The sequence below is a fragment of the Aeromonas sp. S9(2024) genome, from assembly GCF_041403185.1.
GTDB classification, from domain to species: domain Bacteria; phylum Pseudomonadota; class Gammaproteobacteria; order Enterobacterales; family Aeromonadaceae; genus Aeromonas; species Aeromonas enteropelogenes.
Genome location: NZ_JBGLRE010000004.1, coordinates 230518 through 312102, shown reverse-complemented (window position 1 = coordinate 312102; position 81585 = coordinate 230518). Strand labels below are relative to the sequence as shown.

Genomic DNA, 81585 nt, shown 5'->3' with positions numbered 1-81585 from the left:
AGCCTGCGGGAAGCGAAGCGGGATATCAGTTACTACCTGATGGATTACTACAACTGGCGGCGCCCACATCAACACAATGACGGGATAGCGCCAGCAGAAGCCGAAAAGCGGTTTAACTATGTGTCCGGATTTAGTTGACCACTACAGTGGTGTCAATGTGCGGGCCGTGGGGAAGGGTGAACGCCTTCCTATATAAGGAGGGGCGATGAGCATCAAGTCTACGCCCGAGGGGTACTTGGTCGATATCCGTCCGCAGGGGAGGGAGGGCAAGCGGATCCGCAAGCGCTTCAAGACCAAGTCCGAAGCCCAGCAGTTCGAGCGCTGGGTGATCGCCACCGAGCACAACAAAGAGTGGGTGGATCGCCTGGCTGACTACCGGCCGCTATCCGAGTTGATCGAACTCTGGTGGCGCTACCACGGCCAAACCGCTGAAAGCGGGGGAGGCGGTGCGCAAGAAACTCCACAATATAGATGCAGCTCTGCGCCACCCGTTGGCGAGGCTAGTGACCCGTGCACTGTTCTCCGAGTATCGGGCACAGGCAGCACGCTGGTCGTCAGCCCAAGACGGTGAACCGCGAGCAATAAATGCTGGGCGGGGTATTCTCGGTGCTCATTGATCTTGGCCACTACCACCATGAGCATCCGCTCAAAGAGATGAAGAAGGTCAAGCTGGTCGAGCGGTCGATGGGCTACCTGACCCAGGACGAGATCGGCGACGTGCTGGCTGCGCTATCGGGGTATAACCTGAAGGTGGTCAAACTCTGCCTGGCCACGGGGGCGCGTTGGAGTGAGGCGGCCCATCTGCGCCGTGAGGATGTGCTGGCCAGCCGGGTGACCTACATCAACACCAAGAACGGCAAGAATCGCACAGTGCCGATCTCGGCCGAACTGTGCCAAGAGATAACGAACGGGGGTGAACCGGGACCCGCTGTTCCGTGACCTCGACTATCTGCTGGTGCGCGACGTGATCAAGGCGGTGGCGCCGGATCTGCCAGCAGGGCAGACGGTGCATGTGTTTCGGCACACCTTTGCATCACACTTCATGATGTCCGGGGGCAATATCCTGGCACTGCAGAAGATACTCGGGCATCACAACATCCAGCAGACGATGACCTATGCCCACTTCGCACCGGACTACCTGAGCGATGCTGTGCGCTTCAACCCGCTGGAAAATCCGCTGCCTGCCCCATGACAAAGTGTCCACAAAATGCCCCAAACAGGGTCGTCCGGGGTGACCAAACGTCACCCCCAGTAGTAGCTAATTCATTGATTTTAATCTAAGTGATTGTTTTTGTTAGAGAAGTGGAAGCGACTCAGGCCTCCTTTTTTGTTGCCCCATTTCTGCTAGCCAGAGGAATGGGAAGTCCAGAAGAGGCGATGTTAAGCCTGCATTCTCTACTATTTATATGCCAACAAACTGATGTTCAAACAAACTATTTAAAGAGGGTAGGGGATAAAGTGAGACTCGCTTGATATAACAAAATGATTTATAGGGAGAAAAGGGGACCTTAAGTATGGTCAGCGAAGGGGCTTTTTTTGTATTATTCCCCTCTTGACCTTATTTAGCCTAAAGGCTCCTGTACCGGGAGTGGTGACGAGGAAGACATGCAACAGCTTGAAGAAGTAGTCGGCCAAGCCAGGGCCGAAATTGAGGGCGTAAGCGACATCGCCGCCCTTGACGAAATCCGGGTCAAATATCTGGGTAAAAAGGGCTTTTTTACCGAGCAGATGAAGGGCCTGGGCGCCTTGTCCGCCGAAGAGCGTCCCGCCGCGGGCGCCGTGATCAACCAGGCCAAACAGCAAGTGCAGGATGCCCTGAACGGGCGTCGTGAAGCCCTCGAAGTTGCCGTGCTGAACCAGAAGCTGGCCGCCGAGACCATCGACATCAGCCTGCCGGGCCGCCGCATCGAGAATGGTGGTCTGCACCCGGTGACCCGCACCATCGAGCGCATTGAGCGCCTGTTTGGCGAGATGGGCTTCAAGGTTGCCCGTGGTCCCGAGATTGAAGATGGCTTCCACAACTTCGATGCGCTGAACATCCCGGCGCACCATCCGGCGCGTACCGATCACGATACCTTCTACTTCAATCCTGATCTGATGCTGCGCACCCACACCTCGGGCGTGCAGATCCGCACCATGGAACATCAGCAGCCGCCGATCCGCATCATAGCGCCGGGCCGCGTCTATCGTAACGACTACGACATGACCCACACCCCGATGTTTCATCAGGTCGAAGGCCTGCTGGTTGACGAGCATGCCAGCTTCACCGAGCTCAAGGGCATTCTGCACGACTTCCTGCGCAACTACTTCGAGGAAGACTTGACCATTCGCTTCCGTCCTTCCTATTTCCCGTTCACCGAGCCGAGCGCCGAAGTGGACGTGATGGGCAAAAACGGCAAGTGGTTGGAAGTGCTGGGTTGCGGCATGGTGCACCCGAACGTGCTGCGTTCGGTCGGCATCGATCCGGAAAAATACTCCGGCTTTGCCTTCGGCATGGGCGTTGAGCGCCTGACCATGCTGCGCTACGGGGTCAACGACCTGCGTGCCTTCTTCGAAAACGACCTGCGCTTCCTCAAGCAGTTCAAGTAAGGGCGAGAGAACATGAAATTCAGTAAATCCTGGGTGATGGAGTGGGTCCGCACCGAGTTGAGTGACAACGCACTGGCCGAACAGATCACCATGGCCGGTCTGGAAGTGGACGCCGTGGAAGCGGTGGCCGGCCAGTTTAATAACGTCGTGGTTGGTGAAGTGGTCGAGTGTGCCCAGCATCCGGACGCCGACAAGCTGCGAGTGACCAAGGTCAATGTAGGTGAAGAAGAGCTGCTGGACATCGTCTGCGGCGCGCCGAACTGCCGCCTGGGTCTGAAAGTGTGCGTGGCCAAGGTAGGGGCAACCCTGCCGGGTGATTTCACCATCAAGAAAGCCAAGCTGCGTGGCCAGCCGTCCCACGGCATGCTCTGCTCCTTCAGCGAGCTGGGTATCGACGTTGAGGCCGACGGTATCATCGAGCTGCCGAGCGATGCCCCCATCGGTACCGATATCCGTGAGTACCTGAACCTCAACGACGTCGCCATCGACGTGGATCTCACCCCGAACCGTGCCGACTGCCTCGGTATCGCGGGTCTGGCCCGTGAAATCGGCGTACTCAACAGTGTGGATGTGGTCGAGCCGAGCTGGACGCCGGCTGCCGCCACCATTGACGCCACTTTCCCGATCCGGGTTGAGGCGCCTGCCGACTGCCCGCGTTATCTGGGCCGCGTCATCAAGGGGCTGAACCTGCACGCCCAGAGCCCGCTCTGGATGCAGGAGAAGCTGCGCCGTGGCGGCATCCGCTCCATCGACGCCATCGTCGACATCACCAACTACTTGCTGCTGGAATATGGCCAGCCGATGCACGCCTTCGATCTGGCCAAGTTGGAAGGGGAATTGGTGGTGCGCCGCGCCAAGGCTGACGAGCCCATGACCCTGCTCGATGGCAACGAGGTGAAGCTCAAAGAGACCACGCTCGTTATCGCAGACGCCCAGGGCCCTGCCTGCATGGCCGGCATCTTCGGCGGTGATCGCACCGGTGTGTCCGAGACCACCACCGACATCCTGCTGGAGTGCGCCTTCTTCGCGCCGCTCTCCATCACCGGCCGTGCCCGTGCCTACGGTTTGCATACCGACTCTTCCCACCGCTTCGAGCGCGGGGTGGATCCCGAGCTGCAAGCCAAGGTGATGGACCGTGCCACCCGCCTGCTGCTGGATATCTGCGGCGGCGAAGCGGGCCCAGTCATCGAGGTCAAATCCGATGCCCATCTGCCCAAGGCTGCCCCCATCAAGCTGCGTCGTGCCAAGCTCGACAAGGTGATCGGCATCAGCGTGGCGGATGCGCAGGTGGTCGAGATCCTGACTCGCCTCGGCATGCAGGTGACCGTGGAGGTGGACGGCTGGACCGCACTGGCTCCCTCCTGGCGTTTCGATATCGCCATCGAGGAAGATCTCATCGAGGAAGTGGCCCGCATCTACGGCTACAACAACATCCCCAACCTCAAACCGGCGGCCTCTCTGGCGATGGTGGAGCAGGCGGAAGGGCAGGTGACCCTCAAGCGGGTGCGCGACTTGCTGGTCGCCCGTGGCTTCCAGGAAGCGATCACCTACAGCTTCGTGGATCCCAAGACCCAGCAGACCCTGTTCCCGCAAAGCGATGCCATCGTGCTGCCGAATCCCATCTCGGTCGAGATGTCCGCCATGCGCGTCTCCCTGTTCCCGGGTCTGGTGGAAGCAGTCGTTTACAACCAGAACCGCCAGCAGCCGCGTGTGCGCCTGTTCGAGCAGGGCCTGCGTTTCATCAAGGATGAACGCGCCGAGAACGGCATCCGTCAGGAGCCCATGCTGGCCGGTATCATCACCGGCAACCAGAGCGACGAACACTGGGACATCAAGAGCCGTGGGGCAGACTTCTTTGATCTGAAAGGGGATCTGGAAGCGGTACTGGATCTGACTGCCGAAGGTGCCACCTTCACCTTCGAGCGTACCGAACACAGTGCGCTGCACCCGGGCCAGAGCGCGGCCATCCTGCGCAGCGGTGAGGTCATCGGCCATATCGGCGTGATCCACCCGAGCCTCGAGAAGAAGCTGGGTCTCAAGAGCCGCGTTGTCATGTTCGAGCTGGAGCTGGACAAGCTGACCCCGGCCAAGGTGCCGGTTGCAGCCGAAGTTTCCAAGTTCCCGGCCAACCGCCGTGACATTGCCGTGGTGGTTGACCGTCAGGTTCTGGCAGGCGATGTACTGGCAGTAATTAAAAAAGTTGGCGGAAATCAGGTAGTTGGAATAAACTTGTTTGACGTATACCAGGGCGCTGGTATGGCTGAGGACAAGAAGAGCCTGGCCATCAGCCTAGTGCTGCAAGATACCCAGCGCACCCTGGAGGAGAAAGAGATTGCCGAGACCGTGGACAATGTCGTGCGGGCCCTTGGTGAAGAGTTGAATGCATCCTTGAGGGATTGATCTATGGCGCTTACCAAAGCCGACATCGCAGAGCACCTGTTCACCCAGCTCGGGATGAGCAAGCGTGAAGCCAAAGACATGGTGGAAGCCTTCTTTGAGGAAATCCGACAAGCGCTTGAGCGTGGTGAACAAGTCAAGATTTCAGGCTTCGGTAATTTTGACCTTCGTGAGAAGAATCAGCGTCCCGGACGTAATCCCAAGACTGGCGAAGATATTCCCATCAGCGCCCGTCGTGTGGTGACCTTCCGGCCTGGCCAGAAACTCAAGGCCAGGGTAGAAAATGTTGAACCCAACGAGTAACAAAGAGCCAGGCTGACGCCTGGCTTTTTTCTTTCCCTATGATCCGAACCTCCATGTTGTTGCTGACGGCGCTGGTTGCAACGCCGCTGTCAGCCACCATACTGCCGCTGGCGCCATCCACCCAGGCTTATGCCAACTCTCTCAAACAACTGACATTCTGTTACCCGGCCACGCTGCCGCCACCCTATCTGCTGGCACAAGGTGGGTTGCTCAAGGATCAGATCACCCGTCTGGCCAAACAGCTACCGGTGCCGCTTCTGTTTCAGGAGCTGCCCGACTGGCAAACGGTGCGCGGCGCCTTGCTGGAGGGGCAGTGCGACATGGTTCCCCATATCGGGGCGGCGACGAGCAATCTGCCCAATACCTGGCTCAGTCGTCCCATGATGGAGACGGACTCTGCCGTGCTCTACCGGGGGGCGCTCCAGCAGGCTACTTTTCTGGCTTACGCAGGTTCCGATGCCGTATCGGTATTGCATGACATCTTTCCGGCGGCGGCGATCAGAACCCTGGCACCGGGGGAGTCCTTGTATGAGGCGATGAAGAGTGGCCAGGGCAATGCCTACTTTGGCGATTACCTGCAGCTGCGTTATCTGATGAAGGAGTTTCCGGTGGAGGGGTTGCGACTGCGCCGTCTGCTCGGGGATGACAGGGTAATAAGCTACCGTCTGATGATGCGAGAGGAGCCCGAGCTTGTTCGCCTCATCGACACCGCCATTCGCTACATGCCTGCCGGCAGTCTCTATACGGATCTTGATCACTACCTCGATCAGAGCGCGCTCTCCTTCAACCAACCCCGTTTCAGCGATATCGAACAGGCCTGGCTGGCCGGCAGCCGCCGTACCGTGCGGTTGGTGGTCAACCCGGAGCTGATGCCCTACAGCGGCTTGGATGAACAGGGCAACCCGAAAGGGTGGAGCGCCGACGTGCTGCGCTGGATCACCCAGGAGACGGGCCTGAAGTACCAGGTGGTGCCTGCGCTTAGCAAGGCTGATGCCATCGAGAAATTGCGCAGCGGCGAGGCAGACATAATGACGGGTTTGCCGGAGTCTCCGATCCTGGCGGATGAGTTCACCTTCAGTCGGATGATCTCCATCAACCGCTTTGCGCTGATCAGCAAGGGGACCCTGGCAGCTACTCATATTTCGGCTCTCAAGCGGCAGCGGATCCTGGTGCCCGAATCGCTCTATGATCCCTCTTTGCTAACACTGCTGGGGGAGCAGGAGTGGATCCGCATCGGCACCCTGGAACAGGGGCTTGATGCGCTGCGACGGGGAGAGGCGGATGCCATGCTGAGCGAACTCTATCAGTTGCAATATCCGCAACGAACCCAGTTGCTGGAAGGGTTCGAGATCAAGGAGATGGAGGACAGGTTTGGCATCGGGTTTGCCATTCGCCAAGACGAGGTCGAGCTGGCCAGCGTGCTGGATCGCAGCCTGATGACCCTGACCCGCAACCGGATAAATGAGCTTAATCAACGCTGGCGCCGCTTGGTTGTCGTGCAGCAACCCGGGGTGAGCTATCTCGCCTGGTTCGGCTCCGTCGGTTTGGCACTGTTGATCAGCGCCATCGTCATCGGCGTGATCTGGCGATCCCGCCAGCAACTGGCGCGGGAAGTGGCCCAGCGCCAGGTAGCCGAGCGGGCCCTGGCCATCGAAAGCGAATTGCGTGACACCCTGTTCCAGACGCTGCCGCTGCCGGTGTTTATGCGTGACAGCCAGGGCAGGGTCATCAAGTCGAACAAGCTTGGGCGGCGCCTGGCCACTCGATATGGCGATCAGCTGGCGTTGCCTCCGGTACAAGCCCACAAGGAGGAGGGGGAGTTGATACTGGGAGATCAGGTGTTCGCCTTCGTGCAGCATCCACTGCCGCGGGACAAGCAGACTCCGGTGACCGATCTTATCGCCCTCTCTGATATCAGCGCGCTGCAGGAGCGGGCGCGTATCCTGCGCCAGGCGGAGCGGCGGCTGCGGGCGTTGACCAATACGGTGCCCGGCGTGGTGCTGCAGTTTTTGTTCGAAGATGGAAGGGTCCAGGGAATAGAGTTCATCAGCCGGGGCTGTTACGGGTTGCTTGGGTTAGCCAGCCAGCAGATCCGGCGCGATCCCGGCCAGGTCTTTGCCCTGCTGGCCCGTCACGAGCTGCGCCAGTTGCGCGATACCATGCAGGAGCGGCTGCATGCGGGCAAACCCTTCGTTTATACCCTGCGCTATCGTCATCCGCAGCATCAGGAGCGCTGGTTGCAGCTCGATGGCCGTGGCCGTCGCCAGGGACAGGGGTGGCGCGTCTATGCGGTGATGCAGGATGTGACCGCGCGCATCGAGCAGGAGCGGGCATTGCAACGTTCCCACGAGCAGGCGCAGCAGGCCGTGCTGGCCAAGGGGCGCTTCCTGGCCGCAGTCAGCCATGAGATCCGCACCCCCATGAACGCCATCCTCGGCCTGCTGGAGTGGCTTGCCAGCACGCCGCTCACTCAGGAACAGAGTTCGGCGCTGGGGCGAGTGCGACAGGCGGGGGACGAGCTGTTGGGGCTGCTCAACGACGTGCTCGATTTCAGCCGCAACGAGAGCAGCAAACTCTCTCTCTCACCCCAGCCGACCGACTTCATCGAGTTGTGTGAACAGGTGGCTGCGGTGCACTGGAACAAGGCGCGCGACAAGCGCCTGCAACTGCGCCTGGTGCTGGATCCGGCTCTGCCCGCCTTGCAAACCCTGGACCCTCACCGGATCCGCCAAATCCTGCATAACCTGCTCTCGAATGCCATCAAATTTAGCCAGCGGGGGGAGGTGGTGCTCTGGGCCACCCGGGCGGGTAACATGCTCCGCTTCGGGGTGGATGACGAGGGCCCCGGCATTACCGCCGAGATGCGTCCTACCCTCTTCATGCCTTTCGAGCAATTTGTCGTGGCAGGGCAGCTGCGGGCGCCCGGCACCGGGCTCGGGCTTGCCATCTGCAAGCAGCTGGTCGAGCAGATGGGGGGCCTGATCGATGTGGTGGCCAGAGAGGGAGGCGGCAGCCGCTTCTTCTGCGAGTTGCCCCTCGATGTGATCCGGCAGACTCCCCACTGGCAACCCGAGGTACGGCAGCTGGCGCTGGTGATGCCGTCGGATGAAGCTGAGTCTCTCATCCCCTGGCTGGCGCGACTTGGCGTCAACGTGATCCCGGATGCCGCCGATGTGCTGGAGGCCAGAGAGGACGAGCGCGGTTTGTGGCATTGGCAGTGGGCTGGGGAGTCCTGGGTGCCAGGCACCCTGATCAGCCTGTTGCAGCCGCAATGGGTGCCCGATGAACCGGTGGCCGACCTCCAGCCTGGGTTGAATATCAGGGTGCTGCTGGTTGAAGATCATGACGTCAACCGGGAGCTGATCACCCTTCAGCTAAGACAACTGGGTGCCAGGGTGGTGGGAGCGGCCAACGGTCAGCTGGCGCTGCAGATCCTCGCAGAGCAGGAGGTCGATCTGGTACTGACCGATCTGCAGATGCCGGTGATGAACGGGGCCGAACTGTGCCGGGCGTTGCGTCATTCCCCCCAATGGCGCCATCTGCCTGCCTATATCATCACCGCCGATCTGAGCGAGCAGGCAGCCCTTGAGTTGCAGTCCTGCGGTTGTGATGGGCATCTCGACAAACCCGTGGCTCTGCGGGAGCTGGCAACCCTGTTGCAGCAGCTGGGAGGCGGGCAGAAGTCAGAGAAGACAAACGCGCAGTGGGAGATGGCCCCCTCTCCCATGCTGACCGATGAGCTGATAGCGCTTTATCTGGAAACAACCCGGGGGGATCTCGCCGAATTGGCGCTGCACCTGGCCAACAAGGACACGTCCGGGGTGGAAGCCACTTTACACAAGGTCAAGGGGGCCGCCAGAATGGTGGGAGCTACCCCCATAGTCGCGGTGATTGAAGAGTGGCAGCGTGCTCGCCACTCTTTCCTCCAGGCCAGGTTGTCCCGGGCACTGGACGAGGTCAGTCGCCATTTCACCAAGAGAGCTCAAGATGATCATCACAGATGAAGAATTACTGGCGTTGCTCAACTCGGAAGAGCCCGGCTTGGCCAGCTTTAGACCCATCACCTTATATACCCTGGATCGTGCCTCCTATGAGCACGTAAAAGGATGCGCACTGCCCGACTATGTCGCACTGCACCGTACCCAGCCCGATGCCTGCTGGCAGTGGGAGGGGCTCTTCACGGCCGGTGCCATCGCCATCTATGATCCCGCCTCTCATCGGCAAACCGGCGATCTTGCCCAGCTGCAAGGCCATGTGGGGATCTATGCCATTGACGAAGAGTGGCAGGCCGGGCTTGCCGACAGTTATCGCCGTTGGGGCGACTGGCTGGCGGCGCAGCGGATCCTGCTGCTCGAAGATCACCCGTTTCAGGGCAAGCAGCTGCAACAGACCATTGCCGAACTGGGGATCCCCTGCCAATGGGTACAGGATGAGCAGGCCTGTCTGACGGCCCTTGCCGACGGGGAGATCCGCATGTTGATCTGCGATCTCAGCCTGGTGGAGCAGGATGCCATCAGCGTCCTGATGGGGCAGCCCCAGCTGCGTGAGGCTGGGTTGCCGATCGTGCTGCTGTCCGCCCATGAGCAGACCCTGCTCAACGGGGCGCGCCGCTTGTTGCACGATGCCGGCTTCAACGTCATGGCCGCTCTTGCCAAGCCCCTCGATACCGATGAACTGCTCAGATTGTTGCGCGCGCTCTATCTTGGTCCGTTGCGCCAGCGCCGCTTGAGCGGTCATCGTCGCACCATTCGTACCTGGCGGGGGGAGGTGCTGGGGCAACTCAGCCCGCGTTCCCATCCTTCCACCACCTCGCCGGTCTGGTTGACGGTGAGCGGCCTGCCGACCCGATGGGAGAGCCTGAGGGAGTGGCTGGGCGAACAGGCTCGCCAGCCTGCGGAGTTGACGCTGCTGATCCATCGCCGGGATCACCTGCTCACCAACGCCGAGCGCTTCGCACTGGTGCTGCAGGCCAGTCTGGCTGGCTGCAAGCTGGCCCTGGTGCTCGACAACAGCCAGCACCTTCCCTTTGATCTGCTGGAACGCCTGCCCCTTGAGGCCTTGCTGGTCGGGCAGGGGATGCTGCCCGAGCTGGAGTCCTTGAGTCCGGACTCCCTGCAGGGGCGTTTCATGGCGCGGGTGCGCGAGCTTGGTATCGCCATCTATCTTGACGACCCCTACAACCTGCTCGATATCGAGCCGTGGCGTGATCGCGGCATGGCCGGACGCTGGTAGCCATGGCTCGTTATCTTTGCTGGCCGATGCACAGGGAACGTCTGGAGAAGGGGTTGGCGGGATGGCACACTCCGCACTCCCGTGCCGATCTGCCCGTCGCGATGACGATTGCAGAGGAGCCTTGCCAGCTGCGTGAGCTGCGGGGCGTCGAGCCTGCCAGCATGCTGGCGGCCTACGATGCCCTTAGCGAAGAGAGCGTCTATCTGCGTTTCATGCGTCCCAAGCTGGCACCGCCACCCGATCAGGTCGCGGCGTTTCTTCATTACGATCCGGCCCGCCAGATCTCGCTGCTGCTCACAGCGCAGGATGGTCGTCCGCTGGCCCAGGCCCAATCCATCCGTCGTCACCGCCATCCGGAGCGAGCCGAGTTTTCCTGCATTGTGGCGGATCATTTCCAGCACAGGGGGGCGGGCAGGCGCATCCTGCTGGCATTGGCCCTGCTTGCCAGGTCGGAAGGGATCCGGGAGTGGGTGGCCGAGGTGCTGGCCCAGAACCGCCCCATGCTGACCCTGCTCAAGCGATTGGGGTTGCCCCTGACCCTGGTTACGGGGCGCGAGCTGGTGTTCGTCAGGCTGGATCTCAGCGTGCTGGATGAGTGGCTCCCCGTTCACGCCCTTAATACCAAGGGCGAATAGAGCCCCATTTTCCCCTGTGCTAAGGTCACAGCTATGAGCAGGGATGAAAAGGAAGATGTCATGGGACAGACGTTCAAACATATAGTGATCCTGACCGGTGCCGGGATCTCTGCCGAATCCGGGATCAAGACCTTCCGTGCCTGCGACGGTCTGTGGGAGGAGCACAGGGTGGAAGACGTGGCGACGCCGGAAGGCTATGCCCGGGATCCGGAACTGGTGCAACACTTCTACAACTCCCGCCGCAAGCAACTGCAGCAACCCCAGGTTCATCCCAATCCTGCCCATTATGCCCTGGCTAGGCTCGAGCGCCTCTTCCCGGGGTCGGTGACCCTGGTGACCCAGAATATCGACAACCTGCACGAGAGCGCGGGCAGCAAGAACCTTATCCATATGCATGGCGAGCTGCTTAAGGCGCGTTGCCCCGAATCGGGGCAGGTGATCGAGTGGCGCGGCGATCTGTCTCAGCACGAACTCTGCTCCTGCTGCCAGTTTCCCCAGCCGCTGCGCCCGCACGTAGTCTGGTTTGGCGAGATGCCGCTGGGGCTGGATCGCATCTACAGCGCCCTGGCCCAGTGTGATCTCTTCATCTCCATCGGCACGTCCGGCGCCGTCTATCCTGCTGCTGGTTTCGTGCATGAGGCGGGTTTGAACGGCGCCCATACCATAGAGCTCAACCTGGAGCCGAGCGAGGTGGGCAGTCAGTTTGACGAGAAGCGTTATGGTCCGGCATCCCTGCTGGTACCCGCCTATGTGGACGAGTTGCTCGAGGCGTGTGGCATCCATCAGCCCAGGATAGTGGATGGACACAACTGGATGGAGATGCGTGGCTCCTGACGTTTCGGAACTACTTGTAGGGGAAGGGAAAAATCCATCTTGATTACAATATCTACAGTTGCAATGGCTCATTGAAGTCGCCACACTGACAGCCAAATGATGGGATCTAGTTGGCGCAATAATCATGAATAGAATGAAGCAATGGAGTGCTTTTATCCTCCTGGCACTGGCCAGTGCCTGTGTATCGGCCGCTTCCCCCCTGATAACGCTGGTGTTGCCGGATGGCCAGCAGCGTCAGCTCAATGAAACCGACCTGGCGACGCTGCCGCAGACCGAATTTCAGACCGTGACCCCCTGGACCCGAGGCACTCATCGCTATCGCGGTCCGACCCTGACGACCGTGCTGGCTGCACAAGGAGTGCCACAAGCCCGCAAGATCGCCGTATCGGCTCTCAACGGTTATCAGCAGGAGGTGGATCTCGCCCTGTTTGACGGGGTGCCCCTGACCCTGGTCCGCCATGAGGATGACAAACCGCTGACCCGGCGCAACAAGGGGCCGCTCTGGCTGCTGATCCCCTTTTCCGACTATCCCAAGCTGGACGTGCCGGCCATCCACAACAACATGGTGTGGCAGGTGAACCGCATCGAGGTGATCCGCTGATGGGGCGTCGACGCCACAATGGATTGCTGATCGCCATTATCCTGCTGTTTCTGATCTCCTCCGGTTGCGGCCTCTATCTGCAGCACAAACAGGATCAGCTGCTCGATACCTACTACCGCAATGTCCACTGGAACATCAGCCAGGTGATGCTGGAGTCCCAGCGCTTTCTCTTCGATCTGCGCCTCTATCGGGCAGGCCGGCTGGAGATGGAGACCCTGAGCCTTCATTACGATCTGCTGTGGAACCGGCTCGATATCTTCCTTATCGGCAGCGAGACCGCCGAGGTTCGGGAGCGCTATGGATTGGGCAGGCATGTCGCCCGGCTGTTCGAGCAGCTCAAACAGCTCGAGCCCCTGATGGATGGTGGGACAGTGCCTTGGCGGGAGTTTGACATCTTGCTGGCTCAGATGGGCGAGCAGACCCGCCAGATTGAACAGATAGGCGAACACATTCTCTCCGGCCAGGAGCGGGAGGCGTCGGTCAACCAGATCCGCGATACCCTGTTCTGGCTGCAGATCTGGCAGCTCGTCCTGCTGGCGACCGGTGGCGTGCTGGTCTATGCCCTGATCCGGGCCAATTTGCAGAACCGGCGTCTCTCCTTGAGCGATCCCCTGACCCGGCTCGGCAATCGTCGGGCACTGCAGGAGGAGCTGGCGCGCGCCCTGCAAACCCCCGGCGTACTGGCGCTGGTGGTACTCGATCTCAAGCGCTTCAAGCAGGTCAACGATCTGCTCGGTTATCAGGTGGGCGATCGGCTGTTGCAAACGGTGGCCAGCAAGCTGCAGCAGGCCCATCAGGGGAATGCCTACCGGCTGGGCGGTGACGAGTTTGCGGTGATCTTGACCGCCGGCAAGCAGCCGCTGGCGGTGCAGATCCGCGATCTGATGGCGCTGCTTCACTTCGAATTCGTGACCCGGGAGAGCCGTTTCGATCTCGCCTGCAGGCTGGGTGGGTCTGAGGTGTTGCCACCGCAGGATCCCGTGCGCCTGCTCGATCAGGCCATCCTCGCCCTCAATCAGGCCAAGCGAGATGGCAGCAGCGAGCCAGTCTGGTACCAGCCCGGCATGCAGCAACAGCTGATGCTGAACCAGCAGCAGGCCCAGCGATTGCGCGACTGGCTGGCCGACGAGGCGCCTTGCCCCTTGCTGATCGACAGGCTGGCGCTGTGCAGTGAGCAGGGGGAGCGTTTGTGGCAGTGGTCCCTTCGCTGGCAGGAGAGTCTGGCTCCCTGTGAGGTGAGCTGGTTGCAGGAGGGGGGACTGCTTGGGCCCGTCATGGCCCGGTTGCTGCAAGAGGATGACACGGCGGCGAGTGAGGGCGAGTCACGGCTGGTGGCGCTGGATAATCAGGTGCAGTTGGCTCATCTGCTGGCTTATCTGCCGGATGTGCTCCCAAACCCCCTCGTGCTGCGAGTGCCCACCCTGCAAAAGGAGGCGGCGCTGCTGGCGCGGGTGCAAGCTTGCGGCTGCGTGCTGGCCCTCGCAGAACTGGGCTCCAGCACGCCCGCCACGCTGGCGGCTGGCTGGCCGGTACGCTACTGGTTGCCTGAGCCTGCAACCCACGGCGATTTGTTGCAGCCGCTGGCCAATCGACTGGGATTGCAGTGGCTGCGTCCGGTCGATACGCCCGAGGCAAACAACCCGGCAAATCCATGACAAAGGGCGACCCCGGGGTCGCCCTTGTTGTCTCTGCGAACGTGTCGGTTCAGGCCTTGGGGGGAGGGGCGCAGGAGGTTCTGATCACCAGATCCGGCTCGACCGTGATCATCCTGTTTTCCACCTGTTCTCCATTGATCCGCGCCAGCAGGCGAGTGACGGCGAGGCGTCCCAGCTCCTCCTTGGGTTGGTTGATGGTGGTGAGGGGCGGTGACATAAATTCTGCCAGCGCCACGTTGTCATAACCGACGATGGAGAGATCGCGGGGTATGTGCAGCCCAGCCTGATGGGCGGCACTGATGGCTCCCATCGCCATCATGTCGTTGCAGACAAACAGGGCAGTGGGGCGCGAAGGTTGCGCCAGCAGACGTCTCATGGCCTGATGGCCGCTGGCACAGTCAAAGTCACCCTCCTGGATCCAGGCCGGGTTGACGGTGAGCCCCGCTTCTTGCATCGCCTGCTCGAACCCCGCCTGACGCTGGTTGGCGGGGGCGCGGTTGTGGGGGCCTGTGATGCAGCCGATGGCAGTGTGGCCAAGTTCGATCAGGTGGCGGGTTGCCAGGTAACCGCCGCGATGGGAGTTGTCGGCGATAAGATCCACCTCCCGGCTATCCATGCCCCAGTCCATCACCACCACCGGCAGGCTCTTGAGCCAGTCGAGCTGGTTGAACACCTCCTGCTGCCCCTCGCTGCACATGATAAGCAGGCCATCCACCCGCTTGCGCAGCATCATCTTGAGGTAGGAGAGGGCAGTTTCGGCCTGTCCTTCTGTGTTGCCCAGCATCAGGTTGTAGCCCTGTTCGAAGCAGTAGCGTTCCACCCCGCGCACCACTTCGGCGAAGAAGGGGTTGCTGGAGGTGGTCACCAGCATGCCGATACTGTTGGTCTCTTTCACCTTGAGGCTGCGGGCCACCAGGCTCGGGGCGTAGTTGAGATCGCGCATGGCGGCAAAGACCCGCTCCCGGGTCGTATCACTCACGAAACGGGTCTCGTTGATGACGTGGGAGACGGTGGTGGTTGACACCCCCGCCAGCGCCGCCACCTCCTTGATATTGGCCATCAGTGCCCCTGCGCTGCTTGGGCCTGCAGGAAGGTGTCGACCTCCTGCTTGCCGGGAATGGAGCTCTGGGCGCCGAATTTGGTGACGGAAAGCGCCGCCGCGCCATGAGCAAAGCGTACCGCGCCGTTGAAATCGGCCCCGGCGAGCTGGGCGGCCAGCAGGGCACCGTTGAAGGTATCCCCGGCTGCCGTGGTGTCCACCGCCTCGACCCGAAAGCCCGGAATGAGTTGTTGCTGCTGGGCGTTGCTGCAATAGACCCCTTGCGAGCCTAAGGTGATCATCACCTCCGAAATACCCATCTGGTGGAAGCGATTGGCCGCCTCGCGGGCGCTCGCCTCATCGCTCACCTTGACCCCGGTCAGCAGCTCGGCTTCGGTCTGGTTGGGGGTGATGAGATCCACCAGTGCCAGCAGCTCGGCCGCGAGGGGCCGGGCGGGCGCCGGGTTGAGCACCACCCGGGTGCCATGGGCGCGGGCCAGGCGGGCGGCTTCAAATACGCTCTCGAGCGGCACTTCCAGTTGCAACAGCAGGGTGTGGGCATCGGCGATCATGGTTTCATGGCGTTTTACCACAGCCGGGGAGAGGGCTCCGTTGGCCTCGGCGGAGATGCCGATGCTGTTCTCCCCCTCATCACTCACATAGATGATGGCGATGCCGGTGGGGAGCTTGTCGTCGAGCTCCACCGCGCTGACGTCAATTCCGTCCTGCGCAAAGCCCTGACGCATCTGCCGACCGATGGCATCGTCGCCGATACGGGCGATAAAGGAGACGCTGGCGCCGAGGCGGGCGGCGGCGACCGCCTGGTTGGCTCCCTTGCCACCCGGCACCACCTGGTAGCTGTGGCCGGTCAGGGTTTCTCCGGGGCGGGGAAAGTGGGGAACGCGCAGTACATGATCTGCATTGACACTGCCCAGAACGACGAGACGATTCATGTTGACTACTCCTGATGCATCTTGGCCTGGGGATCAGGTGGGCGTGAGCCCAGGCCGAGAGACACCGAGGGAAGGGGGAGGCGATCCTCCCCCCATCCGTTTACTTGACGCGCTTACTTGGTGACCACCTGCAGTGGTACCGGGATGGATTTCTCCACCGGCTGGCCCTTGAGCACCTTGTCGGCGGTTTCCACGCCGATGGCACCGATGAGCGCCGGTTGCTGGGCTACGGTAGCGGCCAGTTTACCCTTGGCCACGGCAGCCTTGCCATCGTCGGTGCCGTCGAAGCCGACGATCATCACCTCTTTGCCGGCGGCCTGCACGGCGCGGATGGCACCCAGCGCCATCTCGTCATTCTGGGCAAACACCGCCTGTACGCCCGGGTGGGCGGCCAGCAGGTTTTCCATGACGTTCAGACCCTTGGTGCGATCAAAATCGGCGGGTTGGGAGGCGAGCACCTCCAGCTTGTTGGCGGCCACGGCCAGGGCGAAGCCTTCGCCGCGGTCACGGGCGGCGGAGGTACCGGCGATCCCTTCCAGTTGAATAACCTTGGCACCCGGGCCCAGTTTCTCGGTGATGAAATCACCGGCCAGCTTGCCACCGGCCACGTTGTCGGAGGCGATGTGGGCCTTGACCTCACCCTGCGCGGCGCCGCGGTCGAGGGTCAACACCGGGATGTTGGCCCGGTTGGCCAGACGGATGGCGTTGCCCACGGCCTCGGAATCGGTCGGGTTGATCAGGATGGCATTGACCTTGCGCACGGTGAGATCTTCCATGTTGGAGAGCTCTTTGGCCGGGTCATTCTGGGAATCCAGCACCACCAGCTCGTAGCCAAGCTCCTTGGCTTTGGCCTCGGCGCCCTCCTTCATGGTGACGAAGAAGGGGTTGTTGAGGGTGGAGACCACCATGGCCAGGGTGTTGTCGGCGGCGTGGGCGGTGCCCAGCACGGACATGATGGCGGCAGCGAGCAGGGTATTGAGCTTTTTCATCATTTCATTCCTTGTGTGTGGCGTGGCTAGTGTTATCAACGGTTGCTTTTGTTATCGATCATCACGGCAAGCAAGATCACGCTGGCCTTGGCGATCATCTGGTAATAGGAGCTGACATCGAGCAAGTTGAGAGCGTTGTTGAGGAAACCGATGATGAGGGCACCGATCAGCGTTCCCATGATGCGCCCCTTGCCCCCCATCAGGCTGGTACCACCCAGCACCACGGCGGCGATGGCATCCAGCTCGTAACCCATGCCGGCGGTCGGTTGGGCCGAAGAGAGACGGGAGGTGACGATAAGGCCGGCCAGGGCTGCCAGGGCGCCGCACAGACCATATACCGCGAGCTTCACCCGATCCACATTGATGCCGGAGAGGCGGGTGGCGGACTCGTTGCCGCCCAGGGCATAGATGTAGCGACCCAGGCGTGTGTGGTTGAGCATGAACCAGGCCAGCAGAAAGACGATGGCCATCAACCAGATGGGCACCGGCAGGCCGAACAGGTAGCCGGTACCGAGCCAGGCGAAGTGATCGGCGCCGTCGCTAAAGCCGGTGGAGATGGGGCGACCCTCGGTGTAGACCATGGTCACGCCGCGCAGGGCGGTCATGGTGACCAGGGTGGCGATGAAGGCCTGCACCTTGCCCTTGGCGATGATGAGACCGCTGATCCCGCCGAGCAGGGTGCCGGCGATCAGGGTGAAGGGGATCACCATCCAGATTGGCAGATCCATGGCCACCATGCTGGCCGCCAGGGCGCCGCACAGGGCCAGCACCGAGCCGACCGACAGATCAATACCCCCGGTCAGGATAACCAGCGTCATGCCGACCGCGATGATGGCGTTGACCGAGGTCTGGCGCAGGATGTTGAGCAAGTTGTCGGCGGTGAAGAAGTTGGGGCTCAGGAAGGAGACCACGCCGATCAGCACCAGCAGGGCGACCAGGGATTTGTTCTCGATCCACCATGCCTTGCTCATGACGCCGCGGCGGGGAAGGGTTTGAGTTGTCATTATTGTGCTGCCTCTTGCTCTGCTTGCCACTGTTTACCGACTGCCGCCGCCATCAATTTCTCCTGATTGGCGCCCTCGGTGTTGAACTCTGCGCTGATGCGCCCTTCGTGCATCACCATGATGCGATCGCTCATGCCGAGCACTTCCGGCATCTCGGAAGAGACCAGAATGATGCTCATCCCCTCCTTCTTGAACTGGTTGATAAGCTGATAAATCTCTTTCTTGGCCCCCACATCGACGCCGCGGGTCGGCTCGTCCAGGATCAGCACCTTGGGCCGGGTCAGCAGCCCCTTGGCGATGGCCACCTTCTGCTGGTTGCCGCCGGAGAGCAGCTTGATGAGCTGTTCACTGCTGGGGGTCTTGATGTTGAACAGGCGCACATAGTCGCTCACCGCCTGACGCTCGGCCTGGCCGTCGATGCGCCCGCGCTTGTTGAACTCGTCGAGGGCGCACAGGCTCATGTTCTCGCGCACCGACAGTTCCAGCACCAGGCCGTCACCCTTGCGATCCTCGGAGATGTAGGCGATGCCGGCCTTGAGGCCATCGGCAGGGCTCTTGGGGCGCAGCGGGTTGCCATCGATGCGGATCTCGCCATTGTGGATGGGGCTGGCGCCATAGATGAGCTTCATCAGCTCGGTGCGGCCGGAACCCATTAGGCCGCTAAAGCCCAGGATCTCCCCCTGGCGCAGGGAGAAACTCACCCCGCGCACGCCGGGGCCGGCAAGATCCTTCACTTGCAGGCTGACCGGGCCGAGCTCGCGCACCAGACGCGGGTACTGCTCCTCCAGTCGGCGGCCCACCATCATCTCGATGATCTTGTCTTCATCGAGCTCGCTTACTGCCTTCTCGCCGATCCATTTGCCATCGCGCAGCACTGTGACCCGATCGCAAATTTCGAAGATCTCTTTGAGGCGGTGGGAGATGTAGACGATGCCGCAGCCCTGCTCACGCAGCTCGCGGATCACCTTGAACAACTGCTCGGTTTCGGTGTCGGTCAGGGCATCGGTGGGCTCGTCCATGATGATGACGCTGGCATCAAACGACAGCGCCTTGGCGATCTCAACCATCTGCTGTTCACCGATGGAGAGACTCCCGAGTCGGGTATCCGGGCCGTGCTTGACCCCGAGACGAGCAAGCAGGCTGGCGGCACGTTCGCGCAGCTGCTTGTGGTCGATATTGCCAAAGCGGGTGCGCGGTTCGCGGCCAAGGAAGATGTTGGCGGCAATGGAGAGCTCCGGCAGCAGGTTCAGCTCCTGGTGGATGATGCTGATCCCCTGATCCTGGGAGTCGCGGGGCCCTTTGAAGTGAACCGGCTGGCCGCGATAACTGATGCTGCCACTGTCGGCCTGATAGATGCCGGTCAGCACCTTCATCAGGGTGGACTTGCCGGCGCCGTTTTCGCCGAGCAGGGCCATTACCTGACCCGGGTAGACCTTGAGGCCTGCCTCATCGAGCGCCCGCACGCCGGGGAAGGTCTTGACGATCCCGCTGAGCGACAGAATGGGCGAGGGGGTTGTACTCATGGCTGATTCCTTGAAAGGGCTTAAAACGCCACACCGGCGCAGAGGATCAGGTTGGCGTAGGGGGTCACCTCGCCACTGCGCACGATGGCCTTGCTCTGGCGAGTGCGAGCCTTGAACGCTTCGTGCAGGCAGTATTCGATGGTGATGGGCTTGCCCTGGCTGATGGCGTGGGCCTCGATCTGCTCAAGCAGGGCCTGGTGAGCATCGGGGCTAACCTGCTTGATCTCGCTCGCCATGATCACCTTCTCCACCACCAGATCGGTGAGCAGGGCGCCCAGCACTGTCTCGAGGCTGGGGGTGCCCGCCATCAGCGCCAGATCGATGCGCTCGGGGCCTGCCGGGATGGGCAGGCCCGCATCGCACACGGTGATCTCGTCGGTGTGCCCCATCTGTGCCACCAGGGCACTCAGGGGGGCATTGAGCAGTACGCCTCGTTTCATACAGCACCTCGTCAGGTCTTGGCCTGTCCATCTGTTTTTGTCTGAAGCAACCGGTTACGCAACCGGTTGCGTGGTGGCGCAAAGATAGGCCTTTCGAGTGCCAAGAGCCATCCCGATGGGGCAAAAATGTGAAAACGATCTCAAAGGTGCCAACAGAAAAGGCGGCAAGGGTGCCAGCAGAGGCCAAGCTTCCTGATGGATGCAACTCCGTTGGCGAGGGGCTGGATAACTGGCGTGCAGGTTAACCAGCCTTGATGGTTATGGAACTGACAGTGCCAAACCGCCTTGCAAGCCAGGCGAGTCAGACCTCGTGTTGTGTCGCCAAGGTTTCCCGCTCACTTTCTTGCAAATGGATGAGGCGATGGAAAGGGCGGCAGTGCAGATGCAGGGAGGATCAGGGCGCCTGCGTCGTTCGGCAAGGACTGAAAATATCGAGACGCTTGTCATAGACGGTCGTCTTGACGTCCCAGATCCCCAGCATGGACGAGAACAGATTGTCATGGGAGTAGGGGGTGGCGTTGGCATTTTTCTGCAGGCAGCGGATGTTCAGCTTCTTCTCCTTGATGAAGCCCGGCGACATCCAGATCTGCATCGGTATGCGAGTCTGTTCATCGGGAGCGATCCGGTACGGGGCCGAGTGCAGATAGAGCCCCATTTCACCGAGGGATTGGCCGTGATCCGAGAGGTAGATCAGCGCCGTGTTGTACTTCTCTTCATACTGCTTGAGTCTGGCAATCAGCCGGGCAACCACCAGGTCGGCATAGCGGATGGTGTTGTCATAGGTATTGACCAGCTGTTCGGTCGTGCAGTTCTCGATGTCGCTGCGCGGACAGTCCGGCACAAACTTGCGCTGCTCACTGGGGTAGCGCTTGTAGTAGGTGGGGCCATGACTGCCAAGCAGGTGAAAGGCGAGCATCTTGTCCCCCTTCATCTTGGCCACCTCATCATCCAGCCCCTGCAACAGTACCTCGTCGTAACAGGTGCCGCCCTTGCACAGAGTGGGATTGGTCGTGGGCTGGATCTGGATATTCGGGACCCGATCACAGACCCCTTTGCAGTTGCTGTTGTTGTCCTTCCAGTAGATGGAGATGCCTGCCTTTTGCAATACGTCCAGTAGTCCCTCGCTGTTTCGGGCCAGATTGCCGTCAAACTCCTCGCGCCCCATGTTGGAGAACATGCAGGGGACCGACACGGCAGTGGCTGTGCCACAAGAGCGCATCTGCCTGAAAGAGATGACGCCACCTGCCTTGCTGGTAAAGGGATTGGTCTCCCTTGCATAGCCATTCATCGAGTAGTTTTTGCTGCGGGCGGCTTCCCCCAATACCAGAAACATCAGGGTAGGTTTGGCCGAGCTGGCCGTCCGTTTGGCATCATCTCCCAGGGTCGTGAAGGGGATGGGCTCGACCAGAAAGCGCTTGTAGATAAATTTGGTGGTGCTGTTGACGACGTTGGCCGGCACGATTTCACGCTTGAGGCTCGAATTGTTGCGACCCACCGAGACGTAATCCTGATAATAGAGTGCGGCAATAGCTGTCACTATGGCCAAGGAGACCAGCATGGAGAGGGCACGAGCGAGGAGGCCTTTGTACCAGCGGTTGGCATAGTTGATCTTGATGAAAAACAGGCCGATCGCGGGGAGGATGCCGGTCACCGTCACCCAGGCGACGATGGGCGTACTGACATAGGCCAGGGCTTCGCTCTGGTTGGTCTCGAAGACGTTCTGGATCATGGTCTGATCAAACTGGACGCCATATTTGAGCATGGTGTAACTGGCAATGGCGCTGATGACGAAGAGGAGCGCGAAGAAAGGCTTGAGCAGATAGCGGATGGAGAATGGCACAAACACGAAGTTGAGCGCTGTGACCAGCAGGATGGGGAGCGAGATGACAAAGCCCGTCTTGACGCGCTCCAGCTGGGAAAGAATGTCATACAAGTGCAGCCAGATGGGCCAGTTGAACAGGCATGCAAACACGACCGCCAGCAGGGCAATGAAGGGGACAACTCTTGTTTCCATCACAAAGGGCATACAGGCATCCTGATCGCAGATGGTGAAAATGGAATTCACGACAACGGCAGCGGATCACTTGGCATGGTCGCCAATTTTCAGTGAATGACGCTGTGGATTACCGATATACGAAGTGGTTTATGAATGTGGCGTTAACGCTGGCATTGCTTGCCTGTGGCGCACGGCATGGCAGATTTGGTGGGAAAACAGCATAAAAACCCCCGGCGTGGCCGGGGGCAATGGACTTAATTGGCGTTGGCCACCATGGCCTTGAGCTGCAGGAAATACTGCTCGTAGAGCTGGGAGGCGTCCCCCACATCGGACTGGAACACCCCTTTTTGCTTGGTCTCGTCGCTTGGGAAGACCATGGCATTGTTACGAAACTCGGGAGAGAGCAGGGGGATGGCATCCTTGACCGGGGTCGGGTAGCCGATGGTTTCGGCCACCTTGGCCGCCACGTCCGGGCGCATCAGGAAGTTGATGAGGGCATGGGCCTCTTTCACGTGTTTGGCCTTGGCGGGAATGGCCAGGTTGTCCATCCACAGCACGGCGCCCTCTTCCGGATAGGTCATCTTGATGGCCGGGTATTCGCGCTGGGCGCCGTAGGCGGAGCCGTTCCACAGCATGCCGATGTTCACTTCACCGGCGATGAAGGGGTCGGCCGGGTTGTCGGAGTTGAACGCCTTGACGTTGGGCATCAGCTTTTTCAGGTACTCGAACGCCTCAGTGATCTGGGCCTTGTCCTGGGTGTTGGGGCTGTAACCCAGCTGAACCAGGGCGATATGGAACACCTCGCGGGCGTCATCCATCAGCAGCAGGCTCTCTTTCCACTCCGGTGCCCACAGCTGCTTCCAGCTGGTGATGACGGGTTCGCTAATCATCTCGCTGTTGACGCCGATGCCGGTGGCGCCCCAGATATAGGGGACAGAGTAGCGGTTATCCGGGTCGTACTCGTGGTTGAGCAGGGTGGGGTCCAGGTGCTTGAAGTTGGGCAACTGGGCACGGTCGAGGGGTTGCAGCATCCCCTCCTTGGCCATCTTGGAGATGAAATAGGTGCTTGGCACCACCACATCGTAGCCGTCGCCATGGGTCTTCAGCTTGGCGTAGAGGGTTTCGTTGGATTCATAGGTGGAGTAGATCACCTTGATGCCGGTCTCTTGCTGGAACTGCTCCAGCAGACCGTCCGGTACGTATTCCGACCAGTTGTAGAAGTAGACCACCTTGTCTTCGCTGGCCTGTACCGGCGTGCTCAGCAGCGGGGCGGAGAGGGTGAGGGCGGCGGCCATCATGGCGCCCGCCTTGTACTTGATTGTCATCAGAAACTCCTTGAGGTAATGGGGCCTTGCGGCCCACCGTGACAGAGTTCGCCTGCGCCAGCGGTGTTGCTGCGTGACGCCGTCATGTGGCGAAAAGGGGCTGCGCCGGGGCGCAGCAAACAAGCCGAGCAAACGGGCAGGCTATGCCTGCCGCTTGCGCAGTAACAACTGGGCGACCAGCACCATCCCCAGTGAGGCGATGAGCATCAGGGTGGCCAGGGCGTTGACCTCGGGGGAGACCCCCACCTTGACCATGGAGTAGATCTTGAGGGGCAGGATCTCGTAGGCCGGACCGGTGACAAAGGAGCTCACCACCACATCGTCCAGGGACAGGGTGAAGGAGAGTAGCCAGCCCGCCATCACCGCCGGCAGGGCCAGCGGCAATATGATCCGGCGAAAGATGATCCCCTCGCCAGCCCCCAGATCCCGGGCCGCCTCCAGCATCCGCACATCGAAGCCGCACAGCCGCGAGTAGACGGTGATGACCACGAAGGGCAGGCAGAAGGTGATGTGAGCGATGAGCAGGGACCAGAAACCCAGGGCAACGCCGGTAGCCACGAACAGGGTGAGCAGCGAGATGGCCATCACGATGTCCGGGGACATCATCACCACGAACAGCATGCCGCTGACATACTGCTTGCCGCGGAAGCGATAGCGAAACAGCGCCACTGCGGTGAGGGTGCCGATCAGGGTGGCCGACGTGGCGCTAAGGGCGGCGATGGTCAGGGAGTGCTGGGCCGCCTGCATCAGGCTGGCGCTGGCGAAGAGCTTCTCGTACCAGCTCCAGGTAAAGCCGCGCCAGTCGATGCCGTACTTGGAGAGGTTGAAGGAGTTGGCGATCAGCACCCCTATGGGGACATAGAGGTAGGTGAACACCAGCAGCAGAAATCCCGCTTTCAGTGCGCGCATCATGCCAGTTCCCCCTTCTTGCTCAGCAGTTTGCCCGCTCGCCAGTAGCAGTAGACCAACAGGGCCATCAGCACCGTCAGCATCACGCTGATGGCAGCGCCGAAGGGCCAGTCACGGCTGTTGAGGAACTGGGTCTTGATGAGGTTGCCGATCAGCAGGTGCTTGGCGCCGCCCAAGAGATCGGAGACATAGAACATCCCCATGGCGGGCAGAAATACCAGCAGGCAGCCTGCGATGATACCGGGCAGGGTGAGCGGCAGCACGATACGGTGCAGCCGCTGCCAGCCGTTTGCTCCCAGATCCCGCGCGGCTTCAAGCAGCCGGCCATCGAGCTTCTCGATGCTCGAATAGAGGGGCAGCACCATGAAGGGGAGCAGCACGTAAACCAGGCCGATGATGACGGCCACCTCGGTGTACATCATCTGCAGTGGCCGCTCGATGAGCCCCAGATCCAGCAACCAGCCGTTGATGAGGCCACGGGTGCTGAGCAGCACCTTGAGGGCATAGGTGCGGATGAGGGAGTTGGTCCAGAAGGGGACCACCACCAGAAACAGCAGCAGGGGGCGAATGCGGCTCGGCAGATGGGCCAGCAGCCAGGCAAAGGGGTAACCCACCAGCAGACAGATGGCGGTGGCCACCAGCGCCAGCCACAGGGAGTGGAGCAGCACCTCAAAATAAAGGGGCTCCAGCAGTCGGCCATAGTTGCCCCAGGTGAAGATCGGGCTGATGAGGGCCGACTCGTCCCGGGTCAGGAAGCTGACCCCGAGGATCATCAGGTTCGGAAAGAAGACGAACAGAGTCAGCCAGCCGAGGATCAGCGCGATGGCCCCGTTGCGAAAACCGTTGTGGGCAAAGCTCAGGGGAGCTCGGCCGCGGCGTGAATTAGTGAGGTTCATAGGGCAGCACTACCTCCCAGCTGTCGACCCAGTGGATGGCCACCTCCTGGCCCAGCCGGTAGTCGAAATCCGGGTCATCCTCGTCGAAGAACTCCGAGATCAGCAGTTGCTTGCCGCTCTCGAGCTCGATCACCGAGTCCAGGGTTGCGCCCTTGTAGTTGCGCTCGCAGATCTTGCCCGCCAGTGCGCCAGCCTGATCGTCCCCGTTGTCGAGAATGCGCAGATCTTCGGGGCGCAGCAGCACCAATACCTTGTCGGCGGGCTTGAAGGGCAGGGCGGTGTGGAGCAGGCACTCGCGTCCTTCCACCTCGGCGCGCCAGACGCCGGGTTCGCTCTGACTGATCAGGGTGCCATCCATCACGTTGATCTCGCCGATGAAGCGGGCAACGAACAGGTTGGCCGGAGATTCGTAGATGTCGCGCGGGGTGCCGCGCTGGATGATGTTGCCCCCCTCCATCACCAGGATGCGGTCGGACATGGTAAGCGCCTCTTCCTGATCATGGGTGACGAAGACGAAGGTGATGCCGAGGCGGCGCTGCAGTGCCTTCAGTTCGGTCTGCATCTGCTTGCGCAACTTGTAGTCCAGCGCCGAGAGAGATTCATCGAGCAGCAGCAGGCGTGGCTTGTTGACCACGGCGCGGGCGATGGCAACCCGTTGTTGCTGACCGCCGGAGAGCTGATCTGGGCGGCGGTTGGCCAGATCGGAGAGCTGCACCATGGCCAGGGTCTCCTCGACCCGCTGGCGGATTTCGCTTGCCGGCACCTTCTGCATCTCGAGGCCAAAGGCGACGTTTTCGAACACCGTCATATGGGGAAAGAGCGCATAGCTCTGAAACACGGTATTGATGTGTCTGTGTTCGGCGGGAATGTGGGTGATCTCGTCCCCGGCCAAGTGGATGGTGCCACCGTCTACCGATTCGAGCCCGGCCAGCAGGCGCAGCAAGGTAGTCTTGCCACAGCCGGAGGGACCCAGCAGCGTGAGGAATTCCCCGTCATAAATATCAAGGTCAAGGTCATTGAGAATCGCCTTGCCATCGTAGTGTTTGCTGATCTTGTTCAGCGCGACAATTACCTGTTGGTTTTTCATCATCCGCCAGTCTCACCCCAGCCAGTGGCCATCGTGTTGAAAGAAGGGTCGCATTCTATTGCAGCCGACACATGAAATTAAAGGCTTTTTAGCCCGAACAGGACAGGAAAAACGGCTACGAATACCAGATCAAACCGCTATAATGTGCCACCTGATTCGTTCGTTTTCGATGTTGGATAGTCAATTGAGTAACAAAATGCGTATTGGTGGCTCCTTGGAGCAGTCCCTGAGCCAGGGTTATCGCCTCGATCTGAAAGGGGTGATCCAGGAGGGGTGGCAACAGACCCGCCGCACCGGATTTGGTCTGCTGCTGGCCATCGTCGGGGTGACGGCAATCTGGATCCTGCTCAGCAACATGTTGCTGGTGCCCTATATCGGTGACGATGCGCAGATGAACGTGGCCATGGTGCTGAGCCTGCTCATTACCGTCATCATGGCACCCATGACCAGCGCGCTGGACATGCTGGGGCTGCAGCAGTCGGTGGGGGTCCGTGCCAGGGCCAACCAGGTGTTCGACTTTTTTCGTCACTTCGTGCGCCTCGGCATGCTGAGCCTGCTCGGCAGCGTGCTCACCAGCCTGTTTGGCCCGCTGTTCGAGTTGGTCGGCTTGCCTGTGGTGTTCTCTTTTGTACCTTCTGCTCTCATCGGCATGGGCCTTATCTTCACCGTGCCCCTGGTGCTGGAGCGCGGATTGACGCCAGTGCAGGCCATTGTGGTTTCCCTGCGGCTATTTGTGCGAGGCTGGCCCAGCCTGGTGCTGTTTCATGGCGTCATGGCGGCGCTGCTGTTTCTCGCCCTGCTCCCCATGGGGCTGGGACTTATCTGGGTGGCCCCTCTCTACTTCAACTGCAAGGGGATCCTCTATCGGGATCTGTGTGGCGTGGCAGTAGAGGTCAATGAAGTGACCGAACGGGAAGGGCCCGATCATTTCAACGCATGATGCATAAGGATATTAAATGACCTGTCGCAATGGAGTGACCTCGGCGTTGCGCCGCGCCCTGCTGGCAAGCCTCTTGCTGCCGGGACTGGCGGTGGCCGCCCCTACGCTGGATCTGCAATACAGCACCTTCTACAGCCAGATGAAGAGTGTGGCCAAGGGGGATTTCGGTCATGCCAGGCTGGGATTTTATCTGACCGATCCGCAAAATGGCCGGCGCTGTACTCTGATCTCCGCCCGGGTGTCGACGCCGGACAGGGACGTAGCCGCCGAGGTGACGGTGGACAGCGAACTGCGCCTGCCTTTTGACGGGGATCTCAATCTCGACAAGGCCACCGTGGTGGTGGAACTGCAAGAGCCCCATGCCAGCTGTGACATGGCGGTGCAGGTGATGGCCGATGCGCCGGCAGGCAGCCAGTTTCCGGTAGCAGAGATTGCCACTCGCCAGCAGCAGATGCAGCAGTTGCTCGACAAGATGGCGGGCATGGTGGGCAAGTATTTCCTGCCGTCCATGGAGGGGGTACACATCGCGTTGGTCGAACCGAGCGGAACCGCCTATCTCGTTGAGGGTGCCCGGCAGGAGGCGTTGCCCTGGCAAGATGGCCAGCTGCAGTTGAACAAGGCTCAGCTCACCGATTTTGCGGGCGGTACCTTGCGCCTGCAGGGGGAGGTACTGCGACTGACCCCCTGGCTGCGCAAGGAGTAACGGGGTAGAGCCAGCCACACGGATAGAAAAAAGGAGCGACGGGCCGCTCCTTTTTCATTGCTGTTTTGGCTGCAGAGGGCTTAGCGCACCTCAATCACATCCAGCATGTCCATCTCGTCGATGTCGAGGTGGGGCACCTTCGGCATCTCGGGGGGATCAAACGCCTTGTCGCCGCCATCTATGATGCCGGAGTCGCGGTTGATGCTCTTGAAGTCAAACAGCTTGTGATCGAGCAGGTGGCTCGGGATCACGTCCTGAATGGCGGTGAACATGGTCTCGATGCGACCCGGGAAGCGGCGATCCCAATCCTGCATCATCTGCTTGATGGCCTGGCGCTGCAGGTTCTCCTGGGAGCCGCACAGGTTACAGGGGATGATGGGGAAGGCCTTGACGTCCGCATAGCGGATCAGGTCTTTTTCCTTGCAGTAGGCCAGCGGGCGGATCACCACGTTCTTGCCATCATCGCTTACCAGCTTGGGCGGCATGGACTTGAGCTTGCCGCCGTAGAACATGTTGAGGAACAGGGTCTCGAGGATGTCGTCACGGTGATGGCCCAGGGCAATCTTGGTGCAGCCCAGCTCCTGGGCGGTGCGGTAGAGAATGCCGCGGCGCAGGCGCGAGCAGAGCGAGCAGGTGGTCTTGCCCTCGGGTACCTTCTCCTTGACGATGGAGTAGGTGTCCTCTTCGACGATCTTGTACTCGATGCCGAGGGTGTCGAGGTATTCCGGCAGGACGTGCTCGGGGAAACCAGGCTGCTTCTGATCCAGGTTGACGGCGACCAGATCGAAATGGATGGGGGCGCTGGCTTTCAGGTTCATCAGTATGTCGAGCATACCAAAGCTGTCCTTGCCGCCGGACAGACACACCATCACCTTGTCACCCTCTTCAATCATGTTGAAGTCGGCAATGGCCTGACCCACGTTGCGCCGCAGGCGCTTTTGCAGTTTGTTGAAACTGTATTTTTCTTTGGCGTTCAGCTCTTCTAGCATGCTCGTAAAACCCGGGACACAAATAAGCGCGTTATTATAGCCATGTCCCGGGGGAGGGCAAGGTGCCTTATGCCTGATTGCGGCGGCTGTCCACCGGGCAGCTGTAATCGGCCGGTTTAAGGATCAGGATGTCGCACGGCAGCCTGTCCACCACATGCTCGGCGGTGTTGCCAAGCAGGGCGGCCGAGAGGCCGGTACGGCCGACGCACCCCATGATCATAAGGTTGGCATTGAGCTCTTCTGCCATGTCCGGCAGCACCTCTTCGGGCAGGCCTTCCGCGACCCGGGTCCAGAGGTGGCCGATCCCGAACTTGTCGGCGTGGCTCAGCAGCAGGTTTTCGTGATGCTTGCGGATCGCCTCGTTGTAGGCTTTGGGATCAAACTCCGGCAGTTCGATGGCCACGTTGACCGGCGTGCCTGGGTAAGTGTTGACCAGATAGAGGTTGGCCCCCAGCAGTTCGGCGATGTCTGTGCCCTCCTGGGTGATCCGCTCGTTGAGTACCTTCTGATCGGGATCGTCGCTCGAGCAGTTGATGGCGGCGATGATGTTGCCGCCACGCTGCCAGTGCCCTTCTTTCACCAGCAGAACCGGGCAGGGGCATTTGCGCAGCAGGTGCCAGTCGGTGGGAGTAAAGATGAAGGTTTGCAGGAAACTGTGATGGTGAGTGGCCTTGACCACCAGATCGTGGCGCTGCTCCAGCACCTCCTGAATGACGCACTCGAAGGGGCGGTTGTGCCAGACGACTTTCACCTCGCAGGTGATCCCTTTTTCCCGATAGGGAGTCAGGATCTCGTCCAGCCACTCCTGGCGCTGGGAAATGACACCGTGGCGCATCTCTTCCCGCTCCTCCGCCGACAACATGGCGGTCATCTCGTATGAGAAGTCATAGATGGTGAGCAGCAGGGTCAGATGGGCATTATTGTCCAGCTCGGCGATCTTGACCGCCCGTTCGAGGGCGATTTGCCGCTCTTCTTCGGGGTTGATAACCACCAGAATGTTCTGATATTTGACCATCTTCTCCTCCTTGGAAAATACCAATGTCAGCAGGACCTTAGCATTTACAGCTTAGCGCAGGAGGCGGGGGGCGGTCGTGTGCCGGATCAAATTCCAGAGGAAAGGATCCGGCAGCGGAGAGGGGAGATGGGGGGAAGATCAGCCGCAGGTCGGACGGGTGGCGCCAGCCATCTGGCCGAGTGCTGCGTGATCGAGCACAGTAATGTACTTGCCCTTGACGCTGATAAGACCGGACTTCTGGAAGCGGCCAAGCAGACGGCTGATGGTCTCGACGGTGAGGCCCAGATAGTTGCCGATGTCGCCCCGGGTCATGGAGAGACGGAACTCCTTGGCGGAAAAACCGCGCTCGGAGAAGCGTACCGACAGGTTGTGCAGGAAGGCTGCCAAGCGCTCCTCGGCATTTTTCTTGGAGAGCAACAGGATCATCTCCTGATCGCCCATGATTTCGTTGCTCATCAGTCGCATGATCTGCTGGCGCAGCTTGGGCATCTTGCCGGAGAGATCGTCCAGCACTTCGAACGGGATCTCGCACACCATGGCGGTTTCCAGCGCCTGGGCGAAGGAAGGGTGAGCCTGTTTGTGGATGGCATCGAAGCCGACCAGATCACCAGCCAGATGGAAGGCGGTGATCTGCTCATCCCCTTGCTCTGTGATGGTGTAGGACTTGATGGTCCCGGAACGGATGGCGTAGAGAGACTTGAACTCGTCGCCGGCCTTGAACAGTTCTTCACCCTTCTGGATCGGCTTCTTGCGCTCGATGATGCTGTCGAGCTGATCCAGCTCGTTGTCGTTCAGGGTAAAGGGAATGCAGAGCTGACTGATACTGCAGTCCTGGCAATGAATTGCACAGCCACCGCTCTGGATACGTCTGCCAGGTTTCTTTTCCGGGATCATAGGCTCATACGAATAATTGATTTATATCAAACAAGTTTACCATCAACTCATCCGTTTTGGATAGGGTTTCAAAAGGATGCAATGCCAACCCACAGGGTGTGAACCCCATAAAAAATGAGCAACAGGGCGCCTCCGAGGCGCAAACTGCGCAAGGTCAGCCAGTAGCGCAACCGATCCGCGAGCCCCCCCAGAGCAAACAGAGTGGGCAGGGTGCCCAACCCAAACGCAAGCATGATGAGAGCGCCGCCGCTGGCCGAGCCCGCTGCTGCGCTCCAGGTCAGCATGGAGTAGACCAGCCCGCAGGGCAGCCAGCCCCAGACCATGCCAAAGGGCAGTGCCTGCAGGGGGGAGGTAAAGGGCAGAAACTTGCCCGCCAGCGGTTTGATGTGGGGCCAGAGTCTGGCGCCGATGCGTTCGAGTAGCAAAATGCCCTGCCACCAGCCTGCCAGATAGAGGCCGAGGGCGATCATCAAGAGGGCCGCGATGAGCCGCAGTCCGGCGATGGCGTGTTTGCCTGCCCCAAGCTCGCTGGTGGTGGCAAGCAAGCCCCCCACCAGGGCTCCGGCAATCACATAGCTGAGGATGCGGCCCAGGTTGTAGTTGAGCAGATAAGTGAGGCGTCCCCAGAAGTGCTGTTTGTCGGCCGGGATAGCCATGGCAAGGGCCGCCGAGACACCGCCGCACATGCCGATGCAGTGTGCCGAGCCCGCCAGTCCCACCAGCAGGGCCCCAAGAAGATCAAGATTGTGCGTCATCTGGGCTGTGCTTGGTTGGTTTCTGGGCAGGTTGGTCTTCATCAAACAGGATGTTGGAGCCCTGTCTGTCGAGGTCCTCAAACTGCTCGGAGCGAATGGCCCAGAAGAAGACGACTCCGGCGATGATCACAAACAGGATGGCGATGGGGATCAGGACAAAAATGATGTTCATGGTCTCTACCTTGGCAAATGCCTCCTTGGCGACTGAGCCCCATGGTAACCCTGTTCGGGTCGCCGGCCAGTCGCCACGGGTCAAAAATGTGGCCTGCGTCGGTGACAGGCCATCGAGTCAATGGTCATGTCAGCGATTAAGGCGCATGGAGTTGGTGACCACGATGAGGGAGCTCAAGGACATACCGGCCGCCGCCAGATAGGGGGGCAACCAGCCGCTGGCGGCCAGCGGCAACACCAGCAGGTTGTAGCCGATGGACCAGGCAAAGTTCTCGATGATGATCTTGCGGGTGCGCAGGGCCAGCGTCCTGGCGTCCAGCAGACGATTCAGATCGTCGGCAAGCAGGATGGCATCGGCGCTGTTTTTGGCCAGGTCCGTGCCGCCCGCCATGGCGAACGAGGCATGGGCCCCGGCCAGCACGGGAGCATCGTTGATGCCGTCACCCACCATGATGCTGATCTCCCCGTCAGCCTCCCGCCCCTTGAGGTAGGCGAGCTTGCCATCGGGGGTGACACCCTTGATCAGCTCGTCCACGCCAAGCTCACGGGCTATTTCATCGGCCTGGGCCGAACTGTCGCCGGTGAGGATGGTGGTCTGCAAACCTGCCGCTTTGAAGGCGGCGATGAGAGCCTTGGCATCGGGTCGCAGGGTATCTTCCAGCTCGAAGCGGGCCAGGACCTGGCGCTCGTCGGCTAGATAGATGGCGAGGCCGCGGGGGCTGACGAGGTCATCGCTCAGCCCCAGCCAGCCAGCGCTGCCGATGCGATAGCGCATGCCATCCACAATCCCGGTAACACCGTGACCGATGACGGGGGTGATGTCGCTCGCATGAGGCAGCAGGGCGATGCCATCTGCCGGCAGGCGGAAGGCGCGTGCGATGGGATGTTCGGACTGTGCCTCCAGGGCGCGGGCGATGGCAAGACAGGTGTCGCTGTCGAGATCCCCCAGCACCTGGGTATGACATAGGCGAATTTCCCCCGTGGTCAGGGTGCCCGTCTTGTCCATCACTACCCGGTTGGCCTTGGTCAGCACATCCAGCACGTGACCGCGACGCAGCAGTATGCCGCTGCGGGTGAGGTGAGCCGTGGCCGAGGTGAGTGCGGTCGGCGTTGCCAGCGACAGGGCGCAGGGGCAGGTGGCGACCAGCACCGCCAGAGTGATCCAGAATGCCTGCTCCGGCTGGTGAAAATGCCAGAAGGTCCACACCAGGGCCGCGATGATGAGCAGCACCAGAATGAAGTGGCGCGACAGCACATCGGCCATCTGGGCGATGGCGGGCTTGTCATCAAGAGCGTGATCCTGCAGGCGCATGATCTGGGCGATCCGCGACTCTTCAATACGATGGCTGACCCGGATCTCGAGGGGGGCGTCAGTATTGATGGTACCGGCATAGACCTGATCCCCATGCCCCTTGAGCAGCGGCAACTGTTCGCCGGTCAGCATGGATTCGTTTAGGCTGGCTTCCCCCCGCACTATGATGCCGTCGGCCGGCAGGGTGGCGCCCGCCAGCACACGCACTCTGTCTCCTATTTGCAGGGTCTTGGCGGCGACCTCATGTTCACCTTCCTCGTCGATGCGGGTTGCCATGATGGGCACCAGCCGCGCCAGGTTGGAGCTCGACTCGGACGCTTTGCGTCTGGCCCTGAGCTCTAGGAACCGCCCCAGCAGCAGGAAGAAGACGAACATGGTGATGGAGTCGTAGTAGACCTCGCCCGTGTTGAAGACGGTGGCCCACATGGAGGCGACAAAGGCGCCGATGAGGGCCAGGGATACCGACACATCCATCGAGAGGTGACCCTGCTTCAGGCTGCGCCAGGCGTTCACGTAAAAAGGTTGGGCCGAATAGATCATGATGGGGGTGGAGAGCAGCAGGCTTATCCACTTGAAGTAGACCATGAACTCCTCTTCCACGCTGATGAAGAAGTCCATGTAGAGGGCCACAGCGCACATCATCACCTGCATGGAGCCGAGCCCGGCCAGTGCCATCCGGAACATGTAGCGGCGCACCTCTTTGGCGTAAAGCGCCTCTTGCTGATGGGTCTGGAAGGGGTAGGCGCGATAGCCAACCTTGGCGAATCCCTTGAGGATGTCGCTTAAAGAGAGCTTGTCCGGATCCCACTTGATGCGGGCCCTGTGGGTGGTGGTGTTGACGTTGATGTAACGCAGTCCGGGGAGGGTCATCAGGTGGCGTTCGATAAGCCAGGCACAGGCGGCGCAGCTGAGCCCCTCTACCGTCAGCTGGATTTCTCGCACGTTGCCGCTGTCGGTAACAAACTCCTGCTGCACCTCGGCCAGATCGTAGTGGGTGAGGGCGGCCAGCTCCTCGGGCACCAGATCCCCCTTGGCACCCGGTGCGGTGCGGTGATCGTAATAACTGGCCAGGCCGCACTCCATGATGGTTTCCGCCACCGCCTGGCAACCCGGACAGCACATGGGACGGACAATGCCCTTGATCTCGAGGGCATAGTGACTGTCGGCGGGAACCGGCTCGCCACAGTGAAAACAGCCGGTCATGGTTTAGCGTCCTTTGGGATCGAGTTCGACAGGGGCCTGAGTGGGCAGTTGAACCGTTTCTTGCAGTCGCCATTCGTGGTTGAAGGCATCGACCCGGAGGTGCCATTTACCGGTCAGGGGGCGTTCAAAGTGGAAGCGATAGGTGCCGCTGCCATCGGCGGTGATCAGGTGCTCGCTGTCCTGACCGGCCAAGGTGGGGTGGAACAGGGAGAGGTACAGCGCCTGTCCGGGCGGGATGTCGCCACTGAGCGGCTTGAGGGTCAGCTCCTGACCGTTGACCTCCAGCGCAAAGCGGATGTTGAGCGCCTCGGCCCGGTCAAACTTGCTCAGATCCTGATTGATCTCTTTCCCTTGTTTGTAATAGTCCTCTGCCACCAGATTTACTCCATCCTTGCTGGCGATGATGGCGGTGGCGATGCTGCCGACAACGGCGGCGGTGGGGAGGGCGATGATAAACCAGGGCCAGAATTGGCGATACCAGGGTCGGGTCATGATTGCTACTACCGTGAAACGAATGATTAACGAGGAGGATGGCTTTTACGCAACACAAGATAACAAAAAGCCTCGAGTAGTCGAGGCTTTTTGCTGTGTAATCACGTGTTTATCACATGTTACTTCGGGTGTGGCCGACCTTATTTGGCAGTCTGTGGGTGAGACAGGCTGTAAACGTAGGAGGCCAGCAGGTGCACCTTGTCTTCGCCCAGAATGTCTTTCCAGGCCGGCATCACACCGTGGCGACCGTGGGTGATGGTCTGGACCACCACTTCGCGGGAGCCACCGTAGAGCCAGGTGCTGTTGGTCAGATCAGGTGCACCGACGGCGATGCCGCCCTTGGCATCCGGACCGTGACAGGCGGCGCAGACCGCGAAACGAGCTTCACCCTTCTTGGCTTCCACCAGATCAACCTTGCGACCGGACAGGCTCAGCACGTAGGAAGCGACTTCCTGCACGCCATCCTTGCCCAGGATCTCGCCCCAGGCCGCCATGATCCCCTGACGACCGCCCATGATGGTGGTCTTGATCTGATCCGGGGCACCGCCCCATTGCCATTCGCTGTCGGTCAGGTTCGGGAAACCGCGACCACCGCGGGCATCGGAGCCGTGGCACTGGGAGCAGTTCTGCAGGAACAGACGCTGACCCACCTTGCGGGCTTCCGGATCGGCGGCGATCTCCTCGATGGGGCGATAGCTCTTGCCGTCGGCCTGGTAGGCCAGCTCACGGAACTTGGCGCCGTAGATCTCGTCAGCCTTGGCGATCTCGCGGTCATACTCCACCGCACGACCTTCCGACTTGGCAGACTCGGTCGCAGCGCGGGATTCGGCCAGCGAACGGACATCCTGGTTGGAACTTTGCCAGCCCAACAGCCCCTTGAAGTTGCCAAGGCCCGGGAAGGCGACCAGATAGACCAGACCGGTGACGATGAAGAAGAGGAACATGTAGGTCCACCACTTCGGCAGCGGGTTGTTGATCTCTTCGATGCCGTCGAAGGAGTGACCCATCGACTTGCCTTCTTCAACACCCATCTTGTCCTTGCGGCACCACATCAGCAGCAGGAAGCAGCCGAGGATGGTCCCCAGGGTAATGACGGTTACGAAAATACTAAACAGAGTGCTCATTATTGTTTCGCTCCTGCGTTCTTTTTATCAGCACCGGATTGCTCATCATCGGCGAAAACCAGATTGGCAGCCTCGTCGAAAGCGGTCTTGCGGCGTTTGCTGTAAGCCCAGACGAAGATGCCGATCATGATGGCCATCAACAGCAGGGTGTACAGACCGCGAAAAGTGCCGTAGTCCATCTCCACACTCCTTATTTCAGGGCATGACCCAGTGATTGCAGATAGGCCACCAGGGCTTCCAGCTCGGTCTTGCCCTTGACGGCATCACCGGCGCCCTGAATATCGGCATCGGTATAGGGCACGCCGAAGTGGTCGCGGAACAGCGCCAGCTTCTTGCCCGTCATCTCGCCGGTCAGCACGTTGCGATCGAGCCAGGGGTAGGCGGGCATGTTGGACTCGGGTACCACGTCGCGCGGGTTGATCAGGTGAACCTTGTGCCACTCGTCGGAGTAGCGACCACCGACCCGGGCCAGATCCGGACCGGTACGCTTGGAGCCCCACAGGAAGGGGTGCTCCCACACGCTTTCACCGGCGACCGAGTAGTGACCGTAACGCTCGGTTTCGGCACGGAACGGACGGATCATCTGGCTGTGGCAGTTGGTGCAGCCTTCGCGGATGAAGATATCGCGCCCTTCCATCTGCAGGGCGGTGTAGGGCTTGAGGCCCTCCACCGGCTCGGTAGTCTGCTTCTGGAAGAAGAGCGGGGTGATTTCGACCAAGCCACCCAGGCTGATGGCAAATATGATGCCGACCACCAGCATGGGAACGCTTTTTTCAAAGATCTCGTGACGGTTATTGTTGCTCATGCTTTGACCTCTTCAATCATGCTGGCTGGGCGACGGGTTCCAGGGAACCCTTGGGCGCGGTGATGGTGCGATAGGCGTTGTAGGCCATCAGCAACATACCGGTGACAAAGAAGCAGCCACCCAGGAAGCGCACGAAGTAGAAGGGATAGGAGGCCTGCAGGGCTTCCACGAAGCTGTAGGTCAGGGTGCCGTCTTCGTTGACTGCACGCCACATCAGACCCTGCATCACACCGGAAATCCACATGGCGACGATGTAGAGCACGGTACCGACGGTCGCCAGCCAGAAGTGCACGTTGATCAAGCGGATGCTGTACATGCGGCCCTGGCCGAACAGGTTCGGGATCAGGTGGTAAACCGCCCCGATGGAGACCATGGCAACCCAGCCCAGGGCACCGGAGTGAACGTGACCTACGGTCCAGTCGGTGTAGTGGGAGAGGGCGTTGACGGTCTTGATCGCCATCATGGGGCCTTCGAAGGTCGACATGCCGTAGAACGACAGGGAGACGATCAGGAAGCGCAGGATGGGGTCATAGCGCAGTTTGTGCCAGGCACCGGAGAGGGTCATGATGCCGTTGATCATGCCGCCCCAGGAGGGCACGAACAGGATCAGGGACATCACCATGCCGAGGGACTGGGCCCAGTCAGGCAGGGCGGTATAGTGCAAGTGGTGCGGACCGGCCCAGATATAGAGGGAGATCAGCGCCCAGAAATGCACGATGGAGAGACGGTAGGAGTAAACCGGGCGGCCGGCCTGCTTGGGCACGAAGTAGTACATCATGCCAAGGAAACCTGCGGTCAGCAGGAAGCCTACCGCGTTGTGACCGTACCACCACTGCACCATGGCATCCATGGCACCGGAATACATGGAGTAGGACTTCATGCCGGAGAGCGGCACTTCCATGTTATTGACGATGTGCAGCACGGCGACCGTGATGATGAAGGCGCCGAAGAACCAGTTCGCCACATAGATGTGGGAGGTGGTGCGCTTCATCAGGGTGCCGAAGAAGACGATGGCATAGGCGACCCAGACCACGGTGATCGCCAGATCGATCGGCCACTCCAGCTCGGCATACTCTTTGGCGGTCGTGAATCCCAACGGTAGCGAGATGGCCGCAGAGAGGATGATTGCCTGCCAGCCCCAGAACACGAAGCTGGCGAGCGGGCCACCAAACAGCCGGGTCTGGCAGGTACGCTGCACCACGTAGAAGGAGGTCGCCATCAGGGCGCTCACCCCGAAGGCGAAGATCACCGCGTTGGTGTGCAGGGGCCGCAGACGACTGTAAGTCAGCCAGGGGGTTTCGAAGTTGAGGGCAGGCCAGATCAGCTGGGCTGCGATCAGTACGCCAACCGACATGCCGACAATTCCCCAGACAATCGTCATGACGGTAAACTGGCGAACAACGGTGTAGTTGTACTCAGGATGGTTAGTTGTATGGCTCATCGTTATATTCCGCTTCCGATGCTGCTGTTGTTTGGTTTTTTGTCCGGCGAACCGGACCTGTTTCATCGAGTCACCGCCCACCAGTTGTTAACATCTGTTAACGAAAGGAAAAGCAAAAGATGACCATATGAAAACTGCATGGGAATGATACTGAAGTGACAGGTAAAATAACAGTATAAACAGTGATATATTTGGCTCCGTCCGGCCTCGTTTTAACCGCGATTTACCTTGTGCGAGATCACAAAAATACTATTTTTTCCGCATCTTATTGGGACCGCTTTTCATGAAAGAAAAACTCACTAGCCGTAAAGTCATGCACCTCGGACTGGTGCTGGCCCTATTATTGGGGCTCATTGCATACCGTACCTGGTTTTCAACCGAAAACAGCGCCGCACCCGCGCCGATAAAAGATCAGATTTGTGATCTTTCCCACAGCAGTTGCACTGTCTCTGTCGGCGAAAAACCCCTTACGGTGGCGGTGGCCGAGCTGCCGGTACGCGCTGAACGGGATTTTGCCCTGCGCATGACGGGGGGGGATCCGGCCATTACCCCGGTGAAGGCATGGCTGGAAGGGCGGGACATGTTTATGGGAACCATTCCGGTCAAGTTTGAACAAATAAGCGGCGGTTGGCAGGGAACGACCCTGGTGGGCAGTTGTACTTCTCCCACTATGGTCTGGCTGCTCAATATCGAATGGAACAATGGCGAGCGCCAGCAATTGGCGTTGTCGGTTGCCCGGGAATAAGTCGTTGGCCGCAAAGGAGTGGAAAAAATATTTGAAATTTCCATGCCAGGCGTTACCTTCCCTTGGCCTACAGGGAGTGAAATCTATTTAATCATGACTGAGAAAAATCAATTTTATCGAACCCTCAATCAACAGGCGCGAGCCCTGCTGGAGGGAGAAACCGACCTGATTGCCAACCTGGCCAACCTCTCCGCCCTGCTCAATCAGGAGCTGGCAGATATCAACTGGGTCGGTTTTTATCTGTTGCAAGGGGACTCCCTGGTATTGGGGCCCTTCCAGGGCAAGCCGGCCTGTGTCCGCATTCCCGTCGGCCGTGGTGTCTGTGGCACCGCAGTGTCAGAGGGCAAGACCCAGCTGGTAGATGATGTGCATCAGTTTGATGGGCATATTGCCTGTGACGGTGCCAGCAATGCCGAAATCGTGATCCCGGTGCGCCGCAACGGCGAGATCATCGGGGTGCTCGACATCGACAGTCCGATTTTTAACCGTTTCGATCAGGAAGACCGGATTGGCCTAGAAGAAACGGTGCAAATTTTGGAAAGCATGCTCTAAGTGATTGCTTAGATGGTTCGCAAAAGGCCCCAAGCTCTCTATAATGAGGCCTTTGTTGTGCTCGGGAAGTGCCCGTGCGTTTATATGAAAGCCAAGGTTATACATGGAAAACACTGAGAAGCTGAAGAACAGTAAAGAAATCGTTGCCTACCTGGTCGAGAAATTCCCGGCCTGCTTCGTTGCTGAAGGAGAGGCCAAGCCGCTCAAGATTGGCATCTTCCAGGATTTGGCCGAGCGTCTTGCTGACGATGCCAGAGTCTCCAAGACCATGCTGCGCTCTGCTCTGCGTCAATATACTTCCAGCTGGCGCTACCTGCATGGCCTCAAGGCTGGCCAGGCTCGTGTCGATCTGGACGGTAACCCGGGCGAACTGCTGACCGAAGAGCACATCGAACACGCCAAGCAGGCGCTGAAAGAGAGTAAAGAACGCGTCTTTGCCAGCCGTCGTACCAACAACAAAGAGAAGGATGACAAGGCCAAGAAACCCCGTCGTCCGGCTCCTCGCAAAACCGAGAAGGCGGATGTCGCCGCCAAGCCAAAGGCTCAGGAGAAAGCGCCTGTTGCCGATGCTCCGCTGGTCAAGGTGGATGCCGCTACCCTGAAAGTGGGTCAGGACGTCCGCGTGGTCATGGGCAAGTCTCCGGTTCCCGCAACCATCAAGGAAGTGACCAAGGACGACGTTCAAGTCCAGCTGCAGACCGGCATGACCCTGCGGGTCAAATCAGAGCACCTGGTTCTCTAAGGAGAGACATGTTGAAGCATGGCGTAATTCGTTTTTCCCTCGTTGCCTGTAGCCTGGCGCTTGCCGGGCTCGCACAGGCCATCGAGCCGGTGCTCAAGGAGAGTGATTTGCCTGTGTTGGCTCAAGAGAGCCAACATGCTACGGCCAGCAAGCGAATTGCCAATCTGTTTACCCGCTCGCATTACAAACAGTTCAAGCTGGATGATGCCTTTTCCTCCGTGATCTTCGACAAGTATCTGGAGAATCTGGATTACAGCCGCAACCTGTTTTTGGCCTCTGACATCAGCCGTTTTGAAAAGTACCGTAACGGGTTTGACACCGACCTCGAAAGAGGCCGTCTGGCGCCCGCCTACGAGATGTTCAACCTGAGTCAGCAGCGGCGCTATGAGCGGTTCGAATACGCCCTCAAACTGCTCGATACTCCTTTCGATTTTACCCAGCCCGACAACTATGTGTTCGATCGGGAAGGGGCGGCTTGGCCGAGGGATGAAGCCGAACTCAACGAGTTGTGGCGCCAGCGGGTCAAATACGATGCCCTGAGCCTCAAGCTCAGCGGCAAGGAGTGGCCCGAGATCAAGGAGCTGCTTGGCAAGCGTTACAACAACGCCATCAAGCGGATGTCCCAGACCGAGAGCGAGGATGTGTTCCAGCTCTTCATGAACTCCTTCGCTCGCGCTATCGAACCGCACACCAGTTATCTCTCACCGCGCAGCGCCGATCGTTTCAACACCGAGATGAACCTCTCGCTGGAGGGGATTGGTGCCGTACTGCAGGCGGAGGATGACTTCACTGTCATTCGTTCCCTGGTGCCCGGTGGTCCTGCTGCCAAGTCCAACAACCTCAAGCCCGATGACAAGATCACCGGGGTAGGGCAGGAGGATGGCAAGATCGTTGATGTGATCGGCTGGCGTCTTGACGACGTGGTCGAGCTCATCAAGGGACCCAAGGGCAGCAAGGTGAAGCTGGAGATCCAGCGCGGCAAGGGCGCCAGCGCCAAGACCGAGCAGATTGAGCTGGTGCGGGACAAGGTGCGCCTCGAAGATCGTGCCGCCAAGTCCAAGGTGATCAGCGCCGAAGGCAAGAAGATAGGGGTCATCGAGATCCCCAGCTTCTACGTCAATCTTCATGAAGATGTGATCAAGGAGCTCTCCAGCCTCAACAAACAGAAGATCGATGGCCTCATCATCGATCTGCGTGGCAACGGTGGCGGTGCCCTGACCGAAGCTTCGGCCCTGAGCGGTCTCTTCTTTGCCAGCGGTCCCGTGGTGCAAATTCGTGATCACATGGGCCGCATCACGGTCAATGGCGATGACGATGGCCAGGTCTACTACGGTGGTCCCATGTCGGTGATGATCGATCGTTATAGCGCCTCGGCCTCCGAGATCTTCGCCGCCGCCATGCAGGACTACGGCCGCGCCCTGATCCTCGGGGAAAACTCGTTTGGCAAGGGGACGGTGCAGCAGCATCGCAGCCTGGCCAAGGTCTATGACTTCTACGAGCAGCCGCTGGGTCACGTGCAGTACACCATCGCCAAGTTCTACCGGATCAACGGCGGCAGCACCCAGAACAAGGGGGTTGCACCGGACATCAGCTTCCCGACGCCGGTTGCGCCGGAAGAGACTGGCGAGAGCCGCGAGTTCAACGCGCTGCCGTGGGACAAGATAGCCTCGGCCAACTACCAGACGCTGGGCAATTTCACCAGCCAGCTGCCCAAGTTGCAGGCGGCCCACGATGCGCGGATTGCCAAGGATCCCGAGTTTGCCTACGTAATGCAGGACATCGCCGAGTACCAGGGGGAGAAAGACAAAAAATCGGTCTCCCTCAACGAGGCAGAACGTCTGTCAGAGCAGGCCAAACAGGACGAGAAGGCGCTCACGCGCGCCAACGAACGTCTGGCCCGCCTTGGCAAGCCTGCGGTGAAGAGCCTGGATGACTTGCCTGCCGATTTTGAGGCGCCAGATGAGTATCTCGTCGAGGCGGCCAACATCACGGCGGATCTGGCCAAGGCCGGCAAACGCAGTTGAGTTGGCCAATCTGAATCTACAAGGGCGACGCGAGTCGCCCTTTCTTTTATCAGACCGCAAATCGTTTGACCCCGCCTGCCGGTTGTGCCAGCCTCTTTCTCGCCTTTAACAAGCGTGGAAGCAGACAATAATGACAAATCACTCCCAGGCCATGACGGCCAAATATCGTCAGGACTACCAGGCCCCTCTCTACTGGATTGATACCATCGATCTGGATTTCCAGCTGCAGGAACCCCTCACCCAGGTCACCGCCATCACCCGCATTCGACGCAACGGCGATCACAACGAACCTTTGGTGCTCGATGGCGAACAGCTGACGCTCAAGAGCATCGCCATCGACGGTATGCCGTGCGAGCATTATGAGCTGGGGGAGAGCAGCCTGACCCTGTTCAACCTGCCCACCGAGTGTGTGCTGACCATAGTCACTCTGCTGGATCCCGCCGCCAACAGCGCGCTGGAAGGGCTTTACAAGTCCGGTGATGCCTACTGCACCCAGTGCGAAGCTGAAGGGTTTCGTCGCATCACCTATTATCTCGACCGGCCCGATATCCTGGCCCGCTACAGCACCCGCATTACCGCAGACAAGGCCAAGTATCCCTTCCTGCTCTCCAACGGCAACAAGGTCGACAGCGGCAATCTGGACGGAGGTCGTCACTTCGTGCAGTGGCAGGATCCCTTCCCCAAACCCAGCTATCTGTTTGCTCTGGTCGCCGGGGATTTTGACGTGGAGCGAGGCAGTTACGTGACCCGAAGTGGCCGCAAGGTGGCCCTCGAAATCTTCGTCGACAAGGGCAATCTGGAGCGGGCTGGTTTCGCCATGGAGAGCCTCATCAACTCCATGCGTTGGGACGAACAGCGTTTCGGTCTGGAATACGACCTCGATATCTATATGATCGTCGCGGTGGACTTCTTCAACATGGGTGCCATGGAGAACAAGGGGCTCAACATCTTCAATTCCAAGTTCGTGCTGGCCAACCCGGCTACAGCCACCGACAGCGACTACCACGGTATCGAACGGGTGATCGGTCACGAATATTTCCACAACTGGACCGGCAACCGGGTCACCTGTCGCGACTGGTTCCAGTTAAGCCTGAAAGAGGGGCTGACGGTGTTTCGGGACCAGGAGTTTTCCTCCGATCTCGGCTCGCGCGGAGTAAACCGCATCAACAATGTGCGCACTGTGCGCGGCCCGCAGTTTGCCGAAGACGCCGGTCCCATGGCCCACCCCATCCGCCCGGATGTGGTGATCGAGATGAACAACTTCTACACCCTGACCGTCTATGAGAAGGGCTCTGAAGTGATCCGCATGATGCACACCCTGCTTGGTGAAGAACATTTCCAGGCCGGCATGCGCCTCTATTTCGATCGCTTTGACGGTCAGGCAGTCACCTGCGATGACTTCGTACAGGCGATGGAAGATGCCTCCGGGGTGGATCTTGGCCGCTTCCGTCGCTGGTACAGCCAGTCCGGTACCCCCGAGCTGACTGTGACCGACGAATACGACGCCGCCAGCGGCATCTATCGCCTGCACGTGCGCCAGCACACGCCACCGACCCAGGATCAGCCACAGAAACTGGCACTACACATTCCCCTCGACATCGAGCTTTATGATGAACAGGGGGCCGTTATCCCGTTGCAATATCAGGGCAAGGCGATAGGCAACGTACTCGATGTGCTGGAGGCGGAGCAGACCTTCACCTTCGAGCGAGTGCCAACCAAACCGGTTCCCTCCCTGCTGCGGGACTTCTCAGCCCCGGTCAAGTTGCACTATGACTACAGTGACGAGGCGCTGGCCTTCCTGATGCGCTTTGCCCGCAACGAGTTTGCCCGCTGGGATGCCGCCCAGATGCTGATCAACAAGGCGGTGATTTACGGGGTTACCCGGGTACAACAAGGGCAGGACGTGGCGGTATCGGCCACCTTGCTGGATGCCTTTGTCGCCATTTTGGACGACAACGAGCTGGATCCGGCCCTCAAGGCCGAGATCCTGGCGCTGCCGGGGGAGGCGACCCTGGCCGAACTGTTCGAGGTGGCTGATGTCGATGCCATCCATCGGGTGCGTGATGAGATCCAGCAGCGGCTGGCGCAGGCCTTCGGGGCGCGGCTGGCCGCCCAGTACGACAGTCTGAAGCTGCCGACCTATCGGGTAGTGCATGCCGACATGGCCAAGCGCGCCCTCAAGGGCGTGGTACTTGGTTATCTGGCGGCCCTCGACGCCGGCAGCGCCGATCTACTGGTGCGCCAACAATATGCGGCCGCCGACAACATGACCGACACCCTGGCGGCGCTGCAGGTGGCCAACAGCCATCTGTTGCCGTGCCGCGCCGAGCTCCTGGCCGATTTCGAGGGCAAGTGGGCGCACGATGGTCTGGTGCTGGACAACTGGCTGCGCCTGGTGGGAAGCAAGCCGGCTGCCGATGTGCTGGTCGATGTGAAGCAGGCGATGGCGCACCCCACCTTCAGCATTCGCAACCCGAACCGGCTGCGGGCGCTGATCGGCAGCTTTGCCATGAATAACCAGGTGCAGTTCCATGCCCGCGATGGCAGCGGCTACCGCTTCCTGACCGATCTGCTGATCGAGCTTAACGAAGTTAATCCCCAGGTGGCGTCCCGCCTCATCACCCCCCTTATCCAGTTCAAACGGCTCGATGAAGAGCGCAAGGGGCTGATCCGCGCCGAGCTGACCCGACTGGCCAGCCTCGAAGGATTGGCGCGGGATCTGTTCGAGAAGGTGAGCAAGGCGCTACTGCAGTAAGGAAACAGGGCTGGGGATGGGTCTCTTCTACCCACTCTTGCCTGCGTTATTCCTGCGAAGATAAAGACAAGGCGAGCGGTTCGGTTGAACCCTCGCCCTTTTTGAAGGAGCCGACGTGAAACAGTTTACCTTTCGATTATCTCTGAGCCACGACGAGATCATGTTGATGTACCAGGGCCACGTCAGGCGTCTGGTGGTGGGAACCGAGCAGGGGCTCACCATAGAGATAGGGTTGGAAAAAATCCGCCCCTTTGTCGCTCACTGCGGGGTGTACGGCTATTTTCGCCTGAAAACCCAGGACGATTATCGTTTCATCAGCCTGGAACGCATAAATTAACATTTTTGGAACAGATTACCGACTAGTTATCTCGCTTTTATCACTAACTATCCGGTAATTTTCCGCAAAGGCAGTGAGAATTTCTGTTTTTTTTATCATTGGCAAAATATCTCACAGTTTAAGTCGTGATCTGCCCCCTGTTTTTAACAACTTATTAGCACTATCGCTCGCCTTCCCTTATTCAAGCCATTACACTTCGCAACAACTCTGTACCAGCGGGCAATCAGGGTGATTGCCTCTGCGTCGGTGGTTAATGTCGTCCGATAAGGAATATAAAAATGGCATTGAAAGACGCCCCTACCTCAGTTCTGCTCGAAAACGTTCTCAGCCTGATCAACCAAAAATTGCCCAAAAACAGTGCCTCCCTGGTCGAGCGCTTCGTTGCCAAATTTTACGGCAACATGGCCAGCAGCGACCTGCATGATCGCAACGACAGCGATCTCTACGGGGCGGCACTGAGCCTGTGGAATGCGCTCAACCAGCGCGTCGGTACCGCGCCCTGCATCCGGGTCTACAACCCGGAGCTGACCCGCCACGGTTGGCAATCTCCCCATACCATCGTCGAGATCATCTTGCAGGATGCCCCTTTCCTGGTGGACTCCATCCGCATGGCTCTCAAGCGCCTCAATATCACCGCCCACATGATGCTGCACCAGCCGCTGCACCTTATTCGTGACGGCGAGGGCAAAATCAGCGCCATTCTGGATCTCGACAACACGGATGGGCAGACATCGGTTGAAACAGCCTTCCTCATCGAGATCGACCATCTTACCAGCGAGGCGCAGATGGAGGCCCTGGCCGCCGAGCTCGACTCGGTTGCCGGTGAAGTGGCACTGGCGGTAGGGGACTGGCAGCCCATGCTGGCCAAACTCAACGAGATCATCGATGAGTTACCCAAGCGCAAGCTCCCGGTCAGCAAGGCAGAGGTGGACTCTTGCGTCGCCTTCCTGAAATGGGTTGCCGCCCACAACTTCACCCTGATGGGCTATCGCCGCTATGACGTCAAGGCGGTGGAGGGGGATCACGAGATCCTGCCGCAAGCCAGCTCGAGCCTCGGGCTGATGAAGAACTCCATCAAAGAAGAGGGGCAGCGCCTTGGCACTATGCCGGCCAGCGCCCGTCACGAGGCATTGAGTTCCGATCTGCTGATCCTCACCAAATCCAACAGCAAATCCCGCGTTCATCGTCCGGCCTATGTGGACTACATCGGCATCAAGCGCTTTGACGAGCATGGCAAGGTGATTGGCGAAGACCGCTTCATCGGCCTCTACGCCTCTTCCATCTACAACACCAGTGCGACCCAGATCCCCCTCATCAGCCATCGCCTCGAGCGGATCATGGCCGCCTCCGGATTCGAGAAGGGCTCCCATGCCTACAAGGCGCTACTGAACGTGCTGGAAACCTATCCGCGTGACGAGTTGATCCAGGCCCGTGAAGAGGAGTTGCTGGCCACCGGTCTCGGCGTGCTGGAGATGCAGGAGCGTGACATGCTGCGCCTGTTCGTGCGTCGCGACGTCTACGGCCGTTTCTTCTCCTGCATGGTCTATGTCACCAAGGAGCGTTACAACACGGCGCTGCGAGTCAAAACCCAGCAGATCCTGCAGAAATATTTCGGCAGCAACGAAGAGGTGGAGTTCAACGTCTACTTCACCGAAGGGGTGCTGGCGCGGACTCACTACATAGTGCGGGTCAACAACAACAACGTGGATGTGGATGTGAACGAAGTACAGAACAACCTGATTGAAGCCGCCCGCAGCTGGGACGACAGACTCGACTCCGTGCTGCTCTCCCACTATGGCGAAGCCCGTGGCAACGAACTGCGTCGCCGTTTCAGCGCCGCCTTCCCCCGTGCCTACAAGGAAGACGTGCTGCCGGGTTCTGCCGTCGCCGACATCATGGCGCTGGACAACCTGAGCGAGGCCGAACCGCTGGGCATGCTGTTCTACCGTGCCCAGGAAGAGCAGAACGATCGCCGGGTGCGCCTCAAGCTGTTCCATCGCACCGAGCCCATCCATCTCTCCGATGTCTTGCCCATGCTGGAGAACATGGGGTTGCGGGTTATCGGCGAGACCCCGTATCAGGTCCGTACTCCGGCCGATGAGGTGTTCTGGATCCTCGACTTCTCCATGCTGTTGCACGGCGAGCAGCCGTTCGATCTGGAGCAGAGCCAGCAGCGCTTCCAGGAAGCGTTTGCCGCCATCTGGAACAAGAACCTGGAAGATGACGGCTTCAACCGTCTGGTGCTGGGCGCAGGCCTCACCGGCCGCCAGGTCTCTGTGCTGCGGGCTTATGCCAAGTACATGCGCCAGACCGGGGTCTCCTTCAGCCAGTCCTATATCGAGGAGACGCTGACCCGCTACCCCGACATCGCCCAGTTGCTGTTCACCCTGTTCGAGCAGCGCCTCAATCCTGCCATCACCCAGGATGCCAAAGTGCAGGCGAAGATCCACGAGCAGCTCGCCGCCAAGCTGGATCAGGTCGCCAACCTGGATGACGATCGCATCATTCGCCGCTTCATGGAGATGATCGACGCCACCCTGCGCACCAACTATTACCAGAAGGACAAGGCGGGCAACATCAAGCCCTACATCTCCTTCAAGCTGGCCCCCTCCAGCATTACCGACATGCCGCTGCCGCTGCCCAAGTTCGAGATCTTCGTCTACTCGCCACGGGTGGAAGGGGTTCACTTGCGCTGGGGCAAGGTGGCCCGTGGTGGCCTGCGCTGGTCCGATCGCAAGGAAGACTTCCGCACCGAGGTACTGGGGCTGGTGAAGGCCCAGCAGGTGAAGAACACCGTCATCGTGCCGGTCGGCGCCAAGGGCGGTTTCTACTGCAAGCAGATGCCGGCAGGTGCCCCTCGCGCCGTTATCCAGGAAGAGGGCAAGGCCTGCTATCGCCTGTTTATTCGCGGTCTGCTGGATGTCACCGACAACATCATCGGTGGTGAGGTGATCCCGCCAAAAGACGTGGTTCGCCACGACGAGGATGACTACTACCTGGTAGTCGCCGCCGACAAGGGCACCGCCACCTTCTCCGACATCGCCAACGAAATAAGCCTGGAGTACGGTCACTGGCTGGGCGATGCGTTTGCCTCCGGCGGCTCGGTCGGCTATGACCACAAGAAGATGGGCATCACAGCCCGTGGTGCCTGGGAGTCGGTCAAGCGGCATTTTCGCGAAATCGGCGTCAACTGCCAGACCACCGACTTCACCTGCGTCGGGATCGGCGACATGGCGGGGGACGTGTTCGGCAACGGCATGCTGCTCTCCGAACACACCCAGCTGGTGGGCGCCTTCAACCACATGCACATCTTCATCGACCCGACGCCGGATGCGGCCAGTAGCTTCGTCGAGCGCAAGCGCTTGTTCGAGTTGCCTGGATCGAGCTGGGATGACTACAACCGCGAACTTATTTCGGCAGGGGGCGGCATCTTCCTGCGCTCGGCCAAGTCCATCAAGCTGAGCCCCGAGATCCAGACTCTGCTCGGTACCGACAAGGCCAGCATGGCCCCGAACGAGCTGATCAAGGCGCTGCTCTGCCTGAATGTAGACTTGCTCTGGAATGGCGGCATCGGCACCTATGTGAAGAGCGCCCGCGAGAGCGATGCCGAAGTAGGTGATCGCAGTAACGACGTGCTGCGGGTCAATGGTCGCGATCTGCGAGCCCGCATCGTGGGCGAGGGCGGCAACCTCGGCTTTACCCAGCTGGGCCGGGTGGAGTACGCCAGCCAGGGTGGACGCATCAACACCGACTTCACCGACAACGTGGGCGGCGTGGATTGCTCCGATAACGAGGTCAACATCAAGATCCTGCTGAACCAGCTTGTTGCGGCAGGGGACATGACCCTCAAACAGCGCAACCAGATGCTCTATGAAATGACCGACGACGTGGCGCAAATCGTTATCACTAACGCCTATCGCCAGTCCCAGTCTATCTCGGTCACCAGTTTCCGCGGTGCCGAGCAGCTCAAAGAGCAGCAGCGTTTCATCCAGGGGCTGGAGCGTGAAGGCAAGCTGGATCGGGCGCTGGAATTCCTGCCCTCCGACGAGGAGCTCTCCGAGCGAATGGCGGCCGGGCAGGGGCTGACCCGACCCGAACTGGCGGTGTTGGTAGCCTACGGCAAGATGGTGCTCAAAGAGCAGCTCAATTGCCCCGAGGTGACCGACGAGCCCTTCCTCGCCAACATGCTGGTGACCAGCTTCCCGGCCCAGTTGCAACAGCAGTTCGGCGCGGCCCTTGCCCAGCACCCGCTGCGCGGCGAGATCATCGCGACCCGGGTGGCCAACATGCTGGTCAACGACATGGGCCTCAACTTCGCCAGCCGAATGAAGGACGAGACCGGCGCCTCTTTGGCCGAAGTGGCCTGTTGCTTTGCCATGGCCCGCGAGGTATTCGGTCTCAGCGCCCTGTGGCGCGATATCGAAGCCTGTGACAACCAGGTGGGGGCCGAGACCCAGCTCGAGCTGATGTTCTACAGCCGCCGCATCGTGCGCCGTGCCACCCGCTGGTTCCTGCGCGCCCGTAACCGCAGCTGGAGCATCAGCGAGAATATCGCCTTCTTCCGTCCGGCCTTCGAGACCCTGGCCGAGCACCTCTACGAGGTGATGGACGAGAGCGAAGTGACCGAGCACCGTCAGGTGGTGGCCAAGTGGATGGAGCGCCAGGTGCCCGAGCACATTGCCCGTCAGGTCGCTCATATGAGCAGTCTCTTCTCCAGCCTGGATCTGGCGCAGATTGCCGCGGAGCACAAGACCGACATCCTGCGCGTCGCCAATGTCTACTACCGTCTCGGTGCCAAGCTGGATCTGCACTGGTTCCTCGATCAGATCAACCATCAGCCGGTGGGCAACCACTGGCAGGCGATGGCGCGGGCCTCGTTCCGCGAAGATCTGGACTGGCAGCAACGCAGCCTCACTTCCGTGGTACTGGAAGGGTGCAAAGATCAGGGAGAATGCGCTACCATACTGGCCGACTGGATTTCGGAGCATGAGCAACTCTTGTCCCGTTGGACCCATATGTTGGCCGACTTCAAGACCACGAGCACCCACGAGTTCGCCAAGTTCTCGGTGGCCTTGCGCGAGTTGAACCTGCTCCAGTTGAATTGCCGAGCACTGTAATTGCCAGATCAGGCATAACACCGGCATAACACCCAAAGCCCCGGCCAGTTGCCGGGGCTTTTTTTAAGGAGCAAAGATGTTGTACCCCATCGCCAGGCATTTCCTGTTCAAGCTCAATCCGGAACAGGCACACGATCTCTCCATGAAATATTTGCCCCGCCTTCTCGGTACGCCACTCGATTGTTTCTTCCGTCAGAATTTGCCGAAACGCCCCGTCACCGTCATGGGGCTTTCTTTTGCCAATCCGGTGGGATTGGCGGCAGGTCTGGATAAAGATGGGGAGTGCATTGATGCGTTGGGAGCCATGGGATTTGGCTTTATCGAGGTAGGCACAGTCACCCCCAAACCCCAGAGCGGCAATGACAAACCCCGCTTGTTCCGGGTTATTCCGGCAGAGGGGATCATCAACCGCATGGGTTTCAACAACAAGGGTGTTGACCATCTGGTCGCCAGAGTCAAAGAGGCGAAATATCAGGGGGTGATCGGCATTAATATCGGCAAGAACAAAGATACCCCCATTGAGCAGGGCAAGGATGATTACCTGTTCTGTATGGACAAGGTTTATGACCATGCCGGTTATATTGCCGTCAATATCTCCTCGCCCAATACCCCGGGGTTGCGCCAATTGCAATATGGCGAGGCGCTCGATGAATTGCTGGCTGCTCTCAAGGCTCGCCAGCAGGAGCTGGCGGCCAAATATAAGAAGTATGTGCCGCTGGCTGTAAAAATTGCCCCAGATTTGAGTCTTGATGAAATAGATCAGGTTGCTGCTTCTCTGGTTCGCAATGGCATCGATGGCGTTATCGCGACCAATACCACCCTGGAGCGGGGAATGATCTATGACATGCCCCATGCTGGTGAAGCAGGTGGTCTCAGCGGTCGCCCATTGCAGCACAAGAGCACTGAGGTGATCCGCCACTTGGCAAAGGCTCTCGATGGCGCCCTGCCCATCATTGGGGTAGGGGGGGTGGACAGTGCCATGGCCGCCCGTGAAAAGCTGGCAGCCGGTGCCAGCCTGGTGCAAATTTATAGCGGTTTTATTTATAAAGGCCCGGGGCTGGTTAAAGAAATCGTCGAAAATATATAAGAAATAACCTGGAGCCCTTTATTTGACGTTGCCGATTTTATCTACATGGAATAAAGTCATCAGATGCAATATCAAGAAGGGCTCCCACATGTTTATCCAACCGACCGATAGCTGGCAATGGCACTACGATGCTCAGAATGACCGTCTGATGTTGGAGCTGTCTGATAACATGTTATTTGCCACCGAATATAAGGGGCGGCAATTGGTACCCAATGCATTCACGACTCAGCCTTTTTGTGTCGATGATGCTGCACTTTATTATCAGCTGATGGATAAAGCTGCCGAACTGCAGTGGAGTATTCCTCATCAGGTACAACTGGTACTCAATGCCATCGCCGTCAGTCGATTTTATAAACCCCTGATGCCGCAAAGCTGGTTTTTCAACGAACAACATTCAACCATCTGGCCAATAAATGGTGATTTGGTCTGGATGTGTACACCTCACGGACGTGGCGAGTTCATGGTCATCGAAGCAGGGGAACAGGCCAGCGTCTGTCTGAATTTGACCGATGATTTGATATTGACTACCAGCAAGCAATTGCCCCGTTTTGGGGTGATCAAGGTCATGCATAACCGTATGGTTCCCCGTGTCGTTATGACGGAGCAATACCGTCAGGTTAGTTGAAGGTATTATTGTGCGGTGTCATTAAATAGCCCCAGGTGGCTATTTAATGACACTGTTAGCTAGCCGTGTTCAACCGTGATCTTTCATCTCTCTATTGCAGATATGCTGCGATACTCTTCATGCCGTGTCGTGTTATGACTTGCTGGATTTTTCCTGCCATTCGAGATACCAGTTTTCAACCTGATCGATGGGTAATGGGCGACTGATGTAATAGCCTTGCGCCAATTCGCACCCAAGCAAGGCCAGTTGCTGCCAATCTTCCTGATTTTCCACCCCTTCTGCGACGGTTTTTAACCCCAGTTTCTGACTCATCACGATGGCGGACGTCAATATTGCCAGCTTCTTGGGACTGGTGTGGGCATCGTGAACAAACTCCTTATCTATTTTGATTTCGGTGAAGGGGCAGCGAGATAGTTGCTTCATGGATGAATAACCGGTGCCGTAATCGTCCATGGCAATGCCAAAACCGCGCAACCGCAAGCGTGCCAGGGTGCCGAGCGACATGGCAATATTCGACATGAAGGTGGTTTCAGTAACCTCAATGATGAGGGTTTGACAGGAGAGTTGATGTTCCTGAGCAATCGCGACCATGTTGTCGACCAGCTTGTCGGTAAGCAACAGGGAAACGGGCAGGTTCACCGAGCAACTGAGATCATCAGGCAGGACTGTCATATTGCGCAGCGCCGCACAGGTGTCATGTAAAAAGCGATAGAAGAAGTCCAGCGCCAGGGGGCCTTCTTCCAGATGATGCACGAAGCAGATCGGAGGGAGTAAGCCATGCTCGGGATGACGCCAGCGCACCAGCGCTTCGAAACCAAACAGCCGCGAGTCCACCATGGTGACCTTGGGTTGTAAAAACGGCACAAGTTGACCACTGTTCAGCGCTTGTCGGACATCCTCTGCGGTGAACGATAGCTGCATCCATTTGTTGCTTTCCCGTCGTACCTGGGGGTCGCAATGTCGCAACATATTGCGCAAGTCGTTTTTCTTGAGTGGTTTGGCCAGCACGCCGATCACCTCAAGGGTGCCGGCATCGGCGATGGAGTGAATGACGTCCAGTACATCCCGTTCGACCGCACTCATTACGGCGATAAACATCTGGTAGTTGGTGTCTTTTTCCAAATGGCCGATGAGCTCGACCCCATCCATGCCCGGCATGTTGAGGTCGGTCAGCAGCAGGTCCACATGGTCTATCTGTCGCAGCTTGTTCAGGGCATCCTGACCGTCGCTGGCAACATGGATCTGGCCAAAGCCCAGCTCCTGAAGCAAGCAGGTCACCTCATACTGCTGGGTGCGAGAGTCATCGACCACCAGGGCACAGCGGCCCTTCCATTGCACTAATGGCATAGTTGATCCCCTAGTTAATCTGACAATGTGAGGGTTTGGGCTATCTGCATGAGTGACATCACCTGATCCACCCCACCATGAGCTATCGCCTCTTTAGGCATACCAAATACCACGCAACTTGCTTCATCCTGGGCGATGGTTCGTGCGCCCGCATCGCGCAGCTCTCTCATGCCCCTTGCTCCGTCATCACCCATGCCGGTCATGATGACGCCGGTAGCATTCTGGCCCGCGCTCACGGCGACAGAGCGAAACAAGACATCCACAGAGGGGCAGTGACGGGAGACGGGGGGACCTTCTTTCACCTCCGCCAGATACTGGTTGCCACTGCGCTGGATTAACAGGTGCTTGCCCCCTGGCGCTATCAGGGCCACGCCGGGCAGCAGGCGATCTCCTGTCACGGCTTCTCTGACCTCCAACTGTGAATGATGGTTTAGCCGCTCGGCAAAGGAGGCCGTGAACCGTGCCGGCATATGCTGCACGATGGCGATCCCGGGGCAGGAAGCAGGCAAGCGGGTCAGCAGATACTCCAGCGCCTGGGTGCCTCCCGTCGAGGTGCCGATGGCAATGATCTTGTCTGTGGTGCGAAACCTGGAGTGTTCCGCAGGGGCAGAGAGCACGGCATCGGCGGTATTTTTCGGAGGAACCGCGATGGTGCCGCCACTCTTGTTGCTGGCTGGATTGAGATTGCGCAACTTTGCATGGGCCGCACAGCGGATCTCCTGGATCAGATCATTGGCCCCCTGTTGCAGGAAATCTTTAATTCCTACTCCGGGCTTGGTCACAATGGCAATGGCTCCGGCAGAGAGGGCCTCCAGAGTGATGCTGGCCCCCTCAGCAGTCAGCGACGAGCAGATGATGACCGGGGTCGGCCGCTCGGCCATGATCTTCTTGAGAAACGTCAAGCCATCCATCCTGGGCATTTCGAGATCCAGAATGATGACGTCAGGCCAGACCTTGTTCATCTGTCGCATGGCAAAGATGGGATCGAACGCGGCCCCCATGACCTCGATATCGGGCGCCTTGCCCAGCATCTGGGTCAACACTTCGCGCACCAGCGCAGAGTCATCCACGATCATCACTTTGATTGTCATCATTCGTCCCGGGTGAATTGGCAGCGATAGCGAGAGGTGGCTTCCTGCACCAGCGGAAGATCCGGTTGACGGATAGTCTCCGAATGCCCGATGAGCAGATAACCACCCGGTTTGAGCAGTTCACACAACTGTGACAAAACATGAACCTTGGTCGCTTCATTGAAATAGATGAGCACGTTTCGCAAAAAAATCACGTCAAAGTCCCGCTCGATGAAATCGCGACATCCGAGCAGGTTCAGGTTCGAAAACGAGACTTTCCTGGCCAGCTCCGGCTTGACCCGGATCTTGCCTTCGTACTCGTCGTGGCCACGCTGAAAATAGCGCAGCCACAGATGGGGAGGGACATGCCTGGCCCGTTCGACGGTATAGATGGCGCGCTGGGCAAAGGGAATGACCCGGGTGTTGATATCGGTGGCGTGGATGTCCCAGCGCTCATTGATCCCCAGCTGTTCTGCCAGCACCATGGCGGCGGAGTAGGCCTCCTCGCCGGTAGAGCAGGCGGCAGACCAGACGCGCAGCGGGGCGGGATCTTCTGCCAGGCGTTGCTCTGCGTAGTGCTTCAGCCAACCGAAGTGCGGCATTTCACGAAAAAAATAGGTCTCGTTGGTGGAGAGCAGATTGATGGCGATCTGTCGCTCCTGACGGGCCTGCGGTTGATTGATCCGCTCCCAATAGGCGCGGTAGCTGCCCAGGTGGAGCGTTCGCAAGCGTTTGGCCAGTCTGGATTGCACCAGCGCCCGTTTGCTCGGCGCAAGATCAATACCGGCGGACGCCAGAATAAAGCGGCGAAACAGCTCGAACTCCTGCTGGCTCAAGGTAGGATTAGGACCTGATCCCGGAGTGCCGGGGGGAGGGACCATCAGCACTCTCCCGCTCCCGCATTGAACAGCTGGTTGGTGGCGGCTTCCGCCATGACGCTCAGTTCGCTGATGGAGAGCGCCTTGGGCATATCGAGCAAGATGGCAAAGCGTTGGTCGATGGTAACCACGCCACGAATGAAGTCCCCCCTGATCTGGGTGCCAAAGGTTGGGGCCGGTTCGATGGCCTCTGTGGCTATCTCGAGTACTTCGCATACCGCGTCGAGCAGCATACCGATTTCCTGGGTACCGCCACTGCTGGTGGGTAGCGACAAGATGGCCACGCAGCTGGTGGACTGCAGCTCGGTCTGGCCCCGCCCAAATCGGATAGAGAGATCAATGACCGGCACCACGGCCCCCCGTAGATTGATGATCCCCCTGACAAAGCGCGGCATCATGGGCACCGGAGTCACCCCCTCGAACTCGATGATCTCGCGAATGCAGCCGATATCGACGCCGTACAGTTCCCCCCCGAGCATGAAGGTCACGCAATGAAAATGAGATGCTTCGGCGTCCTGGGCAAGCGTTGCGCACATAGATGGACTCCTAGTAGTTGGTGAACTTGCCATCTTCTGGTTCGCGATCCTGCATCGCTTCATGAAAGTGCGTCAGATCCAGCGGGTTCACTTTGCGGCTCATCCGGCCAGGTGCATGGTAAGTGCCGTGCAAGGGATAGCTTGGCTGACGGTAACCGCTTCGCAAGATAAATTGTTGCATCAATTCTTGCAGTTGCTGGGCCGTTGCACTGAGCTCCTCCGAAGTGGAACTCAGTTCTTCGGCGGAGGCTGCCGACGCCTGCATGCCATCGCTTATCTGGGTGACGGCGATATTGATCTGGGAGACGTTGGCCCGCTGCTCGCGAGAGGCGGAGGCCATCTCCTGCACCAGGGTGGCGGTCTGCTCGATACCGGGCAACATTTCGCGCAGCAGGATCCCCGCCTGCTCGGCCACACCGACCGAACGGCTGGCCAATTCCCCGATCTCCTTGGCCGCGTTTTGCGAGCGCTCGGCCAGCTTGCGCACTTCAGCCGCGACGGTAGCAAATCCTTTGCCGTGCTCACCGGCCCGGGCTGCTTCAATGGCGGCATTGATGGCCAGCAAGTCGGTCTTGTTGGCGATGTCGTTGATCACCGTAATACGCGAGGCAATCTCTTTCATGGCATGCACCATTTCGCCTACCGCCCGGCCGCTTTCGGTAGCGCTGCTGGCCGCCTTGGTGGAGATGTTTTCTGTCACCTTGGCGTTGTCGGCATTCTGGCTCACCGTTGCTGTCATCTCTTCGACGGAGGCACTGGTTTGCTCCACGCTGGAAGCAAGTTCCGATGAGGTCTGGGAAAGGGAGTTTGCCGTGGCGGAGACCTGTTCTGAGGCTGATCCTATGGCCTGTGACATGGCACCCACTTCGCTGAGGGTATCGGAGAGGCGATGGGCCATGCTCTTGATGGCGTAGAGCAGGCTGCTGGTATCATCGGGGCTTAATTTGACCGGGGTTGAGAGATCGCCCTCAGCCACCCTGGCAACAATTTGCACCGTGTAAGAGGGGTCACCGCCGAGCTGGCGCAAGATACTGCGAGTGACCAGCAGTGCCAAGGTCAGACAAACCAGGAGGGCCGTCCCTGAAATCGCGATGAGTAGCTTGAGATTGTCATGATAGCCACTGCGGCTCTCTTCGAGTGAACGGGAGGCAAGCTCTGAATTGATCTCCACCAGTTTGGTCAGCATTGCATCAACGTCATCGAATGCGGGACGACCTTTATCGCTCATCAATCGCAATGCATCCCGCTCTGCCTGTCCATCCGTATTGGAAAGTTGGGTCAGTCGAAGAATATCGGCCGCATACCTCTTGTACGTCGTCCATGTTGCATTGAAGTGGGAGAGCTGTTCGACTTCCTGCGGGTCGAGTTTGCTTTTGCGATACTGTGCCATGGAATCCTGCATTGCCTGTTCGAATTTGTTTAAGTTGGCCAATGCCTCTTCTTTTGATTCGGTATCAATCTCTCCAAAGTAACGATAGAGCGCGCGGTTGTGGTAAATCGCATATCTTCTGGCGTTGGCGAGATCCTTGATAGGCAACAACCGGTCTGCATACATGCCGTCGATCAGGTGCATCATGGTATTGGTGGTGTTGTAACTGATGGCGCTCAATCCCACCAACAACAACATCAGGGTGGAAAATGACAGCACCAGTTTTGTTCTGACCTGCAAGTTGTGGAACCAGTCCATGGTATTGACTCCCTAACGTAGATACTCAATGCCTGATGTTTAACAAGGCGTCATTGTGTTGATGAATGACTTGATGTTCTCTGCGTCTGGCCAATCCGACCAGTTGCGGGACATCCAGAATGAGAGCCGGTTGGCCATTACCCAAAATGGTGGAGCCGCTGACATAACGCAGAGATTTGAACAGCTCGCCCAGCGGTTTGATCACGGCCTGTACTTCCCCGATCAGCCGATCCACCACGATACCGGCGCGGTTGTCCGCATAGTCGACCATCACCACAAATTCGGGCTCGCTTGCCGGTGCGAGACCAAACAGCTCGCGCAGCACGATAAAGGGGACCCACTGTCCGCGGATATTGAGCTGGCGTGCCGGAGTTGCGAGGGCATCCGATGGCAATTCGATGCACTCGACCATCATGTCCAGCGGGATCACCAGTGACGAGTGAGCCACTTCGATACGAAAACCGTCGATGATGGCCAGCGTCAATGGCAGCCTCAGGCGAAACGTGGTGCCTGCCCCTGGCTGGCTTTCGATACTGATCTCTCCACGCAGGGACTCCAGATTGCGTTTGACCACATCCAGACCGACACCACGGCCCGAGATATCGCTGATGCCGGATGCCGTCGAAAAACCGGGTTGAAACAGGAACTGGAATATCTCCTGTTCGCTCAATGCGCTGCCTTCCTGAAGCATGCCCAGGGTCTGCGCCTTGGCCAGTATCTTGTTGCGATCGATGCCGCGACCATCGTCACTGACCTCCACGACAACGGCGCCGGCATCGTGAAACGCGTTCAGGGTGATCACCCCCCGGGGCGCTTTGCCGGCACTGAGACGGTTTTCTTCTGCTTCGATGCCATGGTCGGCGGCATTGCGCACCAGATGCATCAGTGGGTCGGTCAGCTTCTCCACCATGGATTTATCGATATTGGTCTCCGCATTGTTGATGCGCAGGGCGAGTTCCTTGCCGGTTTGCTGGGAGAGCTCATGCACCAGGCGCGGGAAGCGGTTGAATATTTCATTGATGGGGACCATGCGCAGGGCAAGGGCATCATCCCTGATCCCCTCGACCAGGGTGTTGACGGTGGCTACCGACTCGATCAACTCGGGCAAACCTGACTGTTTGGCCTCCAGCGTCGTGCTGGAGGTGGCGATCACCAGTTCGCCTACCCGGTTGATCAAGCGGTCCAGTTTGGCGGCTTCAATGCGGATGTAATGCCCTTCACCGCGCAGAGGTTGCGGTTTGGCTACGGCAGGTGCTTCGGCAAGCGGCTGGTTGTCGCTTGCCGTGGAGGCAAGGGAGGTGTCAGGGCCGGGCTGCACCGCCATTGGCGGTGTCTGGAGAGGCAGGCCATCCGAGATGGCAATCACCTCTTCACGGGTCAGGGCATCGGCTGCTTCCCAGCGCGCCAGCTGGTTTTCGAGGGGTTCATTGCGCCACTTGGCCAGCCGCTCCCCCTCTTTGGCAAATGCCGCCAGATCCTGATGGGGCGTTAACAGGGCAATGATGCTGGCATGGGCTACGAAATCGAAGGTGCTGCGTATGCGTTCGGGGGACTCGGCACTGCGCAGGCCAATCTCGTAACCCAGGAAGCACTCGGTCGGATCGAGCAGCTGCAAGGGGGGCCACTCATGCCAGACTGGCTCAATGAAGTCGATTTGTCCGAGATTGCCGAGATAGCGGATAAATGCCAGCAGATCGAACCCATCCTGATAGAGAGCCGGGTAGAAGCGCAGGGAGAGATGCCATCTGCGCAAGTCTTGCTCTGCCGCCGCAATCGGGGCGGGCAGAGTAGGTGGTTCGGTAGGCAGGTTCTGATGTCCCTGCAATTGGGAAAGCAGTGCCAGGATCTGCTGGGTTTCGTTCTGTGGCAGCTCGGGATTGTGTTCGGCCCCTTGTAGCAGGTCGCGCAGCTGGTCATTACAAGCAAGTAGCAGGTTGATGAGATGTTCATCCAGCCTGAGCTCGCCGCTGCGCAAACGCGTCAACATGTTCTCCATGGCATGGGTGAAGCGAACCAGCATGGTCATCCCCAGCATGCCCGCCGATCCCTTTATGGTATGGGCGGCGCGAAACATCAGGTTGTAGGTATCCGCATTATCCGGATAGGTTTGTCGATCGAGCAGGGCATGTTCAAGGTTGTCACACTGCTCATAGGCCTCTTCAAAAAACAGGGCTCGCGCCTTATTGACATCCATCATCGGTCTCCGCAATGTTCAGCAAGGGCAGAAAGCCCAGCTGTTTCAAGACCAATAGCGCCAGACTCTCTTCTGCCAGTCTTATCTGCAGTTGTTTGCCTTGCTGGTGGGCCTCCTGTTGCAGCAATCCGATGAGCTGGGCACCGCATCCATCCAGTTCCTCCAGTTGACTCAAATCCAGTATGGAAGAGGTAAAATTGAGCATGCTGAACAAGTCGTCTTGCAGATCCTCCAACGTCATGATGGTGAGTTCACCAGTCAGGGTGGCCAGCGTAGGGGTGTGCAGGATATCAAGTTCGAAGCTCATGCCTTCTTCCCTTTCATGGTTGCACCACCTTGTAGATGTGATCGAGCAACGCCAGTGGTTCAAATGGCTTGGTCAACCAGATCCTGGCGCCAGCCTCGAATCCTTCCTGGCGTATTTGCTGCGAGTTTTCCGTTGTCAGCATGATGAAGGGGAGGTAGCGAGTTGCCTCTTGTGCCTTGACCTGTCGGAGCAGAGTCATGCCATCCATGCCAGGCATGTTGAGATCCGAAATGATGAGGTGCACACGCTGCTGCTCAAGGCGAGCCATCGCTTCGTGACCATCATCGGCCTCAAGCACAGAAAACCCGGCGTTTTCCAGTGTCATGGTGATGGTTGCCCTGATGCTTGCGGAGTCATCCACCACGAGGACGGTTTTGGTCATAGGCATATCTGCTCTTTCATGATGAAGGTATTGATTTGCGACTTAATAATTGTTGTTCAATAACCCTGAGTCGGTGATTTTTTAATGTGATAGCACCAGTGTGTTTAGTTGTATTCGGTTTGTTGTCGTCATGCCTGGTGAATGGATGATGTGTTTCGTGTTCCTGTTGAAATGAGACTAAGTCTCATTTATGATTTGTTATAACATAACAAAAGGAGCGGTAATGAAACCTCACATCCACCCCCAATATCGTCAGGTACTGTTTCACGACACAGCGGCTGATGCCTTCTTTCTGGTAGGTTCGACCATCACGAGCGACCGTCGCTACATCTGGAAAGATGGCAAGGAGTACCCCTACGTTGCGCTGGATGTCTCCAGCCAGTCGCACTCTTTCTACACCGGCAAGCAGAAACAGGTCTCGGCAGAGGGCAGTGTGGCCAGATTCAATAAACGCTTTGGTGCTTTCGCCGGCAAGAAGGAGTCCTGACATGCAGGTCGTTTGTTCATTGAAATCTGCGCGAGCGCGTCATCCCGATTGCCAGCTGGTCCGTCGGCGGGGCAAGTTGTTCGTCATTTGCAAAAGCAATCCTCGCTTCAAGGCTCGCATGAAGTGATACCCTCATAACTTTGGGCCCCTGATCCCATTTCGAGTGGACAGGGGTCTTCTCGGTTTTCAAATGGCCATTTTCCCGTCTGCCATCCCGCTGTTTTTCCCGACTTTTACATGCTCCATGCCGCTCTATGAGGTATAATGCGGCACTATTTTTATGGCTTCCCCGTGAGCGTGATGAAAGAATTTTTTGCAACCTGCCCCAAGGGGCTGGAAAACCTGTTGGCCGTCGAGCTGACCAATCTGGGTGCAGAGCAGGTCCGCGAGACCGTGGCCGGCGTCCATTTCTGCGGCGAGCTGGCCATCGGTTACAAGGCCTGTCTGTGGAGCCGTTTTGCCTCCCGCATCGTGCTGGTGCTCTCCGAGTTCCAGATGAACGACGATCTGGACCTCTATCTGGGCGCCCATACCATTCCCTGGGAAGAGCACTTCTCCGGCACCGCCACCATAGCGGTGGATTTCACCGGTACCAATGCCTCCATTCGCAACACCCAGTACGGCGCGCTCAAGATCAAGGACGCCATCGTCGATCGCTTCACCAAGCGTGGTCATGTGCGCCCGGACGTGGATAAGAAATCCCCGGACATTCGCATCATGGCCCATCTGGGCAAGGGCAAGGCCAATATCACGCTGGACTTGTCAGGCCCCGCGCTGCACCAGCGCTTCTATCGTCAGGGCACCGGTGAGGCTCCGCTCAAAGAGAACCTGGCCGCGGCCATGATTGCCCGTAGCGGCTGGGCCGGTGAGCCCATGATGGACCCCATGTGTGGCTCCGGTACGCTGCTGGTGGAAGCTGCCTTTATCGCCGCCGACATGGCACCGGCCCTGCGCCGCGAGCGCTTCGGGTTCGATCGCTGGCTGCAACACGATAGCGAACTGTGGCAGAGCCTGATGATGGAAGCTCAGGTACGTGCCAAGCGTGGCATTCAGCGCTGCGAAACCAAGATGTTTGGTTGCGATGCCGACTCCCGCGTGCTGCTCAAAGCCCGCGACAATGCCAAGGCCGCCGGTGTGGCCCATCTCATCACCTTCAAACAGGCTGATGTCACTGCCCTTGAAAATCCGTTGCCGATGACGGCGGAAGGGGAGACCCGTCAGGTCGGCATGCTGATCTCCAACCCGCCCTATGGCGAGCGTCTTGGTGAGTTCCCGGCTCTGCTGGAAGTGCATCAGGCTCTTGGCGATGCCCTGCGTCGCAGCTTCCAGGGGTGGAAAGTCTCGATCCTTTCTGCATCCCCCGAGCTCTTGAGCTGTCTGCGCCTGCGCGCCGACAAGCAGTATCGTCTGTTCAACGGGGCGCTCGAGTGTCAGCTGCGCAACTACCAGATCGCACTGGACTCCGTGGCCTCCCAAAAAGAGGTGGCGCAGGACTTTGCCAACCGTCTGCGCAAGAATCTGAAGGCCCTTGAGAAGTGGGCGAAGAAAGAGAACCTCGACTGTTACCGTCTGTATGACGCGGACCTGCCGGAGTACAACGCCGCCATCGACCGCTATCAGGACTATCTGGTGGTGCAGGAGTACGCGGCGCCCAAGGACATCCCCGCCCAGAAGACCCGTCAGCGTCTGCTCGACATGGTTCAGGCCGCCATCAAGGTGACCGGCATGGATGGCGAGAAGGTGATCCTGAAGGTGCGCGAGCGTCAGGAGGGCAAGCAGCAGTACCAGAAACTCGGTGAAGAACAGCACCGGATAGAGGTACAGGAGTACGGTGCACGCCTCTGGGTCAACCTCTACGACTATCTGGATACTGGTCTGTTCCTCGATCACCGTCAGACCCGCCGCATGCTGGGCGAGATGGCCCGTGGCAAGCGCTTCCTGAACCTCTTTGCCTACACCGGCAGTGCCACCGTGCACGCGGGCTTGGGCGGCGCCAGCGAAACCACCACGGTGGATATGTCGCGCACCTACCTGAACTGGGCGCAGGACAACATGCGCCTCAACTCGCTGGTGGGTCGCGAACACAAGTTCGTGCAGGCGGACTGCCTGAAGTGGCTCTCCGAGGCGGACGAACAGTTCGATCTCATCTTTATCGATCCGCCTACCTTCTCCAACTCCAAGCGGATGGACGAGAGTTTCGATGTGCAGCGTGACCACCTGCTGCTGATGCAGCACCTCAAACGCCTGCTGGCCGCCGATGGCACCCTGGTCTTCTCCAACAACAAGCGCCACTTCAAGATGGATCTGGCCGGTCTCGAGGCCATCGGCCTCAAGGCCCAGAACATCACCGGCAAGACCCGGCCGAAGGATTTCGAGCGCAACCAGCATATCCATAACTGCTGGATCATCACCCATGCCGAGGCGCAAGGCTGATGCTGACCCTGTTTCACACCGACGGCTGCCACCTGTGCGAACAGGCTTGGGCGCTGGTGGAGCAGGCGGGTATCGCCGCCCAGACCCGCCAGTGCGACATCATGGATGATGCAACCTGGCTCAATGCCTATCGGGTGCGCATTCCGGTCCTGTGCGATGAGACTGGCCGCGAGCTGGGTTGGCCATTCACCCTGGTGGAGTTGCAGGGCTGGCTCGCGCGTCAGGGGTGAGTTTGATGTGACGATAAAACGGGGGCAGGCTCAGTCTGTCGCCCGTTTTTTCATATGAAATAAGGAACGAACATGGCTCTTTTGACATTGCACGGCGGCTGTCTGTCGTTCAGTGATTTTCCATTGCTCGACAAGGCCGAACTGACCATAGAGCGAGGCGAGCGCCTCTGTCTGGTGGGCCGCAACGGGGCGGGCAAATCCACCCTGATGAAGGTCATTGCCGGTGAACTTCCTCTCGATGACGGTCGTCTGGTGTTGCAGCAAGACTTGAAAGTAACCCGTCTCGAGCAGGATCCGCCAGCTTCCAGCGAACTGACCGTTTTCGACTATGCCGCCGAAGGGCTGGCCGGGGTGGGGGAGCTGCTCAAGCAGTATCACCATGTTTCCATGGCGCTGGCGAGCGATCCCTCCGATACCAACATCCGCAAGATGAGCCAGCTGCAGGAGCAGCTCGACTACCAGAATGGCTGGCAGTACGAGACCCGTATCAATCAGGTGCTCACCCTGCTTGGGCTCAATCCGGATGTGACTCTCGACAGCCTCTCCGGCGGCTGGCTGCGCAAGGTGGCACTGGCCCGGGCGCTGGCGTGCGATCCTGATCTGCTGCTCTTGGACGAGCCGACCAACCACCTGGACATCGAAGCCATCAACTGGCTGGAAGAGTTTCTGAAAGATTTCCGTGGCGCCATCGTCTTTATCTCCCACGACCGTGAGTTCATTCACAAGCTGGCGACCCGGATCATCGATCTCGATCGCGGCGTGATCACCTCCTGGCCCGGCAACTACGACGAGTACTTGCAGGGCAAGGAGGAGTGGCTGCGGGTCGAAGAGCTGAAAAACGCCGAATTCGACCGCAAGCTGGCCCAGGAAGAGGTGTGGGTGCGCCAGGGGATCAAGGCGCGCCGGACCCGCAACGAAGGCCGCGTGCGCGCCCTCAAGGCGATGCGCATGGAGCGCACCCAGCGCCGCGAGCTGCAGGGCAAGGCCAAGCTGCAACTGGACGAGGCGGGACGCTCCGGCAAGCTGGTGTTTGAAGCCGAAGGGCTGGGTCTCGATTTTGGGGATCGCACCCTGTTCCAGGGGCTGGATCTGCAGGTGCTGCGTGGCGACAAGATTGCCCTGGTCGGCCCCAACGGATGCGGCAAGTCCACACTGATCAAGCTGCTGCTCGGCCAGATCGACGCCACGCGCGGTTCGGTGCGCCAGGGCACCAACCTGGAAGTGGCCTATTTTGACCAGTACCGCGAGCAGCTCGATCCCGAGAAGACGGTGGTGGACAACGTGGGGGAGGGCAAGCAGGAGGTGATGGTGCGCGGCCGCTCTCGCCATATTCTGGGTTACCTGCAGGACTTCCTGTTTGAGCCCAAACGGGCCCGCACGCCGGTCAAAGCGCTCTCCGGTGGCGAGAAGAACCGGCTGCTACTGGCCAAGCTGTTCCTCAAGCCCAGCAACCTGCTGATCCTCGATGAACCGACCAACGATCTCGACGTCGAGACCTTGGAGTTACTCGAAGAGCTGCTGGCGGACTACCCCGGCACCCTGCTGCTGGTGAGTCACGATCGTCGCTTTATTGACAACACAGTCACCGGCTGCTGGCTGTTTGAAGGGGACGGCCGCATCAGCGACTATGTTGGTGGCTATGCCGACATGATGGCCACCCGGGCCCAGCAACAGGCGGCACAACAGGCCAAAAGCACCCCGAGCAAGGCCCCCGAGCCCGTGGCGGTGAGTGAAACGCCGAAGAAGAGCAAGAAGCTCTCCTACAAATTGCAGCTGGAGCTGGATGGTTTGCCCGCTCGTCTCGAGCAGCTGGAAGCGGAGCTGGAGGCCCTGCAAGGGGAGATCAACCAGCCCGGATTCTTCTCCCTGCCTAGCGATCAAACCCAGCCGAAACTGGATGCCCTGAATGCGGCAGAGGCGGCACTGGAAGAGGCGTTTGCCCGTTGGGAAGAGCTGGAAGGACTCAAAAATCAGGAGTAAGTTCCCTGTAATTAAAACTTAATCCAGTTCAGTGTCTTGTGTCACACAGGGCGGTTAGTCTGGCAGTTTTTGTTTGACCGGCCCTGTTCACTGGGGTAAAGATGAAAGCGACCGATGGAAAATTGGTCGCTTTTTTTGTTCCACGAAGAGGGTCGTAGATGATGAAGAGACAGAAACGGGACCGTCTGGAGAGAGCTCGTGCTCGTGGTTATCAGGCTGGCGTTGTCGGCAAACAGAAAGAAGCGTGTCCGTATCAATGCCTGGATGCCCGCGGGCACTGGCTTGGAGGTTGGCGTGAAGCCATGGAAGGGCGGGGCTCAGGCCTCTTCATGAAGTAACCGGTACTTCATCACTCATGACAAAAGGAAAGGGGCCATCGAGGCCCCTTTGCGTTGCAGTTCATCATCTGTTTTTGCAGATCAGAATGCGGTGGTGTCCTTGAACAGGCCCACTTTCAGGTCGGTTGCGCTGTAGATCGGACGACCATCCACCTCGACCACGCCATCGGCGATACCCATCACCAGCTTGCGGTTGATCACGCGCTTGAAGGTGATCTTGTAGGTCACTTTCTTGGCGGTCGGCAGGATCTGGCCAGTGAACTTCACTTCACCCACACCCAGCGCACGGCCCTTGCCCGGGCCGCCTTTCCAGCCGAGGAAGAAGCCGACCAACTGCCACATGGCATCCAGGCCCAGGCAACCAGGCATCACGGGATCCCCCGGGAAGTGGCAGTCGAAGAACCAGAGATCCGGCGTAATGTCGAGCTCTGCCAGGATCTCGCCCTTGCCATGCTCACCGCCGTGGTCGTTGATCTTGACGATGCGATCCATCATCAACATGTTGGGGGCGGGCAGCTGACTGTTACCCTCACCAAATAATTCGCCACGGCTGCAAGCGAGCAGCTCTTCACGAGTAAAAGACTCTTTGCCCTGTTCGCACAGAGAAAGGCGGGCTTCCATGGTGGTATTGTCTGGGGTCACGCTGTATATCCTTCAAGTGGGTCAAAGCGGGGCCAATTTAGCGTACAGTTGTGCGCTAAACAACTCCGATCACTTCATTACCTGTCCAGCAGCCGTGCCAGCAGGGAGCGCAGCCCGGTGGGCTTGACGCTGGTGCCATTCAATTCATCCAACCGCTCCTGAATGCGGCCAAACAGGGTATCCGGCATATCCGGCTCGCCGGCCACGCACCCTGTCAGCAGCTCGATGGCCTCCTCCACATGATCCACCGGATGGATATGGAATTGGCCTGCTTCCACTGCGGCTATCACTTCATCGGAGAGGTTCAGCTGCTGGGTATTGGTGCCCGGCAGAATGATCCCTTGTTTGCCGGTGAGACCGTGGATCTGGCACACCCGGAAGAAACCTTCGATCTTCTCGTTGACGCCCCCCACCGCCTGCACATTGCCAAACTGATCGACGGCGCCGGTCACCGCGAAGTGTTGGTAGATGGGCTGGCGGGCGAGGGCAGAGAGCAGGGCGCACAGACCGGTGAGAGAGGCGCTGTCGCCGTCAATCTCGTGATAGGACTGCTCGAACACCAGATTGGCCGACAGCGGCGAGGGGTTCTCGGCACCAAATTTGTTGGAGAGATAACCGTGGATGATCATCATCGCCTTGGCATGGATATGGCCGGCCAGTTCAGCCTTGCGCTCGATATCCGCCACATCGCCATCCCCCAGATGCACTGTGGCGGTGAGGCGCACCGGTTCACCGAAATCATACGGGTGGCCCGAGACCTGGATGACGGAGAGGCCGTTGATCTGGCCTATCTCTTCGCCATCGGTTTGCAACAGGATCTGGCCATCGATAACCCCTTGATCTGATTGTTCAACCAGGTAGTTGAGGCGGTAATCCTGTTCCTCCAGCGCGCCGCGAATATGGGCATCGGTGACTACTTCCGACTCCAGCTCCCGAGCCAGGCTGTCCGACATGCGCATGATGGCGGAGAGCTGTATCTCGGACAGGGAGAGCCACTCCTGATGATCGCACAGGCGGCTGGCATGACGACAAATGGCGGCGAGGGCGGCCGGAGTGAAATCCAGCAGGTTCCAGCGCTGGCGCAGCCAGGCCAGATATTGCAAGAATTCGGGCAGTTGCTCCTCGATATTGACCTCGGAAACCAGATCGGCGCGCAGGAAGATACGCTCCGACATGTCCCGGTCCAGCATCTGGAATTCCGCCACATCGAGGCGATCCCCTACCAGGATCAGCTTGAGCTTGAGCGGGGTCGCTTCCGGGGTGAAGAAGGGGGTCAGGGTTTTGCCTTCCTGATAGGCAATCCAGTCCAGCTCGCCTTTTTGCATGGCATTTTTCAGCTTGAACCAGAGGTGAGGCTGATCGAGCAACTCGTCCAGCTGCAGGATGAGATAACCACCATTGGCCTGGCGCAGCAGACCAGGTTCCAGCAGATGCTGGTTGGCATAGACGGAGCCCTGCTCGGTCTGGTAGTTGATGGAACCGAACAGGGTATCCCAGTTGAGATCCCGCCCGTAAATGATCGGCGCCTGCTGATCTTCGTGATGGATCAGCAAATTGATCAGCACGGGATGCTGGAACTCCAGCCCCAGGGCGACGTGAGCGGCGAGATCGGTCAGGAAGTCATCAATCTTGGGATCGTTGTTCTGCTTGCGCATGATGCGGGTCACCAGACGCTCGGCGTCCAGATGGTGGCTCATCAACTTGAGCAGTTCACCCACCATCTCACAGAATTCGATGCCGGTTCCTGGTTGCAGCCGCAGCCAGATGGGCTTGAACGGGTTGTTGAGGTTTTCGGTATAGCAGAGATCGAACAGGTCGCCATCCTTGCCGTTGGAATCGGCAATCAGCGTCTGGCAGACCCCTTCATAATCGGCACCGGGAAAGCCGTTGAGCAGCATGACCGGGCAATCACCATCGAAACTGGCCAACCGTTTGACCGCCGAAATGGCTCTGGGTTGCAGAGCCGCAAAGGGGATGGGTTCAAGCTCACTGAGCATGGAAAACTGTTCAATTGCAAAAGCGGGTTTTAGTTGTTCTGATGTTAATTCAGCCACTTAAGACATCCGGTCGAAAAATAGGATCAATTGTTGCCATTATACACAGTTCAACTAGTGGTGACAGGAAACAAGGAGCCTGTTTATAGGCTCCTTGTTTCCTGCTGCATTAGGGTATGCAATTGATTTTTAGGCGCAAAATTCAGATCTTGGCACCGTGCTCGAAGGCTATGGCAACAGCCAGCGGGTGCTGCGATGACGTGATACCATCCAGCTTGTCAACAAGGAGGCCACACCGCTTAGGGTGACCCATAGCGGGATCGCCCATACAGGGTTGCCTTCTTGCAGCATGGTGTAGTTTTTTAGCGGCCACAGGAAGATAGGGTGTAGTAGATAGATACCCAGACTGTGTTGACTGATGACGTTCACGCCTTGCTGCCAAGACAAGGGCAATCTGGTGGCCCAGGTTCGTGCCAGGACAAATATCATGCTGGCGATCACCACGACATTGAGGGTCTTGTAGGAAAACCATAGCCCCACGCTGTACTCGCCCTGGGCAAGACTTAATGCGACCACTTCACTGACAGTGAGATAGAGAGCCCCCAATCCGGACAGTGTCAAAAGCAGCAGGCTCCATCGGTTGCTCGGCCACTTGTGGTACAACAGATAACCCAGTGGCAAATACCCGGAAAACAGCCACAAATCGTTGCTCCATAGCCCATCAACACCAAGCAGGAACAGGGTCGTTGTGATGAGCCACGGCACAACCAACCAGTAGAGGAGGGGATCACCCCAGCGCTTGACGCCCCATTGCAGAAACGGGATCACTAGATAAAGCGGGATGAAATAATAGAAAAATCCGAGATGGTAATAAGTTGCCTCTTGCGGGCTGGCGAGCAGGGTTTGCCAGGCCGTGCCGCCCTCAAAGCCACTGGTGCTCCATCCCGATAACCATGCATAGAACAGCGACCATACGACAAACGGGATAACTACTTTCCCCAGTCGACGCCGCACATAGTAGCGAAGATCAAATGGGCGCCGATCGCTTAGCATCAGCGCGCCGCTAATCAGAATAAATATGGGCACGGCCCAACGGCTCGCGCCGTTGATGGCAACTGCGGTCACCCATTGATTAAACGGTATCGTGCCGAGCGAGTCGCAATAGGTGGCGACTACATGGATGGCGATCACCGCAACAGCGGCCATCACTCGCAATAAACTGAAGAAAAAGACACGCTGCTGCATTTCTGTTCCTGTTTATGGGGGATGTGATATGGGTGAAGGCCAAATGTCATCATCCTGTGCCCATTGGCCGCATGATTGGACTGACTTGGCGTGTGATAAGAGCAAGAAGAGAAAATGGAGGGCTCGACGGAGTAGAGATCGTCGAAATGGTGCACGCCTGAATCGGCCATCACAGCGTGCAGGGGAACATAAAGTCGGGTTCTGGGATGACGGGTGACAAGCCACAGTTGCAGAAGAGCCAGCAGGAATGGACTTGCACCGGTTACCCATAGTCATCCCGTTTGCGGTAGAAAATACACGGCAACAAGCAAAAGCTTGCAGTACCGTAGCACCCATTTTCTCGTCAGTTCGAAAACGGTACACCTAGGCCAGCGTCAATGAAATGCACCCAGTCATGCGGCGCGTCATGGGTTTACGCAGTAATCAGGCTCGGTGTGTCACTCGATACGAACGAGACTGGCTGGCTAAGCAAACAAGCTGTAATAGGGATACTGGGAGTTCATCTCTATATATCATTTAACATAATATACATTATGCGCAATCAGGCTTATAGATAGAACGAAGGGGCCGGAGGCCCCTGATGCTCAACTCTTCCATGAATCACGAGCCTTTTCCCAAGGAACCCACGCAAGATGGGCTCTCTCTTCACTAAAATCACCTGCTTTAGCAAGGGATGCCGGATGAAACTCGGCATACAAAGAAGTCAATTGACGTTGTAAAGGATCAAGCCAAATACAACCAACAGAAGGCTCTCTTCCGCAAGAATCGTCAATAGTTGTAACCGTCATCAATGGGCCGCCACTTTGCAACTGAACTATCTCACCAAATGCAAAATATTCGCGCTGTTGAGTGTCCGGTTCACTGCCAACTCGGCTAAGCGAATGCACTGCAAACTGTTCTATCTGAACGCGTTCTGAAGCAGGACAAAACCATACACATGTGGCTAGTTGTCTTTCCTGATCAACACCATCAATGGTCATATCAAAGCTACCACTACGCAATACAACCAGTTGACCTGGGGCAATCAAATCGATTCGTTCGCTCATTGGTAAATGATCCTTTAGACAGGGCTAACCACACTGGCTAGCTAAAAAGATCGTACCAAACACAGAATCCAATAGATACGTATTGACATGGATTTATTTAATGATGTCAACATGTTAGCTGCTGTCATCGATGCCGATAAATGGGGTTATCGGCATTATTTGAGAAATTCAATTGGCCGAATTTATCCGTTTCTTCGATATGAGCATGCCCTTTAATCGGACGATAACGAAATGTTAGCCGGCCATCTTGTTTGACAACCCGAGACGCCTCTTCCAACCCAACTTCAATTAGCTTCCTGGCTATTTGGAAATAGAAGATCCCCCGACCGGCAGATCCACCCAGTTCCCCTCACCCACAATGATTGCGCGCTCAGCTGGATAATCCGGGAATGGCCTGTTCCTGATGGGAGACGTTATGCCACTGACAATGGAGTCCCCTCCCCTGATCCGACATCGTGAAGCCACGATATTTGGCAAGACGGGAAGTGGGCGATAAGAAGGGAAGATGTTGACGTCTGCGGGAAACAAATCACATGGCCATCCATGGCCAAGGCACCATGTATGGGGTCCCTCCCCTGCCCCTGTAAATCAACCTAACGTCATAAAAGAAGCTGCGAGTTGAATGTGGTGAATATATTTTTCCCAACTTTGTTATCTCTCACTTTCTAGCCCAGTCGGTCCAATGGTTTTTTCTGGGCACTCTCATGTCGCTCGCTATTACTGGTATGCAGATATTTCGAGGTGGTATCTATGCTGTCGTGGCCGGCATCGGCCTGGACGTGAGAGAGCGGCCGGCCGTTGAGATTGATATCGTGAGTGATGCCGGTGTGGCGGATGGCATGGGGCGACAGTTGGCGCATCTCGGCCGCATCCTGAGCAAAGCCATCCTGCTCGGCAAGATCGGCTCCCTTGGCGATCACCATCATGATGAGATCCCGCAATTGACGGATCCCCAGATTGGCGTTGAGTTGCCCCTGTTCGCGGCCATGCCCTGCCGCCTTGTGCCGGATAAAGAGCGGTGTCTGTTCGTCCGGCGCCGGCAACGGCGTCAAGCCCAGAAAACGGCGGTAGCGGCCAAGAGCCTCCAGCAGCGCCTGCGAGACAGCCACGGTTCGCCGTTTGCCACCCTTGCTCTGGGGAATGTAATAGCCCCAGACGCCGGTTTTGCGGTCCCGGCGAAATTGCCCCATCACGGGGGTAAAGCCCGGTCTGGCGGCCACTTCCGAGATCCGCAGATAACAGGCGTACATCAGTATGGTAAGAAACCGGCTGCGTTCGTGCTGCTCGGGATTGTCATTGGCCAGCCACTCGGCGGCCTGCATCACATAGGACCATTGCAGCTCGCTGAAGGATTGCACCTGATCATCCGGTTCCCTCTCCACCGGGCGTTTCGCCCGCTGCAACAACAGCACCGGGTTTCTGTCCATGTACTCTTCCTGGATAAGGTACTGGAAAAAGGCCGACAGGATGGCGAGCTTGGTCTTCATCGCCTGCTCGCTCAGCCGATATGGCAGGGCCCGCCCGAGATCCTTTTTGCCGAGAAAAGGGCGCCAATGGGGATTAGGCAGGCGCTCCCCCCACTCTTTGTCGAGCACGAACTGCGCCACATTGCGATAGGCAATCAGCTCCTGTGGTGGGGACTGGCAGTAGTCCAGATAGCGCATCATGATGCGGCGAGTCAGATCTTTGGGGCTGATGGCGGCCTCGCGAAAGCACCAGTGGAAAAAGGTGGTCAGCTCGCTGCGGTAGGTCTTGTAGTTGTTTTCGTTATGGCGCTGCTCCAGCAGCCAGTCGACCGCCAGTTCGTAGACCAGCCCGGCGTCGGGGATATCGTTCAGACTGAGGTTGGCTAGATAGAGATTGACCTGGGTATTGCCGGCTTCCAGGTAGGCCAGACCGTCAAAGAGCGGCATGGCGGGGGGCAAAGAACAAGTTGGATGAGTCATGGTGTAGCTTGTAATGGTGATGCTATGGCTTGGCAAGAGTGCGTTGATTCAAAGGCAAGTTCAGGGTGTGGATACAACAAGGCCCGTACGGTTGCCAGCTTATCCGGCTCCCTGACCTGCGGGGCGCGACTATCGATAAGTCGATGCTGTTAGACCCGGCATCAAGCCGATACGGTGCTGGCGACCGCACTCTGAATACGGCTCTGGTTTATGCAATGAATATGCAGTGTTGTTAAAAATTTATCGGGGTAAATATCGGCAAAAATGACTATAAATGCTGATTTAGTGAATGCGGTAGATATTTACCCCAAGCGCGGCGTACCAGGGGGCCTTAAGCCACCTGCTTGAGCGGCTTCTCTTTGCGTTTGGTCGGCGCCTGTTCATCTTCCTTGTTGCTCGTCGTTTGCAGCTTGCCGCCACGCAGCAGGGTTTGCAGTCGATCACGCTGTTCGGCTAGGTAGAATGCCAGGCTCTCTTGCTGCTGCGGGGCCAGCTCGATGGGGGCCTCTTCCAGCAGCATGAGCTCGTCCGCCGTATCCAGCAGTTTGTCATAGGCATCTGCCTCTTTCTTGCTGGCAAAGGTCATCTTCTCCACTCCCCCACGAACCACGACATATTTGATTTCGACAGCCATGATGGCCTCCTCTTGGTGTTGGTCAGTAGAGTATATGTATGGATATACAGTATTGCAAACAGGGGAAGGGAAAAGTGCGATGGAGGAAGCAGCTATTGACGTCGTGAGATAGTAAAGTGTCATTTGGCTTCTAGGTCTGACTGGTCGGAGCATGGATTGATGACGATCGTACAACACCTGTTTATCCTGTTGATGGTGGAGGTGCTGCTGCTCGGAGGCATTGGCCGCCTGGTGATGGATCTCCCCTGGCTGTTGACCCTGCTGTGGGTGGCGCTGACTCTGCTGATGTTGCGCTGCCTGGTGGTGCTGGGCAGCTGGCTGTTCACCCGCTTTTACCCCTCCCCGGCTATCAGCCTCTGGGCCAGGGTCAAAATGATGGCCGGCGAGATGCTTGCCTACCTCTACACCTTCACCTGGCTGCTCCCCTTCGAGCCGCTGCTGATGGCCCCCGATCGGCTGCCACCCTGCCGGCGTCCCGTGTTGCTGGTGCATGGTTATGGTTGCAGCCGCGGGATCTGGCGCACCCAGCGAGCCAGGCTTGAGGCCGCCGGTCACGTGGTGGCGACCATCACCCTCTCTCCACCCTTTGGCCATATCGACGAGATGGTGCCCCTGCTTGCCCGGCGGATTGACCATGTGCTGGCCCAGACCGGTACCAGCCAGCTGCTGCTGATCGGTCACAGTATGGGGGGGCTGGTATGCCGCGACTATCTGGCGGTCGCCGGCGGTGACAAGGTGGCCGCGCTGATCACCCTGGCGACCCCTCACCAGGGCAGCCAGCTGGCGATGCTGGGGGTGGGCGCCAACGCCCGCGAGATGGAGCCGGGCTCCGGCTGGTTGCAACGCTTTGCCAGCGTGCCCCTGTGCGTGCCCGGGGTGTCGGTGCGCACCAGCCACGACAACGTGGTGATGCCCCAGGAGCGTCAGCGGCTGGACGGGATGGAAGATATCGAACTGCCCGCTCTCGGCCACCTCTCCCTGCTTTACTCCCGTCGTACCACGGATCTGCTGCTGGGACTCCTGCAACGCTTCTGAAAAAAACGGGCCTGATCGCTCAGGCCCGTTGTGCTTATGACTTCTTTCGTGTTGCTAGAAGTGAATCCCCTTGATCAGGGTCGAGACCGCGACCTGATCGGCGGTTGCCTTGGATTGATCGCCATCTTTGGGGTCGGCAAAGGTGCGAAAACTCGTGTTCATGATCACTTGGGCTACTCGCGGGGCCAGGGCATGGACCACCTGACCGAACACTCCGAGTCGAGTTGCCAGACGTACGTGCTTGTTGATGATGGTGTCGCACACCAGATCGGCCGCCTCTTCTGGCGTCATCATGGGCACCTGGTCATACACCTTGGTCGGCGCCACCATGGGGGTCTTCACCAGCGGCATATTGATGATGGAGAAGTTCACCCCCTTGTCGGCAAACTCGGAGGCCGCAGTGCGCACCCAGGCATCGAGGGCCGACTTGGAGGCAACATAGGCCGAGAAGCGCGGCGCATTGGTCAGCACCCCGATGGAGGAGATGTTGATGATGTGCCCCTTCTTCTTCTCGATCATCCCTGGCAGCACCCCCATGATCACCTTGAGCGCTCCGAAGTAGTTGAGCTGCATGGTGCGCTCAAGATCGTGGAAGCGATCGAAGGAGTCCTCGATGGAGCGGCGAATGGAGCGACCGGCATTGTTGATGAGGATATCGACCCCGCCATGATCCGCGACGATTTGTTGGGTGATGGCTTCCCCCTGTGCCAGATCGGCCAAGTCTCCCTGATAGACCTGCAGTGACAGGCCGAGCTCGGCAAATTCGGCCCGGGTCTCGGCAATCTTCTGCTCATCGCGGGCGATGGTCACGACGATGGCCCCCGCCCCTGCCAGTTTGCGGGCCGTGGCCCGACCAATGCCGGAAGTAGCGCCAGTGACCAGCACCACCTTGCCCTCGACCCGGCCGCGCAGGGTGCGGTCGATGAAGAGCTCGGGGTCGAGGTGGCGCTCCCAGTAGTCCCACAGACGCCAGGCGTAGCTGTGCAGCGGTGGTACCTCAATGCCGGTTCCTTTCAGTACGCGCTGGGTCTCCCGGCTGTCGAAGCGGGTTGGATAGTTGATAAGGCGAAATACATCCTTGGGCAGCCCCAGATCGGCGATGGCGGCATCGCGGATGCGGCGCACCGGCGTCATGGTCATCAGCATCGCCATCAGGTGGCGCGGGATAAAGCTGAACAGGGAGGCATTGATGCGGATGGCGGGTTCCGGGGCGTGGGCGGCGCGGGAGAAGGTGCTGAGCATATCGCCGACCCGCATCGGGTTGGGATCCGTCAGGTGGAAGGTCTTGTTCTCCTCCCCCGCCTGATGAGAGATGTGGGCCATGGCATCGACCACGAAGTTGACCGGCACCACGTTGATGCGTCCCCCTTCCACCCCGATGGCGGGCATCCAGGGGGGGAGCAGGCGACGCAGTTTCTGGATGGTCTTGAAGAAGTAATAGGGGCCGTCAATCTTGTCCATCTCGCCGGTGTTGGCATCCCCTACCACGATCCCGGGTCGGTAGATGCGCCAGGGCACCATGCACTCCTTGCGCACGATCCCCTCGGCCTCGTGCTTGGTCTGGAAATAGGGCAGATCGAGCTGCTCGGCCTCCTCGAACATGTCTTCCCGAAACAGGCCGTCGAACAGGCCGGCCGCCGCGATGGAGCTGCAGTGATGGAACTGGCGGGCACCCAGCTGGGCCGCCAGTTGCACCGCCTGACGGGTGCCATCGACGTTGACCTGTTGCTGGACGCCCGCCTTGGCGTTGAGATCATAAATGGCAGCCAGGTGAAAGAAGTGATCGATCCGATCGTGAAGCTCCCCTTGCTGCGCCTCTGTCACTCCCAGCAGCGGCAGCGTCATATCCCCGAATACCGGAGTAGCTCGTCCTTCATCCACCTGCCAGTAGTCGTAAAGCTCGGGTAATTTATCCTGATTGGCGGCGCGCATCAGAAAATAAACGTGATTGTCAGGGGATTGTGCCAGCAATTTCTTAATCAACCTGCGCCCGATAAAACCACTTCCGCCTGTGATGAAATAGTTCATGTTATGGTTCCGCTACTGATTTTACTGTTAGTTGATGTTAGGTATATCACGATTCATATGGGAATCTTCAATACAATTACCGGTTCGTGAGCCATCCCTAAATTCAGTTAATCGACTATTTCGTTATTAGGTAGAACCCTCTATTTTTTGTCCATAGACTGAAGATGAAAAATCAGTAATGCCTCAACCGGATTGCCGTTGTCGTTGTCGCCATTACATGTATCTGCCGTTATTCAAGGAGCAATATCATGGCTAAAAAACTTAAAGCGCTGGCCGGTTCGGTCACCGACAACCAACTCGCCTCCACCATCAAGGAGTCGACCCAGCAGATCTGGTTGGCAGGGCTCGGTGCCTATTCCAAAGCCCAGGAAGAGGGTGGCAAGATCTTTGACGCCTTGGTGCAGGAAGGGGAAGCTCTGCAGGCCAAGACCCGCCAGAGCGCCGATGAGAAGATCGCCGCCGTGGCCGACAAGACTGCCGGTACCTGGGGTCGTCTGGAGCAAGTGTTCGAGGAGCGCGTCGCCCGTGCGGTGGCCAGCCTCGGGATCCCGACCCGCAAGGACATCGACAAGCTCTCCAAGCGCATGGCCGAGCTGACCGAGGTGGTACAACAGCTGCTGGATGCCCAGGAGGGCGAGGCCCCTGCCGCCGAAGCCAAACCTGCCCCGGCCAAAAAGCCGGCTCCCCGCAAGGCTCCGGTAAAGAAAGCGCCGGTCGCCAAGGCCAAGGAGGCGGTCGCTGAAGAGGCTGCGGATCTGCTCTCCGCCGCCGAAGAGGCGGTAAAAGAGGTTAAGGCCAAGGCGGAAAGCGTCCTCCCCTGATCCCCTGACGGTGCACTGCTAATCGATACCGGCCCATGCCCTGCGCTGGGCCGGTATCGTCATGAAAAGTGTCATGAAGAGTGTCATGGAGAGGGAGGCGACTATGAGTACGATCGCGATGGCCCTTGCCGGCGGCGGCCCGCTTGGTGGTATCTATGAAGTCGGTGCCTGTGCGGCGCTCTCCGACAGCATCCGTGGGCTGCGCCTCGAACATGCGGATATCTATGTGGGGGTCAGCTCAGGCGCCGTGGTCGCCTCGGCCCTGGCCAACGGCATTTCGCCGGAGAAACTGGTGCGGATCCTGCTCAGTGACGACGCCGGCGAGATCTTCGACCCCGCCACCCTGCTGCGCCCTGCCTTTCGTGAATATGTCGCGCGCCTTGGCACCATACCGCCGCTGGCGTGGCAGAGCCTGACCCACTATCTGGCCGCCCCCTGGAAACACAGTCTGTTCGAATCCCTGCAGGGGCTCGCCAAGGCGATCCCGACCGGTCTGTTTGACAACCGTGGGGTGGATCGCATCCTGACCCAGTTCTTCTCCCGCCCTGGTCGCAGCAACGATTTTCGCGAGCTCAACAGCCGCCTCTTTGTGGTGGCGACCGAACTCGATACAGGTCACCCGGTGGCTTTCGGCTGCCCGGGGTACGACAATGTGCCCATTTCGGCCGCGGTACAGGCCTCGGCCGCCCTGCCCGGCCTCTTTCCCCCTTTGCTTATCAACGGTCGTTACTATGTGGACGGGGCGCTGATCAAGACGCTGCACGCCTCGGTGGCGCTGCAGGAGGGGGCGGATCTGGTCCTCTGCATCAATCCGCTGGTGCCCTTCGATGCGGACATGGCGACCAGCGAGCCCACCAACCTGGTGGATAGCGGCCTGCCGGTGGTGCTGGCCCAGACGTTTCGCGCCATCATCCACTCGCGCATGCATGTGGGGATGGACCGTTACCAGCATCAGTACCCCGATGCCGACGTCCTGCTGTTTGAACCCTCCCCCGCCGATGGTGAGATGTTTTTTACCAATGTGTTCAGTTACCGGGATCGCCGCCGTTTGTGCGAGCACGCCTATCAGCACACCCGCCGGGATCTCTGGGCGCGGCGCGAGACCTTGGCCCCTGTGCTGGCCCGGCACGGCCTTGAGCTCAATTTGGCGGCGCTGGCGGATGAACAGCGCACCCTGCTCACCCCCAGCACGGATGCGGTGGCGGCTCTCGACCGCTCGCTCGAGCAGTTGCAGCACTGGCTTACTCGCCGCTATGGCCAGGGGGCGCGGCGCCCCGTGTCGAAGGAGTAGCATGGAGCGCAAACCCAAGCGGCGTACCCGTGAGCGGATCCTGACCACCGCCCTTGCCTGCTTCAACCAGCAGGGTGAGAGTGCTGTCACCACCACCGCCATCGCGGCCGAGGTGGAGATAAGCCAGGGCAACCTCTACTACCACTTCCATAACAAGGAGGAGATAGTCAACGCCCTGTTCGGCGAATTCGAGCAGGAGATGACCCGTCTGCTCGATGCGGTCAGTGCCCCCTCCGACGAGCCGGAGGATATCTGGCTCTTCCTGCACCTGATGTTCGAGACCATCTGGAGATACCGCTTTTTCTACTACGACATCTCGGCTCTGATGAACAGCTATCACCGGGTCGAGCGGCACTTTTCCGCCCTGCTGCGGCGCAAGGAGCAGACCGCCGCGGCCATTTGCCACCATCTGCAAACGGTGGGGCTGATGTCGGGCACCTTGCAGCAGATGCAGTCTCTCGCCGCCAATATCGCGCTGGTGGGGACATTCTGGATTTCCTATCAACGGGCCCTGCACCCTGGCGAGGACGCCGATATCGCCCGCGGCGTGTTTCAGGTGATGCAGCTGGTGGCCCCCTATTTGCGCGAGGATGCCCGTGTTCATCTGGACGCCCTCGCCCACCACTACACCTGCAAGGTGTGAACCACATGCAACAGGGAGAACATGCATGACAACCTCACAGTCCCAACTCTCCGATTTCATCCCTTTCCCCTTTCCAGGCGGGGCCTATGAGTACCCGGGCGACGAGCTGGCCGAACAGTGGGCCATGCTGCATCAGGGGGATGCCGAACCCTGGCCCGAAGATCCCAAGGTGCAGGATGCCTGGCGCGCCTACCACGCCGGGGATTTTGCCCGGGCGGTGGCCCTTGGCAACGACGCCGGGGAGGCAGGGATCAATGTGGTGAACAAGGCGCTGGTGATCCATGCCAGCTACCTGCTGGAGGACAAGTACGCCAAGCGGGCCGCCTTTGAACTCGCCGCCAGCAACGCCGAGAAGCTGCAAAAGCGGCAGCCTGACAATGCCAACGCCTGGTATTTCCACGCCCTGGCGCTGGGGCGTTACAGCCAGGTGATCTCCATTTCCAAGGCCCTTTCCCAGGGGATCGGCGACAAGATAAAGAGCAGCCTGGAGAAGGCCCTCTCGCTCGCCCCCGAGCACGCTGAGGCGCATATCGCCTTCGGGGCCTGGCATGCGGAGATCGTCGACAAGCTCGGTGCCATGATAGGCGGCCTCACCTACGGGGCGAAAAAGGAGGAGTCAGAGCGCCACTTCCAGGCGGCGCTGGCCCTTATTCCGGACTCCGCCATCGCCCGTATGGAGTACGCCAATGCCCAGGTGATGCTGTATGGCAAGAGCCGTTTGAAGGCGGCCGAGGCCCTCTATGCCGAAGCGGCCAGCTGCGAGCCGGCCGATGCCATGGAGCGACTCGATGTGGAAGCGGCTCGTGAGGAACTGGAAGAGGAGTAACGATTCCGTTTAGCGCAAGCAAGGAGGCCAACCGTCGGGTTGGCCTCTGTTTTTTTAAGCAAAGGGCATGCGGGGGGGCGGCTCAGCCCAAGAGCGCATCCAGTCCGTCCGGGTCAAACAACAGCTCGGGATCCATCAACACCAGCAGCAACAGCTGCTCGAATTCCACCGCGAAGCGTTCCACTACGCTGTCGGGATCCGGCACTCTCAGCTTGTCGGTGATAAGGCCGAGCTGCACCTTGTTGTCGTAGGAGAGGATCGATACCCCGACCCCGATATCGCCGGCCTGGGGCACCCAGAACAGCGGCTGGCGCAGGCGGGCCCCCGCCAGATAGAGAGTCTGCTGGGGGCCCGGCACATTGGTGATGACGGCGCTGGCCTTGGCCGAGAGCAGATCGACTGCCTGTTGCTGCACCGTCTTCGGGGCCATGCCCAGCACCTCCAGCAAATTGAGCACCACCACGGGTTGTAGCGAGCTGCGCAGGGCCTGCATGCGATCGCGCACCGTGAAGAGCCGCTGCAGCGGGTGCTCGATATCAAGGGGCAGATCCAGGGCCACCAGCCCGAAGCGGTTGCCAAGGGTGCCATCATCGTCGGGCGCTCGCATATTGACCGGCACCAAGGCGCGGATCTCAATCTTGTCAGCGTCCTCCCCGTGGGCCTGCAGGTAGTGGCGAAACGCGCCGGCGGTGGCCGCGATCAGCAGATCATTGACCGAACAACCAAGCACCTTGCCCACCGCCTTTATGTCCGGCAAGGGGATCTGCTGCGACCAGGCCACCCGCTTGGTACTGCCGGTCTTGCCCTTGAGGCGGGAGGGGGAATCGTCCGCCAGAGTGGCGATGTTGCACAGCTCGCCCGCCACGTCACGGCCGGTCTTGAGATAATCCACCGCCCTGGTCGGGTGAGTGAGTACCTCGACGTATTTGGACCAGAGGGTGCCGGTGAGTTTGAGCCCGGCCCGCACCAGGCGGCTGCCTTGATGCGACTCCTCCTCTTCCTCGTCATCCTCATCTATGCGGGGTTCGGACAAGGGAATGGCGGCCGGTTTGGGGGTGTTGTCCATCATGGTGAGCATGGCCTTAACCAGGGAAAAACCGTCCCCCATGGCGTGATGGATGCGCACCACCAGCGCCTGACCGCCAAGCGAGGTGTCGGTCAGGTGCATGTCCCACAGGGGACGCTGCGGGTTGAGGGGGGTGGAAGCAAGATCGGCCACCAGCTTTTCGAGCTCCAGCTTGCCCGCCTCGCCCGGCAGGATCACCCGTTTGAGATGCTGATCGAGATCGAAGTCGGGGTCGTGGCGCCAGTAGTAGCTCCCCCCTTCCAG

The 81585-nt window shown here is 59.0% G+C and carries 72 protein-coding genes and 1 pseudogene (1 of these 73 only partly in view); 35 read left to right on the top strand and 38 right to left on the bottom strand.

Annotated features, from left to right (window positions below):
* The 13 genes and pseudogenes from ACB028_RS09740 to ACB028_RS09680 form a co-directional block, all read left to right on the top strand.
* Positions 1-138 (top strand): annotated as a pseudogene (locus ACB028_RS09740) (IS3 family transposase); the annotation flags it as partial.
* A gap of 67 nt (positions 139-205) precedes the next feature.
* Positions 206-571, top strand: a complete 366-nt coding sequence (locus ACB028_RS09735; RefSeq protein WP_371144163.1) for a hypothetical protein — start codon at positions 206-208, stop codon at positions 569-571.
* A gap of 14 nt (positions 572-585) precedes the next feature.
* Complete coding sequence (locus ACB028_RS09730; RefSeq protein WP_371144162.1) at positions 586-939, top strand: tyrosine-type recombinase/integrase; 354 nt, start codon at positions 586-588, stop codon at positions 937-939.
* Positions 914-1192: a tyrosine-type recombinase/integrase gene (locus tag ACB028_RS09725; RefSeq protein ID WP_371144161.1), complete on the top strand. Its 279-nt coding sequence runs from the start codon at positions 914-916 to the stop codon at positions 1190-1192. Before ACB028_RS09730 ends, ACB028_RS09725 begins: the two co-directional genes overlap by 26 nt.
* Positions 1193-1605: 413 nt before the next feature.
* Positions 1606-2589, top strand: coding sequence for a phenylalanine--tRNA ligase subunit alpha (gene pheS, locus ACB028_RS09720; RefSeq protein ID WP_017764544.1), 984 nt, complete (start codon positions 1606-1608; stop codon positions 2587-2589).
* 12 nt (positions 2590-2601) lie between these two features.
* A complete protein-coding gene (gene pheT / locus ACB028_RS09715; protein ID WP_371144160.1) occupies positions 2602-4989 on the top strand; it encodes a phenylalanine--tRNA ligase subunit beta in 2388 nt (795 codons plus the stop codon).
* A gap of 3 nt (positions 4990-4992) precedes the next feature.
* Positions 4993-5289 (top strand): integration host factor subunit alpha, encoded by a 297-nt coding sequence (ihfA, locus tag ACB028_RS09710; RefSeq protein ID WP_005300715.1) that lies wholly within the window; start codon positions 4993-4995, stop codon positions 5287-5289.
* A gap of 53 nt (positions 5290-5342) precedes the next feature.
* On the top strand, positions 5343-9293 hold the full coding sequence (locus ACB028_RS09705; RefSeq protein ID WP_371144159.1) for an ATP-binding protein: 3951 nt from the start codon (positions 5343-5345) through the stop codon (positions 9291-9293).
* Complete coding sequence (locus ACB028_RS09700; protein ID WP_371144158.1) at positions 9277-10521, top strand: response regulator; 1245 nt, start codon at positions 9277-9279, stop codon at positions 10519-10521. Before ACB028_RS09705 ends, ACB028_RS09700 begins: the two co-directional genes overlap by 17 nt.
* A gap of 2 nt (positions 10522-10523) precedes the next feature.
* Positions 10524-11156, top strand: a complete 633-nt coding sequence (locus tag ACB028_RS09695) for a GNAT family N-acetyltransferase (RefSeq protein WP_342009893.1) — start codon at positions 10524-10526, stop codon at positions 11154-11156.
* A gap of 60 nt (positions 11157-11216) precedes the next feature.
* Positions 11217-11990 carry a Sir2 family NAD+-dependent deacetylase gene (gene cobB, locus ACB028_RS09690; RefSeq protein ID WP_061477530.1) on the top strand — a complete coding sequence of 258 codons (774 nt, stop codon included), beginning with the start codon at positions 11217-11219 and terminating at the stop codon, positions 11988-11990.
* A gap of 124 nt (positions 11991-12114) precedes the next feature.
* Positions 12115-12591, top strand: coding sequence for a hypothetical protein (locus ACB028_RS09685; RefSeq protein WP_371144157.1), 477 nt, complete (start codon positions 12115-12117; stop codon positions 12589-12591).
* Positions 12591-14246, top strand: coding sequence for a GGDEF domain-containing protein (locus ACB028_RS09680; RefSeq protein ID WP_371144156.1), 1656 nt, complete (start codon positions 12591-12593; stop codon positions 14244-14246). The genes ACB028_RS09685 and ACB028_RS09680 overlap by 1 nt, the downstream gene beginning before the upstream one ends.
* Before the next feature lie 49 nt (positions 14247-14295).
* On the opposite strand, the gene ACB028_RS09675 is transcribed toward ACB028_RS09680, so the two are convergent.
* From ACB028_RS09675 to potA, 11 genes are all read right to left on the bottom strand, one after another.
* Positions 14296-15306, bottom strand: a complete 1011-nt coding sequence (locus ACB028_RS09675; protein WP_201977727.1) for a substrate-binding domain-containing protein — start codon at positions 15304-15306, stop codon at positions 14296-14298.
* The gene (gene rbsK / locus ACB028_RS09670; protein WP_201977725.1) at positions 15306-16238 is read right to left on the bottom strand and encodes a ribokinase; all 933 of its coding nucleotides are present in this window, start codon (positions 16236-16238) and stop codon (positions 15306-15308) included. The genes ACB028_RS09675 and rbsK overlap by 1 nt, the downstream gene beginning before the upstream one ends.
* Before the next feature lie 113 nt (positions 16239-16351).
* On the bottom strand, positions 16352-17227 hold the full coding sequence (gene rbsB, locus ACB028_RS09665) for a ribose ABC transporter substrate-binding protein RbsB (protein ID WP_026458219.1): 876 nt from the start codon (positions 17225-17227) through the stop codon (positions 16352-16354).
* 35 nt (positions 17228-17262) lie between these two features.
* Positions 17263-18231, bottom strand: a complete 969-nt coding sequence (gene rbsC / locus ACB028_RS09660; protein ID WP_042026171.1) for a ribose ABC transporter permease — start codon at positions 18229-18231, stop codon at positions 17263-17265.
* On the bottom strand, positions 18231-19754 hold the full coding sequence (gene rbsA, locus ACB028_RS09655; RefSeq protein ID WP_371144155.1) for a ribose ABC transporter ATP-binding protein RbsA: 1524 nt from the start codon (positions 19752-19754) through the stop codon (positions 18231-18233). Before rbsA ends, rbsC begins: the two co-directional genes overlap by 1 nt.
* A gap of 20 nt (positions 19755-19774) precedes the next feature.
* Positions 19775-20194, bottom strand: a complete 420-nt coding sequence (gene rbsD / locus ACB028_RS09650) for a D-ribose pyranase (protein ID WP_201977714.1) — start codon at positions 20192-20194, stop codon at positions 19775-19777.
* Positions 20195-20588: 394 nt separating this feature from the next.
* Positions 20589-22220, bottom strand: a complete 1632-nt coding sequence (locus tag ACB028_RS09645) for a phosphoethanolamine transferase (protein ID WP_371144154.1) — start codon at positions 22218-22220, stop codon at positions 20589-20591.
* Between the two features lie 224 nt (positions 22221-22444).
* Entirely contained in the window at positions 22445-23515 is a 1071-nt protein-coding gene (locus ACB028_RS09640; RefSeq protein ID WP_371144153.1) for an extracellular solute-binding protein, read from the bottom strand.
* A 141-nt stretch (positions 23516-23656) separates the two neighbouring features.
* A complete protein-coding gene (gene potC, locus ACB028_RS09635; protein ID WP_061477533.1) occupies positions 23657-24427 on the bottom strand; it encodes a spermidine/putrescine ABC transporter permease PotC in 771 nt (256 codons plus the stop codon).
* Positions 24424-25320, bottom strand: coding sequence for a spermidine/putrescine ABC transporter permease PotB (gene potB, locus ACB028_RS09630; protein WP_042026180.1), 897 nt, complete (start codon positions 25318-25320; stop codon positions 24424-24426). The genes potC and potB overlap by 4 nt, the downstream gene beginning before the upstream one ends.
* A complete protein-coding gene (potA, locus tag ACB028_RS09625) occupies positions 25307-26410 on the bottom strand; it encodes a spermidine/putrescine ABC transporter ATP-binding protein PotA (protein WP_371144152.1) in 1104 nt (367 codons plus the stop codon). Before potA ends, potB begins: the two co-directional genes overlap by 14 nt.
* Before the next feature lie 193 nt (positions 26411-26603).
* Here potA and ACB028_RS09620 point away from each other — a divergent pair, with 193 nt between their 5' ends.
* Both ACB028_RS09620 and ACB028_RS09615 read left to right on the top strand, forming a co-directional pair.
* Positions 26604-27347 carry a hypothetical protein gene (locus ACB028_RS09620; RefSeq protein WP_371144151.1) on the top strand — a complete coding sequence of 248 codons (744 nt, stop codon included), beginning with the start codon at positions 26604-26606 and terminating at the stop codon, positions 27345-27347.
* Between the two features lie 16 nt (positions 27348-27363).
* Positions 27364-28050 carry a DUF2987 domain-containing protein gene (locus tag ACB028_RS09615; RefSeq protein WP_371144150.1) on the top strand — a complete coding sequence of 229 codons (687 nt, stop codon included), beginning with the start codon at positions 27364-27366 and terminating at the stop codon, positions 28048-28050.
* Between the two features lie 80 nt (positions 28051-28130).
* On the opposite strand, the gene ttcA is transcribed toward ACB028_RS09615, so the two are convergent.
* The 11 genes from ttcA to ccoN all read right to left on the bottom strand — a co-directional run bounded on the left by ttcA (position 28131) and on the right by ccoN (position 38251).
* The gene (gene ttcA / locus ACB028_RS09610) at positions 28131-29039 is read right to left on the bottom strand and encodes a tRNA 2-thiocytidine(32) synthetase TtcA (RefSeq protein ID WP_042026184.1); all 909 of its coding nucleotides are present in this window, start codon (positions 29037-29039) and stop codon (positions 28131-28133) included.
* 67 nt (positions 29040-29106) lie between these two features.
* Positions 29107-30054, bottom strand: coding sequence for a universal stress protein UspE (gene uspE, locus ACB028_RS09605; protein WP_026458104.1), 948 nt, complete (start codon positions 30052-30054; stop codon positions 29107-29109).
* A gap of 138 nt (positions 30055-30192) precedes the next feature.
* Complete coding sequence (locus ACB028_RS09600) at positions 30193-30948, bottom strand: FNR family transcription factor (RefSeq protein ID WP_026458105.1); 756 nt, start codon at positions 30946-30948, stop codon at positions 30193-30195.
* Positions 30949-31016: 68 nt separating this feature from the next.
* Entirely contained in the window at positions 31017-31703 is a 687-nt protein-coding gene (locus ACB028_RS09595) for a sulfite exporter TauE/SafE family protein (RefSeq protein ID WP_061477537.1), read from the bottom strand.
* A complete protein-coding gene (gene ccoS, locus ACB028_RS09590; RefSeq protein WP_026457736.1) occupies positions 31687-31875 on the bottom strand; it encodes a cbb3-type cytochrome oxidase assembly protein CcoS in 189 nt (62 codons plus the stop codon). Before ccoS ends, ACB028_RS09595 begins: the two co-directional genes overlap by 17 nt.
* Before the next feature lie 129 nt (positions 31876-32004).
* Positions 32005-34389, bottom strand: coding sequence for a heavy metal translocating P-type ATPase (locus ACB028_RS09585; RefSeq protein ID WP_225632423.1), 2385 nt, complete (start codon positions 34387-34389; stop codon positions 32005-32007).
* 3 nt (positions 34390-34392) lie between these two features.
* The gene (locus ACB028_RS09580) at positions 34393-34881 is read right to left on the bottom strand and encodes a FixH family protein (RefSeq protein ID WP_042026188.1); all 489 of its coding nucleotides are present in this window, start codon (positions 34879-34881) and stop codon (positions 34393-34395) included.
* Between the two features lie 140 nt (positions 34882-35021).
* Positions 35022-36005: a cytochrome-c oxidase, cbb3-type subunit III gene (ccoP, locus tag ACB028_RS09575; protein ID WP_042026190.1), complete on the bottom strand. Its 984-nt coding sequence runs from the start codon at positions 36003-36005 to the stop codon at positions 35022-35024.
* The gene (locus ACB028_RS09570) at positions 36005-36184 is read right to left on the bottom strand and encodes a CcoQ/FixQ family Cbb3-type cytochrome c oxidase assembly chaperone (protein ID WP_026456585.1); all 180 of its coding nucleotides are present in this window, start codon (positions 36182-36184) and stop codon (positions 36005-36007) included. The genes ccoP and ACB028_RS09570 overlap by 1 nt, the downstream gene beginning before the upstream one ends.
* 11 nt (positions 36185-36195) lie before the next feature.
* Entirely contained in the window at positions 36196-36810 is a 615-nt protein-coding gene (ccoO, locus tag ACB028_RS09565) for a cytochrome-c oxidase, cbb3-type subunit II (protein ID WP_042026191.1), read from the bottom strand.
* A 16-nt stretch (positions 36811-36826) separates the two neighbouring features.
* Positions 36827-38251: a cytochrome-c oxidase, cbb3-type subunit I gene (gene ccoN, locus ACB028_RS09560; RefSeq protein ID WP_026456586.1), complete on the bottom strand. Its 1425-nt coding sequence runs from the start codon at positions 38249-38251 to the stop codon at positions 36827-36829.
* 283 nt (positions 38252-38534) lie between these two features.
* Between ccoN and ACB028_RS09555 the strand changes: the two genes are divergently transcribed.
* The 9 genes from ACB028_RS09555 to ACB028_RS09515 all read left to right on the top strand — a co-directional run bounded on the left by ACB028_RS09555 (position 38535) and on the right by ACB028_RS09515 (position 52235).
* Positions 38535-38996 (top strand): hypothetical protein, encoded by a 462-nt coding sequence (locus tag ACB028_RS09555; protein WP_223377706.1) that lies wholly within the window; start codon positions 38535-38537, stop codon positions 38994-38996.
* A 93-nt stretch (positions 38997-39089) separates the two neighbouring features.
* Positions 39090-39548 (top strand): GAF domain-containing protein, encoded by a 459-nt coding sequence (locus tag ACB028_RS09550; RefSeq protein ID WP_371144149.1) that lies wholly within the window; start codon positions 39090-39092, stop codon positions 39546-39548.
* A gap of 103 nt (positions 39549-39651) precedes the next feature.
* Complete coding sequence (proQ, locus tag ACB028_RS09545; protein ID WP_026456589.1) at positions 39652-40290, top strand: RNA chaperone ProQ; 639 nt, start codon at positions 39652-39654, stop codon at positions 40288-40290.
* A gap of 8 nt (positions 40291-40298) precedes the next feature.
* Entirely contained in the window at positions 40299-42314 is a 2016-nt protein-coding gene (gene prc / locus ACB028_RS09540; protein ID WP_371144148.1) for a carboxy terminal-processing peptidase, read from the top strand.
* Positions 42315-42444: 130 nt separating this feature from the next.
* Positions 42445-45069 carry an aminopeptidase N gene (gene pepN, locus ACB028_RS09535; protein ID WP_371144147.1) on the top strand — a complete coding sequence of 875 codons (2625 nt, stop codon included), beginning with the start codon at positions 42445-42447 and terminating at the stop codon, positions 45067-45069.
* A 115-nt stretch (positions 45070-45184) separates the two neighbouring features.
* Positions 45185-45406: a DUF2835 family protein gene (locus ACB028_RS09530; RefSeq protein WP_371144146.1), complete on the top strand. Its 222-nt coding sequence runs from the start codon at positions 45185-45187 to the stop codon at positions 45404-45406.
* Positions 45407-45684: 278 nt separating this feature from the next.
* Positions 45685-50523 carry an NAD-glutamate dehydrogenase gene (locus ACB028_RS09525; RefSeq protein ID WP_371144145.1) on the top strand — a complete coding sequence of 1613 codons (4839 nt, stop codon included), beginning with the start codon at positions 45685-45687 and terminating at the stop codon, positions 50521-50523.
* 76 nt (positions 50524-50599) lie between these two features.
* Positions 50600-51610 (top strand): quinone-dependent dihydroorotate dehydrogenase, encoded by a 1011-nt coding sequence (gene pyrD / locus ACB028_RS09520; RefSeq protein WP_225632415.1) that lies wholly within the window; start codon positions 50600-50602, stop codon positions 51608-51610.
* Between the two features lie 88 nt (positions 51611-51698).
* A complete protein-coding gene (locus ACB028_RS09515; protein WP_371144171.1) occupies positions 51699-52235 on the top strand; it encodes a cell division protein ZapC in 537 nt (178 codons plus the stop codon).
* 132 nt (positions 52236-52367) lie between these two features.
* Here the strand turns inward: ACB028_RS09515 and ACB028_RS09510 are convergent, their stop codons facing one another.
* The 8 genes from ACB028_RS09510 to ACB028_RS09475 are packed head-to-tail and all read right to left on the bottom strand — an operon-like array spanning position 52368 to position 60642.
* Positions 52368-53582, bottom strand: a complete 1215-nt coding sequence (locus ACB028_RS09510) for an EAL domain-containing protein (RefSeq protein WP_026456956.1) — start codon at positions 53580-53582, stop codon at positions 52368-52370.
* A gap of 14 nt (positions 53583-53596) precedes the next feature.
* A complete protein-coding gene (locus tag ACB028_RS09505; protein ID WP_371144144.1) occupies positions 53597-54676 on the bottom strand; it encodes a chemotaxis response regulator protein-glutamate methylesterase in 1080 nt (359 codons plus the stop codon).
* Complete coding sequence (locus ACB028_RS09500) at positions 54673-55533, bottom strand: protein-glutamate O-methyltransferase CheR (RefSeq protein ID WP_042069366.1); 861 nt, start codon at positions 55531-55533, stop codon at positions 54673-54675. The genes ACB028_RS09505 and ACB028_RS09500 overlap by 4 nt, the downstream gene beginning before the upstream one ends.
* Positions 55533-56066, bottom strand: a complete 534-nt coding sequence (locus ACB028_RS09495) for a chemotaxis protein CheW (RefSeq protein ID WP_082037491.1) — start codon at positions 56064-56066, stop codon at positions 55533-55535. Before ACB028_RS09495 ends, ACB028_RS09500 begins: the two co-directional genes overlap by 1 nt.
* 10 nt (positions 56067-56076) lie before the next feature.
* The gene (locus ACB028_RS09490; protein ID WP_371144143.1) at positions 56077-57753 is read right to left on the bottom strand and encodes a methyl-accepting chemotaxis protein; all 1677 of its coding nucleotides are present in this window, start codon (positions 57751-57753) and stop codon (positions 56077-56079) included.
* A 25-nt stretch (positions 57754-57778) separates the two neighbouring features.
* A complete protein-coding gene (locus ACB028_RS09485; protein ID WP_224212374.1) occupies positions 57779-59950 on the bottom strand; it encodes a chemotaxis protein CheA in 2172 nt (723 codons plus the stop codon).
* The gene (locus tag ACB028_RS09480) at positions 59934-60254 is read right to left on the bottom strand and encodes a lipid asymmetry maintenance protein MlaB (protein ID WP_371144142.1); all 321 of its coding nucleotides are present in this window, start codon (positions 60252-60254) and stop codon (positions 59934-59936) included. Before ACB028_RS09480 ends, ACB028_RS09485 begins: the two co-directional genes overlap by 17 nt.
* Before the next feature lie 13 nt (positions 60255-60267).
* Positions 60268-60642, bottom strand: a complete 375-nt coding sequence (locus tag ACB028_RS09475; protein ID WP_371144141.1) for a response regulator — start codon at positions 60640-60642, stop codon at positions 60268-60270.
* A 217-nt stretch (positions 60643-60859) separates the two neighbouring features.
* Here ACB028_RS09475 and ACB028_RS09470 point away from each other — a divergent pair, with 217 nt between their 5' ends.
* The 6 genes from ACB028_RS09470 (at position 60860) to rmf (ending at position 66104) form a co-directional block, all read left to right on the top strand.
* Positions 60860-61123: a type B 50S ribosomal protein L31 gene (locus ACB028_RS09470; protein ID WP_042069372.1), complete on the top strand. Its 264-nt coding sequence runs from the start codon at positions 60860-60862 to the stop codon at positions 61121-61123.
* A gap of 1 nt (position 61124) precedes the next feature.
* Positions 61125-61250 carry a type B 50S ribosomal protein L36 gene (gene ykgO, locus ACB028_RS09465; RefSeq protein WP_005336596.1) on the top strand — a complete coding sequence of 42 codons (126 nt, stop codon included), beginning with the start codon at positions 61125-61127 and terminating at the stop codon, positions 61248-61250.
* 137 nt (positions 61251-61387) lie between these two features.
* A complete protein-coding gene (gene rlmKL, locus ACB028_RS09460; RefSeq protein ID WP_371144140.1) occupies positions 61388-63556 on the top strand; it encodes a bifunctional 23S rRNA (guanine(2069)-N(7))-methyltransferase RlmK/23S rRNA (guanine(2445)-N(2))-methyltransferase RlmL in 2169 nt (722 codons plus the stop codon).
* Positions 63556-63786: a glutaredoxin family protein gene (locus ACB028_RS09455; protein ID WP_371144139.1), complete on the top strand. Its 231-nt coding sequence runs from the start codon at positions 63556-63558 to the stop codon at positions 63784-63786. The genes rlmKL and ACB028_RS09455 overlap by 1 nt, the downstream gene beginning before the upstream one ends.
* A 72-nt stretch (positions 63787-63858) precedes the next feature.
* Complete coding sequence (locus ACB028_RS09450; RefSeq protein WP_371144138.1) at positions 63859-65766, top strand: ABC transporter ATP-binding protein; 1908 nt, start codon at positions 63859-63861, stop codon at positions 65764-65766.
* Between the two features lie 158 nt (positions 65767-65924).
* The gene (rmf, locus tag ACB028_RS09445; protein ID WP_185378225.1) at positions 65925-66104 is read left to right on the top strand and encodes a ribosome modulation factor; all 180 of its coding nucleotides are present in this window, start codon (positions 65925-65927) and stop codon (positions 66102-66104) included.
* Between the two features lie 81 nt (positions 66105-66185).
* Here rmf and fabA read toward each other — a convergent pair whose 3' ends face one another.
* The 6 genes from fabA to ACB028_RS09415 all read right to left on the bottom strand — a co-directional run bounded on the left by fabA (position 66186) and on the right by ACB028_RS09415 (position 73611).
* Entirely contained in the window at positions 66186-66725 is a 540-nt protein-coding gene (gene fabA / locus ACB028_RS09440) for a 3-hydroxyacyl-[acyl-carrier-protein] dehydratase FabA (RefSeq protein WP_197460150.1), read from the bottom strand.
* A gap of 98 nt (positions 66726-66823) precedes the next feature.
* The gene (locus ACB028_RS09435; protein ID WP_371144137.1) at positions 66824-68800 is read right to left on the bottom strand and encodes a Lon protease family protein; all 1977 of its coding nucleotides are present in this window, start codon (positions 68798-68800) and stop codon (positions 66824-66826) included.
* A 168-nt stretch (positions 68801-68968) separates the two neighbouring features.
* The gene (locus ACB028_RS09430; protein ID WP_223377680.1) at positions 68969-69985 is read right to left on the bottom strand and encodes an acyltransferase; all 1017 of its coding nucleotides are present in this window, start codon (positions 69983-69985) and stop codon (positions 68969-68971) included.
* A gap of 584 nt (positions 69986-70569) precedes the next feature.
* On the bottom strand, positions 70570-71031 hold the full coding sequence (locus ACB028_RS09425) for a DUF2158 domain-containing protein (RefSeq protein WP_223377678.1): 462 nt from the start codon (positions 71029-71031) through the stop codon (positions 70570-70572).
* Between the two features lie 665 nt (positions 71032-71696).
* Complete coding sequence (locus ACB028_RS09420) at positions 71697-72944, bottom strand: tyrosine-type recombinase/integrase (RefSeq protein WP_371144170.1); 1248 nt, start codon at positions 72942-72944, stop codon at positions 71697-71699.
* Positions 72945-73308: 364 nt separating this feature from the next.
* Positions 73309-73611: a YebG family protein gene (locus ACB028_RS09415; protein ID WP_371144136.1), complete on the bottom strand. Its 303-nt coding sequence runs from the start codon at positions 73609-73611 to the stop codon at positions 73309-73311.
* A gap of 159 nt (positions 73612-73770) precedes the next feature.
* On the opposite strand from ACB028_RS09415, the gene ACB028_RS09410 reads away from it, so the two are divergent.
* The gene (locus tag ACB028_RS09410) at positions 73771-74646 is read left to right on the top strand and encodes an esterase/lipase family protein (protein ID WP_371144135.1); all 876 of its coding nucleotides are present in this window, start codon (positions 73771-73773) and stop codon (positions 74644-74646) included.
* Between the two features lie 54 nt (positions 74647-74700).
* Here ACB028_RS09410 and ACB028_RS09405 read toward each other — a convergent pair whose 3' ends face one another.
* A complete protein-coding gene (locus ACB028_RS09405) occupies positions 74701-76674 on the bottom strand; it encodes an SDR family oxidoreductase (RefSeq protein ID WP_371144134.1) in 1974 nt (657 codons plus the stop codon).
* Positions 76675-76922: 248 nt separating this feature from the next.
* On the opposite strand from ACB028_RS09405, the gene ACB028_RS09400 reads away from it, so the two are divergent.
* The 4 genes from ACB028_RS09400 (at position 76923) to ACB028_RS09385 (ending at position 80255) form a co-directional block, all read left to right on the top strand.
* Positions 76923-77495, top strand: coding sequence for a phasin family protein (locus ACB028_RS09400; protein ID WP_026457568.1), 573 nt, complete (start codon positions 76923-76925; stop codon positions 77493-77495).
* Positions 77496-77598: 103 nt separating this feature from the next.
* Positions 77599-78786 (top strand): patatin-like phospholipase family protein, encoded by a 1188-nt coding sequence (locus ACB028_RS09395; RefSeq protein ID WP_371144133.1) that lies wholly within the window; start codon positions 77599-77601, stop codon positions 78784-78786.
* Position 78787: 1 nt separating this feature from the next.
* Positions 78788-79429 (top strand): TetR/AcrR family transcriptional regulator, encoded by a 642-nt coding sequence (locus tag ACB028_RS09390; protein WP_371144132.1) that lies wholly within the window; start codon positions 78788-78790, stop codon positions 79427-79429.
* Positions 79430-79454: 25 nt separating this feature from the next.
* On the top strand, positions 79455-80255 hold the full coding sequence (locus tag ACB028_RS09385; RefSeq protein ID WP_371144131.1) for a hypothetical protein: 801 nt from the start codon (positions 79455-79457) through the stop codon (positions 80253-80255).
* An 82-nt stretch (positions 80256-80337) separates the two neighbouring features.
* On the opposite strand, the gene ACB028_RS09380 is transcribed toward ACB028_RS09385, so the two are convergent.
* Positions 80338-81585: the 3' portion of a wax ester/triacylglycerol synthase family O-acyltransferase gene (locus ACB028_RS09380; RefSeq protein ID WP_371144130.1), read on the bottom strand. Its footprint extends 180 nt past the window's final position; only the last 1248 of its 1428 coding nucleotides appear in the window; the start codon falls outside the window, past its right edge; the stop codon is at positions 80338-80340.

Coding starts and splice junctions, on each gene's coding strand:
- ACB028_RS09470 (WP_042069372.1), top strand. CDS start 60,860: ATGAAACCTCACATCCACCCCCAATATCGTCAGGTACTGTTTCACGAC.
- ACB028_RS09495 (WP_082037491.1), bottom strand. CDS start 56,066: ATGTGCGCAACGCTTGCCCAGGACGCCGAAGCATCTCATTTTCATTGC.
- rbsA (WP_371144155.1), bottom strand. CDS start 19,754: ATGAGTACAACCCCCTCGCCCATTCTGTCGCTCAGCGGGATCGTCAAG.
- ccoS (WP_026457736.1), bottom strand. CDS start 31,875: ATGAACATCATTTTTGTCCTGATCCCCATCGCCATCCTGTTTGTGATC.
- ACB028_RS09480 (WP_371144142.1), bottom strand. CDS start 60,254: ATGAGCTTCGAACTTGATATCCTGCACACCCCTACGCTGGCCACCCTG.
- uspE (WP_026458104.1), bottom strand. CDS start 30,054: ATGGTCAAATATCAGAACATTCTGGTGGTTATCAACCCCGAAGAAGAG.
- ACB028_RS09505 (WP_371144144.1), bottom strand. CDS start 54,676: ATGATGACAATCAAAGTGATGATCGTGGATGACTCTGCGCTGGTGCGC.
- ACB028_RS09395 (WP_371144133.1), top strand. CDS start 77,599: ATGAGTACGATCGCGATGGCCCTTGCCGGCGGCGGCCCGCTTGGTGGT.
- potA (WP_371144152.1), bottom strand. CDS start 26,410: ATGATGAAAAACCAACAGGTAATTGTCGCGCTGAACAAGATCAGCAAA.
- ACB028_RS09640 (WP_371144153.1), bottom strand. CDS start 23,515: ATGACAATCAAGTACAAGGCGGGCGCCATGATGGCCGCCGCCCTCACC.
- rbsC (WP_042026171.1), bottom strand. CDS start 18,231: ATGACAACTCAAACCCTTCCCCGCCGCGGCGTCATGAGCAAGGCATGG.
- ACB028_RS09700 (WP_371144158.1), top strand. CDS start 9,277: ATGATCATCACAGATGAAGAATTACTGGCGTTGCTCAACTCGGAAGAG.
- ACB028_RS09525 (WP_371144145.1), top strand. CDS start 45,685: ATGGCATTGAAAGACGCCCCTACCTCAGTTCTGCTCGAAAACGTTCTC.
- ACB028_RS09430 (WP_223377680.1), bottom strand. CDS start 69,985: ATGCAGCAGCGTGTCTTTTTCTTCAGTTTATTGCGAGTGATGGCCGCT.
- rlmKL (WP_371144140.1), top strand. CDS start 61,388: ATGCGGCACTATTTTTATGGCTTCCCCGTGAGCGTGATGAAAGAATTT.
- rbsD (WP_201977714.1), bottom strand. CDS start 20,194: ATGAAACGAGGCGTACTGCTCAATGCCCCCCTGAGTGCCCTGGTGGCA.
- fabA (WP_197460150.1), bottom strand. CDS start 66,725: ATGGAAGCCCGCCTTTCTCTGTGCGAACAGGGCAAAGAGTCTTTTACT.
- ihfA (WP_005300715.1), top strand. CDS start 4,993: ATGGCGCTTACCAAAGCCGACATCGCAGAGCACCTGTTCACCCAGCTC.
- ACB028_RS09620 (WP_371144151.1), top strand. CDS start 26,604: ATGCGTATTGGTGGCTCCTTGGAGCAGTCCCTGAGCCAGGGTTATCGC.
- ACB028_RS09455 (WP_371144139.1), top strand. CDS start 63,556: ATGCTGACCCTGTTTCACACCGACGGCTGCCACCTGTGCGAACAGGCT.
- potB (WP_042026180.1), bottom strand. CDS start 25,320: ATGAACCTCACTAATTCACGCCGCGGCCGAGCTCCCCTGAGCTTTGCC.
- ACB028_RS09410 (WP_371144135.1), top strand. CDS start 73,771: ATGACGATCGTACAACACCTGTTTATCCTGTTGATGGTGGAGGTGCTG.
- pepN (WP_371144147.1), top strand. CDS start 42,445: ATGACAAATCACTCCCAGGCCATGACGGCCAAATATCGTCAGGACTAC.
- ACB028_RS09695 (WP_342009893.1), top strand. CDS start 10,524: ATGGCTCGTTATCTTTGCTGGCCGATGCACAGGGAACGTCTGGAGAAG.
- ACB028_RS09405 (WP_371144134.1), bottom strand. CDS start 76,674: ATGAACTATTTCATCACAGGCGGAAGTGGTTTTATCGGGCGCAGGTTG.
- ACB028_RS09500 (WP_042069366.1), bottom strand. CDS start 55,533: ATGGTCCCTCCCCCCGGCACTCCGGGATCAGGTCCTAATCCTACCTTG.
- ACB028_RS09730 (WP_371144162.1), top strand. CDS start 586: ATGCTGGGCGGGGTATTCTCGGTGCTCATTGATCTTGGCCACTACCAC.
- ACB028_RS09735 (WP_371144163.1), top strand. CDS start 206: ATGAGCATCAAGTCTACGCCCGAGGGGTACTTGGTCGATATCCGTCCG.
- ACB028_RS09615 (WP_371144150.1), top strand. CDS start 27,364: ATGACCTGTCGCAATGGAGTGACCTCGGCGTTGCGCCGCGCCCTGCTG.
- rmf (WP_185378225.1), top strand. CDS start 65,925: ATGATGAAGAGACAGAAACGGGACCGTCTGGAGAGAGCTCGTGCTCGT.
- ccoN (WP_026456586.1), bottom strand. CDS start 38,251: ATGAGCCATACAACTAACCATCCTGAGTACAACTACACCGTTGTTCGC.
- ACB028_RS09475 (WP_371144141.1), bottom strand. CDS start 60,642: ATGCCTATGACCAAAACCGTCCTCGTGGTGGATGACTCCGCAAGCATC.
- ACB028_RS09570 (WP_026456585.1), bottom strand. CDS start 36,184: ATGGACTACGGCACTTTTCGCGGTCTGTACACCCTGCTGTTGATGGCC.
- pyrD (WP_225632415.1), top strand. CDS start 50,600: ATGTTGTACCCCATCGCCAGGCATTTCCTGTTCAAGCTCAATCCGGAA.
- ACB028_RS09580 (WP_042026188.1), bottom strand. CDS start 34,881: ATGACCCGACCCTGGTATCGCCAATTCTGGCCCTGGTTTATCATCGCC.
- ACB028_RS09705 (WP_371144159.1), top strand. CDS start 5,343: ATGTTGTTGCTGACGGCGCTGGTTGCAACGCCGCTGTCAGCCACCATA.
- ACB028_RS09485 (WP_224212374.1), bottom strand. CDS start 59,950: ATGATGGATGTCAATAAGGCGCGAGCCCTGTTTTTTGAAGAGGCCTAT.
- pheT (WP_371144160.1), top strand. CDS start 2,602: ATGAAATTCAGTAAATCCTGGGTGATGGAGTGGGTCCGCACCGAGTTG.
- pheS (WP_017764544.1), top strand. CDS start 1,606: ATGCAACAGCTTGAAGAAGTAGTCGGCCAAGCCAGGGCCGAAATTGAG.
- ACB028_RS09400 (WP_026457568.1), top strand. CDS start 76,923: ATGGCTAAAAAACTTAAAGCGCTGGCCGGTTCGGTCACCGACAACCAA.
- ACB028_RS09680 (WP_371144156.1), top strand. CDS start 12,591: ATGGGGCGTCGACGCCACAATGGATTGCTGATCGCCATTATCCTGCTG.
- ACB028_RS09515 (WP_371144171.1), top strand. CDS start 51,699: ATGTTTATCCAACCGACCGATAGCTGGCAATGGCACTACGATGCTCAG.
- ccoO (WP_042026191.1), bottom strand. CDS start 36,810: ATGAGCAACAATAACCGTCACGAGATCTTTGAAAAAAGCGTTCCCATG.
- prc (WP_371144148.1), top strand. CDS start 40,299: ATGTTGAAGCATGGCGTAATTCGTTTTTCCCTCGTTGCCTGTAGCCTG.
- ccoP (WP_042026190.1), bottom strand. CDS start 36,005: ATGAGCACTCTGTTTAGTATTTTCGTAACCGTCATTACCCTGGGGACC.
- proQ (WP_026456589.1), top strand. CDS start 39,652: ATGGAAAACACTGAGAAGCTGAAGAACAGTAAAGAAATCGTTGCCTAC.
- rbsB (WP_026458219.1), bottom strand. CDS start 17,227: ATGAAAAAGCTCAATACCCTGCTCGCTGCCGCCATCATGTCCGTGCTG.
- ACB028_RS09675 (WP_201977727.1), bottom strand. CDS start 15,306: ATGGCCAATATCAAGGAGGTGGCGGCGCTGGCGGGGGTGTCAACCACC.
- ACB028_RS09510 (WP_026456956.1), bottom strand. CDS start 53,582: ATGCCATTAGTGCAATGGAAGGGCCGCTGTGCCCTGGTGGTCGATGAC.
- ACB028_RS09385 (WP_371144131.1), top strand. CDS start 79,455: ATGACAACCTCACAGTCCCAACTCTCCGATTTCATCCCTTTCCCCTTT.
- cobB (WP_061477530.1), top strand. CDS start 11,217: ATGGGACAGACGTTCAAACATATAGTGATCCTGACCGGTGCCGGGATC.
- ACB028_RS09600 (WP_026458105.1), bottom strand. CDS start 30,948: ATGATCCCGGAAAAGAAACCTGGCAGACGTATCCAGAGCGGTGGCTGT.
- ttcA (WP_042026184.1), bottom strand. CDS start 29,039: ATGCTAGAAGAGCTGAACGCCAAAGAAAAATACAGTTTCAACAAACTG.
- ACB028_RS09425 (WP_223377678.1), bottom strand. CDS start 71,031: ATGAGCGAACGAATCGATTTGATTGCCCCAGGTCAACTGGTTGTATTG.
- ACB028_RS09685 (WP_371144157.1), top strand. CDS start 12,115: ATGAATAGAATGAAGCAATGGAGTGCTTTTATCCTCCTGGCACTGGCC.
- ACB028_RS09585 (WP_225632423.1), bottom strand. CDS start 34,389: ATGACCGGCTGTTTTCACTGTGGCGAGCCGGTTCCCGCCGACAGTCAC.
- rbsK (WP_201977725.1), bottom strand. CDS start 16,238: ATGAATCGTCTCGTCGTTCTGGGCAGTGTCAATGCAGATCATGTACTG.
- ACB028_RS09555 (WP_223377706.1), top strand. CDS start 38,535: ATGAAAGAAAAACTCACTAGCCGTAAAGTCATGCACCTCGGACTGGTG.
- potC (WP_061477533.1), bottom strand. CDS start 24,427: ATGATGCGCGCACTGAAAGCGGGATTTCTGCTGCTGGTGTTCACCTAC.
- ACB028_RS09390 (WP_371144132.1), top strand. CDS start 78,788: ATGGAGCGCAAACCCAAGCGGCGTACCCGTGAGCGGATCCTGACCACC.
- ACB028_RS09490 (WP_371144143.1), bottom strand. CDS start 57,753: ATGGACTGGTTCCACAACTTGCAGGTCAGAACAAAACTGGTGCTGTCA.
- ykgO (WP_005336596.1), top strand. CDS start 61,125: ATGCAGGTCGTTTGTTCATTGAAATCTGCGCGAGCGCGTCATCCCGAT.
- ACB028_RS09645 (WP_371144154.1), bottom strand. CDS start 22,220: ATGCCCTTTGTGATGGAAACAAGAGTTGTCCCCTTCATTGCCCTGCTG.
- ACB028_RS09595 (WP_061477537.1), bottom strand. CDS start 31,703: ATGACGCACAATCTTGATCTTCTTGGGGCCCTGCTGGTGGGACTGGCG.
- ACB028_RS09415 (WP_371144136.1), bottom strand. CDS start 73,611: ATGGCTGTCGAAATCAAATATGTCGTGGTTCGTGGGGGAGTGGAGAAG.
- ACB028_RS09450 (WP_371144138.1), top strand. CDS start 63,859: ATGGCTCTTTTGACATTGCACGGCGGCTGTCTGTCGTTCAGTGATTTT.
- ACB028_RS09420 (WP_371144170.1), bottom strand. CDS start 72,944: ATGCCGCTCTTTGACGGTCTGGCCTACCTGGAAGCCGGCAATACCCAG.
- ACB028_RS09550 (WP_371144149.1), top strand. CDS start 39,090: ATGACTGAGAAAAATCAATTTTATCGAACCCTCAATCAACAGGCGCGA.